We start from the raw sequence: 115,343 nt of genomic DNA, 5'->3' as shown, positions 1-115,343 counted from the left end.
AAGTACCTTGAAAATGAGTTTAAAGACACTAAAAAAGTTAGCACCTGATGCAATGATTGATGCTAACTTTAAGCCTGACATGTTATAGTCGCAGAATTATTTATGCTAAGGCACCCATGGGTGCTAATGGTTTTAGTGTGAAAAAGGGCATAATAATTGGTATGACATTAAATTAATGCTATTGTAGGTCTTAATTTTAGTAAATTCCTTTTGCAACAACACTGCCATATTCCTATATCAGAAATATCTATTTTCAATGATTCAAATAATAAACCGTTTATAAATTTGATCACGCTTTCTTTAATTATGCACATGAAAACCATTATGTAGCAATTTATCTTTCAAATGAACATGAAGTTGGCATTGATATTGAGAATCCACAAATTATAGTCTCAAATCTTAAAATCGATGTGTTTCTAATGGAATGTGTTTACAAAGGAAACAAAAAGTAGTAAGCTTATTTTGCATTAAAAATAAATATTTTCGAGGACTGAAATTGAAAAAGGAAATGTTAGCAGAATTAAGTGATGTTTTTTTACGAATTGTGAACCGCTATAATGAGATCGAAAAAACACCATTCGCTTATGGCACCGACACGCAACTACATGTTTCAGAGGTTCATACAATTGAGATGATTGGTAATAAACCTAATATCAACGTTACTCGATTAGCATTGATGCAAGGAATCACCAAAGGCGCTGTTTCAAAAAGAATTCAAAATCTTAGAAATCGCGGCTTAGTTAATAAGGCAATCTCTCCGGTGACAGAAAATGAGGTTGTGATAACGTTGACGGATAAAGGCAATCAAGTTTTTCAAGCACATCAGCGTTATTCAAAAGAATTAAATAAAAGTATTGCTCAGATATATACTGGGTTACCAGATGAAATTTTGAATGACCTTGAAAAAGTCGGTAATGATACAGAACAGCTGTTTATAAAAATTTTAGAAGAAAGAAAAGAATCAGCCGAATAGAGCGAATTTTTTTGCTACTTGTGTTTCCTTTGTAAACTGTATCTAATAGAAACACAAAGAATAATGGAGGACTTTTGTAGATGTTTTCAAGTAAGAAAAAAATTTTTGGATTAATTACCTTGTCACTCATTATGTTTATGGTGACATTAGATACAACTATTACTAATATTGCCTTGCCAAATATGACAGATTTTTTTAAGTCAAATTTAACCGATACAAATTGGATTAGCACAATTTACGTATTGGTAATGTCCGTTGTCATCATTCCTGCTTCAAAATTTGGTGATCAATTTGGTAGAAAGAAAACTATGGCAGTCGGTCTGATTATTTTCGGCGTGGGATCGATGTTATGTGGTTTTTCAAATAGTTTACCGATATTAATTATCATGCGACTTATTCAGGGAGTTGGTGGTGCGATTGTGACACCAATTATGATTCCACTATCAGTTGAACTTTTCGGACGTAAACAAGCCAATCAGGCAGTTGGAATTATCGGTGCAGTTACGGCAGTTGCAGCAGCAGCAGGACCTCCTATTGGGGGATTATTACTTAAATTTTTAAGTTGGCAATGGATTTTTTTTGTAAATACTCCCATTGTAATAATAACTTTTATTTTATTGTTGAGTTGTTTTGAAGAATCTGTTGACCCAACTATTTCAAAGAAAATTGATTTTGGTGGGTTACTTTTCCTTACTTTGGGTTTATCATTGTTAACTTTTCTTTTGGTCAAGGGCTACGATATAGGCTGGCAATCTCGCAATAGTTTTATTTTAATGGGCGGTTCGTTGGTTTCACTCATCATCTTTTTTTTAATTGAAAGGAAAGTAAAATCACCTTTAATTGAATTACATTTGTTTAAGGAAATTACCTTTTTTGCATCGACAATGATTTACTTTATGTGTGGATTTGCGATTGTTTGTTCATCATTGATTTTTAATTTTTACTTGGAAGATATTCGAGATTATAGTGCGCTAAATACGTCATACATTATTATGTTTATGTCAATTACTGTCATGATCTCAATGCCAATCGGTTCTCAGTTGGCTGAAAAAATCGGGTATCGAATCGTTATTACTACTGGAATGGGATTGATGGCAGTCAGTATGTTTTTATTAGCAACATTGTCGTCAACTACCACAAAACAATTCATGGTTGGTTATATGATTGTGTTGGGTATCGGATTTGGTTTTGCTTGTTTATCAATCGTGGCAGCCGTTCAGTATATTCCAGAAAATAAAGCTGGTATTGCTTCGGGTGTGGTCAATGCCGCTAGACAGTTGGGCACGTGTTTGGGTATTGCTTTGTTGGTCGGCACAATGACTCACAATGTCGATGTTGAAAAAACAATCATTCGACATGACTCAATTAAACAGGTTACCGGAAAAAAGTTGCCTGAAAACATTGCAACTTTAATTAATGATCGTGTTACTAAGGGAATTGAGTCAAAAGAAATAAAAAGCAAGCCTGATTTTCAGAATTCGCTTAAGCGTGATGTGGCTAAGCTAGTGACACAGACAACTACAAGAGAATCACCGCAAGATAACAATTTGCGAAAAATTCATAATGGTTTGTCTGATCTTCAGAAACAATTTGAAGATAAACCTGAGACAGTCTCAAGAGCGTCTGATCAAATCGTAAGTGTACAGAAAGAAATAGAAACAGCCAATACAGACGTTCTATATACATTAGTTAAAAGCAATCCAAGTGCAGCAACAGTTTTGATGGGGTATCAACAACAATTAGGTATCCTAAATGACATGTCAGACTCATCTAATAAAGAAACGAGTATGCGTCAGTTGTCAGGGTTAATAGTTATTTATCAGGCTGGAACGGATTCAACAATTCATAATGCGACTGATTTCAGAAAAAAATTAACTGATTTGATGGCAAAAGAGGAATCAAATCCGCAACAACAGTTGTTACAAGCACAAGAAAAACTGGCTACAACACTATCGCAAAAAGGAAAAATCAACACGTCGATTACGAATATAAATCAAGGTGTTTCGAGGCTAGATATTGGTGAACGACTTAAAGATTTGTTCGTGCAGCTCAAATATTTGAAGAACAATCAACTAACTCGTGCTTTCACACAAACATTTTTACTAGCTGCTTGGATTATTACCGCATTTACATTTGTAGGTATCTTTACTGGAAGGAAACGATCTTAATGGTTAAGGATGATTCCATATATTATTGGTGTACTAAGGTTAATTGGAATATTCAAGAATCAAATATTATTATTGGAACGTTTAGGATTAAAGGCTTTCCCTTGGATTTATTTCTCAAGTTTTATCAACTTTCAGAAAAATTGAAACAGTCTTATACGCCTGGAATTGACAAAATCCTATTGGGATTGTTAACAAATGCTACCAAGGAACTGGTATTAGGAACTTATATTTTTGGTGAGACGAATTTTCAAAGAATGATATTTTTATACAAGCACAAGTACCGTGAAAATGAGTTTAAAGACACTAAAAAAGTTAGCACCTGATGCAATGATTGATGCTAACTTTAACTCTGACATGTTATAGTCGCAGAATTATTTATGCTAAGGCACCCATGGGATCCCATGGTGCTAATAGTTTTGGTGTGGCATTATCGTAGATATCGACTAATTCTGGACCAAGATATTCTTTTTTGACAACAACTTGATAGGCGTATTCGCTCATCCATTCATCTGACATTGTGAAGTAACCATTTTTGCCGGCTTCTTCACCCCATGAGTTTTCAACTTGCCATTTTATTGGGTGACCATTGTCATCCAAATCAACACCTGTCAAAACCATGGCATGTGTCATCAAGCTGTCGCCATAGGCTAAACGCTGCGCTTTTGTCATATCTGAATGAACTTGGAATAAGTCATCTGTGGCAAAAATACCGTCAGCCATGAGACCACTTGTACGATCGACTTGCGGACCCATGTCAACACCGAACCAGACGGATTTGCCATCTTTTAGTTGCGCGATAGCAAATGATTTCATTGTCTCAATAGGCACATTTAAATGTTTCACTTGACGACCACCAATAACATTACCTAACATGTCAACATTGTACGTTGCATTGAAGGGCTTATCTGCGGTTGGCGCGTTAATAATTGATATATATTCTGACAAGTCCCAGTTAACAAATTTTTCAAAGTAAGTTTGTGGTGTTAACTGTCGTTCAATTTGAAATTGCTTTTCAGTATCACGGTATTCAAAATCAAAAGTGACTGGTGGTTCACCAAATGTAATCGATAAGACACGGTAAATATGAGATAACATATTTTTACGTGTGCGGTCTATATCACTCTGCGATGATTTTTGAGACACAAGTTCACGTAATATAATCGCATCATGGCGTAATAAGGTGTTAAATGTTATGTTAAACTCATGAGAATCTGATGTTGCTGCTGACTCTGGGTAAACAGATTGAGGTACGACACCGTATTTTTCGATCAGTGATACAATCATATCCCACTGACCACCATCTTGTTGTGGCGTTGCCATTAAAAAAGAAACCTGGCGTGAGTCAAGAGGGGCATTAGCAGTGTTTAGCACATTTTCGTAAAAGTAATTAGCCTTTTCAAATTTATCCCAAAAAAAAGTGTAGCTTTGAGACAACTGAAAATCACCATCTAAATGGAATAAATCTTTAATATCATGACGCATCGTATTAAGTGCGGCAAACATCCAGCAACGGCCAGATTTTTTCTGATTGGCTACTTTACCCGTGTTCAAATCAATTGAAAAAGTCGGTACATTTGCATTAACAATTTCTTGATTAAAACTTGCATTGTGAATCCCGTTTTTTGTGGTAGCACGACGAGCGATTGTCGTTAACGGTGATTGTGCTGATTGTTTAAATTCAGCGATTTGTTGTTTTGTTATTTCTGAAGACATTATGAGCTCCTTTTTCATATAAATACAATATAACGCGATTAAGTATAAAGAACAAGTACTTGTGAAATAAAAATAATCAGGAGACGCACAATGATGAAACTTGCTTTATAGCCTCTTGTTATAAGAGCTATAACTTGCAAATTTTGTAATAAGGTGCATAGTTAAGGTAGACTGTGCAAGTTGTCTGACATGGTCAAAAAATGAAAATAAGGATCATGATAATGAAAAAACACGGCTTAACTGAAAAAGAACAAGGCGAAGCATTGACTGCTGCCGCCGAAATTATTAATATTCCCTACACATTTGAAAGCCAAGCACCTTTTCGCGTATGGATTGATAAAGATGAAAATATTTACGTTGATATTAAGTCAGCTGGCGTAGGTTTTCGTGCAGAGCTAAATTATGGTGATATTGGTGTTGCAACGCTCAAAAATAATGTTGATGTGCCAACGTCTGATGACTTGATGTCCTTGGCGGAACAATTGATTGATGACGACGTGCAGGACTTTTTGTTGGGATTTGCTATGGACGCACCAATGCGTGACAATGGCGAGTATGCTAGTAGTTTGCGTGAAGCTTACCAAGTCTTCACTACTAAATAATTTGTAGTCTGTTATAAAAATCAAGATATGAGAAACCGTTTGGGGTTATTTTCTGGTAAAATGTTTTATTAGAGGTTTAAATTAAGAATGACACCAAAACAGTTTTTAGATTTAGTTGAAATTCGCGTGGTAATTCCTAGCGTTGCACCCTTGATGGTTGGCTTGGCGTACAGTCAATGGCAATATGCTCGCGTCAATTGGTTGAATGCAGTGTTATTAATTATTGCAACCATCAGTGTACATCTGGCAGTTAATACATTTAACCGATATGAAGATGCAAAACGTCAAAAATCCAATGAATTTTTACGTGAAAAGGCGCAAGGTGAGGTAATAACTAATAAGCAAGTGCTTCATGTTGCTGAAACTTTAGCTGGTATTGCTGTTTTAGCTGGTATTGCTGTTGCATTCAGAACGGATTATATTACTTGGATTATTGGTATTATTAGTTTTTTGATTGGTTATCTATATTCTGCTGGTCCAAAACCAATTACAAACACACCGTTTGGTGAAGTTGTGTCTGGTATAACAATGGGATATTTCATTTTTATCGCACAAGTTTACGTCAATACACGTATGGTACCCACAGTAAATGTCCTGTTCCAATGGTTAATTGTTAGTTTACCTTTAACTATTTTCATTGCCGAAATTATGTTTGCTAACAACATTGCAGACCACGATGAAGATGAGGAGAATCAACGACAAACACTTGTCCATTATATTGGTATTGAGTCAAGTAAAAAAGTCTATGTGTTTTGGACAATCGCTGCTTTTATTGAGATTATAATTGCGACGTCAGTTGGCTGGTTACCGATTACGAGCTATGCTATGGTGATATTATTGCCAATTGTCATTAAAAATGCACGTGCGTTTATTAGACGACCGGTGAAGCAAGAAACCTTTGTTTTGGCTATTAAAAACTTAGTCATCGTGATGTGTGGCATGACAATAGTTATTTTAGCTGGTATATGGTTATAAAAAAAGCCCGTTAGGGCTTTTTTTAGTTAAAACGTTGTAAATTTTCAATACTGATCACTTCAAAGTGTCTTTTTTCTAAATGTTTAACGAGTTTTTGTAATGTGATACTATCAAATACAAGTGGTAAGGTGAACATTAAAGTAATGGTGCCATTTGATGGCTGTAAACTTAACACAGATTCAATATTTGAATATTTGGCTATGATTGTCGAAATTTTTTTAAGATCGCCTTGTGCTTTATGTGTTGCAACAGAGAGGGCAACACCACCAGTGCGAACAGACCAACTTTGCGATAATAAATCCATTAATGCATCGTGTGTGAATATGCCGGTAAAATGATGATTATCATCTAGTACAGCAATAAAAGGCAGGTCGCGAATGGCAAAAAAAACCTCATAAAATTGACTGGTTGTATAAATAAACTTAGTTGAATTGCGCATAATTGTCGTGACTGGCAGGTTCATATCACCATTTTTAGCAATATGTTCGTACACATGCTGCTTATAAACATTGCCACGAAAAAGGTTGCCAGATTCATCTAAAATTGGCATAGTACGCGTATGTGACTCGCTTGGTGAATTAAATAAATCGTTCACTTGTGCAATAGTTGTATTTTCAGTCACGGTAGTTAGTTCTGACTTTGGGGTGATTAAAGTTTCATGGAGCATATACTTATCCTAAAATTAATTTTTTTATCATTAAATAGCCATATATCATGATAACACAGAATTCTGTTATACTGGTAGTTAAGATTGAGAATTTTAGTAAGGAAACGCGTATAATTAATATGAAATATATCATTGGATTAGGTAATATTGGTTTAGAATATGATAAAACAAGGCATAATATTGGATTTATGGCTATTGATGCCTTTGCGTCAGCGCACAGTGTGTCATTTGCACCTAGCAAACAATTTGCTACAATAGCGAAGTTAACTGTTGATGGTGAGCAAGTGGTATTGGTTAAGCCAACGACGTATATGAATGACTCTGGTAAAGCAGTTCGCGCAATATTAGATTACTATGGGGGTGACATCAACACTGATGTGATGGTGTTAGTTGATGATATGGATTTACCTTTTAGTAAATTGCGTTTTCGCGCAAAAGGGTCAGCAGGTGGTCATAATGGTTTGAAATCCATCATGGCACATACTGGCTCACAAACATTTTTACGACTTAAGTTTGGTTTAGGGCATCCAAATCATGAACAGCAGGCAGTCATTCATTATGTTTTAGGCAAATTTTCACGCGCTGAAACTGATGATGTTAATCATATGTTAGATCGTAGCACATTGGCAATAGAAGAATGGATTCAAGGTAACGGCGTATCAGAATTGAGTAATAAATATAACGGCTAATATTTAAGAATAATTTAACGCGTATATCAAACGACTGATAGGGGAACAAATTTTAAAGTATGTTAACTCATTTTTTAGCGCAATCGGATACAATTAAACATCTTAATGAGCAAGCGACTGATGGTTCTTCACAGTTGCTTTTAGGCGTCAATGGTAGTGCACGAGCTGCGAGCGTCGCAGCCTTATATCAAGAAAATCCACGTCAAATGTTAGTCGTTACAGACACACAAGTGCATGCTGATCAACTATTTTCAGATTTATCAAGTCTTATGACAAATGTTTTTAATTTTCCTGCAGAAGAGTCTTTGGCAACAGAAATTGCTATTAGTTCACCTGACCTACGATTGCAGCGAGTTGCTAGTTTATTAGCCTTGCGAAAAGGCGAGGCTAAAGTTATTGTGACAAGTCTAGCTGGAGTTGAACGTTTACTACCCAAACCAGAAACAGTTGATGCGGCGAAATTGTCATTGACAGTTGGTCAAACTTATCAGTTAAATGATATCAAAAAAACCTTAATGATGATGGGTTATACACCTACAAAATTAGTGCAAGGTGCTGGTGAATTTGCACAACGTGGTTCTATTATTGATATTTACCCATTGACTAGTGATGAGCCTATTCGTTTAGACTTTTTTGATGATGAATTGGACCAATTGAAAAATTTTGATGTATCGACACAAAAAAGTACGACTGTACTTAAAAAATATCATGTGCAGCCAGCGACTGATTTCATTGTCTCAGAGACGCAGTATGATATTGCTAAACAAACGATTGAGACGGCATTTAATAACTATCGCAAAGAGCTGACTGGTGTTGCAAAAAAACATGCGACAGAAGGATTTTCAGCAACACAACATGTGTTAAATGAGCATGGGCGTGTGAACCAATTATTACCTTATGCGACCCATTTTTTTGAGGGTGAAACAACTTTATTGGATTATTTTTCGGATGATGTTTTGGTCTTTGTGGATGAATTCACGCGATTAAAAGATATGCAGATCCAACAGTTAACTTATGATCAAGAATGGTTAGACAAGCAGTTGTCAGCCTATCAACTCATTCCTGGACAAGTGTTACGCGCAGACTTTGCTGATCTGTTAACGCAAAATCAAAGTGCGGTTATTTATTTAGCAAATTTTCAACGTGGCTTGAATAACATTAAGTTCACCAATATTGAAGAAGTCACTACTCGGCCGGCTAACCAATACTATGGTCAAATTGAGACACTTAGAACTGATTTACAGTATGCACAAGATGCGGGTATGACGGTTATTTTATTGATTAACGATGAAAAACAAAGCCACCATCTCAGCGAGTCTTTAAGTGATTTTAAGGTACCAATTATTGAAACCCGTCAGGTTCAACCAAATCAGGCGCAGATAATGAAAGGCAACCTGGCCATAGGATTTGAATGGCCTAAATTACATTTAATCGTATTAACAGCACATGAATTGTTTACTCAAACTCGGCAAGTGGCGCCAAGACAGCGTAAAATTAATAATGCGGAGCGTTTAAAGTCATATAGTGAATTAAATGTTGGTGACTACGTTGTTCATATCAATCATGGTATTGGTCGTTATGAAGGTTTACAGACAATGACAGTTGATGGTGGTAAACAAGATTATTTATCTATTGCCTATCAAAAAAATGCTAAGATTTTTATTCCAGTCACGCAGTTGAATTTAATCCAGAAGTATATTGGTGCGTCAGATGCTGCAAAAGCACCTAAATTAAATAAACTCGGGGGTGTTGAATGGGCTAAAACTAAGCGCCAAGTGGCAGCAAAAATTGAAGATATTGCTGATGATTTATTAGATCTTTATGCCAAGCGTGAAGCGCAACAGGGATATGCTTTTCCGCCAGATGATACAGAACAATTGAAATTTGACATGGCATTTGGTTATCCAGAAACACCAGATCAAATCCGCTCTATTGAAGAAATTAAAGTTGACATGCAAAAAGTGCGACCAATGGATCGTCTATTAGTAGGGGATGTTGGCTTTGGCAAAACAGAGGTGGCCTTGCGTGCAGTTTTTAAAGCAGTACATGCGGGAAAACAGGTGGCATTTTTAGCACCAACAACAATTTTAGTCCAACAACATTATGAAACGATGTTAGCACGCTTCAATGATTTTCCAAATATTAAAATTGGCGTACTGAGTCGTTTCCAGACAACTGCACAAAACAAATTTGTGATCAAACAATTAAATGAACATCAAATTGATATTGTTGTTGGCACACATCGCTTGCTGAGTAAAGATGTTGATTTTTTAGATCTTGGTCTGTTAATTATTGATGAGGAACAACGTTTTGGGGTAAAACATAAGGAACGGCTCAAGCAATTGCGTCATAGCGTTGATGTATTAACCTTAACTGCAACACCGATCCCACGAACATTGAATATGGCGATGGTTGGTGCGCGAGATTTATCAATTATTGAAACGCCTCCGGCCAATCGTTATCCGATTCAAACCTATGTTCTAGAGGCAGATTGGATAATTGTGAGAAATGCCATTGAAAAGGAACTTGCCCGTGGTGGTCAGGTATTTTATTTGCATAATCGCGTAGCCGACATTGATCGTGTTGCTAGTCAAATAGAGGATTTAGTGCCATCTGCACGTGTTGGTGCCATTCATGGACAAATGTCTGAAACACAGTTAGAAAGTGTTTTATACGATTTCTTAAATGGCAACTATGATGTTTTAGTCACAACAACAATTATCGAAACAGGTGTTGATATTCCCAATGCAAATACGTTAATTGTTGAAAACGCAGATCATATGGGTTTGTCACAACTATATCAACTACGTGGTCGTGTCGGCCGTTCAGCTCGTTTAGCATACGCCTACTTTACTTATCCGTTTTCAAGAACACCAAGTGAAGAAGCGGAGAAACGTCTAGAAGCGATTCGTGATTTTACAGAATTGGGTTCAGGATTCCGTATTGCCATGCGTGATTTAAGTATTCGTGGCGCAGGTGATATACTGGGTAAACAACAGCATGGGTTCATCGATTCAGTTGGTTATGATATGTATACGAAGATGTTAAAAGACGCTGTTGCCACAAAACAGGGCCAAACAGTGACAACGAGCAAACCAACAGAAACAGATGCCGAATTAATTCTTGGCGTACTGGCTTACTTACCAGATACTTATGTGCCCGATAATGCACAAAAAATTGAATTATATACACGTATTCGTCAAGCACGAACAGATAAAGAATTTGAAGAAATCGAAACTGACATGCTTGACCGTTTTGGTGATATGCCAGATGAAGTGGCTAGGCTTTTGCTTGTTGGTCAAATCAAACAACTGGCTGATCAGGCACAAGTAACGAATATAAGACGACAGAAGCAACAGTTAGCAATAGTATTTAATTCTGATGCGACGTCGACATTAGCCGGTGAAGCAATTTTTGAAACATTGGCCAATGTGCCATTAAAGGTGGCGGTGCGAACAGAGACCGGTAATTTACAAATTAGCATAACAGTCAATGATGTGGCTGAGAGTAGTATTTGGTTGAATATTTTACGTGATTTTTTGTTGGTCGTAATCACACGTCAGCAAGTAACGAAATGAAATTTTGTCATAAAAATTAAGAATATCAAGAGGAAAAAACTATGCGTTTAGATAAATATTTAAAAGTGTCACGCTTAATTAAGCGTCGAACAGTTGCTAAAGAAATTGCTGATCAAGGCCGTATTTCAATTAATGGTAAAGTGGCTAAATCGTCATCAGATGTTTCGACAAATGATGAGCTTGAGGTGCGATTTGGAAATAAAACTTTGACAGTGAAGGTAGCTAAAATTGTTGAAACAACAAAAAAAGAGGCTTCTGCCGATATGTATGAAATTGTGAGTGAGACTTTTTCACAAGATTTTCGAGAAACTAGTGATGAAAAATAACTTAATGTTTAAACAAATCTAAAGATTGTTGAAAAAATGCTAAGAACATGTCACACTAGGGATAGGTGAAATATGTCGACTTACAACAGAAGACAATCGCATAAACAGCGTGTTAACCCAGAGATACGAGCTATTATTCGTAATTCTGAACCGGCCAATATGCAAGCTAAAAAGCATTATCAAAGGGCACATGCTAATCGTGAGAAGAAGATTCTCTTTTTTGGTGCAGTTTTTGCAACAATCTTTGCGATACAATTGTTGATTAGCCAAGTTAAACTGCATACGGCAAATGTGACGTTAACTGCTTCTCAAGATCGCTTAACGGCTGTTCAAAAGACTAATAGTGATTTGAAATCTAGTCGAAAACGTTTAGATGATCCGACTTACTTACAGCAAATTTTACGTGACAAATATGGTTACACAAAGCAAGGTGAGATAATTTATAACTTACCATCAGATAATAATTAATTTAGCACCTAATTGGTGCTTTTTCTATAATGACTGAAAAAATTCAAAAACAATTACAATTACATCATTGGGAAGCCACAATTATTGTGGCTGTTTCTGGTGGTGTCGATTCTGTTGTGCTATTGCATACATTACGCCAGCAGTTGCCAGATACAAAACTTGTTGTTGCCCATGTTAACTACCATTTACGTGAGGAAAGTGATGCGGACGAAAAATTCGTCCGTCACTTAGCAGATAAATATCATGCAATATTTGAACAAACAGCATGGTTGAATGTGCCAGATACTGCAGTAGAAAAGCAAGCACGTGATTTCAGGTATCAATTTTTTGAGCAACTGGCTAGTAAATACCATACGGCGACTGTCGTAGTGGCACATCATGCAGATGATCAAGCAGAAACGGTATTATTAAAGTTAATACGTGGTGGACAATTGATGCAATTAGCTGGCATGCGGCAACAAAATCGGCGGATTGTTAGACCTTTTTTGTTGATAACTAAGCAGGAATTGGTTAGTTATGCACAAAATCACAACTTAAATTGGCATGAAGACAAAACAAATCATGATGCCATGTATACCCCTCGAAATTTTCTGCGACAAATCATTATTCCACAACTTAAAAAAATTAATCCCCGTGTGGTTCCTCATATTAATGCATTTGCTCAGCAAATCAAAAAACAAGATGATTTAATCACTGCTCAAGTTGAAATATATGTGCAAGCAATTGAGAATAGTTGGCAAGCTATTCCCAATATTTGGCTAGAACCGACGATTAAACATTATATTCAAAAAAAAGGTATTTATCAGTTTAAGCAAGCACAGATTTTGCAAGTCATTCAGTTACTTAATAACGATAAAAAGCCTACTGGTACGGTACAATTATCGAAAAATGTTAACTTTGTTAAGTCTTATCAATATATTCATCTCGAAAACAGTACAAAAATGACAAATACACTGCAAGTTTTGCCACCAATTATGTTAAAATTAAACCAGTGGCAAAATTTCGCAGAAAACACGTTTTTGTGGACAAATTCTGAACCAAACAGCGATGAACAATGCTTCTCATTTAATCTAGCGCAATTGCCGACACAATTATATTTGCGTCCAGTGAAAACCAGTGATAAACTGGCACTCGTACATGGACATAAAAAGTTGCGACGGTTAGCAATTGATGAGAAATTGTCAACGTTAGAACGTCAAGATATGCAAGTCTTGGCAACTCAAAATGATGAGGTTATCGCAGTCAAAATGCGTAAACATTGGCGTGTGAATGCGGATTTTGTTAGCAAACAAGATGTGAAACCATATTGGTTAGCATGGCGAATTGAGGAAAAGTAGTGAATAATGATATACAAGAAGTATTGTTTGATCAAGCTAACATACACGATGCAGCAGTACGATTAGGTCAACAAATTACACAAGACTATGCTGGGGAAAAGCCAGTTGTGTTGTCAGTGCTAAAGGGTGCCTATCTTTGGACAGCCGATTTATTACGCGAGGTAGATTTGTATATTGATTTAGAATTTATCAATGTGTCAAGCTATCATGGTGGTGTTAAGAGTACAGATGAAATCACCCTAGTGACTGATATTCGTTCTGATATCATGGGACGTCAAGTCATTATCTTAGAAGACATTGTAGACACTGGCCAATCTTTACTCTTTATGAAAGCGTTACTCGCAAAACGTGGTGCAGCGTCCATTAAAGTGGCTACGTTACTTGATAAAAAGGCTGGACGAAAAGTAGACATTGAGGCTGATTATGTTGGTTTCAATGTGCGCAATGAGTTTGTTGTTGGCTATGGTTTAGATTACAAAGAGTTGTATCGGAACTTGCCATATGTTGGCATTTTGAAAAAAGAAGTTTATACTAAGTAACTTCTAGAAATTGGGGAAACTTCATGAATAATAATCAAAAAGGTGGTTTCTTAAAGAGTTCTATCTTCTATGTTTTCATTTTTCTTGCTGTGGTTGGTATGATTTATGGTTTGTTTGGTAACGATAAGTCAACTTCTAAAACCTTAACATCAAGCGAATTTTTGAAAGCATTGAGCGATAAAGACCTTAAGTCAATCACAGTTCAGCCGGGCAATGGTATTTATAACATTTCTGGTGAGTATAGAAAAGCAAAGACTGTTAAATCAGATAAAGGTTTTAGTATTTTACAGCAGTCACAAAAAGTCACAAAGTTTACTTCAACTGTATTACCAAATGATGCATCGTTGAAGTCAGTGACAGACACAGCTAAAACGACTAAAACTGATCTGGTAACTAAACAACAGGAATCATCTGGATTTTGGTTAAATCTCCTAGTTTCAGTTGTGCCAATTGTACTGATTGTTGGTGTTTTTTATCTGATGATGAGTCAAGCAGGTGGCAAGGGTGGTCAAGGCGGTATGATGAGCTTTGGTAAATCTAAAGCTAAACCGTCAGATCCAAAAGATAATAAAGTACGTTTTTCTGATGTTGCTGGTGCAGAAGAAGAAAAACAAGAATTAGTTGAAGTTGTTGAATTCTTAAAGTCACCTAAAAAATTCGTTAGTTTAGGTGCCCGTATTCCAAAGGGTGTTTTACTTGAAGGCCCTCCGGGAACTGGTAAAACCTTATTGGCTAAAGCGGTTGCCGGTGAAGCAAACGTGCCATTCTTTTCAATGTCTGGATCAGATTTCGTTGAAATGTTTGTTGGTGTTGGTGCTTCACGTGTTCGTGATTTGTTTGAAAACGCAAAGAAATCAGCGCCAGCTATTATTTTCATTGATGAAATAGATGCTGTTGGTCGTCGCCGTGGTACTGGTATGGGTGGTGGAAACGATGAACGTGAACAAACACTTAACCAAATTTTGATTGAAATGGATGGTTTTGAAGGCTCAGAAGGTGTTATCATTCTTGCTTCAACTAACCGTTCTGATGTGTTAGATCCAGCCTTGCTCCGTTCAGGTCGATTCGATCGTAAAATATTGATTGGGGCGCCGGATGTTAAGGGTCGTGAAGCCATACTTAATGTTCACGCCAAAAACAAGCCACTAGCTGATAATGTTGATTTGAAAGCTGTGGCGCAACAAACACCAGGTTATGTTGGTGCTGACCTGGAAAACCTCTTAAATGAAGCTGCCTTGTTGGCAGCCCGTCGTAATAAGAAAAAAGTGGACGCGGCAGATATTGATGAAGCTGAAGATCGTATCTTCCAAGGTCCAGCTAAAACAAATCGCAGCATGTCTGAAAGAGAACGTCGTACAACAGCCTATCATGAAGCAGGTCATGCTTTAGTAGGACTTATTCGTTCTGAGGCATCAATTGTTCGTAAAGTAACAATTGTACCGCGTGGTCGTATTGGCGGTTATGCTCTAATGACACCTAAGACGGATCGCTATAATTTACGTTATTCAGAAGCTAAGGAACAATTAGCTGGATTAATGGGTGGTCGAGCGGCTGAATTGTTCATGTTCAATGAAGCAAGTTCAGGTGCTTCAAATGATTTCCAACAAGCAACTGGATTGACACGTCAAATGGTTACTGCATTTGGTATGTCAGATAAATTAGGCATGGTTCAGTTAGAAGGCAACGCGAGTGTTGGTTATGGCGAACAAGCAGGAAACCGTGGCTATTCTGAAGAAACAGCGCGCTTGATTGATGAAGAAGTGCGTCGGTTGTCTAAAGAGGCATTCGATGATGCCACAAAAATCATTTCTGAACATAAAGATAAGTTGATTGCTATTGCTGAAGCCTTGCTAGAAGTCGAAACTTTGGACGAAAAGCAAATTAAAGATATCTATGAAACAGGTAAATTTACTCGTAAAGATATTCAAGATAATGATGAGTTGGCAACAGCTAAATCATTTGATGAAGCCAAAGCAGCAGTCGATGCTAAGGATTCTGAAGCGGAAGCACGCTTTGAAAATCATGATGAACCTGAAGACGATGATCATTCAGAAGCAGATCATTCAAGTGATTCTTCAAATGATGACAAAGTTGATGAAAATAAGTAAAATAAGAGTTGACGATAGCGTCAACTTTTTTATTTTAAATAATCGATAATATTTAAAAAAGAAAGGGAAAAAATGGCAGATCAATTTATTAAAACAATCACTAAAAATAAATATTTCCGTGCCTTTGCTTTGAATGGCACCAATCTTGTACGTCAAGCAACCGCAGCACATGAAACATCTCGTTTGGCCTCTGTCGTATTAGGCCGTGGCCTGTTAGCAACAAGTTTAACCGCGCAATCTGTTCTTAAAGGTGAAGAACGCATGTCAATCCAGATTAATGGCCGTGGGCCGATTGGCAATGTTGTCGTTGAAGCAGATGCTAAAGGCAGTGTACGTGGTTATGTCACAAATGATAAGTTAGCGCCTATTTTTGATGATAATAATCAATTAGATGTTGCGCAGGCGGTAGGGACTAATGGCTTTTTGCAGATTACTAAATTCGCGCCATACTCAAATCCTTATATTGGTCAAAGTCAGCTGATATCTGGTGAAATTGGAGACGATTTCACGTATTATTTGGCGCAATCAGAACAAATTCCATCGGTTGTTGGTGTTTCTGTTTATATGAATGATGATGATTCAGTGAAATCTGCTGGTGGATTTTTAGTTCAAGCATTACCCGATGCAACTGATGAAGCAATTGATCAACTCGAAGTAGATTTAAAAAATATGAAACCTTTGTCTGATATGTTGATTGAAAATTATACACCTTTGAAAATATTGGAAGCTATTTTTGGAGAAGGTGAAGTCGAAATTTTGCAGGTGGCGGGTGTTGGTTTAGCAGCAGAGCCAACAAAAGATGCCTATAGAGAAATGTTAACAACACTACCAGCTGTTGAAATTCAAGCTATGATTGATGAAGATAATGGTGCTGAAATTGTTGGAAAGTTTTCAGGTAAACGGTATTTTTTTACACCTGAAGAATTGCAAGACGTCATTTTGGAAATTAATGCCAATAATGCTGACTGATCTTTGAGATTAAGGCTGTTTTTTGGTATAGTAATTGTTAGTGAGAAATTTTAGAACTGGTCAATAGATGACGAAATAAACTGGAGGAAATGCACTCGGAGACATGGTGGTTTAACGATGTATTCCAAGTGCTTTAAAAACATGGTAGAAGAAAAAGCCCTTAATGATCAAATGATGGCACGACGTCAAAAGTTAGCAACGATTGTTGACGATTTGCATTTAGATCCATTTGGTAAACGATTTGAACGGACAGCCAAAGCACAAGAATTGCATGATTTATACGATGATAGCAGTCTTGAAACGCTTGAAGCAGCCCAGCATGAAGTCATTATTGCTGGTCGTATGATTGCTAAGCGTGGGGCTGGGAAAGTTATTTTTGCTGATTTCAGAGATGTCTCTGGTAAAATTCAAATGTATGCTAAACGTGATGATTTAGGTGAAAATTACCCAATTATTAAACGTGCTGATTTGGGTGACTTCCTTGGTATCAAGGGTATTGTCATGAAAACAGAAGCCGGCGAATTGACAATTTTGGCAACAGAATTGACTCATTTAACAAAAGCTTTGCGACCAATGCCTGATAAGTTTCATGGTATTGCTGACGTCGAGACACGTTACCGTAAACGCTATTTAGACTTGATTGCTAATGAAGAGTCGTTTAAGAAATTTCAATTGCGTTCAAAAATTATTTCGGCTATTCGCGGCTACATGGATTCACAAGACTTTATGGAAGTTGAAACACCTATTTTACAGACTGAGGCTGGTGGTGCTTCAGCACGTCCATTTATTACACACCACAATGCTTTAAACATTGATATGTATATGCGCATTGCGACTGAACTATATTTGAAGCGTTTAGTTGTCGGTGGTTTTGAACGTGTTTATGAAATGGGACGTATTTTCCGTAACGAGGGGATGGATCCAAAGCATAACCCAGAATTTACCACAATGGAAACATATGCTGCTTATATGGATTTTACTGATGTGATGGATGAAACTGAGGGTATTTTCAAGGCAGCAGCGGCAGTTGTGTCTGACGATCTCAAAGTGACCTATCAAGGCACGGAAATTGATCTCGGTGTCAAGTTTGCACGCAAGCACATGGTTGATTTGATCAAAGAACAAACTGGCATTGATTTTTGGCAAGAAATGTCTATTGAAACAGCGCAAAAGTTAGCTGATGACAAGCACGTTAAATACGAAAAGTATTGGCGCGTTGGTCATATTATTAACGCATTCTTTGAAGAATTTGTTGAAGATACTTTGATTCAACCAGTGTTCGTTTATGGTCATCCGGTTGACGTGTCACCTTTAGCAAAGAAAAACGCTGATGATTCACGATTTACTGATCGCTTTGAGTTATTCATTATGGGCAGCGAGTACGGCAATGCCTTTACGGAATTAAACGATCCTATTGATCAACGTGCGCGTTTTGAAGCACAAGTTGCTGAGCGTGAAAACGGTAATGATGAAGCTGAAAACATTGATGAAGACTTCATTGAGGCTTTGGAATACGGTATGCCACCAACAGGTGGTCTTGGCATTGGTATTGATCGCTTAGTTATGCTATTGACTGATTCTGATACAATTCGTGATGTTTTATTGTTTCCAACAATGCGTTAATTAATATAATTAATTATCAAAAAAGCTTGACACAAACCATAGTTATTAGATATAATAGTTAAGTTGTGTTAAGCAATTATTCCGACTTAGCTCAGTTGGTAGAGCACCTGACTGTTAATCAGGTTGTCGTCGGTTCGAGCCCGACAGTCGGAGTTTTATGAGAAGCAAACCTAACTGGGTTTGCTTTTTTTATGTCTTGAAAAGTATTGACAAATGAGAAGGAAACTGGCATAATTAAATAGTTGTGTTAAGCAATTATTCCGACTTAGCTCAGTTGGTAGAGCACCTGACTGTTAATCAGGTTGTCGCCGGTTCGAGCCCGGCAGTCGGAGTTATCAGATAATTATTAAATTATCTACTTGCCGATGTAGCTCAGTTGGTAGAGCACGGGTATCGTAAACCTGGGGTCGGAGGTTCGATTCCTCTCGTCGGCACTAATGACGTTATATTTGTAGAAGTAAGCCTTGATTGGTTTACTTTTTTTGTTTGAAGTGACAGGTGCATAGTGCACATATTATTTCTATGGCACCGATGGTAATTCAGTCAAGAGGACTCATTACTAGGGTAACGGTAAATTAGAATATTATGGAAATGACTTTGAGCAATATCGTAACCGTAATTTTAATGATAATAAGATGAATGCGGGTTACGTTAACAAAGACGTTGATCGTGTGTCATTAAAACATACTTGGTATTCTCAATTAAACCAAGATTACTCAGAAGCTGTATTACCAACACTGAACATAAAAAAACATCCTTTTCAAGATGCTTTTAAAAAGAAAATCAATTTTTATCTCTTAAACCGAATTGTAAACGTCAACACACTAGCAATTGCTAAAATAACCGCTACAAATGTGTAAGGTAAGTTACTACCGATATCCAAGAGGACACCACCTAACACTGGGCCAATGATATTACCGACACTGGTTAGGGACATGTTCAAACCGTTGATTAGACCTTGTCGTTCCTCGTTCACATGTGACAATAATGTCGTGATTGCTGGACGTAAGATGTCAAAGCCAACGAAGGCGATGAGTGTGGCGACAAAGACTTCCCATTTAGTTTGCGAAAACAGGATCCATATAATGGCTAGAAATCCTGATATGAAGCTGATACGAATGACCATTAATTCACCGATATAGCGTACCATTTTTTCAAAAAAGACAACCTGTATGATTAATGATAAGAAACCGTTGACAACTAAAAACCAGGCAATTTCAGTTAAATTAAAACCGCGAACATCATGAAAATAGAGACTAAACATGTTTTCAAATGCTGCTAATCCGAATGAAGCTACGAGAATCATAATGAGTAACATGATTAGCGCGACAGACCAAAACTGACCGGTTAATTTGATATCATTATATTGCGTTGAACTTTGTGTTATGCGAATTTTTTTTTCGTCAGGCATAAAAAGAATAAAGATGATAAAAGCAACCAGACCTAAAATCGCAGAACCAAAGAAAGGTAAGGTGTGATCGATATTCGCTAGCACACCACCGATACCTGGACCCAAAATAATACCGCCACTAAATGAAGCTGATAGCCAACCAATAACTCGCGCACGATTTTCACTCGTTGTCATGTTTGATGCCAGTGCAGTAATCGCTGGCATTGACAATGCTGCCGCTAATCCTCCTAAGGCACGTGCGATGTTTAGCTGCAAGAGTGAATGACCAATACCGAATGCAAACAGACCCTCTGAAACGGCAAAAAGGAGCAAACCAGCAGCAATTAGCGGTACACGTGCGAATTTGTCTGAAAAACGACCGATGATGGGGGAGGCAATAAATTGGACAGCAGCAAATAAGGCTGCCATGATGCCCATATCAGTTGCTGTGAGTGACATATCTGCTTTAATATAAGGTTCAACTGGAATAATCAAACCAATACCAAGCATAATTAAAAGTTGTGAGCCGACCAATAATATTAAGGCACGCTGTTGAATTTTTGTCATGAGAAATAAGCACGCTTTCTTTCAATTTTGTAAAAAAGTGTATAAAAAAGAGGGCGTCGCATTGACAACGCCCAGTCTACATCCACTATTGCAGGATAACGCAAACACGATTTTAATCGTGTCAGTAGCTATTACTATCTCAAAACAGAATATCATCAAAAAAAGTTAGTGTCAAGTAAATGATGCTACTTCAGTTTTAATCAGTATCGGGAAAAAAATGAGTAAAGTGATTTCTTTGCGGCGCGCAAACTGGTAATATAGAAGAGTATGATTAAATGTAGTTAAAGAGGAAAAAATGGGGACAAATCAAAATCTTAATCGCACTATGACGCTAATTCCGGCAATTTCAACTGTCGTGGGAACAGTCATTGGTGCTGGTGTGTTCTATAAGGCTTCAAGTGTCGCTGATGCGACAGGCTCAACGAGCATGTCATTGTTTGTATGGTTAGTTGGTGGCTTGATCAGTTTAGCTGCGGGTTTGACAGGGGCTGAATTAGCCGCTGCATTACCACAAACCGGTGGTATGTTGGTCTATATCGAACGCGCCTACGGTAAATTAGCAAGTTACATACTAGGTTGGGCACAAATCATTATTTATTTTCCAGCTAGTTTGGCAGCTAAAGGCATTATTTTTGGCACGCAGGTAGCTAATCTCTTTCACTGGGGATATATGGCTATTATTCCTTCCGGAATTGCCGCACTGGTGTCAGTCGCAGCCATAAATATGCTGGGCTCAAAAATTGCTGGTCAATTTCAATCGATTACTTTATTTTTCAAGCTGATTCCATTGGCACTAATTATTATTTTTGGGTTATTACAGCCAGGGGGTGTTGACGTCAGTATTTTCCCAGTGACTCCGGGTCATGCGGTTGGTGGCTGGGCTTCTGCTATGGGAGCTGGATTATTGGCAACCATGTATGCTTATGATGGTTGGATTCATGTCGGCAATATTGCTGGTGAGATGAAAAATCCAACGCGTGACTTGCCTCGCGCTATTGCTGGTGGTCTACTCGGTATCATGGTAATTTATTTGCTTGTGAATTATGCTTTCTTGCATGCCTTACCATTTAGTGCGATTCAAGGAAATGCTAACACTGCGATGGATGCTGCGCAACAAATTTTTGGTGGTTTCGGTGGTAAGTTGATTACAATTGGTATCTTAATTTCTATTTATGGTACGTTGAATGGCTATACAATGACCGGTATGCGATTACCATATGCCATGGCTTTGGAAAAAGGCTTACCCTTCTCGGATCAATTAGTGAAGTTAAATCGTTTTCAGATACCTTATGTTGCTGGCATCTTTCAACTTGTCCTAGCGATTGGGTTAATGTTTGTGGGTGGCTTTGATATGCTAACAGACATGCTGGTTTTCGTTATTTGGTTATTCTACACCTTGGTTTTTGTTGCAGTCATTAAGTTACGCCATACAGAGCCTGATCTAAAGCGTCCGTATCGTGTACCACTATATCCAGTTGTGCCAATTATTGCTATTTTAGGTGGTTTATTCATTATTGTAATGACACTTCTAACAGAATGGCAATTAGCATTGATTGGCGTCGCTGCAACACTTGCAGGATTACCATTGTACTTCATCATGCAAAAACGTCAAAAATAAATAGGTATATCAAAACGTCTGGAACTGAACCCAAAAACTGGAGTGCAGTTTAAGACGTTTTTTATTTACGTAAGTGATACAGATATTTTATTAAATTGGTATGATAAAATTTAATTGTTAAAACAATTTTTGTTATAATGAAACTAATTGCGCTTGCTAAAAAGCAGCGGGTAGGAGACTAACTGAGTATGTCAAAAATTAAATTTCATATTGCGTCACAGACAGAACTTGTCTTGGATCAAGCTGCCCAATTAGGGGATGTTGTTGACCTAACTGATGAGCAGAATATTGATACCAGTGTGATTAATGGCAAAATAGCGGAAATTCTTGAAGAAAAGTTGGCACAGGCTAAGGAAGACTGGGAATTGCAGCAAGACAAACAAACTAAGGCCGAGTTAGCGAACCAACTACAGCAACAAAAACAACAGTTACAAGAAAATATTAATGATAAGGCAACACGAATCGTTGAATTAGAAACACAGCTTAAAAGCATTGCCAAACAAAATGAAGTTGAACTTAAATCACAATTAGTGCAAAAAGACTTAGACCTACAAGAAACTATTACTAAAAAAGAATCAGAAATTGTTGCACTTGAAGCTCAGATTACTTCAATTAAGCAACAAAGCCAATCTGACTTAGAAACGCAGTTATTGAAAAAAGATGCGGCAACACAAAGTGAATTAGCGCAACGGAAACAGGAATTGTCAGAGTTAACGTCTCAATTGCAATTAAAAGACCAAGAAAAGCAGTTACAGCTCGCTAATATTCAAAGCCAGTATGAAGCCCAATTAAAGACGGCAAACGAACAGGTAGAATTTTATAAGAATTTCAAGGCACGTCAATCAACTAAAGAGATTGGTGAAAGTTTGGAACAGTATGCGATGACTGAATTCAATAAAATCCGCCCATATGCCTTTCCTAATGCTTATTTTGAAAAAGACAATACCCTATCTGAAACGAATTCAAAAGGCGACTTTATCTTCCGTGATTATCAAGATGAGACTGAATTTGTTAGTATTATGTTTGATATGAAGAACGAAGGTGACACAACAGCCTCTAAGCATAAGAATGCTGATTTCTTTAAAGAATTAGACAAAGATCGTCGTGAAAAAGAGACTGAGTACGCCGTCCTTGTCTCAATGCTTGAAGCTGATAGCGACTTATATAATACAGGCATTGTGCAAGTTAATGACTATGAAAAAATGTATGTTATTCGCCCGCAATTCTTCATTCAATTTATCGGCGTGTTGCGTAACGCTGCACTGAATACTGTTGCATATAAGCAGGAATTAGAACAAGTTCGTGAACAAAATATTGATATTACGCATTTTGAAAGTGATCTAACCAACTTTAAAAGTGCTTTTGGTAAAAACTACCAGAGTGCTTCAAAGAATTTCAAAAATGCTATTGACGAGATTGATAAATCGATTGCACGCATGGAAGCCGTTAAACGGTCATTGACGACATCTGAGAATCAATTGCGTTTAGCTAATAATAAGTTGGATGATGTGAGCGTTAAGAAACTAACACGTGGTAATCCGACGATGAAGGCGAAGTTTGAGGGTGTGGGGAATGAAATGAATTAGGTCACCAGCATAACATGTGATATTAATCAAAAATTTTTGGAGGTATAATGAAATCAATTTTATCGAAGATACTGTGAAAGCAATAAAATGAGAAAGGATTGAAATGCCAGAGTTTAAATTTCATACACATCCTGAGTACGAGCAAATTGTTAACAAAATGGCCGAAGCAATGAAAAATGGCAAACTCATGTTTTTTATTGGTGCGGGTATTTCAAGAATTCAAGGCTATCCGAGTTGGGATGAATATATTGATAGATTGATAAAATATTGGGAATCTCATATTAATGATGACCCTGCAATGCAAAAATCTAGAGTATATGTTAACGCGCTGGACCAAATTTTAAGCTCAAATATTGATAAAAAACGTAAAGTTGACTTAGTTCATCAAATGATTAAGCAAGCGTTTGGTCAGGACACTTTTGAAGAGAGGCAGCTAGACTTTGAGAAATACTATTTTGAAGCGTTACCACCCATCACTGAATATAATCCTGTCTTAACGAAATTAGCAAATCTTGATGCTTCTTATATTACGACAAACTATGATAATCAGATTGAAAAGCATCTTGATAATATGAAAACAGTTAGTGCAACGGTCACTGATATTGAAGACTTTGACGAGCGAACAGATCAGGTTTCACTGAATACGGTTATTCATTTGCATGGTATGCCAAGTGGTAGACCAGAACATTTTATTAGTTCATCATCCTCATACAAAAAACATTATTATTCTGATTCCCAGCCAATTAGCAAGATTCGTCATTGGATTGATGAGAAAAAACTTTTGCTGGTGTTCCTTGGCTCTAGTATGGAAGAGGATGAGATACTTTCGCTTCTTTCTGGAATAAGTGGTGACCATGTTTCATTTTTAGCTTCAAATCATGGAGAGGATGAGTCAGGTGATTATATCAGAAAAATTATTAAAGACTATCACTCTGATCAAAATCACACACAAGTTTTTTGGTATGGTGATGATTATAATATGCTATCTTCATTTGTGGAAAAATTAGTTAATGACATACGTAATGTAGCATATCCAGAAAGTAATGATGATTGGTATCAATTTAGAGATGAAAATACACCAGATGAAATCATTGTAAACATATTAAACAATACGGATTCTGGACGTCTTGAACACTATTTTGATGGCTTGAATTCTAAAATTATTACAAAACGAGTGCCGCAAATTTTAAGTAGTGATATTTTTGAAAGTCGCGATAAAAATATTCCTGAATCAATTTGGAAGGCATTAGAAACAAATCATAAGGTTTTAAATCCTGCCCAAATTGATAGCATCATTAACTATATTAGAGAACAAAATTGGGCATACCGCATAGAATCTGCTGTTTCTTTTCTTAGAGGATTAGAATTACTTGAAGAACAAACTCTAAATCTGGAGAAATCATTGGGATCTAAACCGGACATTGAGTATTTGAGTTTCTATGATTGGCCAAATGTTATGGGATGGTTTCTAGTTAAAGAAATTAAAAAGCATAGCTATCAGGAAGGCTACTATGACGCGGAAAACCCACTAACTTATAACTTGGTACCTCAAGCTCAAGAAGAACTTATCAATATATTAAACAGTGATGATTTTAAACTTATAATATTGGAATCTGCTGCAGATATTATCGACGATGGTGGCTTTTCTCAGCTTTTTCATGCTATTTTAGATGATAAATTTAAAATAGAGAATAAAAACTGGGAAAGTAAGATAGATAAAAGATTATTGTGTCATCCTATATTTATCAAAATATTAATGAAGGTTAATGAGAAGAAAAAACTCTCTGAGCATATTGTTAGTCAAATTATCAGTAAGGTTGATTTTTCCGATAAAAATTTAGGTTTTTTGTTCAATAATTTTTTTGCTGAAAATCATTCTGAAATAATACAATTGCGTGGAGACATTGAAAAAGTACAGTATGAGGATGGCATGACTTTTGGTGGTGTGGCAAAGGAAGTTCAGCAAACTTCTTTTGTGACGGAGAAAGATCTGGCTTTGGATAATGATAGTGTCATAGTTAAAAAATTAACAAGACACGAAAATAATGGTGTTCAATTTGGGTTGGAAAATGACCTTTTTGAGCAATCTGCTGCTGGAACTACGAAGTTTTTCAAAAAGATACTTGTTAACCCTGAAACGACAGTTGCAAATAAAATTGTAAAACTGTTTACTGACAATATCCAACAACTTTATAATGAATATAAGGACTGGTATTGTTGGTATTTATTTGAAGAAAGTAGCGAAGTAAAGTCAGATGATGAGATGGTCCACGACGTTATAAAAATGTACAGTGACATCAAAATCTCTAAATTTGATTATTATGATGCCCAGATGTTTAAAAATTTATTGAATAGTCATTATTTCGTTGCTGAGGCCAGCACAGCTTTTTGGCAAATAGATTCAAGTGATTTTGATTTACCTTACCCTGATAAAAATAAGGGAGAGGAATTTACTTACAATCACTTTATTAATTCAAGTTTAGGAAGTTATCTTGATTTGTTTAAACTTGTAGTTGAAAAAGTTCCAGATGATAAAGAGCTTGCACAACAAAAAATTAATGATATTGAAGATGATAATATTCGTCATTTCATGATGGGAAGACATTATGAAATGTACAAGGATAGTATTCCAAAGACAATTTATGATCTTAAAGGTTTTTCATCAGCATATCGGTTAGGTAATAAAGGGACAGGCGCATTTAAAGATGCTACTCTTTTTGCTCTACATGAAGGTTATAATGATCCATTGATAGAGCAAAATGTTGCTGTTGTTGCACTACATGAAATAAATCCATCAGAAGACTGTATTACGTGGGATAAAATTAATGTATATACGATTTTTAGGTATATTTTTTACACGAATTATGATTTTCCTCATCAACATGAGTGGTTGAAAGAAATTATGACTAGTCAAGCTAATAAATACTTTGATATTATTTTTAGAATGTTTAGAAAAAATAGTGAAAGTTCGAAGGTTAAGCTTGGTAAACTCCTGTCGAATCCAGAGAAAGTTTTGGAATTAAGTAGCGAGAAAATTAGTCTCAATCTAGTAACATCAAAAATTGATGAAATTGATGAAAATTTGCAACCACTGTTTCTTAGGATACTCACGTTAATCATCAGTAGTGGTAGAGTCAAAATTAATGGAACGTCAATGCAGACTATTGAAATGGTGTTAGAACTTTCAGAAAAAGAGGAGCGAGCAAAACTGTTTAGTGGCTTAAGAACATCGATGGATCCAGGTGATTTGAGCCGATTGGAAACAAAATATTCAACGATATAAAAACGGATGATCGGCAATTTGCTGGTCATCCGTTTTTAATATCTATTTCGAGTAATTTTAACGACATTCGATAATTCAAAATCAAGTGCTTTATAGATTTATCATAGTATTATATGTTGATATGTATGCTAAATTACCGAGGAGTTTTTTGCCGATTGGACACCAAAATTCGAATTAGGTGAATGAATCAACTCATAACTCATTCATGATAATCACCATACCAAGCCTTAATTTCAGGCACGAGTTGCAATAGCTTTAATCCTTTATCTGTAAAATGATAGGCAATTTGTGGCGGAATAGTGGGCAAATGTTCCCGTGTAATGATGCCATTGGCTTCAAGGTCCTTTATCCTTGTCGCAAGGATTCTAGGATTGATAGTGGGAATCTGGTTTTTCATCGTGCCGTAATGATTATAACCATTATGAATCGCTTCTAGAATTTCAACGGTAAATTTTCCTTTAACGACAGCAATTGTGTCTTGAACTGGACAGGTAGTTGGCATAGTATACTTTTTTTCCCTTATTGTGAATAATATAACTTCTGTTTATTATAGTTAATATATCACAAGAAGGGGCATAAACCAATGATAGAGAAAAGTATTATCCAAGTTAAAAACTTATCTAAGCGATATGACGACAATAACCAAATTTTAGAGGGCATTGATTTAGACATTTTTGAATCGGCATTTACCGTGATTATGGGACCTTCAGGTGCAGGGAAATCAACACTACTACAAAACATATCAACCATGGATCAGCCGACAAGCGGACACGTGATTTTTGAAGACCAAGACTTAACAAAACTCTCTGATAAATCATTATCAAGATTTAGACGCAAAGAAATTGGTTTTATTTTTCAATCATTTAACCTGATTGAACATTTGAGTGTGTTAGAAAATGTGTGTTTGCCAGGATTTCTACTGAAATCAAAGACTAAAAAGCAAGTGATACAACGTGCTAAAGATTTGCTTACTGGCTTGGGATTAGAGACTCATGCCAATCAAGCAATTAATCATTTATCAGGTGGTCAAAAGCAACGTGTGGCGATTGCTAGAAGTTTGATTAATCAACCGAAAATCCTCTTTGCAGATGAACCAACTGGTGCCTTGGACTCAACTTCTGGTATAGAGGTATTAGATAATCTCACTTTAAATAATCAAAGCGGACAAACTATTGTCATGGTCACACATGATTTAAAGGCAGCGCTTCGTGCTGATAGAATTTTGTTCATCAAAGATGGGCAGATTTATGGTGATCGTCGTTTTACACCTTATGACGCTAGTCAACTCAAAACTAGGCGAGCAGAAGTTGAAGCTTGGCTACTAGAGATGGGGTGGTAACATGCAAAAGATTATCAAGTCATTGATTTTAGGACAAAAAGCCTTTATGGTGACAATTGTTATTCTAACTTTTTTATCAAGTTTAACGATGATTACGGTCTTAACTGCTTATCAAGCAAATGTCTCGCACTATCAAACAGCATACCGCACTCATAAGTTACCTGATATCCTTGTCAAACAAGATACGCAACAAGATGTGGCGGCTGATTTAAAAGGTCTTAAAAATGTAAAAAGGGTGTCATCTGCACCTAGTCTTATGACGCAAGTTGAAGGCAAAGATAAGCAAAATATTACTTTGCTGCTCTCTGATGATACCTCACATTTCAATGTACAGGCACCGTCAAACCATGAGATTGTACTTGCGTCATACCTAGAATCAACTGGTAATTTTAAGCGTGGTGATGCGATTCAAATTGGTGATAAAAATTTGACTGTGAAGGGATTTTACGAAGATCAGCTCCTTGGTAGCCCACTGTTCAAGTATAAGCAGGGCATTGTGTCACAAACGACTTTCAATACTTTGATAGCTCAAAAAGGTAGCCAAATGACTCAGCTGGCCTTTGTTAACTTAGTGAAAGCACCTAAAAATTCAGAGAAGCTTTTAACAGATTATCACGATCGACTAAAAGCAGATTTGATTTATGATAAAGGCTACATTCAGAAAGCCTACACGATGTTACCTACTATTGTGGCTTTGGTTATTATTTTAGCTGCTATTTTCTTGTTTGGAATTTGTCAGTTTGTGATACGCTTTGCACTTGTGTCTGGCATAGCCAAGGATCGTAAAAAAATTGCGACATTCAAAACGTTAGGCATGAGTGGTCGTCAAGTTAAGTTGGCTTATGTGTCTGCTTTTTTATTGAGTAACATAGCTGGGCTAGTTGTTGCTATACTGGCGAGTTTTGTGACAAGTAATTTAGCATTTAAATTTTTCTGGCACTTAAATGGCTTTACAAGTGTTAGACATATATCACTTAATATTGTTGTTGTACTTGCTATCACTTTGCTGATGTTAGGTCTCTCCATGATGATTATCTTATTATCACTTAAAGAGACTGGTAGTATTTCGCCAGCATCAGTTTTTCAAGATGGGCAAAGTAAATCCAATCAAGGCAAATTTAATTTTAATTTGATTAAAAATCCGCTACCTCTGCAAATAGGGGTGGCATTTAAAGACTATATTCAAAAAATTGGACATTATATGACCTTTACGCTTGTGATAGGACTTTTTTTATTTTTGAGTTTAATGATTGCCACTCTCAATCAAGGCTTTAAAGGTCATGTTGACAGTCTTTTTGGATTACCAAAGGTTGATGTTGTCATGCGCACGCCAGATAACACAATACGAGGTGAAGCGTTACAACAAATCAATGCTCTGACGCCAATTAAATCAAGTGGTTATATTCAAGAAACTAAGGTTCTTCTAAAAAATGAAGTGATACCTTTACACCGTTACAGTAAAATGCCGTCTGAAATGAAAGTATTATCAGGGCATACGCCCAAAAACCAGCATGAATTATTGCTATCAAGTAATCTCATAAAAACATTAAAACTTAAAGTTGGACAAAAAGTTCATGTCAAAACGCAGCTATCTAATAACACAGAGATGACTATTGTGGGGACATATCAAACCATTAATAACCTAGGAAAAGAAGCGTACAGTTTAGTTGATTTAGATTTACCAATGAACAGTACTTATATTAACCTGAAAAGTACAAGTCAGAAAGATAAGCTGTTGGCTGGGTTTCACCGAGATAATGTCCAACTGACAGATATAAGCGCAAGTTCAAAAAGTTTAATCACAACAATCCAAACTGCAGTTAAATTGTTAGCCAATATGATCTTAATTTTGACACTCGTTATTTCCGGACTGTTTGTTTATCTCGTGAGCTACTTGACGATTGAAACAGAAAAACGGCAGTTAGCCTTGAAAAAAATGTTAGGTTTCACCAACGTACAGTTGAAAATTCAGTATTTATTTAGATCGGGATTTGCACTTGCTCTGGGCATTGGATTGAGCTTGATTCTTGATAAATTTATTGGATCATTTTTATTGAATGGTCTTGTTAATTTAGGTGGATTAACACAATTTTCTGTTCAGTTGCCGTTATCATATGACATTGTCATTATTTTACTACTCGTTTTTGAAAGTAGCTTAATTGTTGCATCTGCCAGCCGTCGTATCACAAAAATTAAAATTGGAGACTTTTTATGAAAATAGTTCATAGTATTTTTTTGAAAATTGCACTGAGTATGGGATTGATCATGTACTTTGCTTATGCTGTACCAACTGGAAAATATGCGAATCTTTATTTGATTGGCGTTAGCGCCTTTACAGCACTGTTCTTACCCATTTTCACACTTATAAGTACTTATTTAGAACAAAAAGGTTTTAGGTTAACTGGTTCGATGTTTCCTTAGTAAGTTAGCAAAATTAGTATGGCAGAGTCTTTACAATTTTCTAGCCTTAGGTCTGCTAGTTAAAGGAAATATTATCGATCCTAATAATCTCAAAATGGTTGGTGGTTTAATTGGAGCTGTTTGTTTAACTTCTTTGGCATCACAAGGCCTACAATATCTGGCAATTACGCTAAGTAATCATGGGAAAGGGAATCGATTCGCTAATATTTTTTTTGCTTTGAGCTTGAATGTAATTATCAGTGCATTGGCTGCACTAGGATACAAGAATGTGCAAGTGTTTTTCATTATTATGGGGCTACTGCTGGGTGTCATTGGCGTACTCATCAGTTTGATAACAGATATTTGGGGGTTTCTACCATCTAAAGGTGGGATTGGCTTATTCCTAGGGACGTTTAACCCCGTACACAAGTCACATATTGCAATTTTAAAGAATTTCATTGATAAACGACAGTTAGATAAAGTTTACATTCACCCAACAGTTATTCCTAAGATTCATCAGTATCTTTTAGATAAGAAAATGATTAAGATTGTTGATCAGCGTGCTGGTAAACGTTACTATGAAAAATCAGCGATTGCTGACCCACTTGTCAATTTTTTTCCAACCGGTCAAGTTTTTTACGAGGCAGAAAATCGTTTATTAATGTTAAAAATTGCAATAAAAGAAGCTGGGTTAGAGAATAAAGTAGAGATATTATTTGAACCCAACCTTTATCAAAAAGATGGATTTTATGCCATTATTAAAGCTATCAAAAAACGCCACCCCCATATGAAGTTGCATGGCTTATTGGGAACGGATGAAGGTGGTATGTTATCACATGATATCTATGACGAAACTTGGATTAAGCCATTTGTGAAATTGCGACGAGATAATATTTCCGGCACTGCCATACGAAAAGGTGAGAAAGGCATGACAACACCGAAGATAACAGAAGTACTAGATTTATTTTCGAATTTGAAAGAAGGACAAAGTGACCAACTATTTGGACAAACAGTGCAGTTAGTTAATAATCGTTTGGAGGTGGCTGATGATAAAATATGTTTGTAAGCGTCCCGATCTTTTAAAAAAATCTATGTGACGAGGAGAATTACTATAGCCTAAAAGCAACTCAAGTAATACTTTAGTGACAATACAAACGCTTTACTGATAAGATGATATTATTAATTATCAAAAGAGGGACTCAAATGCTTATTGATGAAAAATAAAAATCATACGTGAAGATAGAAAAATATCACAAGAACAGATGGCTAAAAATTTAAACGTATCAGGTCAAGCTGTTTCAAATTGGGAACGTGGAAAAGGTTATCCGGATATATCAAACATTATTCGTTTATCAGAAATATATGATATCTCACTCGATGAATTGATACGTGAAGATAAAAATTATAAGGAAGTGTTACTAGAAAAGAAAATCGGTAAAACAGTAGACAATATTTTCAATGTTGGTTTATTATTAGCAACTATAATTGTTTTACTTTATGGATACATCACCCATGGATTCGATTCACATCAACGGTTTTATATTATTTTTGCTTTAGTGATGATTATTCATATTGTTATTTACTTATATAAACTGCTAGTTGGTAAAAATGCTCAAACTGACTAGTGGCAGACGGTTTTTAGTTTTTTGAGTATCAAGATGTCCTAGATCATTTGAATGATAACGCCATGACAGTATATATTTCTAACACCAAACCTATTTTTTTACATGCTAATCATGATACAGACTTGTTATTTTGGAATATCAATGCTAAACTATTCTATGTGAAATTTAGCTGATATAGTATCGAATAATGGTCGATTGTTTCTAGCCAGCACCCATGCTGGAACTATCATAAATAAGTTACTGAATTGATCGCCATTTGTGCGTCAATTTTTTATTTTCCATTAATATATTCATACAAATAGGCTGTTAATTGACATCATTGTATAGGAGAAAATAATGGAGAAATTATTTCAATTAAAAGAGAATAAAACGACTGTTCGTCGTGAAATTGTTGCCGGAATTACAACATTTGTGTCAATGGCATATATTTTCTTTTTAAACCCCCAAATTTTAGGACAGACCGGCATACCAACTCAAGCTGTATTTTTAGCAGCCATTTTAGTGGCAGTTTTTGGTACATTATTCATGGGTCTGTTTGCTAACGTGCCATTTGCGCTGGCACCAGGTATTGGTATGCAAGCCTACTTCACGTATACCATTGTATTTGGGTTTGGCTTTACTTGGCAACAGGCATTGGCTATTGTATTTTTAGTTGGCCTAGTCGATATTGTGATTACGTTGACACACGGCCGACGGGCTATCGTTCAAGGAATTCCATCTGAATTAAAAGCAGCTATTGGCGGTGGTATTGGACTTTTTGTAACCTATATTGGTTTAAAAAATGCTGGCTTTATTAACTTTATTGTTGATCCGGGAAATATCATCACATTAAATGGCAAACCTTTTACTGGCGAAGTACATGGCGCGTTGAATAGTATTTTAGCTAACGGTGGTGTGACGCCAGAATTAACTAAGTTCAATAGTTCAAGTACGGTACTAGCATTAATTGGTTTTATTATTTTAATTATATTAGTTATGCGACGCGTACCGGGTGCATTTCTGATATCGTTGATAGTAACCACACTAATTGGGATTCCAATGGGTGTTACGAATACGCACATTGGTGCTGGTACATCAGTTGGTCATGCATTTGGTGAATTGGGTCATGTTTTTGGTCAGTCATTAGGAGCACAAGGCATAGGTAGTTTATTTAATAATTGGCATAATGCGTCATTGGCGTTGGTTACGATTTTCGCTATGGGACTTAGCGGATTGTTTGATGCCATTGGCACATTAATTGGTATTGGGAATCAAACGGGTATTTTTTCAAAACAAGATCAAAAAGCTTTTGATTCTAGTAATGGTTTCAATTCCAAAATGGATCGTGCGCTAATTGTTGATACGTTTACAACAGCTTTAGCTGGCATTGTCGGTACATCAAATACAACAACTTTTATTGAATCAGCATCTGGTGTGGCTGCAGGAGCCAGAACTGGATTGGCAAATATTGTCACAGCCATAGGCTTTGCTTTGATGATATTATTTGCACCTTTCGTGGGTGTTGTGCCGACAGCAGCTACCTCACCATTGCTTATTTTAGTTGGTATTATGATGATGGGTGAATTTAAGAAAATTTCATGGGAATCATTGGAGGTTGCTATACCGGCATTCTTTACTTCTGTGTTTATGGCCTTTAGTTACTCAATTTCTTATGGGATTGCGGCTGGCTTCATCTTCTTTATCATTGTGAAGTTTGCCTTAGGCAAATTTAAGGAAGTCTCACCTGTACTATTAATCGTATCCGCTTTCTTTTTGATTAATTTTGTTGTTCTTGCATTGATACATTAAACAAAAATCTTATAGCTTGTATGTAACCGCTTATCACAAAAGCGGTTTTTTTGATGTCCTAAATTGCTACAATAAAGCCAGTAAGAGAAGGGAGATACTATGTTAGAAATTAAGAATTTAAGCGTAACTTATGGTAGTAAAGTTGCTTTGACTGTGCCAAATTTGAACATCAATAAAGGCGAGATTATTGGCGTGATGGGGGAATCAGGGTCAGGAAAATCAACGTTAGTGAATAGTTGTTTGGGATTAGTGCGATTTAAGGGGCAAGTAACACTTGAGACTGATAATGTAGGAGTATTAATGCAGGAGCAGCACTACGTTGATACCATGACGAATCAAAAAATAATAGAGGGATTACTAAATACACGTATTAAGCGAGATGATAAATTGGCTGAATTAATTAATTTTTTTGATTTTGGATCACAATTGTCTTTGCATTTTAAGAATTTATCTGGTGGACAAAAACAACGTATGAGTTTAATCATGGTCCTTTATCAAGAACCAGAATTACTATTTTTAGATGAAATGACGACTGGACTTGATTTTGAAAGTCGACAGGCACTCATTAATCATTTAAAAGTATATTTCAAACAACATCAAACAACTGTTATTATGGTGACGCACTATGCACAAGAGATTGAACAGTTAGCGGATAAATTACTAATTATTCATGATGGACAAGTGATGGCGTTTGATAAACCAAAGAATTTGTTTAATCAATATATCGGCTATTCAGCCTTTATTGTCGGCAATAATGCGGGGAACAGTATTAGCATACACCAGCCGGAGGAAGAGTATTCAGTCGCGCGACAACTTATTGATAATGGTGATGATTTTAGGCGGACACAAGGTGATATTGAATTGGTTTATACGGCAATCACGAAGGGACAATGACATGATTAAAAAAAGAAAATTAGTCTTTGAATTTCAAAATTTATTAGGCAATATGATAACGTTATTCTTTGGATTTATGTTCGCGCCAATGATGGCATTCGTGTTTGGTAGTAGTTATTCTAATGTACCGCAAGCACTGAACCAAGTTTACTTGACTTTCTTTTGTACGATACCACTTTCAATGGTACTTGTTGGATTTAGTTCATTGTTTTCGCAAGAAGTAGAACAAGGTTTCACATTACGCGCTGAACTCTTTGGTTACTCACGTATGTCACAAGTTATACACAAATTTATAGCATTAACAGGATTTGTTTTATTGTCCAGCATCATATACTCTTGGATTTTTCTATCGCATTTTAACTTGTTGATACCAAGTCAATCAATAATGATTCAAATGGGTATTTTTCAAATTTTAAACGCGGCTATATATTTTATGGTTGTATTTTTACTCACAACATTTTTGAAGAAATTTTCGCGTGTTTATGGTATTTCTATGATTAGCTATTTTGTTATCATGATTGTTTCGGGAATTATGGGTAATCTGAATGTTGGTAAATTAGGGAATTATTTGCCAATTAAATTATTTATAACTGATTATACAAATCGTCTCAATGATACAGATTATATATCTGGTAAAATAGGTTTATATCTATTTATTTTATTAGGTATTCTTAGCGTAATTATGAAAGTGGTTGTGGGCAATAATAATGGAAATAAACATCAATATTGATGACAAACTAAAAGATGTTCAAGTGCTTATTTCAGGTAGTGATATTGAACAATTAGCGGATATAGCACGGTACCTTAAATCCAAAAATACATCATCACGCCAACTTGCCATTAAAACGGCTGACAATATTCGAGTTGTGGATAAGGCAGACATTATTGTCGTTGAAAGTTTTGGCAATGATCTAACATTTACGTTAAAAAATAACCAGAAATTAACGACTAGAAAGACACTAAAAAAATTTTTAGAAGAAAATTCAAAATATGATTTTGTGCAAATTTCTAAATCTGAAGTCATGAATTTGTCGTATTTGTCAAAGATGGAATCTGCATTTTCTGGTAACTATTATGCTTTTTTGACAAATCAGACACGCGTTACTGTGTCTAGGCGGTTTATTAAGGGTATTCTAAGTAGATTGGAAGGGAGCGCAGAAGATGAAATACTTTAAAAAATCAATAACCTATCTATTAGTTGGCATTGGCGTTGGATCATTTATCTCATTATTATCGTTTACTTTAAATCATGGCACACCAACAATGAAGCAATTTTACTTGTTAATGACCATGAGTGCAATTATGGGCTTATTATCTCTCATATTTGAGTATGATAAAATAACGTTTATGGCACAACTCATTAGTCATTTCATTTTAGAGATGTTAACATATGGTATTTTCATCTGGTTAACTTTTGGAAGTCATGTGATTACGATTACTAATATACCAACATTCGTGATTACCTATATCATTATTTTTATCTATTTCAGAAAACAAGGACACAATAATGCGCGTCGTATTAATCAAGCATTAACGCAAAGGGATCATAAAAAATAACTTTAAATATATCGTATAAAATGATCATTTAAGCAGTATTCTCACAAAATATTTGTTATACTTAATACGCATTTATCAAAATCAATAAATTGTTTATTGGACTGGTTCGTAAACTGCCCAGGATAAAAAATAAGGCTACAAATCAACTTTATTGGTTGCTTTGTAGCCTTTTTGTAGCCTTTTATTTAAATAATTCGATCGTTTTTTTAACTTCCTGCTGACGTTTCGAGTGTAAAAGATGAGCATATATTCTCATCGTGGTGGTTGTATCAGCGTGTCCTAATCTTTTACTGATGTACTCAATCGATATGTCTTGTGATACTAAATAACTAGCGTGAGTATGGCGCAATCCATGGAATGAAACAATATTTTTAAATTCTAATTGTCGTTGCAATTTTTTAAAAGCCTTATTAACAGCAACCTGTGTTATATTGAATAATTTTCCATGATACTTATTTAATAACTTTTCAGTGAGCCATACCGGAACATCTATTTGTCTGATAGAATTCTTTGTTTTAGTGGTGTCTATTTTTCGAGTTGCTGATTGTTCCGTCTTATTAATATCAATGATACCATCTTTTATGTCGTCGGTAGTTAAAGCTAATATTTCCCCAATTCTTGCGCCTGTTAACGCGCCTATTAATATGATGTCTCTTGTTGGCGAACTAACTATTTTTGTTTCTTCAATTAAATTTAAATATTCTTCTGTTTCCAAAAATTTCAACTCACTGTCTTTTGGATCACTTCCAGTTATTACCGTTCTTTCAAATGGGTTAGTTCTAATCAGTCCATCAAGAACTGCATCTTGGTAAGCTGACTTTAATTGTGTTTTTCGCTTTGCAGTAGTTGCTCTGCCGTGTGTAGTCCCAAATTCATTTAAGTACTCTTGCGCACGCGCTCTGGTTAGTTTAAATGCTTTGGTGGTAGAAAGTATGTCACTACGTTCAATTGTGTGTAGCGTGGCTAAATACACGGTCATGCTGCTACTCTTTATATTACCCTTATAAATTTCTAACCACTTGCCAAAATATTCAGGCACAGTAATATCAGGAACAAAAACAGATGACAGCTCATCATTATTCTTTTTATTTTCAATAGTAGTAGCCCATATACCAGCTTCGCGTTTTGTTTTAAACCCTGATTTTGTTTTTCTAGTACGCTTTCCGCCAGTAACCAATGACACATTTACCGTCCAACTAGTACCGCGTTTATAAATTGATGCCATAATAAAAAGCCTCCTCAAGCTCATACTTAAAAAAGGGGCTTACATGGTATAATATAAAAGAACGCCCCGTGCGTTTAGTCTTTAGCACACCTGATTGTCTGCCCGACAAGGTGTGCTTTTTTTATTTTATTATTGTTTTGATAACGATATTTGCTGAAGACCGGTTGTCAATATATCGCCTGATTTTAATGTGACAGTTGTATTAGTAACTTGATTAATATCTGTATCAGCTTGAGTTCCTATTACCTCATTTAAACCACCCGTCGAAGTGACATTACCGCTTCCTTGAACAGCAGATAATTTGTAACGACCAGCTGGTATTGATCCGCCTACTATATAATCACCAGCGGGTATATTAGTAATATCTATTTCTTGTGTTGGACTAACAGGTTCTAAATGGACGCCTTGAAGACCAGATATTTCTAATTCTGTATTTTTTAATATAAATCCAGTATAAGAAGTAACTTGTCCTAAATCATTATCTGCGTCTGTTCCTAATATTGCTGAAAAATCAAATCCATCTGAATTATTAGTTGAACTTAGATTACCACTACCACCTGTTGCTGTTATTTTATAATAACCTTTATCAAAATCTTTTCCTGCTGACCACGTGCCTGTAGCTAGATCTTTTGCAGTTCCCTTGGGACTTAATGATGAATCAGTATCTGCATCTGATGATGAAGAACTCGATGATTCTTCACTGCTATTTGATGAAGAACTAGAACTTGAACTTCCTAAATTGTTGTAATATTTTGCTTGTGAGTCGCTTAATGTTAAATTAGTTATTTTGATACTATCAATAATGGTTGACTTTAAATTACTATTGATTTTCGGATTTAGACTATAATAATCTAATTTTCCTTTTAATCCTGTCACGGCAAACAAATAAGCTTTGACAGCTTGATTACCTTGATACGCTTTTTCATAGTGCATGGTCAATGGATCAACCAGCATTGTAAATCTACCATTTCTAGTTGTTGACCAATAAATAGTAGATTTTGAAGATGCAGCGTTTATTCCAAAAAAGTCACTGTCTGTCTTGTCTCCGTAAGTGGCGAACATTTTCGCCCCATCTGGTGCATTTGTAGTTCCTTTAATTTCCCAATTTGACATATCATCTACTTTTACACTGTCAACTTTGACCTTATAGACAGTTTGTTCTTTTGCTGTTTTTTTATTATTTGAGCTGCTATTACTATCTTTATTTAAATTGCCGGATGTGATACCTGCGATTAAAAAAATAATCCCAATAGCAAATATTATTATTAGTACTTTTTTATTTATACTTCCTTGTTTTTTTCTTTGTTTTTCAACTATAAATATGATTAGCGTTACCAAAAATACTATAGATGTTACAATCCACAGTAACAACAAAATCCCACTTAACATATTATCTCTCCCAAAACCTTTTAATGTGGTTGCTTGGCACATATATTTATTCTACACGTGAAAGCATTATCGGTGTTAATACATCTTGTACCATATCAAGTAATTTACCCGGGATACCGTTTATTTGCATAAATTCAACATAACTTCTGATGTGATGAACATCTGTTGTTAAAAATCTGATAGCCCATCTATTAGCTTCTGCTTCATTTTTGATGCTGTTATGGCGATGATCTGTATGAAGCACATAATGCGCTACTTCGTGAGCCATTACATATACAAATTCAGTACTATTTAAAATAGTTCCGCTAACCAATATTTGTTTATCAACAGTCACGGCATTAGCGTGAAGATTGTCATAAACGGTTACGGTTAACCCTAATTTTTCAAGAACATTCCAAACCTTTTCTTCGTTATTCATACATTATTTTTCCTCAAATAGGCGTCGTATTATTTCTTTATCATTATCATCTAGTTCGTGACCGCCATAAGTTAATGGAATAGAACGGTCAATGGCTTCAGATAAATCAACGCCGCTTAACATCTTTTCTGTTTCCGTCATATAATGGTTCGGTTCGTCAGTGCGACCAAGTAAATAGTCTGTTGATACATGTAAGACGTCAGCTACTTTTTGTAGGTTTTCTGATTTAGGGCTACTTTTTCGCCAACTATACAACGCATTCTCTGATATTCCTGCCCGTTTCTCGAGCATTGATACCGATAATCCTTGTAGTTGTGCAGCTTCTTTTGTTCTGTCAAATAGGGTCATGATAGTATTTCTCCGTATAAATTGCTGAAAATAGAAAACTTTATAGAAAAAAGTTGACAATTATAAAACTTTATAGTATTCTATAGATACAGCAAAGATATTTGTAATAAGCGTTGCTAAAAACACCCCGCGATATGAGATGTGAGAGTTTACAAACCGCGTGATAACAGGGTTGTTGTTAGTGTTTTTAATAATGCAATCATACTATAAAGTTTTATAGTTGTCAAATAAATTTGCTAAACATAATAGAAAGGAGTTTAGTTATGACGGAACGAGCAGTTCTAGAATTTAAGACCGCGCCAGTAATTGACCAGATACAAGCGGTTGCGCGTATTTTACGAAAGATGAGTAACAAAGAAATTGCAGACTACATCAATGGTAAGTCAGGCAGAAATTTAAGTCCGGCAGATTGGTCGAACATCGTATCTGGAAGAACGCAAGGTCCGGCGGCAGAAAATGCTATTAGGATTATGCGAGATCTAACTGGAGTATAGGAGGTGTCACATGACACAAGAAATTAAGGTATTTGACAACCTGAAAGTCAAAGAAGAAAACGGACAAGTCATGTTCGATGCAGAAAGCGTAGCAATCGGATTGGGATTGGTTGAAACGAAGAATAATGGAATTGTATATGTGATTTGGAACCGCGTTAATCAATATTTAAAAAATTCGACAAAAGTGTCGAAAATAAAACGAGGTGATTTCATCACCGAACCACAGTTTTATAAATTAGCAATCAAAGCTAATAACGAAACAGCTGAAAATTTCCAAGATTGGGTCACGTCAGAAGTTTTGCCAAGAATTCGTAAAACGGGAGGATATCAACTTAAACAGCTAACACCAACCGAAATGCTGAAATTGCAAAATGATTCAATTTTGGAAGTTAGCGAACGTGTTGAACACATTGATGAAAAAGTAGACACATTCATAGAAAATCAACCTGTTAACGCCACGGACTACGGAGCAATAGGGACAGCAGTTACACATCGTGTTCACAGTTACGCTTCGATACATCGTATATCTAAAGAAAATCGCGGTCCATTGTTTAAAGACTTGAATAGTCAGATCAAACAGGTAACAGGCGCTGGCAACCGTTCGCGTATTAAGTCTAAAGATTACGATTCAGTTATTCGGTTCATTGATACATGGGAACCATCGACGGCAACAAAAACGATTATTGAACAAATTCCACTGGATTTAAATGAGACGGCATAGGAAAAAATATGACAAATAAAGAATCATACCAAAAAGTATCGGGAAAAGTAATTGCTCTGTTAGCGGAAGCAGATTCAATCATGATGAATTCATCTAGTGATTTTGATCCGCATACGGAAAATACAATCGAATATGAATATTTCATTCAAAAAGAAATGTTTCATGGTGCTATTAGATCAGCATTGATTGCTAATAGCGAAATTCAATCCAATGGCAACGATGTTTCATACATGCCATTGGACATTGATTAGGAGGCATACTTATGACATTAACGCAAAAAGAAGAAGTGCTATTCTTCCCAGAATTATTATCAATCGGTCAACTGCAAAAGATGACTGGATACAACAAGGAAAATTATTATGATTTAGTCAGCATGAAAGGTTTTCCGAAATTTGAAGATGGTAACGGCCGTTTGAAATTCCCGAAACAAGGGGTGCTTAAATTTATCGCATCTAAGACGCAATACAATTTCGATTAGGAGGTAACACATGATAACAGCAGTAGTATGGTTCGTCATCATCATTGGTGGCATTGTCTGGTTCACACACGACGAACGCAAGTTTGATGAGCGCGAAGCACAGCGTGATTACGAAAAGCTCATCTCAATGGGATATACGCCAGAAGAAGCAGCATGGCAAATTAATCATGCGGTAGAGGGGTAGAGATGGCAGACAGAAAAAAACGTTATTTCTGGCTACAACTCAAAGAAGATTTCTTCGATGACGACACCATGGCATACATTGAAGATCAACCAAACGGAAAAGAGTACGCACTTATCTATTTGAAAATGTGCTTGAAATCTTTGAAGCTTGATGGGTATTTGAAACGAGTTGTTGGCAATACAATCATTCCTTATGATATTCCAACACTTGCTAAGCTAGTTAATTCAAACGTAGACACCGTCAGAGTTGCGATGAAAATGTTTGAACAAATTGGATTAATTAACATATTGGACAGTGGCGAAATATATATGAACCAAATTGAAGAAATGATAGGTTCTGAAACTGAAGCAGCCAAACAAAAGCGATTAGAACGGGCTAAAACAGAGAATGCGACATTGTCGCAAGACAGTCGCAAAAATGTCACACAGAGTAAGAGTAAGAGTAAGAGTAAGAGTAAGAGTTTAGAGATAGAGAAAGATATAGAGAAACAACCAGAAACAAGCTACCAAAAATTGGTGGCGGTGTTTGAAAAAAATGGCTTCGGTACAATTTCTCCAATTGCTTCTCAAAAATTAAATGATGAGCTGATAGATTTCACCAAAGAAAATGGCAACACTGATGAGTCATTTAATATTTTGAACAAAGCGTTTGAAATTTCAGTAGTGAATGGTGTCAGTAATTTAAATTATGTATTGTCAATCACCAAACGTTGGTATCAGTCTAAATTATTCACAGTATCTGATATTGAAGCTAGTGAGATTAAGCACCGCGGCAAACCCAATGCAGAACCAAAACAAGATATTAGTAATCTCTCACGAGAGGAACAACTAATAGCCGTGATGGGGAAAGATGGTGTGAGGTTTGATTAATGCAAAACGTATCAGATGTGGCTAAGCAATGGATTAGAGATAAGGGTGGTGAGTTTCTTAGTCAAGATGAATTGCAAAAACGGTTGGTTGCAATAGATCAAAAAGCGGAAAAACAATCAGCCCAAGATTATCTGGCACTAAAACGCAAGGTTTACGAACGCGATAGTTTGTGGCCGTCAGGTAAGAAGACGACATTTTCATTTGAACGTTGGTTACCAGAACGACAACAAAATAAAACGGCAGCGATTGAAATTAAAAAGCAAACACAAAACTTGTTCAAACGATTAAGACGTGAAGCATTCAATGTTTTCTTAAACGGATCTGCCGGTGTTGGTAAAACAGCCATGACATTAGCGATAGTTGATGCGTTTGAGAAGTATACGAATAAGACGACCATGTTTGTTAGTGCTGTAGCCTTGCGTGAAGCGGTGATGTTTGATTTTTCAGACTTGCAAGCTAAAGCTAAATTAAAACGCGTTGAGAAATCAATGTTAGAAGTAGATGTCTTAGTGATTGATGATTTTGGTTCCGAAGTCGGTATGGCTGGTTCAGTTCGTCAAGCAACCGAGCGTTTACAACAGTTTTACATGAGAGTGGCTGACGCGCGCTACGAGGTGGACGAAAACGATAAAAGGACTAAGTGTACCATTATCACTTCAAATAACACACGGAGCGAATTAAGCACTATGTACAATGACAAGCTAATTAGTCGATTGGTAACTAAAAAATCAGCAAACATTTTATTATTTGTCGGTCTGGAAGATGTAAGGGAGTGATTAAGGTGTTTCAAGCGGTAAGAACAGAAAATGGTGTGATTGTCGAGCGTGATGTTAGGACATACGACACGTTTGACTGGATAGATGCAAGAGTGAGGGCGTTGAGTTCGTTTCTCGGTGGCGATTGGGGGTTTGAGGTTATTTACAAATAAAAAACGCCTAGCCATAGGAGTGGTTAGATGTGAGGTATAAATATTTTCAACGATAATTTATACCTCAAGAATATCAGGAAATATGGAGGTAGTCAAATGGTGCAGGACGCGTTAGATTTTTACAATCCTGATAAACCAGATAGAAATTGGGAGCGCATGCAGTCGCGCATTGAGTATTTGGAGTCAGAGAGATCCAATGCGCTTGAGGAAGTAGATCAGGTATTCAATTACATTGAAGAAATTAACGAAGAACTGAGTGAATTAAAATTGAGCATTAATTAGACAGGAGATTAGTATGGCAAATGAAGTAGCAACACGACAGAAATTAATTAACAGTGACAAGATGCAAGAACATTTTGCGCAAGTCTTGAAAGACAACGCGCCCTCATTCTTGAGTGGGTTATCAACATTAGTTGGACTCAATCCTGATTTAGCACAAACAAACATGGGCGAGTTAACAAGCACGGCCATGCGTGCAGCGGTACTTGACCTATCAGTATTGCCTGATTTGGGTGAGGCTTACGTAATTCCTTACGGAAAACGTAAAAAGGTTAATGGCGAATGGGTCACGACAGATGTTAAACCACAATTCCAATTAGGATATCGTGGCATCATCAAGCTAGTTCAAAATACAGGACTGATTTCTCACATTGGCGGCAGCGTTGTTTATGAAGGTCACGATGTCAAATACAACTCACTGTTTGACGAGATAAAGATTGGTAATGAAGATTATGACCCAGAAATGGATAAGAAAGCAAACAAGGTTGGTTACATTGCTTATTATACCGACGTCAAAACTGGCGAGCGCATCGTTAAATATTGGTCAATGCATCGTGTCCTGAAACACGCAACAGAATTCAGCGAGACGTTTAAGGGACCCGATTATAAAGATAAATGGGGCAACACCCCCAAGACACCATGGTATTCAAATTTCGATGCTATGGCCATTAAAACAGTCATGAAAGACTTACTTAAATTTGCACCAAAGACATCTAAGATTGCACAGGCATTGACAGAAGATGACCGTGAAGAGCGTGCAACTGTTGATGTGACACCGGTAGATTCACACGAAAATACAATTATTAATGTCCCAAAAAGTGAGCCTGAGAAAAAAACAGAACCAGAAACAGTAACAATCAACGATGACATTCCTAATCCGTTTGCAGATGTAGAAGAGACTAAGCCAACAGATGCGCCCTTGTTTGATGAGATTGGAGAATTACAATGACAGAAATAAAAACAGTATTGCCAGCATTAACTTTCGAAAACGGTATCATGACAAATTACAGCGACTTGCTCTCGGTAGCAGAAGAATATAAGTCTCTACCAGATGTCATTGCTACTGCTCAACAAGGATCACGTACGAATGCTGTGAAGAGTGATTTGAAAAAGAATGCCGACCTCATCAAGAAAAGTCTGAAAGAAGAAGACAAACTAAGAAGTGCGGCATTCTACGAAGAAAATCACGGAGCAGTCGCAGCGCTAGACACATTAATTAGTGTTCGTGAAGATTTGGTTGAGCGGACTAACACGTGGGAACGTGAACGTCTTGAAGCCAACATGCCAGTTCTTGAAGAATTTGTTTCAGAACAAAATTATTTGCATGATTTAGATGCGCAGCATAAGTTGAACGCTGATAATTGGCGAAAGCTAGGGACGTTTACGGCAACTGGCAAAATAGTTAGCAAAATACAGAATGAAATTGTGATGCGTGCGCGATTAGCTGAGGTTGAACAGAACGAAAAGCCAAAGCCAACAGAATTTGAAATTTATCAAATCAACGTCAAACGGGCATTTTCAAAATTATTTGAAGAGTTTTCGGCTGATGAATTGTACACCGGCAGAGATTTTCAAAATTCTTTGACAAAAATATCTGAATTTCTGAAATGAAGTGACGACCAAATCATCGTCGTTAAACTGATAAAAACAGTGGAAGAGGTTTGTCAGAATTACCTGCGTCCGCACGACATGGCGTAACCATGCGGTAGGGTGTGAAGCCCATGAGGAGAATTAATGAAAATCTTCCAAGCATATCCGACTAAAAAAGCAGGCAATGAAATCATATTCAGATTTGAAGATGATGAGTCAGCAAATAAATTCATGGCAACTTATCAGCTGTTTAAACAAACGTTGATTGAAATACAAGTACGAGATGATCGTGAAATTAGCGCGCAACAACGTAAGTTCATCTACGCCTTATTCCGAGACATCTCGAACTGGTCTGGTGATATGCCTGAATATGTCAAGCAATTATTCAAGATGTGGTTTGAAGAGTTCAAAGATGTTGATGAATTCTCACTACGAGATGTTGAAAAGTCAGTAGCTGCTGAACTCATCACATTCATGTTGGACTTCGTTGCCGAGCATGATGTGCCATTGAAATTTAAGCCACTAGATGCGCTTGAACCAGATGATATTAAACATTGGGAATATATGTCACTAATTAATGGTTTCGATGTCATCGATGGCTCAAAGCCAGTTGAGTTAGCTCATGGCGAACACGCGGTCGGTATGGGACGCGATAGAAACGCCATTAGCAATGTTGGCAACACGGTGTTTAGTTTAAGCCACGCGCATCACATGGAGTTACACCGTGTTGGATTACCGGAATTTAAAAGTAAATATCACATTAATGGTGTGTTGGTCACACCTGAAATATTAAGAGAATTAGAAAGCAGAGGACGAAGATTTGGGACGGTTAGAGAGTAAGAGATACTACGAATTGTATGTCGACGGAAAGTTTGAAACAAGCTACAAGGACAGGGTGACAGCTAACAGAACAGTCGCACAGCTGTTCAATAAAGGTCATGAAGTTAAGGTACTATCGTTTGAACGCGGTGCTAAACGCAAATTTGAAAATAAACCACAAAAAATAAATCTCACACATATTGTCAAGCATGAAGAATACGGCATATTATCAAAGATTTTGGTTAAAAAAGACGGCACAAAAGTTTACATGTGGCACCACGACGGAGACGGCAGACGAGTCAAGTTATTCAGTGATAATTTAACAGCACTATCAGTCGCCAAACGCCTCGGTGCGAAAATAAAACAGGTGTCATACGCTGATGTTGATTTAAATGTAATTTAACACACTGCCATTGCTATTAAATAGTTGTTTGGTATAAATAGACGTTTAAAATTTCAAACGTCTTAGAAAGGACTAGAGAGCGTTATTATGATATTCAAGTTTTTCATTGAACCACAACAACAGGAGCGACCCAGAGCAGTTAGATTTGGCAATGGCGTGAGAATGTACGATCCAAAAAAGACTAAATTGTACAAAGATACGCTAGGACTGATAGCACGTTCTGAAACCAAAAAGCGTGGGTATGAAATGCCACAAGGTGCCTTGTCAGTCAGTATGACGTTTGTCAGGTCAATACCTAAGTCATTTACTGTTAAGCAGAGACAGATGGCGATTGATGGCGAGTTACTACCACGTAAGAAACCAGACTTGAGCAATTTTGTGAAAAGTACAGAAGACGCGTTGAACGGCATATTGTGGCAAGACGACAATGCAATCGTCCAGGGAATCAACAGCAAGATTTACGGCTTGCAACCAAGAGTGATTATAGATGTGCAAGTGATTAACAATAATAAATTTTAGTCAGGAGGTTGAAACATGAACACAAGACAGCAAGATATTGTCATTTCACGTAAGGAAGCGATTGAGTATTACGCGCACTCAAAATACAACTCACATATTGGTCGTGTTGTGGCGAAAGGCATGTTAGATCTTGATTACACTTACTCGCAGTTAGCTAAAATATCTGGATTGAATGACAGCAACAATGTCAGATTAATTGTGCGCGGTCAGCGACGTGACCCGCAATTTAGTTCAGTAGTGAAGTTAGCTAAGGCACTTGATTTGAGTTTAGATAAGTTTTTGGAGGAGAAATAATGACCGATTGGCAAGCTAAATTTATAGTTGATTTACATGAATTTTTGAAAGGAAGATGAGATGGGAACTGAATGGCTATTTACGACTTTTCCGAACAGCAAGGGAGAAGTTACCGTAGTTTTGTGGGAGCGAGAAAAGTTTGAAGACTCTAAATTTGTTAGTAATTACCCATTTGGTAATTCAGCGGTTAACAGGTATACTAAAAACTTTTCAACAACTAGGCATGAATATTTAACAGATGTCATGTTAGCAAAATGTGAATTACTGGATCAAGCAGGGTTAACACTTGATGATGTTCTATACTACGAAACGTCAGCACCTGATTTTGACAACAAAGAAATGGTATTTGGAGATTGGGAGTAATTATGGCATATACATTTGATGAAGCAATAGAAGAATTAAGATTAGCAATACCAGAAAAATTTTATCAACCGACCATGCATGATGTTGCAGTAATTTTGGAAACTCAAAATAAAGTTGTTGATTCTTTACGAAAAGAATATGCGCCAACTATTGAAATGACTAAACATGAGAAAAAATACCTATTACGCTATTTAAATAATTCTTCGTTTAATTGGTTAATTGAAGATATATTTTCACTAGAAACAGATGATTTTGAAAAACTATCCGATGAAGATTTAATGCAGGCATGGTTACACCCAGAAACTATTAAGATTATTGAGGAGAAAAATAATGGCAGATAAAAAAGTATACGCATGGGCTTGTGGAGGAGGAGATGAGTGATGAGAATACAAGATTTGAAATTAGATACAAAATATTTTGATGATGTGAACAGCGGGTTGAAGACATTTGAAATTCGTAAGAATGATCGTGATTATCAGGTTGGTGATGTGTTAGCATTGACGGCATTTGAATATGGTCACTATGCTAAGAATCGTGGTGTTGGTCCGAAAAGTGGACCAAAGATTTATGATCGAGCCACACTGCAGGAAGCACCAACTATATTCTTCGATGTGACATTCATTTCAGAATACGCGCAAAAAGATGGTTTTGTTGTTATGTCGATTGTCCCAAGCAAAAAGGTATTTTCAAATGATTGGAATAGGTACTAATTTACAACATGTAATCGAGTTTGGCATTGTTTTCACGGCTATCATACTGGGATTGCGGATAATTTTAAAATTTGGATTAGATGCATTAACTAAAATTAAAGGAGTGACATGGCAGATAGAATTGACAGAATACTGCGCAGCTACTTCACTGGGAGATTAGACTTGATGATTATTCAGCGTAATAATGATTTGAGAAACCCGCATGTTGATGATGAAGATAAGTATCTGCCAATCGTTCAGAAAGGCATGATAACTGGTTGGAAAAAAGTCTATTCTCGAAGTGAAGATGATAATATTGGCGGTGGTCGTGCGCAGAATAAACATACACGGCCACTAGAAGATATGATGATACACATTGAGAGTGATCCATTGCTTAGCAAGTTGAATAAACAAAAAGAAGACATCGAGCGGTGGGTAGCAACGTTTGAAAAAGACAAGCAGAACGTCATGAGATGTTACTACTCGTCTAAATCAATTACATGGGCCAAAGTATCACAGCAATGCCATGTGGGTGAGAGTACAGCAAGGGCATATCGCACAGAAGTCAAACACATATTAGCGACCGTATTGTGATGTCAAAGTGATATATGTATGATACAAGCGGAATTGTAGCGTTTTTGACCTAAAAACAGTGCGATAATGGTATTATCGAAGAATTACGAAGAGCACATCTTGCAGGAACAAGTCAGTGCTTGGGTTAAATAGATAGATTGGAATATCTATCATGTGTGAATGTCGTCTGGATAAACAATGCCAGATGTCAATGGGACGTCGAGGATAAGCAGGTTCGATTCCTGCCACCCACATTGCTAGCCAAGGAAGACGGTCTAGTAGGTCTGTATCTGTTAATGAGTGGAAACACTCGTACATATTGAGCTATTAAGTAATCCTTAATAGTTGAGACCATCAAAAATGATGGTAGCAAATAAGTAAATGCCTTAATACAGCCATTTATAGCAACTTAAAGATAAACCTTAATCGGGGAATTGATTGTGAAAAAAGAGCCAACAGCATTCGTAGAAGCTTGGGATGAATTAGATAAAGCATTTTTTAGGTTGTTTTTGGAAGTATTGAGAGAACTTCATCTATACAATTCATTTAAAAGAGTGTGGCGAAAAAATAAGTAATCAAATCACAACACCTTAATTGGTGTTTTTTTATTGGAGTAAATTATGAACGATGAAGAATTAATACGAGAGCAGCGACAACGCAACAGACACATACGCGATGCCACAGATATTAATATGCAACATGCAGATGAGATAAGGCGCGAGAGTGTAGCAAGGCATGCAAGAGCGCGTGTGCAGATTAGAGCGGAAGTCGTGGATAACCGCAACATTGATTACAATAGCCACATGTCTTGGTTAAGGAGATAAACGTGTTTAAAATAATTAGGAGCATTTTTAACGCTATTGGAGACGTTTTGGAACGTTTTTTAATTAAAGCTACACATTATATCGAGGGTCCTGACGCAAGTTATATTGAGGAGATAAAAAATATGGAAGATACAGTAAATGTATTTCTGTGCAGAGATGACAGAGATATTCAAATGAGTATGCAAGAGTATGCTGATAGCGAACGATTAACGAGCAAAGATGTCAAATTAGTACGCTCACGAAGTACGGTAACTGTAAATGGCGGTTGGATTGTTAAATTTGTTAGTACAGCCAGTGGTTTAGATGGCATGGATATTCGCGAAATATCAATCAGTACTAGATTAGCAACAGGTGGAGATGTTAAAAAGTTAACGCATATGTTAACAATGGCACGAGCAGGAAGGGTTGGCATGAAAGCTAGACAAGAGGAAGAGTGGTCATGATGAAACGATTGTATGGGTAGATGGCAAACGTGACTACAAATACATGAATACCCATATTATTCCTATCCTAGATACTACTAAATTATCAAGCACGCAAGGAGAAAAGTCATGAAAGAAATTAAGTTATTAAACGGAACTGGTATTGAAGTTATGAAAGATGGCGTTCTGCTTAAGGGAAATAGCATTTCGTTTGAGACTGATGATGTCAGCGTGGTTGTGATAAAGGATGGTAATAAGTTTTCAGTCTCACAAAGTGATGGTCATGGACTGGAATCAACCATTGATACTATTGATGATGAAGAAGCTAAAGTTACAGATACTACACACGTGCCGACTAATCATGAACTAGAACAAATGAGCATAAAAGAAATTAACGGAGAAATCCTTAATAAGAAGCGTGATTTGCAAAACGAACGAGAAAAATTAGAATCGCTATACATTATTAGAAGTTCTAAAATTAAATATATTTTTAATAAAAACATAGTTAACACAATTAAATTTAACGAAAGCAATCCAAGTGTAGATATTGTAGTTCTAGAAGATGGAACCTTTGTAATTGTCGACGCGGATGAACTGCTTACCAATCCAGAAAAATATGTGTTTGATGCTGATGGATTGAAGGCACGTATTGTGGAAGGTCATATTTTCGGAAGGTATGTAATCGTTGAACAAACTACGCCTTCAGGTATATATCATCAATTCGTAGATGAAGAAACTTTCCGCACGCCAATATCTGAACGCGTATAAGCATATGGCTAGAGTAAAGATATGCCGTAAGACTAACTGCCACGTCTCGATACCATATGCACAAGATAACCCATACTGTGACACGCACAAGGATATGTACCGACCCAAGCCAGAGTTCAAACCTAAGTCATCTTATGAACGTAAGCGACAACAACGTGAGTACAACCTGCATAAGCGTGATAAGGAAGCTAATGAGTTCTATATGAACAAAACATGGAAGCATCTATCAGCTGGTATGAAGCAACAGGCGTTGTTCACGTGTGAGTGTTGTGGACGTACAAGCACAACCAAAGGTTACTTAGTTGTAGATCATATCATCCCCAGAAAGATAGACAGACGTAAGCAATTAGATAAGGATAACCTGTGGGTTATCTGTAAGAGGTGTCACTGGTACAAGGGGATGCTTGAAGAGGATGTCTACACCGATGGGTTAATGCTTGAGAACATAGATACTAGTAAGTCATGGGGTAAGGATGAAGCACGCGATTGGATACTTGATTCAATCAAGCGACATGATGATAAGTTGAAAGAAGATTGAATGATGAAATGGTTTGAAGTAATTTATATTTGTTGGTTGTTCATTTCTATATTTATATTGTTATCAATTCTATTTGTCTTTCTGTTTAACTTTGTCATGTTTTGTCTTAGCTAATGATGTTTGACTGTTTGGTTGTCGCTGAATGATTGTCTTAGATAGTTATGAACAGATATATAAGGAGGAAAAGACGTGGAAAATATAAATGTTACTTATATCAGTAAAATAAATACATTTGTCGTTTATAACGTTTCAGCTTCGTCGCTTAGTAAAGAACAAGCTCATGATCTTTATGAAAACATAAGACAAATGACTGGTTCATCAATAATTATTATAAACGGAAATTTTATTGCTAAATAAATTATCATACGTGTTTATAAGTGTATTTAATTAATATTTGTTTAAAATGTTCGCGTTAAATAAAAAAATACCCCCGGGTGGGGGCTGTTGGAGGAAGCGTCACAAGGTGGCGTCTTAATTTATTGCGAATGACGAAATCAAAAGTTTTCAAATGGGCTATTTTGTAATTTGAAACGTTGTTATATCAACGCTTAACGTGATTTATATATGTTTATACTATACCACAAACTTTTGAAGAAGGGGGATGATTGTTTGGTAAATAAACGTAATTCTGGAAGGAAAAGAACCACAAGGACGGACGATGGCTTGCGGGCAGACCGTCGCGAAAGAAATCAAGAGTTCAAAGACAAACAGAATGAACTTGATGAACTGCAAGATAATCCCCCTCGTCATTTGGATGGGTATGGGGTAACAATTTGGCGAAAGTTAGTTCCTGATCTTAAAAAGTTAGGAACAATAAAACAAATAGATACTGTTAATTTGGAATCGTTCTGCTCGCTATATTCAACATATAGAATGGCAGAAGCCGATGTTCAAAAGAATGGTATATTTGTTAGCTATGAAGTTGATAAGACAGAATTAGATGAAGAAACAGGTCTAGAATTAGTTGTCGGAAAAGAAACGAAGTATGATCGCTCAAAGAAAAATCCAGCTTATGGAATAATGAACGACAGCATCAAGACGTTGAAATCATTAGCTGTTGACTTGGGACTATCATTCGATTCTCGTTCCGGTCAATTAGTACCTAGTGATTTAACCGTTTTAGATGGCGATAAAGAAGACAGTTTAAGGTTGGTGAAGTTCGGTGCAGAAATTTAATTTAGTGGGCGTTACGAATATTAAATCGGCTGTTAAGTCTGAAAAAAGACGATACAAACGCTATTTAGATAAATATAATGATCCAGCTACGCAATATGCTTATGATGTCTTATTTACCGACAAATACATTACTGGTCGTGATGCGCAATTATCTTGTTTCAGACATATGCAGGACCTAGGAAGACAGCGTAGTGATGATTTTCCATATCATTATGAGCCTGATTACGTCACTATGATTGAACGTTTCACTAGGATACTTCCCAACCCTGATAATTTTAAAGTTAATCTAAAGCCATATATTAACCAATCTTTCGTGTTAGATAGTGTGATAGGTTGGCGAACTGAAGAAAATGGAACTAGATATACGACAGTTAATTTCAGCGAGGCTAGACGGCAAGGAAAGACGTTCATTGCTTCAATGCTGATGAACTTTTATTATTTTATGGTGGCTGCTGAAGCGACATCACAAGATTTTCTGGTCGCCAGTTACGATAGCGAACACGCCACTAAACTGTTTAATGATGTTTCTATTCAAGCGAAAAAACTATTGAAGATGCCGGAGTTTTCAGAATGGGCCAAAGAAAATGATGTTGATGCACAAACACAACAAGTTATTGGTCGTATCAGCAAGAACACAATTCGTAAGGGAACATCAGAGGGTGGCGGTTTTGACTCATTTCATAATGTCATCGCTATATATGACGAAATTGGTAATCTTAAACCCAATAAAAACGAAACGTTACGCCAAATTACATCAGGCCAAAACGGTATTAAAAACCGTATGTTCGTTAAGATATCTACTGCCTATCCAAACGCTAAGGTGAAATTTAAAAAAGACCAAGACTTAATGCGCAAGATCATGGAACAAGATGATTTACGTGAGGCTGATAATACTTTCCAAATGATTTACTCGCAGGATAGCGAAAATGAAGTGTTTGATCCAGAAACGTGGGCTAAGTCTAACCCGAACTTAAATGAAATGAGCAAAAAGGATTACGATTCCGCTCTTGGAAGTTTAATCAAGGATAGAGATGATGCCGATAGAAGTGGCGAACTTGCTACATTTGTCAATAAATCACTCAATATTTGGAGCCGTAAGTTTCAAAATAGCTACTTATCGCTCGAAAATATTCAAAAAAACATCATTGATGATTTTGATATCCACGGTCGTGATGTCTACATTGGATTCGATGGCAGTCAAACTAATGATAATACGTCATTTGGCTTTATTTTCCCTTATCGTGAGTTAAAAAGTGATAAGTATTTCTGCAAGCAATTTAGTTTTATTCCTTTTGCACAAGCTAAGACGATTGAAGCTAAGGAAAAACAAGATGGCCTGAATTATCGCGAACTGGAAAAACAAGGGCTGTGCGAAGTTACTAGAAGTCCAGAGGGAACGATTGATAAAGACCAAGTCTATCATTGGCTGGAAAATTTCATTGCTGACAATGATTTAAAGGTTAAGATGATAGCATTAGACCCTAACTTGGGAGACTGGATATTGAAACGTCTTGTTAATTACCACGATGAGTGGCCGGTATCCACCGTTAGACCAAACTCACAAGTGTTATCTAATCCGACTAAAGATTTGCAAGCGCAATTTATTAATGGCAAGGCTTCAATATTAAATGACCCACTGATAATTGATGGGTTTACGAACGCTGTGTTGATTGAAGATAGAGGTGGCGCAGTTAAGATTGACCGCTTGAATAGAACTAGTGATCACATCGATACGTCTGATGCCTTGATTAGTGCTCACACAGGCGCGCAATTCTATTTTGAAGATTTCAAAGATGATAATTATAACCCATACAATGACTTGACCCATGAAGAAAAGAAAGATTATTTCAAGAGGATGTTCGGATGATAAAAAACTTTACAAAATTTATTACTGCTATTTGGCAGAACCTATTAAGCGTTATTTTATTTATTTCAGGGATTGCACTAATTGATATTGGTGCTTTTTATTTTAATTTTATTGTCGGTTTTATTGCTACTGGTGTCTCACTGGTCATCATGGCGGTAACGCTTGATAAAGAAGGGATGGAGTAAATGAATGGGCTTAATGACTTCGAGAAATCGACAACATAAGATTAGTGATACGTCCTACCCCGCAACACATGGATACGATCCTATCATTTCTCAAATAGCCGGGTTACCAGTTGGCTACGTTAGTGGTGCAAACGCATTGAAAAACAGTGATATTTTCAGTGTTATCAACCGTATAGCCAGTGATATTGCTAGTGCTAAATTCAAAACTGAAAACACATATGTCAGTGAACGACTTAATCAGCCATCTCGGTTGATTGGTCGTTTTTCATTTTGGCAAGGAATCATCATCCAATTGCTATTGAGTGGTAATGCTTATGTTCCACTTGATTTAGATTACTTGGAACAGATACCGCCATCTTCAATTATCAGTATTGATATTGATAATGCTAACCAAGGTGCGGTTTATACGCTATCTGAATACAATAATCATCCTGAACGGAAACTAACACAAGATGAGATATTGCATTTCAGGTTAATGCCTGATGCGACTTATCAGTATCTTGTGGGGATGTCGCCATTAGAGAGTTTATCAAATGAGTTAACTGTTTCAAAAGCAAGTGCAGATCAGAGTTTGAACCTGATTAAAAATCGTATCACGCCAACTTCTGTATTGCAGATTAGTAATGCATTACTTGAACAAGGTGATGCTGATGCAGCGCGTGAAGCGTTTGAAAAGGCAAACAATGGCGCTAATAGTGGCCGGTTAATGGTGCTTGATTCTAACTCGACGTTTAGCCAATTTGAGATGAAAGCTGATGTATTTAAGGCATTGAACAACAATGCGGAGTACTCAGCTAGTCAAATTAGTAAGGCGTTTGGTGTGCCGGTGGATATGTTAGGGGGTGGTAACAGAACAGAAAGTCAGCATAGCAACAGTCAACAGATTAAAAACCTGTACTATGAAAATCTAATCAGCTATGTTGCACCAGAGATTGATGAAATTGCCTTGAAAATGAATGCAGCAGACTTGTCACTTGACATGCAATATATTGATGATTCAACGAGGATCGACAAAATAAACGACATGGTCAAGGTAGGGACAATAGGACAAGCACAGGCTGAATTTATGCTTAAAAAGTTCGGTGTACTGCCATCTAACTTGCCTATCTATATTGCGCCAGCTGCACCAAATCAGGAGAAAGGAGATAGTGAATGAAATTAGATGTTAATGGCATGATCACTAATAACGATGATGCAGAAATTTACCGTGATTGGTTAGGAATGACCGTCACTTCACCTGCTGATATTCTTGATAATCTACCAGCTGATGGTTCTGATGTTGAAATCGGAATTAATTCAGGGGGTGGAGAAGTTGATGCTGCTAATGAAATTTACACGGCATTACGCAATTATTCAGGTAAGGTAGTTACTCAAATTGAGAGTTCGGCATATAGTGCCGCTTCAATTATCGCAATGGCTGGTGATACCGTCCAAATATCACCAGTTGCTCAGTTGATGATTCATAATGCCTCAACTTACGCAACTGGGAACCACAATGAGCTAGATAAAACGTCCAATGCTCTTAAATCTACCGATAAGGCGATTGCAAAAGCATATTCAGTCAAAACAGGTCGTCCAGTTGATGAGTTCTTAGACTTGATGGATAAGGAGTCATGGATTGGAGCAGATGATGCATTAGAACTTGGGCTAGTTGATGAATTAATGACGTTTGAAAAGGAGCCAGTTACCAACTCGATTAGTGCCGTATTACCACAAAAAATTCTCAATCGAGTAAAAAAATTAATCGGTGAGAATAAAGAATTAAAGAACAACGCAACTAATAGTCAACCTAGTGAACACGACAAACTCGTGCAAGCTAAGTTGGCTATTTTAAATGGAGGAGAATAACACATGACTAAAGAACAACTTGAAGCAGCGTTTCGCGATGCCAGCTCTAAGGCATCTGATTTAAATGCTAAATTGAACAATATGACAATTGATGATAAATCTTCAATTGAAGACATCAAGAAGACACAAGATGAATTGTCAGGTGCCAAGACACGCCGTGATGTTTTGAATGCTCAACTAAAGAGTTTTGAAGACGTTGAACCAGAACCAAAGGTAGAGGGCAAGAAAACTAATATTCTTGATAATAAGATTAAAGATCTAAAGGAAAAGAAAATTGCCATCAATGACTTCGTTCACAAGAATGGTGTCATTAAAGATGCATCACAACAAGTTTCTTCTACAGAAGTTGAGTTGTTGATTCCTGAATCTATTATTTATGATCCATCTGCTGAGATTAACTCGGTAGTCGACTTGTCAACATTAGTAACTAAGGTGCCTGTTACAACCAAAAGTGGAAAATATCCAATCTTGAAACGTGCAACTAATCGTTTCCACACAGTTGCAGAATTAGTAGCTAACCCTGCGCTTGCTGCTCCTGAATTTCAAGACGTGGCATGGAGCGTTGACACATATCGTGGTGAAATTCCGATTTCAGAAGAATCAATTGCTGATGCCGCTGTTGATGTGACCGGTATTGTGACACAAAATATGGGCGAACAAAAAGTTAACACTTACAATGAGTTAATCGCCCCAGTATTGAAGAAGTTTACAGCTAAGGCTACTGCAACAGAAACTTTGGTAGACCAAATCAAGCACATCAAAAATGTTGACTTAGATCGAGCTTACCGTCGCGCAATTGTTGCAAGCCAATCATTTTACAACGTTGTTGATACTTTGAAAGACAAGAATGGACGTTACTTGTTACAAGAATCATCAGCATCTGTTGCTAATACGGCGGGTGAAACATTGTTAGGTATGCCTATTTATGTTGTTGATGATGATTTGCTTGGAGCGGATGAAGACCAAGTGGCATTTATCGGGGACTTGAAGCGAGGAGTATTGTTTGCTGACCGTAACCAGGTTTCATTAGCTTGGAAAGATGACCACATTTATGGACAACTATTAGGTGGGGCATTCCGTTTTGGTGTTTCTCAAGCAGATGCCAACGCTGGATATTTCATTACTAACACTGATACTGTACCTGCAGGAGACGGAAAGTAAGGAGTAGCACATGGCAGATGAAACAAATGCACCCCGTGCGCCGTCAACAGGCGTTACGGCTGAAAATATGCAAGATTATCTCGCTATCGATGGTGATGACGATATTCTAAAAGAATTAATTGCCTATGCCGAAGAAGATGCACGTGGTTCGATTGATAGCTCAATTGATATCGAAGAATATCGAAAGTTAACTATTTTCAACCAAGCAGTTAGAACGCTAGTTGATTTCAACTATTACAACCGTGGTGCTTTATCTGGTCAGCAAATCGCCTATCCTAAGTCTTACCAGTACATGCTGAACAAAATCAGATGGAAGGTAGGTAAGCCAAATGGTTAGTGGGAAGTTAAAACCTAGTAATTTTATTGGCAAAGTCGAATTTGGGACGATAAAGAGTGTTGATAATCAAAATACAGGCGGCAAAAAGAAGATATTTGTATCTGTTAGTCATCAAATGCGTTTTGCGCCCCGTAGTCGCTCGATAACGCAGTCTGATACTATTTTTGGTACAGATATACAAGAAACTAAAATAATCGCTGTAAGGCACAATATGGAGCTTTCAGAGAACTTAAAGGTTAGGTTCGTAAAAACTGGTAAAGTTCATGATATTAAATATATCTCTGCTGATGAAAGTAACAGTCCAATTAAGTTTGATTACATCACAATTACCAAGGAACCACTGGGGGTGTTTGATGGAACTTGATAAAGCGTTAGATGAATGGCTACTTGGTGTGAATAAACTAGTGCCTAATCTCAAACAACGTCAAAAAATAACGTTAGCTGGTGCGGCTGTTTACGAAAAAGAGCTACACGAAGTGACTAAAGCGAAACACTATGATGATGACCACAAAAATACTAGCAATGTTAATCACCTAGCTGACTCAATTGTGGTATCAAATACCAACATTGATTACATTCGAGATGGTTCATCATTAGTTGGGTTCACTAAAAAAGGTATTAACCATGCGCGTGTGGCTCGTCTACTAAATGACGGGACGAAGTTCATAGTCGGTGACCATTTTGTTGATAATACAAGGCGCAACTCACGCCATGCTGTTTTAGCGGCACAGTACGCTGAGTACCGTCGGCTACTGAAAGGCAAGGTATTATGATATTACCAATTTATGAAGTAGACGATTTGCTACAAACATTGAAATTCGCTGATGCCATATTTGTTAACAGTATTGACGAAGAATATTTAAAAGATGTGCAATCAACCACTATATTAATCACTGAAACGGTTAATGATTTAGACAAGAGAGCTAACAACCGTTTCAGAAATTTAAATTATGGTGTCGAATTACAGATATTTTATGGCATTAATTTCAATCAATCTATTATTGATATTGAAATCAAGGTTGCTCGTTTGTTAGAACGAAACGATTGGCACATGACCCAATCTAAATCACATATAAACGACCCTAAAACCAATCAGGTGACTAAGGTCTTTTATTTTACTAAAAATTATATTCTGGAGGAATAATTCATGGCAACACAAGGTATTGTAGGCGCATGGTTTGCTAAGGCAGATCCATTAACCGGTAAGGTTCTTACAGCAACAGACGGTCTTGATACATCAGGCGTCTATTTCGCAGACGGTCATACGAATGCCACTGCTGAGGGCTTGACCCAAGTGCAGTTTGCTAGTTTAAGTGGAACAGTAACACCCGGATTTGCAAACAACAAGCAAAAACGCGCATCAAAGGGAGTGGCCTATCCAACGGCACAAGTAACGTTCTTAGACTTGGAATTTGGTGTTCAGCAACAGATTTTAGGCATGGAATCAGACTCTAAGGGTGGCTACACGGAGAGTGACACAACTCATCCTATCTACGCATTGTTTAAATCTCAATCATTGGATAAGTCATTCGATATCTATTACGCATTGACAAATACCCATGTTACTGCTGGTAACAAGACATGGGGAACCAATAACCAAAACGAAGTTGACTCTAATGATGAAATGACATTCAACTCAAAGAGTCCATTGATCAAGGACATGTTCAATGGTAAGTCATTTAAGGTGTACACATCATCAGATCCAAAATTTGATGAAGCTGCCATGATGGCCGAAGTATTCCCAGGATATACTGCGCCAACAGGTGGTTCAGGATCAGGTGTCGGAAACTAATTTTTAAATTAATCGCCTAAGAAATTAACAATACATTTCAATGTGGTATTGCACCCAAGAAGTGGGCGGTTATTTTTTCAGTTACAAAAAACGTTACCGTTACCTGATTTAAACCTAGTAATAATATATATATATATTTATATAGTAGTTAATGTAACTTTGTAACAAAATGTAACAAAATCGTTGCAAGAGAAGAGATACAGCTGTTACGTTTTTTTCGTAATGTTACACGTTTTTTGTAACAATGAGAAGTTTTCTCATAACAGGTTTGAAAAAAGTGTAACTTTATTACTTTAAATAATCGTAATATTCAGGGTATTTTTACCCGTACATAACAAGAAAAAGGAGCTTCAAAATGATCGTAAATACAGAAAAAATTAAGTTGAATAAATTTGGTTTGAACAAAACAGTGAGTGTTCGAATGACAATGGGCCAGTTCGACAAAATGAACGAACTTGGCATTAATTTATTGGAACATGACAAATTTATGCTCGAAAATAGCGAAGATATGGAAGCGTTAGAATCTATGATTGAAGAACGCAAAATCAAGAACTTAATGATTGGATTCGTTCAAGATATGTTTTCGCTAAGTGACGAAGAAATCGAAACTATCCAAGATAGCATAAATAATGCTCAATTCAAAGAAGCTTTTTCATATATCACAGATCGTCTCCGCGGTGTAACTGATAAGGAATATCAACTTGCAGTTAAGCAGGAAAAAATTCTTCGTGAAAAAGAGGAACAAGAAGACCCAAAAGATATCTCAGCCGAATCAGCCGACTGATACTCGACCAAAAAAATAGTTTAGAAGATTTTAGATATTTCAAAAAGCAATTATTTAAAGAATATGGTATTTTACCAGGCGACATTGATAAGCAAGAGTATTTTTCATTTATGGAAATGCTGAATGCAAAAGAGCCGGATAAACGCGCCGCTGATCCGTTAGATATTGCGAGACAAATGGGGTTGGAGATACCAATGGAAGGAGAGTAAATGGTTGATAGAATTCAGGCAGAGATGGCGACATCTATTGCTCTTGATGTTATTAAGGCGACAAATAGTTTAAAAGGGCTAAGTGATGCTGTAAATTCAGTTAAGAATGCGTGGAAAGCACAAGAAGCTGCTGCTAAATCATCTGGTGATTACGTCAAGGCATCAGAAGAGAGATACGCAGGACTTGGACGCCAAATGGACGCCCAAAATAATAGAATAAATGAACTAAAGCAAAGACAACAAGGCTTGGATACCTCTACTAAAGATGGTGCCGAGTCTTTTTTGAAATACGAAAAAAGTATTCAACAAGCCAATCAACAATTAGCTAGTCTTGAAGCGCAACAGCAGCGCGCTAAGTCATCAATGGACTACCAAAAAAGTGGTTTAGCTCAACTTCAAAACGAATATAAGCAAACTAATGCCGTATCTGATTCATACGTCAATCGCCTGAAAGCTGAAAACAAAGAACGTCAAGCTAATATTGTACAAGCAAACTCTCTCAAATCTTCTCTATCCAATTTATCACAGCAATACGAAAAGCAGTCAGCAGAATTAAAACGTGTTGAATCTGATTCTGGTATCGCTAGTGAAGCGTACCGCAAGCAAACAATTCGTATCAACGATACCGCTACCAACATTTCTAAGATGAAGGATGAATTCAAACTCGCACAGCGCGAAGTTAACTCGGCCAATCCCTACGGATTTGGTCGTTTTTCATCTGGTGCAAACGTTGCTTACCGTGCGACTGAAAAAATGGGCGACGGTTTTCGTGCTGCTACTCAAAAAGTTAAAGAGTTTGCAGCAGTAGGCAGTTTAGTTGCGTTGGGACTTGGCGCAGTTGCGGTTAAGGGTGTTCAAGCTGCTGCCGTTTTAGAAAATTCATATGTTAAGACGCTTAATTTAGCTACAACAGGTGGCGAAAAATACGCAGAAGCCCAAAAAAATGTCAATCAGATGCAAGAAGATGGCGCTAAGCTGTCAGTTGAATACGGTAAATCACAATTTGATATTGCAGAGGGATATCAAGAATTAATTAAACGTGGTTATAGTTCGTCTGCTGCACTAGGTTCAATGCGTTCAGAATTAGAGGCATCTGTTGCTTCTGGAGATGATTTTAATAACGTTTTGAGCGTTACATCTCAAGTTGTTGATGCATATGGTTTACGTGTTGATGATGCCAATAAAATGGTTAAAAACACCAAAGACGTAACCAACCAACTTGCTTACGCAGCTGATATGACAGCAACCGACTTCCAATCAATGGGTAAGGCCATGGAGTATGTTGGCGATTCTGCTCATTCAGCCGGCATTGAGTTATCTACAACATCTTCTGCTATTGGTATCTTATCTAACCACGGTCTTGAAGCTGATAAAGCTGGAACAGGTTTGCGTAAGGTTATTAACTCGTTAACGGGTGCAATGGCAGACCAGCAAGAAGCTATGGCTGGTAGCGCGCAATCTGCTGATAAACTGAATGAAAAAGTAGCAGAACAAAATAAAAAAGTTGAAGAGGCGCAAGATAAATTAAATAAGGCTACCGAAGCCGAAAAAAATAATACTAGTAACAAAAATAAGTCAACCAAGGCCACCGACTCTGCTTCTAGGGCTTTGGAAAAGCAGAAAGACGCACTTGGCAAGTTAGAGGGTAAGGCGCAGGGTATTCAAGCCAATGATATGTTGTCTAAACTCGGTATCAGTCGTGATCAACTGATTGATTCAAACGGACATTTGAAAAAGATGTCTGACATTATGAAAGTTATTAACGATCATACGAAAGATATTAAAGATGACGACACGCGAAATAACGTATTTCATGCCCTCTTTGGTACGACTGGTATGCAAGCTGGTATCATTCTTGCTCAAAATAATGATGAGCTTGAAAAACTCAATGCAAATGTTAAGAACGCAGCTAATGGTCAGGGATACGTTCAAAACTTGGCTCAAAAGAACATGGATACGACTACCGCAAAACTAGCGCAGTTAAAGTCATCAATGGAATTGATCGTTAATTCTATTGGTGCTTCATTGTTGCCGTCCGTGTCTGATTTTGCTGTTAAATTAGCAAGTGCTCTTAATTCAGACAAGGGTCAAAAACAACTCAAAGAGTTGTCAAAAGTGGCTGGTGAAGTCGGTCGTTCAATTGTAAATACGATAGAGTTTGCTTGGAGTCATCGTTCAGAATTAGTAACAATAGGTGAGACATTAGCTGGTATCTGGGCGTTTAAAAAAATAAGTGATGCAATAGGTTGGGTAAGAACAGCCATTGGCACTTACAAAGAGCTAAATGGCGTCTTAAAAGTAACAGCAGGCCTTAATGCTGTTGGATTAGGCACTGGCGGTAAATCTGCAGTTACAAAAGTTGGTTCAACGGCAGTAGGTAGTATTGTCTCAACTGGTTCAACTGTTGCCGCTTCATCAGAAGTCGGTATGTTATCAAAATTAACTGCCACATTAATACCTGCACTAACCAAATCATTGCCATATGTTGGTGTCCTAGCTGGTTTAGGTCAAGCTGGATACAGCGCATATAATGCAACTAAGGCTACCAATGAAACATCTAAGAGGACTCAACAGGGTGGCGTTCTCGGTTCGCTGTCAGGAACTGCAATCGGCGCTGGAATTGGTTCATTAATCGCACCCGGTATTGGCACGGCTATTGGTGCTGCACTAGGTGGCACAGCTGGAACACAAATAGGTAAGAAATTTGGTAAAGCATATCAAGAGGGATTCAAAGAATCACACCCAAAGAGCATTAGTGCTTGGCTAGGCGATGATTGGGACGCGGCTTATAAAAATTCATCATCTCAAACAATGAAAAAGTTTTCTTCTGATTATAAAAGTCAAATTGACAAATTAAATTCTAGTACGAAAATAAAACTTGATATTGATGATAAAAATACGAAACAAAATCAGAAGAAAGTTGAAGACATTTATGCCGGTCTTCAAAAAACAATTGATAATTTTTATAAAAATCAAGAAAAAGATTCTAAAAAGAATCTAGATATTCTTGTCAAAAACGGTATTATCACGCAGAAACAAGAAGATGAGTTATTAAAAAAGTCACAGTCTAATGACGAAAAGCAAAAAAAGTCTAAACAAAAATTAGCTGATGATATGAAAAAGACGTCTGAAAAATATTATTCAGATGCTGAAAAAATTCAAAGTGGTAGCAACAAAACATTGGAGGGGTTAGCGAATAAATACGGCACTAATTCTAAAAAGTATAAAAGTGAGCAGAACAAGGAACTAGAAGCTCTGCATAACAAATATACAAAAGATATTGTTGGTATTGAAACTAGACTTAATGCTAGTGTTTCAAAATCAACTCAAGTAGCAGCTACCAAACAAGAAGATATTTTAAAAAGTTTGAGCAATGCTAAAAAATCAATTGGTTTAAAGCAAATCGTTGAAGACGAGCGCCAAGCTAAGAAGAATCATGACACCATTGTTGGTGAAGCGCAGAAAACGCGTGATGATGTCGTTAAGGCTGCAAACGGTAAATATACGGGTTCCGTTTCCGCTGCTGATAAAGAGTATTACCAAAATAAAACAATCAGTAAAAAACAATATGATGACGTTGTTAAAAACGCTCGTAAACAGCGAGATGATAGTATCGATGCTGGAGAAACGCAGCGAAAGAAGACAACAAAGTCTGCTGATCAACAGTATGGGGATATTCTTGATAAAACGGAAAAGCAACGCTATGATGTGACACACAAATCACAGCTCCAAAAAGATGGTGTTGTTGGTCATTTACAGAGTCAAAAAGATACCACCACACGACTAGGTCGTGAGCAAAGTAATACCTTATCAGATTGGGCTGATAAACAGAAAAATAATACGACTAAAAGTGCAAGAGACCAACGAGACGGTGTTTCTGGTGCGTTAGGAACAATGTGGAAGTGGTTGAAGAGTGGCGCTGAATCAGGACTAAACGGCTTATTTACCCCAATCAATATTGGAATTGGCACAATTAATAGTTTGTTAAGTGCTTTTGGAGGTCCCAAGAAGACAATTGAACCGTTAGCTGTTAGATTCGCTACCGGTACTGGCTATTTAGGATCTGTTAGACGTTCGATTACTAAACCAACTTTGGCTATGCTAAATGACGGGAATGATAGCCCTGAAACTGGTAATCAAGAAATGTTATTGCACCCTAATGGCAAATCAGAATTAGTACAAGGAACCAATGTTATACGTCCCTTATTACCGGGAACAGAGGTACTAAACGCTAAAGAAACTGCCATGATGTTAAGTGGTGGTATGTCAAGATTTGCTGATGGTACTGGTCTATTCAGTAAATTGTTCAGCGGCGTTCAAAGTGCTGGTAGTTGGGTAGGTAATGCTGTTGGAAATGTCTGGGATGGCATGAAAGATGGTGTTGATAAGTTCACTAAGATGTTTGGATTTATCACAGATGCTGCTGCACACCCAATCGAATCACTTGAAAAGAAATTCAATCCAACTCGCAAGGGTGATTTAGGCAGTGTCATGAATGGCCTTGGCGACAACGTATTTTTTGACACGACTAAAAAGCAAGCTAAGAGTTGGTGGTCTGAAATGTGGTCCATGGCCAAGTCTGCCGGAGAGGGTGGCAGCTCTTCCGAGTTACTTAACCACGCTGAAAAATTAGGTAGTGGTAAACCATATGTTTGGGGTGCTGCGGGTCCCGATAGTTTCGACTGTTCTGGTCTGGTTGAGTATGCCTTATCTCAAATGGGTATTGCATTTCCTAAGTATTCTGGGGACCAATATAACGCTTCAACAGCTGTATCAAACCCACAATCTGGAGACTTAGTATTCTTCGGACCCGGTGGTGGAGATCACGTTGGAATTTATGCCGGAAACGGAAAAATGTATAGTGCTATGTCACCAGGATCATCACCGAATATTGGTATGGCTGATATCAGTTCTTGGTCTGAATCGTTATCATCATCGCCATATCGTCGCGTTTCTGGTATGAAACCTGAACAAGAAATTGAAACTACTAATCCATTACAAAAGCTCATCAAGAGTCAAACAGGTGGCATGTTTGATTGGATTAAGAAGTTTATTGCACCCTTAAATGACAGCTCAACCGGTACTAGTGGAGATGTAAATAGCTGGTCTGGGGACGTTAAAAAAGCCCTAAGTCAACTTGGTTTAAGCACTAGTGGCGATATGGTTAATAAAATATTGAAGCAGATACAGACTGAATCAGGTGGTAATGCCAGTGCTATTGGCGGCAACGATGGACTTGCCGATGGTAATGCGACTGGACTAATGCAGGTTAAGCCGGGTACATTTAATGCGTTTGCATTGGCTGGTCATGGCAATATCATGAACGGTTACGACAACATGTTAGCTGGTATTAATTACGCTAAATCAAGATATGGCAGTGACCTATCATTCTTGGGTAATGGTCATGGATACGCTAATGGAACAATTACTAACGTACCCCACGTGGCACACATTGCAGAGGGCGGCATGACTGAAGCAGTAATTCCATGGGATCTGTCAAAGAAGTCGCGCGCCATGGAGTTGTTAGGCGAAACGGTCACTCACTTCGCATCCAATACGATTAGCAATAATACTACTTCGAATAATGGTGCTGATTCTAATGTATTAGCAGACAAGCTTAATAATATGATTAAACAAGGCGAACAGGTAATATCACTATTACTTCAGTTGGTTCAAGGTCAATCAAACCCTACACCAGCAGTCGTATCAGCTAATCAAGCTAATGACGTATTAAATAAACTAAAGCAAACAAACAACAGGTCACAGCTCTTATTTAAGGGCTAAGAATTAGGGACTTTTAAGTCCTTTTTTCGTACATAAAACAAAGGGGTAAAAAATGGCAACAGACATACAGAATACAACCTTACCAAATGACAATGTTAATGCACCAGATACTAACTTTGCAAATGATACAAGTTTAAATGGTAATGAACCTAGTCAAATGGCCTACGTAGAGCCAAGCGAGGGGGCTAATGAGCTAATAGCAGTTGACCAGGCAATTATTGATGGCCTATACCCTAACCCAGAAGATGATGAATTTGTTGTTGGCCGTAACTTTGAAAGTGGCGCAATAGGAATTAACTCACGTGATTTAGGAATAATGGTTGGTCATGTGAGCCTACCAATTACACCAACTATCAGTGAGATGACCCAGAATGTATCTGGTATGTACGGTCAACGGTGGCTAGGTAATAATTATGGTGCCAAGGTGTTCAATATACCTGTAACAGTCATTGCAACTAGTGCTGATGAGTATATTAAGAATGTTGAGCAGATTAGCAATACCCTCATTCAAATTGGTAACACTGAGGTACCACTTGTTTTTGGTGCGTTTCCTGAACGGACTTATTACGGACACTTCACATCGATACCTGAACCAGCCTACATTGGCCAAGGCGCATGGGATTCTACCCTAACCTTACAATTCACGGCTAGTGACCCACATGGTTATTTAGCTAGTGAAGTTGGGTCCGCAGACAATCAAAATAAACTAGCTATTACACCGCTAGGTAATGATACAGCTAAGCCAATTTATCAGTTTAATTTCACGGCTGATAGCAATAACTTTGGCTACGTCAATTCAAAAGGTGAGAGTGTATTTGTTGGGTATGCTGATAATACTAATACACAGGACCTCATGCCGGTTGTCTACAGGGAACCATTTGAAGATTTAGCAACCTTAACTCAAGTAACAAACATGAACACCCAACCATTTGCGCTTGCTAATGCTGATGTAACAACAGACGGCACTATGGCAATGGGTTCAACAAGTCAGTCAATATTGAATGATAAATTTTGGGTAGCACCAAAAGATTACACAGGTCAAGCTACTATGTTTGGTAATTTACTACTAACCAAGAAATTTAATGTTGGTGCCAATGGTAATTATTACATGAGTACGCGATTAATCCACAGACGGTACTATGATCGTGCCTACCAACGTATTGAAACCTACTTATTAAGCACTGACGGTCATAAGATTGGTAGATTTGGTATTCAAGATTATGGCTCTGGTGGATTAACTTATATTTATATTTTGTTTGGCAAAACAGTAGCTGAGGAACAAGCCAATTTAGCTAATGGATTTGGTTACTGGGGAACTGGTAACACAGCATGGGCGCGTGCCCAGTTAGTTGATAAGCATGGCTATGATGTGACATTAAACACTTCAATATCAAGCAATTTAACTGTAGACAGGCGTGTGACAACCGATTTCACGCAAGTCCTATATGATGCGTCATGGTATGACCGCAGTGCCGGAAATAAAACCGCGCAATATGCTAATAAATGGGTACACACGAAACAAACTACCGAAGAATGGAAGACACCACGTGATGCCAATGGTAAGGCAACTGGTCCACAACAATACACGACAGAAACTAAGGTAGACACCCTATCAAAAGATTGGGTACGTGCTAATAGATTAGATCACGGTTGGAATGAACCAATAGCATTTGAAACCTACCAAGATATCAAGAAACGTAACTACGTATGGGGATCATCAGTAGGCTTAACTGAATATATTGAAACATGGCACAATGTTGGTACACCTAACCCTGGATACGGAAACGGTTGGAAATTCACAACCACAGACCACCAATATGGTAAATGGGTTGATGATAATTCTAGTCGTGCCAGTGAAATTGGTATGGTTATTTCAGAAGCTAGAGAGCCAGATCATAACGACAGTTCAGCCTTAACTGATTTCTGGGGAAGTTTAAAAATTACTAAGATTGATAACACCCTTAAATTTAATGTTGCAGAAATAAAAGGCGCATTAGAGACAGGGAATATTGTATTAGATGAAACGTTTAATATTCCTAATGGGTTTGACGCAAAGTTGGGACAATTAGGTTACTATTTCGGTAAGGCACCAATCCATGAGGATAAGATTACCAAGACAACGCCTGCTACTTCTGATACACCAGCTAGTTATGAATACGTTAAGTCATATTCAGATGACGTGCTAGAAGTAACCGATTTATGGGTCACTGGAATGACGACCGCAGACGCCATAAAAAAGGCGCATACAATTATTCATGCGGGTGATAGTGCCACTATTGATGTGGAAACTGAAAATGTCTATATTAATGGTGCATTAGCTAACCAATACCTTAGCCCAGCAAGTACCTACCCAGCATTAAAGGGTGGTTCACAGGAACAGATTAGCTTCTATCCAAGTGCTGATAAGGCTAATGTTAAATACACCTATCGACCAGCAATGAAATAATGAAAGGAAGCACATGGCTTATACGGTATTAAATGAAAGCCTACAAGTAAAGGGTAAGTTAACCCTAAATAACGGCCAAGGAAGTACCGCTTTTTTTGCTGACACAATTACCCAACAAATAGCCACTGATAATAGTTCAGACCCTACAAATTCAACAGCAATGGCATTTAATGAGTACGACAAGCAGGGTAATGCTAAGCAATGGGGACACTCAATCACGGTTAGTGTTGAAGCTACTGATTTAGGTAGTGGTATATCAACTAACGACTACTTAATGTACTTCGACGATGTCAATAATCATTACTACTTGATGAAAGTGATTACTGCTGAAACAGACCGTAATAGTGGCTTCGTAACCATAAGTGGTGTCAATACAGCTATCTATGAGTTAGGTAAGCAGATTATTAACGCTGAAACAACGTTCAAACAGGCTAATCTACCGACTGTGGTTAATAGCCTCTACAAGAATGCACCGTTTTCAGTAGTCATTCAAGATGATTTAGCTACTGTAATTGACTACACTGTTAGTACAAATACCAGCCTACAAGCGGTATTGCAAGATTTACAAACTAAATATGATGTGGACGTGGACAGCTGGATTGAATTAGATGAATCTGGTAATATATCCGACCGTATTATTTACTTCGGTCATATTGGTCAAGACAATGGGGAATTAATCCGTTATGGCGGAGCTAAGGGCTTTGAAAATATCAATGCCCAAGAATTATCAGACACGATTTACACTAAGTTGTACGTCACAGGTTTAACTAACGATACAGACCCAACTAAGGGTCACATTGGTAGTGTTAACAATGGTATGGAGTATATTGTTGATGACAACGCTAACGGGCTACAGTACGCAATAGGTGCTAGCCAACAACAACCAGTGTACTTAGAGGGTAGTATTACTAACACCCTATTAAGTGAGCCACAGGCCTTGTTAACATGGGCTAATGCTCAAATGTCTATCTTCAATCACCCTAGATTTAACTATACCGTGACACCATTACACGACCAAATCGTTGGTATAGGAGATACCATAGCTGTTCAAGACTTTCATGTGAAACCTGAAATATTAGTAACTTCTAAGGTTATTCAAAAAAGCACATCATTTGCAAGTCCTGAAACTAACACCTTTGTGTTGGGTGAATTTAGTTCTATCTTCACTGATAATATGAACAAAAGTGCTAATGTCATTACCTTAATCAAGAAGGACGTAACAGTAGTTCAAGAAGCTGCTGATTATGCTAAAGCACAAGCGGATGCTGCTTATCAACAAGCGGTAACAGCACAGGAAAAGGCAATTCATGCCCAAACAAGTGCTGATGGAAAAACGACAACATACACTGTTGATAGCGTACAAGACTTACCAGATAATGTGGTAGAGGGTGATATAGGTTGGGTTAAACTATCTGATGGTACTCACATGTATTCGTATACTGATGGTGAGTGGGTTGAAAAAATTAACCCATCAATGGGTGCTGATATTAATAAAAAAGTATTAGACGCAGTCACACAAGCCAAAGAACACGTTGAAGAAGTGAAGCAAGGTCTAGTAAATGATATTGCAACAGCAAAGTCACAGGCAGTGGAAGCAGCTAATACAGCAGAGACGAACGCTAAGAGTGAAGCAGTATCTCAATTCAATCAAGCGCAGAACGCCTTGTCAGCTGCTAAAACAGACTTAACAAACGGTATTGCCAGCGAGGCATCAGCTCGTAACGCTGCGGTAGCTGCTGCTAATTCACAAGCACAAACTTATGCTAATCAAGCTAAGTCTGACGCACTAAACACAATAGCCAAAGAGGTTACAGACCGACAGAATGCAGTTAGTGAATTAGACACTAAGTCCACTAATGCAGTTAATCAGGCTAAAAGTGACATTACTGATACGATTAATGCTATTAGCGTCGGTGGTAGAAACCTACTATTAAACTCAAAAACCTTATCGTGGGATGTAGGTAAGAATGAACCTGTAACGTCAACCAAAGTTACTTATGATAGCACTACTAATATGTGGCATATAACATCACCAAAGGGCGGTTCAGAGTATGCCGGTATATATTTTTCACAGGTTAATAATGTCAGTAATATAATTACAAAAGGTCAACAATGGGCATTTAGTTTTGATATTAAAGGAACCGGTGTTTATTCACAGGTTGGCATTGAATACTCATCACCATTTAATAAGCCATCTGGAAACGTTCCAACAGATTGGACTAGAGTTTCATCAACAGGAACTGCTACTGCTACTGGCGTAAAGCCAGTTATTATTTACTTTAATAGTATTGACGTTGCTTTAGATGTATACATTAAATTACCTAAGTTAGAAATAGGCGCTATACCGACTGATTGGACTCCAGCTCCAGAAGATGTTGTTTTAGACTACACGACTAAAGATAACCAAATTAAAGAAACCATCTCGCAGTATCAGACGACTAACGATGGCAAGGTTTCTAAGGCACAAACAGACGCAATACAAGCTTTGGGACTTGTTGAAACTAAAGTATCACAAACTGACTATGACCAAAAGACTGGCGATTTATCAACAAAATATACACAGGTTAAACAAACGGCTGATTCACAGGCTACGGATATTGTTGACATTAAAAAAACAGCCACGAGCCAAGCCTCTAAGATTAACAGTATATCAAGTGATGTTGACGGAACTAAGCAAAGCATAAGTGACATCGAGACAACGCAAGATAGTCACTCTGATAAGATTAACCAAATCACTAGTGATGTAAATGGAACAAAGCAATCAATCACTGATATTCAAACGAAAGATGGTAAGCAAGACGCCAGAATGGGGACTATCGAAACCTCCGTATCTGGCGTTAAGAGTGACTTTAGTAGTTATAAGACTGACGCAAACGGTCGTATCAGTACAGCACAAACGACTGCACAAACCGCAGTAGATGGTCTGAAAAATAAGGTTAGCCAGAGTGATTACAACACTAAGACAGGTGAGTTGACAACTAACGTCAACAACGTAACACAAACAGCCAACCAGTCGAAACAAGATATTGTCGCTATCAAGCAAAAAGATACCTCACAAGATTCTCGTATGAACACAATTGAATCAGACGCCAGCGGAACGAAGCAAACTGTAAGTGATTTGCAAACTATTCAAGGTAAGCAATCAGGTTCAATTAGTACATTACAACAACGCGCTGACGGGTTTGATGCTACTGTTACTAAGGTTGATAACCTTTCGGTCGGTGGTAGAAACCTATTTTTAGGAACTAAAGACTTTTCTGGCAATGGTAATTGGGTTATTGGTGGTGATTTAGTAAAAGATGTGTACCAAGGATTAGACGCTGTACAAACAGCTAGCCAATGGCGCGGTCCTAAATATAATAATAGTGCATTAGAAAGTCAAGGCGTTATACAATCAGTTGATGATAAATTTGTCATGTCTGCTTGGGTTAGAAATACTGGCACGAGTCCTATAGCTATTTATTTTTATGGTGGTTCGGTGTCATTACAAAACTACAAAATAATAGACCTACCAGCAAACAGTGGCTGGGTCAGAATAAATTCACAGCCTTTTGGATTTACAAAAACTAGTGGTTTGACTGGTTCGATACGTTTTGAACCAACAACAGGTTCTATTGGTGGTAATGTACAACAGGTAGGATTAAAACTTGAAAAAGGTAATATACCAACTGATTGGACCCCGGCTCCAGAGGATATAGAATCAGCCCTAGCACAAGTAAAAGTCACCGCAGACGGTGTATCTAGTATAGTTTCTAATCCAACCACTGGTTTATCAACCCGTGTTCAAACAGCAGAAGGTGCTTTAAGCAAAGTTCAAGGTACTGATATTCCAGCTTTGCAAAACTCCACTTTCTGGCAACCATATTCTTCACTTAACTTTAACGATTATACTAAGCAAGGCTCGTTCTTCTTTAACACAACTGCAGCCAAGACCAATGGTCCAACGACATCAAGCTCATGGCTATATCTGATGGTTGAACAAGGAACCTCAGACACTAGTCGTATTAAACAAACAGCTTGGTATGATGGTGTTGCTGGTGTAAAGATAACCTATGTCAGAACTCTCAATTCTGGAACTTGGTCTCCTTGGTATGCAAACGATAATGATTCAGTAACAACAATCAGTCAAACGAATAGTAATGTTAAACAAGAGATAACTGATAGAAAAACTGGTGATTCTAATACTTTGCAAAGTTCTAAGGACTTTACAACAAGTTCAATCACTAGTGCTGTTAATGGTGTTAACTCAACAATTACTCAAACCAGTGACTCACTCATTGCAAAGATAAATACTAAAACTGATTCAGATACAGTTTTATCTCTATTAAAAGATAATTGGAGCATTGGTATCAACGATAACATTGGCAACATCACCAGTGGAATTGTTGGAAATTCTAGCAGCATGTCACTGATTAGTAAGAATATTGTATTAGATGGCAACACAACGTTTACTGCTTTGAAAAAGACAGTAGGTGATACTGATAGTGCCGTATCGCAAGTCAAAAATACCGCAGACGGCATCAACAACTTTGTGCGTGATTCAAGTGGTAACATCTCAGCTAACTTTCAAACAGCATTGAGTAAAACGTCTATCGTCTCAGGTAGCACGTTAGCCACAAGTATTCAGACACAGACGTCATCACAGATAAGTTCAGCTATCACAGACAACAACGGTAAGATTATTAGTTTAATCAATCAGGATAGTTCTGGTGTTCAGATTGCTGGTAAGAATATTGTATTAGATGGTAAGGTTAGAATCACTAATGAATTTACAGTAGGCCAAGCCAACATTGCTAATGGTGCCATTGGAACCGCACAAATTGGTAATGCTGTCATTACCAGTGCTAAGATTGCTAATCTAGATGTATCAAAACTGACAGGTGACACAATTACTGGATTCAATTTCAATGTTAACAGGTCAATGAATATCGCTTCGGGTGGTGTGATTAAGTCTGATGTTATAAATATGGATAAGACTAGTTTCATATTAAACACTTCAACAGTTGCAACAGATACAGTAACGACTGCAGCAAATAATAAGATGATTTTGAGTAACGTAACCTACAGCATAGATTCCACAAAAGGGGCTATAATATCATCTGGTAAAGTTAACATATCCCATACTAATGGCTCAACATCTAATGCCAACTTTGATTTTAGAATAGCACCTGACTATTTCAGTATGTCTTCAAAAAATTGGTCAGATGGTTCGAATGATAACTATATGACCATGACGGATTATAGTGTGTCATTTTTGGCAGGTTCACCCCTAATAGATAAAGCATCTTCTTATAGTTATGTTGGTCAAGATGGTGTAGAAACTACAGGAACAGTGCTTGCAGATGCTATTTCTGGTCATGGTAGCAAACCAATGTACATTAATGCCGGCGGAACATTGAGACTTGCAGCTAACGATGGTAGTGGTGTGAAAGTTTATATCAGTAATACCAATGTGCAAACAGATAGCCCAATCATTTCAGGAAACATCACGCTGAATACTGGGCATGCTATTGTTTCAAACGATAATGGCAAGATGTTTTTCTACGGCTCAAACGGTAACCAGATTGACTTAGGTGTGAGGTCTCTTACCCAATCTTCGCTGGTTAGCTTGAAAGAGCATATTGGCGACATTAATCAAGAATACGCCTTAAATGAGACACTAAAAGTAGATGTCAAACAATATAACTTCATTGGCGATGATGTCAATAATAGGCACGTATCACCCATGATTGATGATGTGAATGGCAAATGGTACATTCCAAAGGATTGGGTCAGTGAAGACGGAAAAAGCGTTGACGTATACACGATTACAGGATACTTAATCCAGTCAATTAAAGCATTACAAACACAAATTACAGAACTAAAACGGGGCTAATCAGAGCGGTTAGCCTTTTAATGTACAGAAAGAGGAGATTACACATGTTTTCAGCAAATTTCAATTCAAGTTACACGGACAAGAATGGGGTTGAGGTAGCCACTGGTTACGCCAACTTAAACGACACGGTTTCAATTCAATTAGCAGTCAAAGATCGTGTGGCCTATGAAGCTGATAAGGCTAATGTGGAAGCACAAGAAGCAGATTTCAGAGCTAAGGTATTTCAAGTAGCTGATATCATGGGAATTGCAACTGGTTCACCTAAGGAGGCTGAATAATGAACTTAGACGCAGAAAAAGTTATTAATAACCTATTATTTCAACTGAGCCAAAAGAACCGTGAAACAGCCATGTTATCAGCTCAAGTGGAGACATTACAGGAACAATTGCAAGAGGCTCCTAAGCCGGCCGAAAAAGAAGATATGCAGGATTCGTGATGAAAAAACACTTTTGGAAAAATCGCCAGTGGGTGACGATTGCCACTGAAGAAATAATCATTGGCATCATCATCATGCTGCATTATCAGCAACTCGATTTACGTTTGCCGCCAGCGCTTGGTTTATTAGATGATGCGCCTGTTGGTATTGCCTATTTGTTAATTGGTGCCACACTGCTGGTTAACTCGCTGTGGGACTTTTATTGGCACTACATCAGATTAGTGCTTATTGCCTTGTCGGGTGGCATGTGGACGCTATTAACCGTTAGCTACGCGATGAACGACATTTACCGCAGCAGCGTGACAATTGTGCCATTTATATTTGCGGTAATCACGGCAAATGTGCTATTTAGCGCTTGGGAAGAGCCACGGTATAAATTGAAAGGTGGTGAGTACCATTGAACAGTTAGCATTCATATTTGGTGCAGTTGGTACCATTGCCACAGGCTATTTCGCATGGCGTGGTAAACGAGAAGACACAACCCAGAAACATGATGATACAGTTAGTGAGATGTTTGCCACACAAGGCGCGTTAGTCAAGGAATTATCATCGCAGGTATCACAATTAAGCCAAGAAATTGCTTCATTACGCAGCGATAATAAAAATTTGACACAAGAAAATGAAGCCTTGCGTGGTGAAGTCAATAAGCTAACTGAAAAAATCGATGAACTGATGAAGACGGTCTAAGCCGTCTTTTTTATTTGAAGGAGAAAAAATGAGTAAGACAGATATGATGGGCATTTTAGTAGCATTGTGGACGAGTGGCATTTTAACAGCCGTGGCACACGCTGCCATTAAATTTATCAATGCCAACACGAAAAACAAGCGCTTGATTCAGTTTTCAAATTGGGCTGACCAAGCCGTAACGTTCGCTGAAAATAATGCAGAGACGAGTGTTGATAAGAAAAAAGCAGCACAGAGTTTCTTAATTCAGCGACTATTTGCAAACAACATTGACAAGTTATTTAGCAATGAGCAAATCGATGCCGTGATTGAGCAAGCAGTAGCTAAGCTACATGATTGGCACCCAGCTATTAAACAGGAAGAGGACGAGGGAAAATAATCATGGGATATGATGCACAAACAGCGTTACAGGTGGCAAAATCATATTTAGGACGTGCAACTTATAGCATGGAATGGAACGAACGTGATGGTCAAGATATTGGCGGTACACTGGGGTTTGATTGCTCTGGTTTTGTTTACCACGTGTTGGAACATGCCGGCGCATGGAACGCTAACTATTTGCAACGTGCGCACTATACTGGTACTTTGAAGGCTGATTTAGAAGCAGCAGGATTTGTTGAAGTTGATGGCGATCATATTGCTGATGGCGATATCTTCTTGTGGGGAAAAAACTACGGATCTGGTGCAGGTGGTGTAAGCCATACTGGTCTATTTGTAGATGATGGTATTAATATTATTGATAGTTCATGGTATACAGCTGGCGCTGTAAATGGTGCAATTAATATTCATGGCCATGATGCCTATTGGTTACTTGATAATCAACCAGAATATCATTTTTTCCACTATGCAGGTGGTAGTTCACAAGCTGCACCAAGTAAGTCATCAAACGTTAGTCCAAGTGCGCCTGATCAAGATTTAGAAAAAGGTTCAAAGGTTAAAATACCAGGAACATTCTTGCTTGATGATTTAGTACAATATCAGGGTAATTGGTATGCAGTAAATAACGGATTGTCTGTATTGCCAGTTGATTACAACAACTATATTCCAGTTGGCCCATTGACCGAAACAGACAAGAATAGTATCGCAACTAAAGATCAAGACTTCTCAAATGCAGGTACATCGTACTTCACATTTGCTGGTCAAGTGTTCACGGTTAGTGACGTAGATGCAAATACTGATAGTGTTGAAGTACAAATAGGTGGCGAACCAGTATGGCTAAAGGCTGGTCCAATGACTGAAGTACAAAATGGATAATTAAATAGCATATAAAAACACCCAACTAGATTAATTTCTGGTTGGGCTTTTTTATATTTGTAGAAAGATAAATTAACGTAAATATATTAACTAAGAATGAATATTTGCATTTTTAACTATAATTGTGTATTATGATCTTAGAAGAAATCGATAAGTTTCCGTCTTGCTATTTGTTGTTTTCTTCTGTCTTGTTTAATCTTATAAGGTTGCAAGTGACCTAAAGGGAACACTTACTGAGGTATAAATAATACGCTCAGAGAATCCACCTCGGATTAAAAATGAGGAGTATAAACTAAGATGATGATTTCGTCAGTCTTAGAGGAGTCTACCCTGGACTATTAAAAACACTTGCGTACATAAAAAAATAATGGACCTTATTCCGATGATAATAACACGGTTCACAAGTCCTTGGAGACGTGTTATTAGATGACAAAACAAAAGTTGACACAATCATACATTTCTCAACGTGGATATTATTCAAAGTGGAAAAATGCTCAACAATTTTTTGAGAATAATTTTATTGATAAATCAATAACTTATACTTATGGTTCATATAAAAATCAAACACACGAAATGTGTATTTGTATGCATAAATATCATTTTATACATTTGTTAGGTTTGAAGTATGGTGTTTTAGGCGCTAAAACTTTTTGGAGAGACCTTAAAAATAATAAAATAAATTGGAATGAATTAGATTTTTGTTATTACGAAGGTAAATCAAATAGGCAGCCAGAAACTTTTGAAAATAAGATGGCTATAATTGATTATCTTCCTGAAATTTTAACCAGTAATGCTCGTGTTGCTCCAGGTGGTAAGTATATGAATTTATCAGTTGATGCATTGTTACGTCTACATAAACCGTGTTTAGCTTTAGGTGTTGCGAATCCATTTAGTGAAGGGTATTTTAACACTACGCTAAATATTCGTAGTCAAGTTAGTAATAAGGGTGGGAACAATAAAAAAATACAGGAAGTTTATCGCATCGTGTCTTCTCAAAATAATAATGATACCGTAATTATGGATGTATTTGATAAAAAATGCAATCGAAAAGAATAATTAGCGGTTAATAGATAATATTAATCGCAGAAAAAGCCAGCTAGAAAATCCAGTTGGCCTTTTTTTATTGTAACAAATCACACCATTTATCCAGTGCAGCTTGCTGTTCTTCGGTTAATTCACCAATAGGTTCACCATACTTCTGGTGCGCATCAAGTAAGTAGATATCTATTCCAGTCTTCTTGTTAATTGTGCGCGGCGGCATGATCTTTAAAATCACACGTATTGTTTGTTCTTTATTCATATTAATTTCCTCTAGCTAATAATACGAAATAACTCGTATGAGCGCTTAATGATATTTGCCGTTATATTTAACTGTAATACAACCGTAACATTAATCTATTGTATACCATTAAATATAATGGTATACTTAATTCAAGGTTAAGGAAGAGGTAAACGACATGAGTTATTTTATTGAAAGATTTGGCGAAGAAAATTACAAAGAAGCTAAGGCATACGTTAACAAGCATTTTAATGCTCGAAACTATCGCGGAAACGGAATTGACGAGAGTTTTTATTCAGAGGGTCATAGGTCTGGAGATCCACTGGATGCGCATGAAAGATTATGCTTCCGAAGCGATATGATTTATATGTATTTAGTTAACAAGGGGTAAATCATGAAATTAGATGAATATTTGAAATCAAACAACACTACTAGATATGAAGTTTCTAAAATATCCGGTATATCTGAATCATCATTCAAGAACCTGTTGTTACAAGACGTCAGTAACTACGCTGGGCGTTTTTACCGTGCCATAGGGTTAGTGTTAGGTAAGACTGGCGGACAGGTGTATGACGAAATCACAGCTGATGATAACACGGTATTTAACTTCTTAGGCAAACACCACGTTCACGACAAGGAACGTGTGACCGAGTTACTAGATTACATGCTTTATTTCAAAAAACATGATATTGATGTCACTAATGTATCATTTAACAGATTTGAGAATGAAATAGAAAACGGCAACATTTCAGGAGATGAAGATGATGTGCTTCAAGTCATTGATAATCTGATCGAAACTTTCAAAACGATGAAAGAAAATGTTGAAGCTGGTAATTTGCCTTTACCTGAAAAAATGGACTAACCACGTATTAAGTTACGTGGTTTTTTGTAGCCTTATTGTAGCCCTAGATAAAGAATACAATGTATCGATTAAGAAAAATGATTAGTTTAAAAACATCAAGTAAGACTGGTATAATAGTATTTGTCATTGTTTAAGAGCATTAAGTATCTAAGCGGAATTTGTATAATAATTTCTGCCCAGGATAAAAAACCAAGTAACCTTGAAAGGTAGGAGAGATAATGCGAAAACAAAAAGTGATCATTGATGCTGATCCAGGCATTGACGATAGTTTGGCGATTCTTGTGGCTTTGCGGTCACAAGAATTGGATGTCATTGGTATTAGCATTGTTGAAGGCAATGTGCCCACAGTAATTGGTGTTCAGAATGCATTGAAAGTATTACGTGAAGCCAATCGATTGGATATCCCGGTTTTTGCGGGTGCAGAATTACCGTTAAAACATGATTATGTTAGTGCACAGGATACGCATGGCGACGATGGTTTGGGCGAAAGTAACATGACCTTAGTGACTGACGTTAAGCCGATCCAACGCGATGCCCAGGCAGGGTACGCCAAGCTGTTGTCTGAAAATGAGGATGTCTGGTTCTTAGCACTAGGGCCGCTGACTAATGTGGCCATAGCACTTGAGCAACAACCAGATATCTGGCAACGGGTGTCACGCTTAATTGTGATGGGTGGTGCTGACCAGACGAATGGCAATACATCCCCTGTAGCGGAATATAATTTCTGGGTCGATCCTGATGCTGCTGATTACGTGTTCCAAAATAGTCCATTGAATATTGAGCTTGTGCCACTAGATGTAACGCGCAAACTCGAATTCACGCCAAATATGCTGCAGATGATGCAATATTTGGATGCAGAAAAATCCGCATTTGTTGCTCAAATTATCCAATTTTATTTTGATTTTCATTGGCAACAAGAGCATGTTTTAGGGGCTGTTATCAATGATCCATTAGTAATTATTTATGCATTACACCCTGAACTTGTACAGAGCATCGACAAATATGTAACTGTTGTAACTGAAGGGGTTGCCCTTGGACAAAGCATTGTCGACCGTGCAAATTTTTGGCAAAAAAAACCGAACGCAACGATTTTGCAAGCTGTGGATGCTAAAGCTGTCATGTCATACATTATTAGTGGCCTACTGATTAGGGATGCCGCTGACATTGAAAAAGAGTTAGATAATATTGCGACCAACTTGGAGCGGTTATCATGACAAAACATGTCTCAGCACAAAAAATTGCGTTAATTGCATTATTTATTGTGATTAACATTGTCGGTGGTCACCTTGCGTTGTATGCACGTTTACCTATTTATTTGGATACAATTGGGACCTTGCTGGGGAGTGCCTTTTTTGGACCCATTGGTGGTCTATTCACTGGCATTCTAACGGCGTTAGTTAATGGTACTACTGGAGATCTTTTCTCAATCTACTTTATGCCCAGTCAAATAGCGACTGCGCTAATATCTGGATTTGTTTATAAAAAAATTAAACCAACAGATTTTCAAAATATTTGGTGGGTTGCACTTATCATCTCTATACCAGCTACGATTATTAGTACAATTATCACAGTGATCTTGTTTCATGGTATCACATCATCTGGATCAAGCATGATTGTTCAAGTCCTAAATGGTTTTGGCTTGAGTCAATCAATTTCAGTTTTCTTGGTGCAGGTGGGTACAGATTATTTAGATCGTGTGATTGGGGTGTATGTTGTTGCCATTGTGTACCGCACCTTGTTGTCACGAATTAAACTTGTGTAATCTTATTCATTTTTAAAAATAAAAAAGGTGTGGCCTTAAAATGTTAAGTAACATTTTAGAGACACACCATCTTTTTATTTAACGATCTTTTTTAATTTTCTGTCTATGATAATCGCAATAAGGCCAATTAAAATGAAGCCAACTGGTAGAATGAACATCTCATTACCCAATGTATTGCATACGACATATTATTACTTATCCTCAGTGTACTATAGTTTATGACTAATTGTAGCATAAATAAAAGTAACCTTACAAATGAAGCGTGTAGCAGTTCATTCCTGAATGACATCTAATCTGTTAAAATGAAAGATAAGAATACAAGAAAGACACTAAAAAAACTTATGACAAACTATCTCATTTTAACTGAAAAGCCATCGGCGGCTGCCAATTTTACGAAAGCACTTGGTGGTAAGACCGGTGTATTTAACGATTTCACTTACAAAATAGCAAATTTGCGTGGTCATGTCATGACGTTAAAAGACCCTGAAGCAATGGTTGCCGAAGAATTAAAAAAGCAATACAAATCTTGGTTGGTAAAACATTTGCCATGGAATTTGTCTGATTTTTCATGGGCACGGACGTATATTCGTCAACGTAATATGCGTACAGGTAAGGTGGAATCAACAAAAAAAATAATTGATGACTTAAAGAAGGAATCAAAATCCGGGTACGATGCGATTGTCATTGCAACTGATACTGACCCTTCTGGTGAGGGTGAGTTACTTGCTTGGGAGGCTTTGGATGCGATTGGCTGGCGGGGTCAAGTGCTACGTGCGAACTTTATGGATGAGTCAGTATCGGGCATTCAAAAGGCCATGTATCAATTACGAGATGTTTCAGATAAGATGGCTGATGGTGAATATGTTAAAGGTGAAAGCCGTAATCGGTGGGACTTTGCTTCAATGCAACTGACTCGAATTGCAACCACTGCAGCTAAAAAAGCAGGTTTTAAAGTAGTCGCGCGTGAAGGTCGGTTGAAATCTGTCATTATTTGGCGTGTTTATCAACAACTTGATGCGATTAAAAATTATGTCAAAACACCATATTTTGAAGTGAAATTTAAGGATCCTGCAGAACATGTTTTTGGCAGAGTGACACCCCAAGGGGATGTGATTCCGTGGCGGTTTGCGACGAAAGAAGAAGCAGAAATTGATTTCAGTCAGTATCATAAGACCGACGTTATCAATGAAAAACATCAAACGCGAACGCAAGCACCGGGCAAGCTACTAGATTTAGCCGGATTGGCTTCAATATTAGCGCCGCGTGGTTTTTCTTCAAAAGAAGTGCTAAGTACTTACCAAAAAATGTATGAAGCACAAATTGTTTCATATCCACGCACAGAAGACAAGACCGTAACCCCGGAACAATTTAATGAATTACTACCGTTGATTGATCAGATTGCGGATGTTGTTGGTGTCGACAAGATGTTGTTAACACACCGTTCTCCACGGACAACCCATGTTAAACCACAAGGTGCGCATGGGGCCAATCGACCCGGTGAAAATTTACCAAAAACAACACAATCTTTGGTAAAATTTGGTGCCAGTGGGCCAGCAATCTATGATGTTTTGGCTAAAAACTATTTAGCAATGCTGGCAGAAGATTATGTGTACGATCATGTGACGGCCAATTTGAAAGATTACCCCGAATTTAAAACGGCGTTTAATAGACCACTTAAGATGAATTTTAAGTTAGTGTATGATTCACAAAAAGCCATTAAAGTTGAAGAAGAGGAAGAAGAAAATGCAACTGCATCACAATTAGGACCGCAAGCAACGCCATATTTGCATGAAGGAGCAAATCCAAAGCCACAAACACCAACGACTAAATGGATTATGGCTTTTTTGGAAAAACATCATGTTGGTACTGGTGCAACACGTGTGTCAACATTATCTGAGATGTCTCGTGGTATTAAAGCGATGTTAACTGAAACGCGTGGTAAATTAGGATTGACAGAAACAGGGCAAGTGTCTGCTATTATGGTGAAAGATACGTGGATTGCTTCGCCTAAAATCACCAAACGTTTATTTGAAATGATGGATCAAGTTGGCCAATTTGACATGACAATGGACCAAGTGCTAGATTCAGTGACAAAGGTGGTTGAACATGATATGCCGATTATGTTAGACAATGCAGAGCAACTGGAAACCTTGCTTGGTAAACCAAAACAAGTACCAAAGAAAAAAGTAACAGAAAAGATGACTGGCCTATTCAAAGGCGAAGAAATTACTTTTGCTCGTGAATGGAGTGGGCATATTTTTACTGATGATGAACTAACCAAAATGTTAAATGGTGCTGAAATCAGTTTTCAATCAAAGTCTAAACGTGGGAAAATCTACACGGCGACCGGTAAATTAGCAAAACAAACATTTAAAGGCAGTACATTTTATGGCTTTAAATTGAATCCGAAAGCAAAAAAATAAAGCATTTGAAAATGTGTATGACCATTTTCAGATGCTTTTTGATTTAATTAATCATCCAATTGCGCTAACATCGCCAGTACAGAAAGCCCTTTTGGCGAAATTTTATAAATCACCCTTAAGGGAATACGCTCAACTATGGTACGACTAACTAAACAATGAACAACCAGTTCTTTTAAACGATCAGTTAGCACCTTATGTGAGATACTAGAAAGTTCTTGCTGTAGTTGATTGAAACCGGTTACTTGTAAATTTGAGATAGTCAGCAAAATTTCAATAGACCATTTAGATCCCATGAGCTTTATGACTTGTTTTGTAGAAATTGAAATAGTAGGCATTTTTCCTCGATTAATAACTAACGCACAAAATAGTGCGTTATGTGCAATTAAAAAAATATATAGTAAAATAATTCACATAGTTAATTATAATCTATGCAATATTGTTTGGCAATATCATAGGAGACTACATGATAATTTTGTGCAAAAAGTGATAACGGATAAATGTTATCACTGGATGTTAGCCCACCAATTAAATGAACAAGTCGAAATTTCAAGTATGCTGTTACAGCAAGCAGAATACACAGAAAAACATCAAAATTTATTGTCGGGAGGGAGATTTCTTAAATTAAACGAAACGACAAAAACCTATTTTTGTCGTATTCCCAAACCAAATACTAGACACATTATAAAATCACCAAAATTTAGTTAAAATAAGGAAAAGGTAAATGAATATATTAATTATTAATGGTTTTGAAAAACATGTTGATGCGAATGGCCAATTAAATAATCGCTTGTTTACAGAATATGTTAGGCAATTCAAGAATAAACATGATATTAAAATCACGTTTATCGAAGATTATAAACGAACAGAGGAAATCAATAAATGGCTATGGGCTGATCTAATTATTATACAGTTTCCCATTTATTGGTTTAATGTGCCGGGCGCTTTAAAAAGTTATTTTGATGATGTGTTTGCTTATGGCATATTTTACGGTTTAGATTACACAAAGTATGGGCAGGGTGGACGTTTATTTGGTAAAAAATTTATGTTATCTACAACATGGAATGCACCCACTGCAGCATTTAATGATAATAATCAATTTTTTAATGGTATGAGTGTATCGGACATATTGCAACCCACCATAAAAGCATTAGAGTTTATTGGATTGACTAGTTGGTCTCAAGATGGTGTTATATCGTGTCATGATGTGATTCATAATCCAGAGATAGAATTATATTTATCTGAACAAAAACAATTTATTGAAGAGGTTAATGTATGATTTGTATTGTTAATTTTAAAAATATGATGCATTATGAAAAACAGTTAAAATGGTTACAAGATATTGAGCGTGAATTTCTTGATTTTAAATTATTAGTTGCACCAACGCTACCAGAACACAATAGTTATCACAATTATGAAATTATTGCGCAAAACATTAGTTTAGTACAACGTACAGTTGGGGAAGTCTCTGCTAGCGTATTGAACGGATTAAAAATTCAATATGCTTTTGTGGGTCATTTAGAACGCAGAAGATTGCTAAATGAAACAACAGATCTTATTAACGAACGTCTAATCAATTGTCTCGACAATCATATTGTGCCAATTATATGTTTGGGAATTCATAGTGGACCAGATTTAGTTATCCGTGAATTGAAATCCATTTTGAAAAATAGTGATTTGAGTGATCAACGCGTGATTATAGCTTATGAATCCTTGAAATCGACAAAATATAATCAATCTGTCTATTCCTATGTAGAGGTAGAAGCAGTGTATTTGAAATTAAAGCAATATATGGATGAACTAACTAATAGTAGTGGGTTATCATCATATCATTTAGTTATGGGCGGACATATCAACGAAGAGGGCATCAATGTGGCTGAAAAAATCGGATATGATGGCGTGTTAATTGGTGATCGGTATCAAGAAGTGACGTCATTTCAACCGCTGATCAAAACATTAAATCGAATCAAAAGAGAAAGATTATTGACTCATGGAAGCTGAAATCATATCTGTGGGAACAGGATTGTTGTTGGGACAAATAACTGATACTAATCGCCCATATATTGCGCGTGCATTGCATGATATGGGCATTGACTTTCATCACCAATCTATTGTGGGTGACAATGAAAAGAGCATTCATGCAGCATTGAAGTTGGCCGTCAGTCGTGCCAAATTGATTATTATGATCGGTGGCCTGGGACCTACAACAGATGATCTAACGAAGCAAGTTGTTTCTCAATTTATTAATCAGCCATTGATACCAGATTCGTATACGCTATCAAAATTAAAAAAATGGCATGATGATGTTGGTATCGAGATGGCAGATAATAATTATCGTCAGGCACTTTTTTTAAAAGGTGCTGTGCCCCTGAAAAATGATTTTGGGTTTGCTGTGGGCAGTTTTTATCAAAATTCTATTGGACCAGATTTTTTATTATTACCTGGTCCATCATGGGAAATGGAACCAATGTTTGATCAACATGTGTTGCCATTATTTGCAAAAATATATTGCCATGGTCAAGTACTAAGTTCATTAGTTATGCGTTACTTTGGCATTGGTGAATCAAGATTATCGCAATTAATTGATGGCTTAATTGTCAATCAAACGAATCCCACAATTAAAACTTATGCCAAAAAACATGAAGTGATCATAAGACTTAAGGCAACTTCATCATCAGAGAACAAAGCAAACAATCTGAATAAAAAGATGGCAACGCAAATTAATCAATTAGTTGGTGATTATTTTTATGGTGTGGGTGAGCATAGTACCTTAGAGAAAGTTGTCGCACAATTATTACAAGAAGAAGAGAAAACAATTGCCATGACAGAAGTGTTTACACGTGGCTTGGTGCAATCAACATTACAAAACGTTGTGTCAAATACGGAGTTAGTAACTGGTGGTTTTAACGGTATGAGTGCCTTGCTTGATTTAACAGATGATGAGATTGAATTATCAGGTGATAATGGTGCTGAATTAGTTAAAAGCTTAGCAAAATTAACACAAAAGAGATTAGGCGCTAACATTGGGTTGGCAATTTTAGCAGAGAAACCCGAAAGCATTGGTCATCAAGAATATGTTAATGAAAAAGTTTGGTTTGGGTTATTTGATAATCAGCAACAATTGATAGTCACATCACAAATATTTGCAAAAAATCATCAAGATAATATTGAAGAGGCGACATTTGTTGCATTAGATTTAGTTCGACGTCATTTAATACATCAAGATTTAGTCGAACGAGCATAATAGTAAATGAGGATGAGCGTATGGTAGAACGGATACAAGGAAAAACTGTGTTAATAACAGGGTCTTCAAGAGGAATTGGCTTAGCTATTGCTAGGCATTTTGATCAGCTTGGTGCACAAGTTATTTTACATTCTCGTTATGGTATAGACGAGAAAATAAAGTCTCAATTTAACTTGCCACCACTGGAAGTGAAATTTGAATTGACTAATCAGCAAGCAATTAATCGTGCAATAGCAGATTTATATCAAACGAATGAATTCAAAGGTGTTGATATTTTAATTAATAACGCGGGTATCACGGCGGATCAATTGGCTGTTAATATGTCTTCAGAAAATTTTACACAAGTTATTCATGCAAATTTAATTGGTACATTTAATGTGACACAGCCAATTTTGAAACATATGTTAAAGTCCAAATCTGGTTGTATTATTAATATGAGTTCCATTGTAGGCCTGCATGGCAATATAGGTCAAGTTAATTACGCTGCTAGTAAAGCAGGTTTAATTGGTATGACAAAAACATTGGCCAAAGAAGCAGCAAGACGACAGGTCCGTGTTAATGCTATTGCACCAGGCATGTTTAAATCTGATATGACAGATGTGTTATCTGATAAGATTAAAGAACGTATATTAGAGACTATCCCAATGAAGCGTTTTGGAAATGTCACAGAATTAGCTGAGGCTGCAGAATTTTTAGCAGAAAGTTCCTACATGACAGGGCAAACCATTGTAATAGATGGTGGTCAAAGCATTTAATTGAGAAAGGCAGCATGATGAAAAGTTTTTCCAGTCCATCTTTGTATATACAAGGGCAAGATATTTTATTAAATCATTGCGATCAAATGAAACGCCTTGGGAAACGTGCGGTTATTCTTAGTAACGGTGTTGCTATTGATATTGCAGCAAATCCGCTATCTGATAAACTCAATGAACAACATTTGTTTAGTGAAGTTCTCACTATTAGTGATGATTTTAATGATTATGCATTGTCATGTTTGTGCCAAAAAATACATCATTCAAATGCTGATATTGTCATTGCAGTTGGGGGCGGGAAAGTCATTGATACTGCAAAAATTATTGCTGCACAAGTTGAATGTCGGCTTGTTGTTGTGCCAACTTTAGCATCAACAGACGCACCTACATCAAGGTTATCAGCTAAATATAGTCTGCAAGGGAATTTTGAAAAATATATTTTTTTTGATGATAGTCCGGCTTTAGTTATTGTTGATACTGGGATCATTGTCAATGCACCAGTACGTACCTTAATTGCTGGTATGGCAGATGCACTAGCTACGTTTGTAGAGTATCGTGCCGTTCATTGTGGTAGCGGTCATAATATGTTTGGTGATAGTCAAACAATAACTGCAGGTGTGTTAGCGGAACAAGCGAGTAAAACAATATTTCAAAATGCTGAGTTAGCTATTGAAGCAAATAACGCACACGTTGTCGATAATCATTTTGAAGCTGTTGTTGAGGCTAATATTTTGATGAGTGGGTTAGGTTTTGAAAGTGGTGGGGAAGCAGCAGCACACAGTATTGCTAATGGATTAACGACATTTATATCTCCAGCTATTATGCATGGTGAAAAGGTTGCCTTTGGTCTGTTAGGGCAACTTATACTTTCAAAATCATCAGATATTACCTATAAAAAATATTTAGATTTTCAACGTTTATTAGGTCTTCCGGTATGTTTGAAAGATTTAGGCATAATGAATGATCAGAACATCTTGCGTCAAATTGCACGAGAAATATTACGTCCACATGAGACGATACATCAAATGAATTTATCTTTCACAGAGGAGGATATTGTGAATATGTTATTACAGATAGACAGTTATGCGAAAAAATAGATTATACAGATATTAATTAACTAAAATGTTGAATGCTGACGAAATAAGTTTTCAAGCGAATCCTAAAAAAGGTAGTGCATGGGTTTAAGTTGTCAGTTGAATTGGCAGTGATGAACTGGTATGGTATTGATAGGGGGAAAGTAAGACATGACACTTTTTAAAAAGCAACAAGATGCATTATCTTATTTAGAAACGATTCATTTAGATGCCAGTGTTGAGCAAGCGATGGTTGAACATGCAATTTTACAATTAAAAAAGAAGACCTATGAACGCAAAGTTATTGTGGCACTTGCAGTCGGATTTCGAAAGCTAGCCTTAGAACAACAAATCTCTAAAGCAGGATTGGCAGTATATGTTAAGTTACAGAAGCCAAGCATTGGAGATGATGTTGGCTTAACTGCGGGGTTATGGTTTTAAAAATACGATGTCTTTAACGAGATGTTTGAACACCTTCTGCTATAGTAGAGGGTGTTTTATTTGTGTGACTTGACACTATAACCTGTTATTCAAGCAAACTCTAGGTAGATTCTGTCTTTGTTATGAGACAAAATAAAAACAGGTTAGTGTGCTTAGAATGACGATACGCACATTAACCTGTTTTTATTGATTTGTTTTATTGTGGGTGTTGTTTTAAAAATCAAACCGCCATTGTGTTTGATTCCAGGCAGCTTCCCAGAAACGCCATTCCATTTCTAAACTCTTTAAAAATGTTTGAATAACCTGTTCTTTTTGGCTATCATTGAGATTAGCAACGGCACGTTCTAAAGCATCAAAACGCCAAGCATTGTAATCAATCTCATCGTTTGCTTGTGGTGAGTAGATTTCAATCCATTCTTTAAGTGGGTTGGCGTCATTGTTTGCGCCTTGTGCAACAAGTTCACGGCCGATAACGCCATAACTCCAAGCACATGGCAACAAAACAGCAAGCGCATCAGCATAAGTGCCATGGTAAGCTGATGTATACATATGATCCGTGTAGCGCTGTGTATCTGGGCTACGACGCCAATTTTCCACATGATGGCCAGTAATATTTAACATAATTTCATGTGCTTTTGACTCGTTACTAATAAACTGTGCTGTTTCTAGGAGGCGCGCAATATCATTTGTATCGTTTGTTTTTGTCACTGTGAGTGCAGTGACTTGCAAATAATCTTTTAAATAATGTTCATCTTGTTCAACATAATAATTTAAAATGTCATCAGGTACGTTACCAGTTGCGATACCTTTAACAAACGGGTGAACCATAATGGTATCCATGATTGGTTGTGCACGGGTTAATATATCTTGTGAAAAAGTCATAAAGTATCTCCTCAATACCAATTGGGTAGTAATAATAATTGAAAAGCGATTAAGATAATGATCAACAAGAACCAGTCACGTCGTTTAATTGTAACGACTTGTAAGTGTGTTCGGGCCGCGCCTTCAGTAAATCCGTGGCTAACCATACCTTCAGCTAGATTTTGTGACCAACGAATGGCCGCCAAAATAGCTTTAAAATAGAGTTGAGGCTGCCAAATATGCAGTGTTTGACCACGCATTTGCGAAGCGACACGAATGGTTTTCATTTCTTGGCTAACGGCCGGCATGAAATTCAAAACACCAACTAACGCGTAAACAAATGTTGCGCTAAGTTTGGCCTTTTGCTCTAAAGTAGCTAAGAAAACATCACGTTCATCGTTAAGTTTTAATGTAAACAAACCACCTAACCATAGATAGGCGAAAACACGTGATAACATAATCCAAGCCATGTGTTCATGATCCCCAGTACCAAAATACATCAACGAAAACCAAGAACCTAGTCCAGGCAGCAAGGGCAGTATAAATAACCACAACCATTGGCGCCAATGGAGTTTAAGAAATAGGTATAAAAAGGCACTAACGCCAATAACAATAACATTGAGTGTCACGCTTTTTATAAAAGTAAGCTCCAAAGCAATAACCATAACCGTTGTAAACTTGATCAAGGGGTTCATGAGGCGCCACCGATATAATTGAGCTGTTGATTGTCAAATTTCAAATGATAATCAAACCAATCTGTAACGGCGTGTAACTGATGGCTAATCATGATCACTGTTTGATGTTGACGTGTGGTAAAGTCGGCAATGATATCAAGCAGATGTTGCTGTGAAGCACTATCAAGTCCTGCCAAGGGTTCGTCAAACAATAACGTTGGGGTACCAATTATTAGCATCAATAATACCTGTAATTTTTTCTGTTGGCCGCCAGACAACTGGTAAACAATATGGTCACGAAGATCATGAAGATTTAGCTGTGTTAAAACGGTAACGATTGTATCATCAGACCAAAGTTCAGGGGAATGGCTTAATGCTTGCGCTTGTGTCAATTCTTCTTGAACGGTCATGGCAACAAATTGTTGTTCAGCATTTTGAAAAACAAGTGCGATGTCTTGCACATGTTTTGCTATTTTACGCTTAGCAATATCTTCTTGTTGGTAGGTAATTGTACCGCCATAAGGGTATAATTTAACCAAAGCAGACAGTAACGTTGATTTACCCACACCGTTTGGACCAGTGATGAGAATTCTTTTTTCTTTTGGCAATAGGCGGGTTGTCGCTGATAACAGCGTGCGTTTGCCATTCTTTAACGTCACAGATTCAAGTGTGATAATACCTTCTTTTTCGTTTGGTAGGCTTGTATGAATGGTCGGTTGATTTGGTAACTTGGCCAAAATTTGTTGTCGTTCTTCTGATGATGTGTTATGTAGCCGACCATCTGTCATGACAAAAATATCATCAATCGCATCTGTATAACCACTCCAATCGTGATCTGTTATTAAAATTGTTTTGCCTTGACTTTGATAGGCTTTGATAACGTCGATTAGTTGTAATCTTGCAACGGGATCAACGTTAGCAAAAGGTTCATCTAATAATAAATAATCACTGTCTGCAGCTAAAACGGTGGCTAGTGCAACCTTTTGTTTTTCGCCACCAGATAGGTTCAATAAGTCATGGTGCATAAATGCTGTCATACCAACACTTTTCATGGCATCTGTAATACGTTTTTCAATATCTTCAGGCCTAACTTGTAAATTTTCAAGGCTAAATCGCAGTTCTTCAAAGGGTGTTCTCATGACAAATTGACGTGTTGGATTTTGAAATAGGTAGCCAATATGTGTCACACGCTGATAAGGAACAATGTCATGAATATCATAACCACCGAGAGTTAATTTACCGGTCAATGTGCCATCACTAAATGTTGGATATAATCCGGATAATAATTTAAGCAATGTAGATTTACCACTACCACTTGGACCAACGAGTAAATTAAAACTATTCGGTCGTAATTTGAGTGAAATATCGGTTAACACTGGTGTTTCGCGATAAGCAAAATTCACATGGTCAACCACTAAATCAGTCACGATGCAAAACACCAGCCTTTTCTATCAGTTTTTGGATGGCAACAACTAAGACACCACCAAAAAACAAAAGTGAGAGAAAGCGTGTTATGAACAAGGCGATTAATAGACCAATATGATAAGAACTGTAACCATCACGGAAAGCAGACCAGATAAAAGTCACAATTGTTCCGGTAATTGCTGAGGCAAAGATACCACGCCAGCCCCAGTTTTTGTAACCTAAAACAGCAAATCCCGCTTCACTACCGATACCTTGTACAAAGCCAGATAACAAAGTTGCGACACCCCATTGACCGCCGAGTAGCATTTCAACAGCAGAAGCAAATAATTCACCTAAAACACCAGCACCTGCTTGTCGAATCAAAATACTAGCAAGGGGGGCAGCCATCATCCAACCACCAATTAAAAGCTCATTTGCAAAAGGCGCTAAACCCAATGGTGTTAAAGCAGCTGATAATAAATTATAAATTGGGCCAAGTACCCAAAAAATAAAACCGATAAAGACAGCGACGAATGCCAGTAACAACACATCACGAAGTGCCCAACGTGTTGATTTTGACTTTGAAATAGTTTGCATAAGATTATGCCTCCAATAATTTTTTTGTAGTTGTTATTTTATGTCTGGCATACAAAATGGTTTAAAATCGAAAATTTTTTATATAGTGCTTTCTAAGCGAATAAAAAACCCTTGGTTCATTTATGAGCCAAGAGTTTGCCTAGTACAACATCAAAAAAAGCAATTCTCCCTTCGCTGGTATTAACCAGATCAGGTTCAATGGGTGTTTCTCAGCCACGTGGCACCCCAGATTGTTAAATATTAAACTACAAGTTAAATTTAACATAATTTTTTTGATTATGCAACTATGTTAAAATGAGCATTGAAAGTTAGTAACTGTTATTTTAAGCAAAAAGAGGTGTGGTTTATGCGTCAAGTAGTTTTTTACGGTGCCATAAGTTTGGATGGCTTTTTGTCTGACGAAAATGATGATTTGCAGTGGCTATTTGATACTAATTTAAATGGTCAATCAACTTATGAAACGTTTGAGAAACAGATTAGTACATTTGTAATGGGCCGAAAAACATTTGAAGTGGCACAGAAGCTTATGGGTGAAGAAATGCTTTATGCAGGTAAAGAAAAAGTTATTTTTTCGCGTGGCAATCATATGAGTCAAACAGATACGACTTATGTTTCAGGGAATGTCGTCGATATTATTAAAGATTATCAAAAACAAACGGGTGATAATATCTGGGTTGTTGGCGGTGGGAGCATTTTAAAGCCATTGCTTGAAGCCAATATGGTTGACGAATTTTGGATACAAATTGTGCCCGTGTTACTTGGACAGGGGAAGCGGTTGTTTGAACCTGGTAGGTATCGTTATCGTTTACAGGTAGTTGAAACAGCACAATTGGGTGAAATGACAGAAATTCACCTTAAAAGGGTAAATGCCATAAAGTAGTCGCTTATCTAAAGTTAAAAGTTGGACGTCCGGAGATACAATCGCTGTTGGTGAAATGCTAATTCAATTATTAAGAAGATACAAGTTAGGTGTGACGACACAAGAAGTGACAGTTGAAAAAATCAATATTGATGATGAATTTTTTACGCAAACTCAGCACGCAAAACACCATACTTAACAGAGTCATAATAAGCGCCTTGCCAATAGCGTACTGATCGTATTGTGCCTTCATGCACAAAACCGACTTTTTCACTAACGCGCATCATACCGATATTGCCAGACCAGGTTGTCAGGCCAATGTGTGGTAGTTCTGCATGTTGTGAAAATAGTTCTGCGAGCCAAATTTTTAGGGTAACGCTGGCGATACCTTTACCCCAATCACTTTTTTGATAAATGATAATACCAACTTCTAACCAATGTTGAAGCTTGCCATCAGCCCAATGTGCAGAAACTTCACCGACGATACGGTCGTTATACCAAATTAAACGATGGTGCGCATTATCAATTAGCTCAGGCGCTTTTTGTTGAAATTCATGCCATGTTGGGATAGGATCTCGAAAATAGGGGCCATTAAAGGCCATCCAGGTACGATCGGATAATGTACCGTATTCAACGTCATAAACGTATTTAATATCTGATTCTGAAAAAGGTTCAACATTGATGGCCATACTATCTCCTAATTATTCGCAGTGGTGCTGGGATTGAACTGTACATATATGTTCAAATCTTTATAAGTCCCATGATAGTAAATTTGATCTTTAAGTTTGGCTTCGAATGTAAAACCAAGGCGATTGGCTACGGCGATACTTTTATTATTCTCACTATCTGCTTCTAAGATTATTTTATGTAACGATAGTTTATCGCATGCAATTGCCACAAGATGTGATACTGCATTTGTTATGATGCCTTGTCCTTGTACAGAAGTGGACAACCAGTAACCAATTTTGGCAGTATGATTGACGTGGTTGATGTCGTGAAGATCCACCATGCCAACAGGTAGCCCATCAGCAAGAATAGTTAATACAAGTAAATTATATTTTGCATTTTGCGCGCGTGCATAACGAATAAATTGCCGTTCATCTGAAACAGTAAGAGTTGTATCAGTCCACGGCATAAAACGAGCTAATGTTTCTCGGTCACGTGTGATTGCTGAGAATAGCGCTTCTGCATGGCTTTCTTCTGGAAAAGAAAGTATGACTTCGTGGACACCAACTATAAACTTTGAAAAATTAAACATGCACAAACCCTCCTGATAAAGATTATTATACGCGTCTATCATTAGCAAGGGGCAATAAAAAAAGCGATCAATTGATCGCTTTTTCTTATTGCCCCTGCTGGATTCGAACCAACGATAGTGGCACCAGAAGCCACCGCCTTACCGCTTGGCCAAGGGGCAATTACTCTAACTATTTTACAGAAGTTTAGTGAGTTTTGCAAGTCTAAAAATGACCTTTGTTAAATATTCTTTTTTTGTATATACTAGATAAAACAGTAGGGGGAGAAATTATGCAATATGCAACATACGAGAACACAGTTGAAAAACTAAACAGGCATCACATCACGCTCCGTGAAATTGCCATAATTGGGTATGACAGTGAAAAATCCTATCTACCAGGGTTAACTATTGAACAAGTTGAGGAAGCTGTCATTAGTGTCTTACATAAGCGTGTCGTTCAGCATCAAATCTGGGTTGCTTTGGAGTTAGATCGTTTGGCAGAAGCACACTTGTTAGAATCACCATTACAAGATTTGGTTGAAAATGATGACACGTTGTTTGGTGTGGACGAAACATTGGGCACTGCGATTGCAATGTCTTTTGATACAATTGGGGTAACAAACTATGGCTATATCGATAAAATAAAAGTCGGTTTAGTTGGCGAATTGGACCGCAAAGGAAAAACAACGGCAGCAGTGACGACATTTGCGGATGATATAGTTGGTGCATTAGCTGCTGCGGCAGCATCAAAAGTTGCCCATAAGTATGCGGCCGGTACCAATCATACAGATATTAACCTAGGTGAATAGAATTTGTTTTGATTTTTTCTATTGATTAAATTTGCAAAATCGGTCTATACCAATTATAATTAAAGTTAAGAATAAATAGGAGGAATGGCAAACACTGTTTTGTTACTCACAATGAGTGTATCGTGCTTGCTAATATTTATATCATGGCTAAATTATTAAAAAATATTGATCTCTATACAGGTTCAAAGCATATAACAGATGCCTTTATACGCTTCACAGATGTTATTGATGACGTCGGCTATATGATTGACTTTACACCACAAGCCGATGATGAACTGATCCCAGAAGCAACTGGGAAGCTCGTTGTGCCTGGTTTTATTGATGTTCATAAGCATGGTGGTTACGGATTGGATACCATGGACGGTGATGCTGAAAAACTCAACGACATGGTTAATAAAATGGTTACTGAAGGTATTACGTCGCTTTTTCCAACAACGATGACGCAGTCACCTGAGAATATCGAACGTGCCTTGGTAACCATTAATGAAGTTGCTAAAACTAATCCTGTTATTCAGGGTATCCATTTGGAAGGGCCATTCATCAACAAGGTATTTATGGGTGCGCAACCGGAAGAATACATTATTGATCCAGATACTGAATTGCTTAAAAAGTGGTATACATTATCTGGTGAGCGTATCAGATTAGTAACTTATGCACCGGAAAACGGTGGCCTACCTGACTTTGAAGAATTTATGTTAAAGCATCATATCATCCCATCAATTGGTCATTCAAATGCTACGCGTGAACAATTGATACATTCACGTGCGTCGCATATGACACATCTGTACAATGCGCAAAGGCCCTTACATCATCGTGAGCCTGGTGTCACTGGTCATGGTATGTTAGAAACATCAATTACAGGAGAATTAATCGCCGATGGTTTTCATATTGTCCCTGATATGTTGGAAATTGCCTTTCGCTTAAAGGGTGCGCATCAATTAGAACTTGTGACAGATTCAATGCGTGCTGAAGGCTTGGGAAATGGCATCTCGGAACTTGGTGGGCAAAAAGTGATTGTTAAGGATAAGCAAGCACGTCTTGAAAATGGGCATCTAGCTGGCTCAGTATTAGCGTATGATGATGCGTTCCGTAACATACAACAGTTTACATCCGCTGATATTCATGATGCTGTGCAAATGACTTCAGTCAATCAAGCACGAGAGTTTGGATTAACACAAAAAGGCGACTTGTCTGCTGGTAAAGATGCCGACTTTAATATTTTTAACAAGGAAGATATGCAATTACAGGCGACTTATTCATTTGGACGCCGTTTTGCACGGAAAAATTAATGACAAAACCCGCCATACCACGTTACATTCAAATTCATAATCAAATAAAATCACGTATTGAAGCCGGAGAGTGGCAATCACCGAAACGTTTACCTGCTGAACGCGAGTTGTCAGAAACTTTTAATGTGTCGCGTATGACGCTACGACAAGCTATTCAGACACTTGTCGATGAAGGCTTATTAGAACGAAAAGTTGGTTCTGGCACCTATGTGGCGGAGAAAAAAGTATCTGAGCGTGCATTAGGCATGACAAGTTTTACAAAACTAATGGCTAATACCGGTCGTATTTCAAAAACGCAGACAGTTAGTTATAAAGTAACATCACCATCTGCATCTGAAATTATGCACCTGCAATTAGCAGATGATGATGATGTTTTGGTGATGGAGCGTTTGCGGATGGGTGACAATGAACCTATCTTACTTGAAAGAACAACATTGCCGGCAAAATTAATTAGTAATTTTTCACGCCATGATTTGACAGAATCTTTGTATCTGACATTAGAAAAAGCAGGGATCCAACCTGGACGTGCAGAACAAACAATTTCAGCGACTTTGGCGAATGAACGTTTGTCAGAACTTTTGCAAATTAGACGTGGGGATGCCATATTGAATGTGCGTCAAGTATCTTTTGATCAAAATGAGCAACCATTTGAATATGTACGTTCTTACTATGTTGGCGAACGTTTTGAATTTACATTAACACGGTAAATTAATGCGCTAAAATGTTGAAACGATAGATAATTGTTAGTCTTATAATTTTAGGTATGAGCCTGAACTCTTTTAGTGATCTTTACCTCAAAATATAAATTGCATTTGAAGAGGCAGTTGCCAAACAAAAATAAACACCTTGAAAGTTACTATAACTTTCAAGGTGTTTATTTTTTGTAAAAAAGAGAGATATTTGAGAATTTATTTATGACTAAATTTTTTGGCTAAATAATCACCAATCAGTTGAACAACAAGGACAAAAATCAAAACGAGTAATGTTGCCACAAGTGTTGTATCTGTCGCAAAGCGATTGTAACCGTAGGCAATTGCCATATTACCAAGTCCACCAGCACCTATGGCACCAGCCATGGCCGTTAACCCGATTAAACTAATCAAAGTAACTGTCGACACACGAGCAATTTCAGAGCGACCTTCACGTAAATAAACGCCAAAGACAATGTCCCAAAACGAGGCACCTACTGACTGAGCAGCCTCAACAATACCACTATCAACTTCTGCTAAAGCGACTTGTATTTGTCGCGCGTAAAATGGAAAAACGCCAAGGGCTAAAGGCACTAAAGCTGCGGTTGTTCCGATTTGAGTACCAACAATTAATTTCGTAAAAGGTGCAATGAATGCTAATAAAATAATGAAGGGCACTGCACGAAAGACAGAAACAATTTTATCAAAGAACCAGAACAATAATTTATTTGGCGCAATGCCATTTGGTGCTGTAATAATTAAACCAATACCAAAGATCAAACCTAGAATACCACCAAAAATAGCTGACCAAAAAGTCATATAAAATGTCTGAACAATAGAAGTCCACCAGCCTGTATCACCGGTCCAACCTTGATAAACGACATTTGGGAACGTATCTGAAAACCATTTTATCATAGTTATTTACCGCCTTTTAGTATTTCAATTTCAACATGATGATCAGCTAAAGTTGATGTTGCTGCCTTAATTTGCTCATCTGTGCCTGATAGAATAACAAGTAGGGAGCCAACTGGCGTGTTTTGTAAAATTTCAACATTGCCATATAAAATATTAGCTGTGACTTGGAAATCACGAAATAAACCGGCAATTAAAGGCTCATCTGTTGTTGCGCCAACATAGGACAAACGGATAAATAGTTCATTATCGCTAAGATTTTGTACCAAGGGTTGCGCAGAAATTGTTGCAATAGCTTTATCAATATTTGTTGCTGTTTCAATGAATTCTTTGGTTAGCTGCTGTGTTGGCTGAGCAAATATGTCAAGTAGTGAGCCACGTTCAATAATTTCACCATTTTGCATCACAGCAACTTTATTGGCAATTTCTTTCACGGCTTGCATTTCATGGGTGATTAAAACAATTGTTAAACCAAGTTTTTCATTGAGCTTTTTTAATAAACTTAGGATTTGATTCGTAGTTTTGGGGTCTAATGCAGAAGTTGCCTCATCAGATATTAAAATTTCAGGATCATTTGCTAGTGCTCGCGCAATGGCAACACGTTGTTTTTGACCACCTGATAGTTGTGACGGATATTGTTCAGCACGGTCTGTTAAGTCAACTAATTTTAATAATTCTGTGACTTTTAACTTTTTTTGATCCTGAGTTAACTTGCTGTGTTGCAAGGCAAAAGCCACGTTTTCAGTGACAGTGCGTTCATTGAGTAAATTAAAGTGTTGAAAAATCATGCCAATTTTTCGCCTACGATTACGCAGATCATTTGCCTTGATACGCACTTTTTTGTTGTTACCGTTATCAGCTTGAAAGAATGTTTCACCATTAACAATAACAGAACCACTCGTAGGCTCTTGTAATAGGTTAATGACACGAACTAATGTTGATTTTCCGGCACCAGAATAGCCGACAATGCCATAAACATCTCCACGGTTGATTGTGATAGAAACGTCTTTGACGGCTGTAATTGTACGCTTTTTTTGATAAAATGTGACATCGATATGATTTAGTGAAATTATGGGGTTACTCATTTATTGACTCCTTTTTTAAAACCAATGGATAAGATGTTTAATTACAGCTCGTAGCGCTTTATGAGTGCTTTAATGACATCAATATGCTGGTTATAATCCGATAAGCGGATGTTTTCATTGGGTGCATGATCTTTTGTATCAGCGTAACCAACGCCAAAGCTTGCAATAGGCGCTTGTAAAATTTGGTGAATAATTGCCATAGGGCCTGTACCAGGTGATGTTGGCAGTACAACTGGTGAGACATGATAATAATTAGCTACGACATCTATCACACGTAATATCTCAGGATCAGACATGTCACTACGATAGCCGAGTTGGCCAAGTGTCTTGGTGATCACTATATCGGATAAACCAGCCGCCTGTAGGTGATCAGATATACGTTGTAAGGTCAAGTCTGGGGACATATTTGGTACCAAGCGTGACTCTAATTTGGCGGTAGCTGTGGCAGGTAAAACCGTTTTAACACCATTACCATTATAACCTGATGTGATACCTTCGATGTTAATTGTTGGTTTAAAATATAATGTTTCCTTGAGATCGTCACCATTTCGATCAGAATAGAGTGGGACTGTTAAGCCATGTTGGGCAATAAGTGATTCTCTGGTCAATGGTAATGCTTGTACAAGTGCCTTTTCGCGGTCGTTTGGTGCAACAACATCATCGTAAAAATGTGGCACAGCAATATTTCCAAGTGAATCAAACAACGTGGCAATGGCACGAGATAGGCGCATTGGCGCAGAATCTACAATTGCAGCAAGAGATGAGTGTAAGTCATTAGCTGCAGTTGTGACAGATAGATCAAAGGTAACAATGCCTTTATTGCCACCAAATATTTCAATAATATCTTCGGCATTTTTACCACCAGATTCCCAAATAACGAGATCAGCTTGTAATTGATCTTGATACTTAGCCAGATACTCTGTTAAATAGCGTGATGCAGTTTCCTCTGATCCTTCAACGATAAAAGTGATATTTATGGGCAGTTCCTGGTTATTTTCAATTAAATATTCTGCTATAGCAGCTAATCTTGCCGTGAGATTACCCTTATCATCATCAACACCACGCCCATACAATTTACCATCATGTGCAGTTAAACGCCAAGGATCAGACTGCCATAAGTTTAATGGTTCAGCTGGTTGAACATCATAATGATTGTAAATAACTAGTGTTTTGGCATCAGGATTATGACTTGAAAATTTAGCGAGAATAAAGGGTGCAAAATAAGTATCATCGTAAATCACCTGTGCACCGAGTTTTCGAAATTCATTTGCAATAATAGTCGCAATTTCTGGCAGATGAGTCTCCATTGCCGAAACACTAGGTATTGCAACGAGTTGTTCCAGGAGTGTCATGTATTGTTGACGAATGTTCATCGTATTTTCTCCTATAAGACGTTATGTACCTGCAACGTTAATTGCAGATTGCTACTTAGTTAATCAATGATTTATTTTTTATAATCCCAGACAGTAAGTTGGGCTGTACCATAAAACTTTTTAACCAGTGATTTTGTTTTATCTGTTTGTAATGATTTGACAACGTCTTTATACACTTGTTTATCTTTATCCTTTTTATTAGCCGCAATAAAGTTAAAGTATTGTTGAGAGTCTTTATTTAACTTTTCAACGTAAATGGCTGAGTTAACATCTATTTTAGCTGACTTTGCGAAGTTTGTGTTGATAACAGATGCACCAATAGTTGGGTCCGTTAGAGAAGAAGCCGTTTGTGAACCATCGACGGGGGTTACTTTCAGATTTTTTGGATTTTCAGTAATATCTTTTGGTGTTGCTTTTGTTGTATCCTTAATTTTAATTAAACCAGCTTCGGCCAGTAGGTGTAGACCACGATTTTCGTTGGTTGGATCATTAGCGATTGTAATCTTATCACCTGACTTGATATTTGAAACGTTTTTATATTTATCTGAATAAATTCGAAGCGGTGTCGTCCAAGTATCACCAATTGCGACAATATTTGTCTTATATTGTTCATTCCAATTAGCTAAATAGGGGTAGTTTTGGAAAGCATTTAAATCAATATCACCAGCAGAAAGTGCTTTGTTTGGTTGGAGATAATCGGTAAATTTTTTGGTCTTTAAGGTAATGCCATACTTATCTTTAGCAGTTTTACTGACAGACTTCCAAATTTCATCTTCATTTTTATCACCAGCCATAACACCAATTGTGACAGTTTTTTCAGAAGATTTGTTGCTTTGATGGCCAAAAGTTAAGTAGGCGCCAGCAGCTATAACAATAACGATACCGCCGATAATCCAATTTGTTTTCTTACTCATAAGTAGTCTCCATTTTAAATTTCTAAGCTAAATGAGGGTACGATTATTTACTAAAATCAGTGTCCCAAGCAGCAAGTTCAACACCATCATAGGCTTTGTTTATAGCATTTTTAGTTGCTTGTGTATGATATGATTTAACAACATCTTTCAGGACTTGTTTGTTTTTGTTAGAACTTTTAGCCGCTATAATATTAACCCATTGGTGAGAGTTTTTATTGATTGGTTCAACAAATATTGCTTTTTTATAGTCTAATCCGGCAGTGTCCGCATACGTGCCGTTGACGACTGCACCCTGTACGTCTGTTAACGACCGTGCAGTTTGATCGGCTGCTAACTCTTTAATTTTTAATGATTTTGGGTTTTTGGTAATATCTTTCACCGTTGCTGTGGTTAAACCAGATTTCAGATCAATCAATCCAGCAGCCTTCAAGACATATAATGACCGACTTTCATTTGATGTATCATTTGGTACAACAATAGTATCTCCTGTTTTATATTCTGACACTTTTTTGTAGGTATTTGAATATAAACGAATAGGTGAGATAACGGTATCGCCTATTGCAACAATCTTATCGCCAGTCGCCTTGTTTGATGCTGCTAGGAAGGCATAGTGTTGGAAGGCATTAATGTCAATATCGCCAGCAGCTAAGGCTTTATTTGGTTGATTGTAGTCTGAGAACTGCTTGAATTTTAGGGTAATGCCGTATTTATTTTTGGCTGTTTTAGACACTGAATTCCAAATGTCAGTATCCTGCTTTGATCCTGACATAATACCAACTGTTACAATTTTGTTATTTGATTTTTCAGTAGATTTGTGTCCAAAGGTTGCATAGGCGATGCCACCAATGGTAATGACAGCTACGCCACCAATAACCCAATTTGTTAATTTACTCATAATTTCTTCTCCCAAGTAGTTTGTGTAATGGTTCGACATGGATTTTAAAAATAAACAAGCAAAACATAGTGATTATCACACAAAAAAACCGCTACTGTAAACTTAAATACAGAAGCGGCTAAAAAGCGCGTTACCATTCTGAGTTGTAAGCTAATATTACTATTAGCTTGCTCACTAACCATCGGGCATCGGGAGATGATCCTAGCCGAATGGTGTGCCCAATAACGCGGGCCAAAGCGTTGTCAACTAAATGGTAAACCAATTCGTTAACACCAATCACAGGTCATTTTCACAATTGTACGCACGCTAATTTGCATCAACCATTAGCTTTCTATGCTTTGCTTAATTGTTACTTTTCTGTTCAACTTGTTTATTTCTAAAATCGTTAAACTCTATAATACTCAAAAGCTTAAGATTTGTCAACTATTTTTTTGAATAATCAAAAAGTAAACCGAAAATAGTAATCAAAATAACACTAGAACCAAGTAATGTGAAGTGTTTAAGATAGGTTGACAATAATGCGGATACAAAGGCACCAAATAAAAATGCTAAAATAATTAATGAAAATAGGCTAGCATTTTGCAAAGCTGTTCTATTTTTTGTATAAAAATAAGTGATTAAATTAGCACCGACATTACGTAAATTGCCTGTTGACATGACACTGGTAAAAGGTAATCCTTGCACTTTTGGAAAGGCATCTAGTTGAATAGCTAAGAAAAAAGACAATAATGTGATGAAAACGGTACTAGATATTTGTGTGCGAATAAAGACAACTAAACTGATGCCGATTATTTCGATAATCAAACTATGCTGTTGTGTGGATAATTTTCTGGCTTTGAACTGATGCTTGATAACATTGTTAAAGGCTGCACCTAACAAGAAGAACAGAATTGGCAATAGAAAACTTGAGGCATAATTAAATTGACCTCTGGCAAGTGAGATACCTGCTTGAATGATATTACCTGTCTGCAAACTAGCAAAACGTTCACCGTGATACTGAAAAGTATAGGCATCAACGAAACCGGAATTGGTAGCCAGCAGAAGGGCAATTGGCAGGCGTTCTTGAATAGGATGTGTGCTGATTTCAGACATGATAAAAAGTGTAAGCAAGATCATCATCAGTGATGATCTTGTTGTTCCTTCCAAATAAAATTTACTTTCTTATTTTACGCTATTTTGACAAATGAAGTTGGTTTTTTTGAGTAGACGACATTTTTTGAAATAAAATAACTGTGAGGCAGGTAAATTCATTGGTTTGAGCGACAGTTTTTGTTATAATATGAGCAATAAGGGGAAAATATGAGGACATTCATTAAATTTATAATTGCCGCAATACTCACATCATTGATCGGTTTGAAAGTTGTACAGGCAGATTATCGCGTGACAAATTACCAACAAGAAGTCCATATTGCAGAAAATGGTACGGCGAATATTGATAAGACTGTAACTTACAAGTTTGATGATGATATGAACGGGGTATACCTAAAAGAAAGTCTAACTAAACCAGTTAATGGCAATAAACCATACCAGTGGGGCGGATTGCAAACGATTACAATTGCTCGTAATGGTGAAAAGGCCCGACCAATTACCCCACGAGTTGGTGACGAAAATATTGGTTATGTGACGTCAAAGACGCGTTCAAGTGTGCAGGAAAAAGTCTATTATCCAATTAAAGCAAACGACGACATTACGGTCAGATATACCTATCGTTTAAAAGATCTCATTATAAATTGGGACGATGTCTCTGAAATTAATTGGCGGATTATTTCAAATTGGGATCAAGCATTAGAAAATGTTAAAATTACTGTACTCTTACCTAAACAACCAGCAAAGACACTCAAAGGTTGGGTGCACAGCAGCTCAATTGGTCATCTGACTATCAATAAAAAGCGTGCAGAATTGCGTGTGACAACAGCACGCGTTAAAGCAAATCATACGTTAGAATTACATACCTATTTTGATAAGTCACAAACGCCATTGAACACAAATATTCAGCCAGGTCATCGCGCAAAAATCATATCGCAATCAGAAGCAGAACGGACAATCAAGCATAATAAAACATTGCGAATGATTGCTATTTGTGGTTTTATAGTGCTACCGATTGTTTTCTTAGCGCTGTTTGCATTAATTTTGTGGTACAAATTTCGTATTCGAAATCAGTTACGTCGTACACAGCAAAAGAGCGGCATAAATATGGGAACTGTTCACATTTATGACATACCAAATGACTTGGGACCAGCATTAATTAATGCCCGTATTAAGCAACAAGCTGATATATCTAAAGTTATAGTAGCCACTCTGATGGACTTGATCGCTCGAAAAAAAGTTACGATTACTTATCAGAATGTTAGTGATGTAGATCATACAGTTTATCGTGTAGTCGACGAAAGTGGTTTGCGTCAATTTGAAAGCTTGCTAATTGACATGATTTTTGGCAAAAAAAGAGTAGATGTATATCAACATGAGTTTCAAAAACCAGAATCACTTGTGTCAAAACGCATTCATAAAGGTATCGATAAGTTTCAACGTGAAATTACCGCAGCTGAAGATAAAGACAGCATCATTGATTCAGTGACGACAAATAAAGTGACCAATACTAAAATTTTGATGATGGCATTACTAGTCATTGTTGGCGGTAGTGCTATCATTGGGCTGTTATTCATGGCAAACTATAGTAACATTTGGCAATTATGGTTAGTTGCGGGTGGTATGTTTATCATGAGCCTTGTAGGTTTACTGATTTTAAAACAACAGTCAACGATATTCTTCACTGTTCCTGATGGTGTCATCGAAAAATGGCAGTGGACCGGTTTTGCAGCAATGCTACATAATATTGCAAATCTTGATAATAAAACGGTACTTGATGTACAGTTATGGGACAAATTACTTGCTTATGCCGTTATTTTTGGTGAAGCAAATCAGGTAGCAAAGACACTTAAACGTTGGGCTGAAGATGCTAATATATCAGTGACTAATTTACCAGTATATATGATATATAGTAGTTTTGGTGCCAACTGGTCAGTAAATTTGGTTAATAATATTCAAACCAATGCTGGTTTTGAGAGCAATGTTTCCGGCAATGGTGGTAGTTTTTCTGGTGGTTATTCCGGCGGCGGTGGTGGCGGTGGCGGTGGCGCTTTTTAAATTTACCAGTCTGTATGATCAAGATAGTGAGTAGTCAAAACTTGCGTCTAGCCGTGTGTTTTGGTACAATAAATTTATAATATTTCCTGAGGGAGTAACTGGCGGATTTTCCGCGATAATACCGTCAAAGCGAGCAATATTTTATTGCTTATATCGAACGACTAGTTCCGGTACTATCTTAAATGGTGAGACTCATGTAAATGGCTGGCACAAATTTGTTCAGTTACATTTGCATGGGTCTTTTTATTTGAAGTAACCCACAGAGTTTAGGCGCAGTAAGCGTAGGAGGAAGTTATGGCAGAACAGCCATTATATAATCAAGATGTCACGAAAGTGCTTTCTGATTTACAAACAGATGAAAAAAAGGGTTTGACACAGACCGAGGCGAATCAGCGCTTTCTTGCTGATGGTCCGAATCAACTCAAGGAAGCAGTTTCAACAACACTTTTTCAAAAATTCATTAATCAATTTAAAGATTTTATGATTGCAATTCTATTAGTAGCAGCAGTTGTAGCAGCTTTTACTGGTGAATTAGTAGATGCCATCTTTATTTTGGCAATTGTGATTATCAATGCTGTTTTTGGTGTATTTCAAGAGGCTAAAGCAGAAGATGCGATTAATGCCTTAAAAGAGATGTCCACACCCAATGCTAATGTGATTCGTGATGGCAAAGATATGTCTGTCAAATCAACAGAGTTGGTTACAGGAGATGTGGTCCGCTTAGAAGCAGGTGACATTGTACCTGCCGATATTCGTATTATCGAATCGGCCTCATTACAAATAGAAGAAGCCTCACTAACAGGGGAATCTGTCCCAGTTGATAAAGTGGCCACGACCTTAGCAGCTACCGATTTACCATTGGGCGATCGTGCAAACCTGGGCTTTATGAATACAAATGTCACTTATGGCCGTGGTATTGGTGTTGTTGTCGGTGTAGGTATGGCAACTGAAATGGGCCATATTGCAGGCATGTTGGAATCTTCAGATGAAACTAAGACACCATTACAAGAAAACCTTATCAAATTGGGCCGTATATTGACTTACTTGATTTTGTTTATTGCTGCTATTACTTTTGTTGTTGGCTTAGCACGCGGTCGAGAGACAATTATTGATATGCTTTTGACGTCGATTTCACTAGCTGTGGCAGCTATTCCTGAAGGATTGCCCGCCATTGTGACAATTACCTTAGCACTTGGGACAACACGTATGGCAGCGCGTAATGCTTTGATACGTAAGTTACCAGCCGTTGAAACATTGGGTTCAACTGATATTATTGGTTCTGATAAAACAGGGACATTAACCCAGAACAAAATGACAGTTGAAAAGATTGTTGTTAATGCAGAAATATACGATGCAGCCACAACTGAGCCACTATCGGGCACAGTTGGTCGTTTGGCAGATATTTTAGCTTTAAATAATGATACGAAACGAACTGAAAATGGCTATATTGGTGATCCAACAGAAACAGCTTTAATTGCCTTCAATGAAAATCATCATCGCGATATTGACACATTGTTTAGTGAGATGCCACGTTTGGCGGAAATACCGTTTGATTCAGAGCGTAAATTAATGTCCACAGTTCACCCGGCACCAAATGGGTATATTATAACCGTTAAAGGGGCACCAGATGAGCTATTGAAGCGGGCCACAAAAATCGAAATGGCTGGCAACATTGTGGCCCTTTCAGATGACATTCGTGCCAAGTTATTATCAATTAATTCAGAATTAGCAACACAAGCTTTACGTGTATTAGGATTTGCTTACAAATTGACTGATACAGTACCAGAAGAGATGACGTCAGAAGCAGTCGAAAATGAGTTAGTCTTTACTGGATTTACTGGTTTGATTGATCCAGAACGTCCAGAAGTCGCACAGGCTGTGGCTGAGGCTAAGAAAGCAGGTATTCGCTCAATGATGATCACGGGGGATCATCGTGACACGGCTGCCGCTATTGCGATTCGCCTAGGTATATTGGATGAAAAAGACAAAGAAACAGCTGTCATTTCAGGATCCGACTTGGACAATATGACTGAAAACGAGTTCGCAGCAAATGTTCATAAATACAGTGTCTATGCACGTGTTGCACCAGAACATAAGGTTAAAATTGTGAGTGCTTGGCAAAAGAAGGGCAAAGTTGTAGCGATGACTGGTGATGGTGTTAATGATGCACCAGCATTGAAAACAGCAGACATTGGTATCGCCATGGGTATCACAGGAACAGAAGTATCAAAGGGCGCTTCAGACATGGTCTTGGCTGACGATAACTTTGCAACAATTGTCCATGCTGTTGAAGAAGGGCGAAAAGTTTTTGCTAACATACAAAAGGCACTCCAGTACTTGTTAGCATCTAATTTAGCTGAAGTGATTTCAATTTTTGTGATGACATTGTTGGGTTGGCATATCTTAGCACCAATCATGATTTTATGGATTAATTTAGTCACGGATACGTTGCCTGCTATTGCTTTAGGTGTTGAACCAGCACAAAAAGATGTGATGACACAAAAACCACGAGGACGCAGTGCAAGTTTCTTGTCGGGCGGTGTTGGCGCAGCAATCGTTTGGCAAGGCATCTTGCAAGCTGTGATTGTATTATCAGTTTATGGCTTCGCTTTAGCTTATCCAGTTCACCTAGCTGATGCAGAAGCACACCGTGATGCATTGACAATGTCATTTATGACATTAGGTCTGATGCAGATGTTTAACGCCATTAACGTGAAGTCAGTTTATGGCTCAATGCTTGGAAAACAGGCATTCCAAAACAAATTATTTAACTGGGCATTGCTTAGTTCACTAGTTGTTATGGCAGCAGTAGTTGTTATTCCAGCGCTAAACCCAGTGTTCCATGTTTCTCATTTAGATAGTTATCAATGGGCAATCGTGTTATTTGCGGGAATAAGTATTATAATTATAGTTGAGATAGTAAAACTCGTACAACGAAAAATTTTTAAAAAGGGATAATTAAGACATTGGCAAAATTCAATCCAAAACAAGCACAAATTTATATTCAGACGTTACAAAACGTTCTAACAAATACTGAAGAGACGGCAACGCGCGTTTCGCCATTTTTTACAAAGTTAGACGATGCGAAACAAGCTGATAAAATTGCAGAGATACCAACGGCAGAGTTCGCTGAAATTAAGGCGGAGTTTGAAGATACGGTAGAAAACTATAAAGATAATGCGTCACAACTTACCTCTGCATCAGCGCCTATTCGTTTACTTGGCGTGCACAAATCGTTAACATCAGCTTACGTGAAATACACTGAGGCCACCCAGCTAATGGCTGATGCGGTGATTGTTGCCGATCAAAAAATTGATGTACAAAAATATGAGAAATCAGAACAAGATCAATCAGTATATCTTGAAAAAATTCATACAGCAGTTGCCAAAATTATGAATTCAGGTATGCAATCTTGAGCGTATTTTGCGCATGAGTTGGGTTATTTAATAATAATCATAAAAGCGTCAACAGATTTAAAGTCTGTTGACGCTTTTTATGTAGTCGTCATTATTTTGCTTGATCAGCCTCAACACCATAGATTTCAATATGAAATCCGGTAATATTTAAACCGCTGACTTGACGTGCAGCTTCAAAAAGTGGTGCGACATCGAAATTATCTGCGTCGATAATTTCGTTTGTGTTGCTATTAATAATATGATAATGTGGTTCACCATAGTAATCATAATGACGTTTATCATCTTTTAGGGTATCAATGACAATAATAATACCAACATCGACTAGTTTATCAAGTGTGTTATATATGGTTGCGAGACTAATGTTACTGAGGTCGGCATGAATCATTTCTGCTGTTGGATGTGTTTCATGTGTCATTAAGTATTCTAAAATCGACAATCGTTGAAAAGTTGCTTTTAACCCATGGGCTTGTAGTATGTCACGTAACGTTTTGTCTACCATAATATAACCTCCTATATTATAAAATATTATACCACGTACTATAGAATGTTTCTAATTAACTTGATTTTTAATCTAAAATTTGGTATAACTAAATTAGAATAATTCTAAAAGAGGGAAATGATGGATAAACAAAGTTTAATGCAACGTAACAATTTAATTAGAGCAGCAGTTATGGGTGCAAACGATGGTATTTTATCAGTATCTGGTATTGTTTTAGGTGTAGCTGGGGCTACAAGTCATACTGGTACAATTTTACTAGCAGGTTTTGCGGGGATGCTAGCAGGCACCGTATCGATGGCTATGGGTGAGTACGTGTCAGTCAGTTCACAACATGATGCGCAAGAAAAGGTGAGACGCGTTCAAACTGAGGCGTTAGCAACCAATTATGACGGCGAATTTTCTTATGTCGCAGAAAAATATGTGGCTGATGGCATCTCACCACATTTAGCGGAACAGGCTACTGAAGAGATGATGACAAAAGATGCTTTGACAACCACTGTACGTGAACGTTATGGCTTTTCACTAGATCATGAATTAAGTGCAGGTGGGGCGGCTTTAGCGTCGTTAATTAGCTTTCCAATTGGTTCGATTTTGCCAATGGTAGCTATTTCATTAATGCCAAGAGATATGCGTGAAGTAGCTACTTTTATGGCAGTGATCGTTGCATTAGCCATAACAGGATATGCAGCAGCATCTCTAAATGGTGCTAATAAAAAACGCGTGGTCTTAAGAAATATTGTCGCTGGTGTATTTACAATGATTGTCACTTATGCAATTGGGTCATTATTTAGATGAGAGGAGGGTGCTTATAGTGCGTTAAAAAATTATAAGCACAGTTATAAAACATGGATATAAAGCTTAAAAAAGAACACGTCAAAAAAGAACAGGCAACAATGGATGAACGATTAAATGCTATTCGTGCAGGTGTTTTGGGTTCAAATGATGGTATTTTAACGGTTGTTGGTGTTTTGTTTTCGGTTGCAGCGGCAACAACAAACAATTTTGCTATTTTCATTGCAGGTTTAGCTGATTTAATGGCATGTGCCTTATCAATGGCTTCTGGTGAATATGCTTCGGTGAGTTCACAGTCAGATAGCGAAAAGGTTGTTGTTGAACAAGAGCGTGAGTTATTAAAAACAGATTTCGCTGGACAACATCAATCAGTTGAAAATTTTTATGTTGATCGTGGGGTAACACGATCAACGGCTAAATCAATTGCAGATGAATTACTGAGTAAAAAGCCATTGGCAACAATGTTGAGTACTAAGTACGATATTACTTTAGGGCATTATATGAATCCTTGGTCTGCGGCTTGGGCTTCACTATTTAGTGCAGCAATTGGTGGTGTATTTCCATTAGCAGCATTAATTTTGTCACCTACACGTTACCAATTTATTGCCACGATAGCAGCTACGGTAGTGGCTGTTGGTTTAACAGGTTTGTTGAGTGCTAAAATGTCTAATGGCTTGGTTAAGCGTGCAATGATTCGTAATGTGATTATTGGTTTGTTAACCATTGCAATACATTATGGCATTGGAAAACTATTTTAAAATCATTTTTTAATACGCGCATCACAAAAATTTGGCATAATAGAGTTATGTTAAATCAATTGAAAGAATTTTGGCAAAAAATAGATAAAAAGTTAAAACTCTCTACTTTAGGGACATTGTTTTTGCGTGCGCAAGTTGGCTATGTTGGCCCAACTTTTGCTTATTTTGCGTTGCTAACCGTCTTTCCTATGTTAATAGCAATCGCGATCATTATCTCAATTACGAATGTCAGTCAAACAAATATTATCTCATTGATACAAAGTGTATTGCCACGAGATATTGAAAAAATTGTTTTACCTATTTTACAATCAGTTCTATCCTCTAGGAGCACTTCTTTACTCTCTTTTTCTGTGCTATTTACTTTGTGGACAGTATCGAGAGTAATTGCAGTTTTCAGAGTATCATTTAATCGTATTGCTGATGTTGAGGATCGTATTAGTAATTTATTATCCCGCTTTTGGTCATTTGTCTGGTTGTTGATTATTATTGCTGCTTTTGGTGTTTTAATGATTGGTAGTAATGTATTGACAATCGTCTTGCAACAAATCCCGAGTAACCAATGGACGTCTTTTTTACAGCATCAAACAAAATGGCTGATTTGGCTTGGCATGTGGTTAGCGCTGATAATGATGAACTATTTATTGCCAACAAAAGAAGGCCGTGCACCCCTTAAATTTGTTGCTATCGGTAGTTTTATAGAAGTTGGTGCACTAAATATCTTGAATATTGGTTTTAGTTGGTATACTAATTTGGCAGTTAAACAGTATGGCTTTTACCAATCAATGAGCGCTATTATTGTGTTACTCATTTGGTTAAATTTAATTGCCACTATCTTAGTGACAGGTTATGTTTTGATTCAATGGTTGACCGTATTAAAGAAAGAGAAAGTAATCAACATTTAGAAAGTTTTAGGGTATAAACAATGTTTAAAGATAGCGATTTTGAGATATTTAATGTTGCATCATTAACTGATAGAATGAAACTTATTAGGACTGTGATTGATCCAAAATTCGAGCAGTCTGCTGAAGCAATTTTACCAATATTAAATACGAATGGGCAACAGTGGTATGCACATGTTGCCAAACATTTACGTCGGACAACAAACGCGCCGGACAACACATGGGTAGCTTTTGCACCAAATAAGCGTGGTTATAAAATGATGCCACATTTTGAACTTGGTATTTGGGCCGATCATGTTTACCTTTACCTCGCAGTAGAAGAGAACATGAAGCCAAAAGAAACAGCAGCGATTGTCGCTAAAATGACGTCAGCCAGAGATATAATTGCAAAATTATCAAATGATTTTGTGCTGAGTTCAGACCATATGGTTAATACTTCAAACACATTGACTTTGTCAACGTATGATGATGCCGTTCAGCGTTTTGCTAACATAAAGCATAGTGAGGTGCTAGTTGGTATTAAGCTGTTACGTGGAGACAAACACTTTAAAGAAGACACAGATTTATTTCAAATAACAACTGTCCTGGCATTGCTATTACCACTGTACGATAAACTAAAATAAAAGTTCGCTACATTAATGTAGCGAACTTTTTTAATGATAGATTAGTAGCATGGACAAAGCCATTAAAAGCACATAGCCCATATGTTGCCAATTGCCAATTTTTGCTTTGACAAATTGTAAAATGAAAGCCATTAAGCTAAAAATAACAATAAATGTTGTGCTGATACCGACGTTATGACTAAGTATTGTGACCCAAAATAATCCCAATGTTAAAATACTTAATTTACGACCATCGGGATTTGGCATTAAAATTGGTGTGAAGTAAAAGCCAAATCCAAACAACATCGGCAAGAGTTGCCATATAAAGCGTTGCGTTAAGAAATTATTTGTGATATAAAAAATACTAATAGGAATTGCAAAAGTTGCTAAAACACTGAACAATAGTAATCCAAGCCAATTTTGTAATCCAAACCAACTTTGCTGTATGGCAACGAAGAAAACAGTGAACAAGAGGAGTAAAGTAAATATTTCATGCCGTGTTTGAATCAATGAACTAAATGTGAAGAGGGTACTAAGTGCTAAGAACAAATAACTTAAAATGCTACGGAAATTTTGGGTCATCATCAGTGTCATCGCAATTGCAATGGTAATGGTATAACCAAATAGCGGGATAAGTTGCCAAGTAATGGCGGCACCTGATAATGCTTTTGTATGTAATAAGGGTTGACGCCACCAAACGATATTTAAACTGATAACGATAACTACTAACGGGGCCCAGCGGCGCCAGTCAAAAAAACCTGCTGGTGTAAAATTTTCGTAGTTGCGTTTTTCTTGTGGGTTAGTCGTGATACGTCGGGGAATTGGCCGACCATCAGGTAGAAGATGGGATTGTTGTTGGTTAGTCTGACTGTTCATAATTAATATTGTACCTTAAATTCAAGTTATTGCGTACTGTTTTTATGAATATAAAATCTTTGATTATAACTTTTACAATGTTTGTTTTTGTATAACATGCTGTTTAACTAAAAATAATTAAGCAATAATTTGATTTGCATTTTGTCTAAACGTCTGCTATTCTAAAGATACAATTTAAAACAGCTATCAAGAGTAGGCGAGTGATACAGCACGATAACCCTACACCAACCGGTCAAATATGAAAACATATTTCAGCACGGTGGTCCATCTGTACAGATAGTCGTCACGTTAGCGCGTACCGACTAATCGTTGGTGCGCGCTTTTTCATTTGCGACCAGTAGCTTTTTATTTTGAATTTTTAAGGAGGTCATGTTTCACATGACAAAGTATTTTACATCAGAATCAGTTTCCGCAGGTCATCCTGACAAAATAGCCGACCAAATAGCCGACGCTATTTTAGATGCAGTGCTCGAACAAGATCCACATGCACGCTCGGCCGTCGAAGTAACGACGTCAACTGGTGATGTGTCGATTTTTGGTGAATTATCAACATCAGCCTATGTCAATGTAAGACAAATTGCAACGGACACAATTCGCGAGATTGGTTATAATAAAGCTGAACTTGGTTTCACAGCAGATTCTGTTAATGTTTCAAATAAAATTGTTGAACAATCAGATGATATTTCGCAAGCAGTTGACAATGCTGATGATGATCCTGAACAATTGGGTGCTGGTGATCAAGGTATGGTTTTTGGTTACGCAACGAATGAAACTGATAGTTATATCCCATTAACATTAGCTTTGTCACATCGCCTGATGCGAAAAATTCGTGATGTACGCGAAGCAGGCACCGTGTCTTATTTACGTCCGGATGCTAAAGCTGAAGTGAGTGTTGAATTAGATGATAACGATAAGGTTATACGTATTGCTGCAGTTGTTTTGTCAACGCAACATGATGAAGATGTGACGCTTGATCAATTACGATCTGATATCCGCAAATTGGTTATCGATGATGTACTACCACAGGACTTAGTTGATGAAAATACAATCTATTATATTAATCCTTCTGGTCGCTTTGTATTAGGTGGGCCACAAGCTGATTCTGGCCTAACTGGCAGAAAAATAATTGTTGATACCTATGGTGGGGCTGCGCATCATGGTGGTGGCGCAT

At 37.3% G+C, this 115,343-nt stretch carries 120 protein-coding genes, 4 tRNA genes, 1 riboswitch and 1 other annotated feature (2 of these 126 cut by a window edge); of the genes, 99 read left to right on the top strand and 25 right to left on the bottom strand.

All coding sequences use genetic code 11. From position 1 onward, the window contains the following. The 4 genes from EUI_RS0104275 to EUI_RS10680 form a co-directional block, all read left to right on the top strand. On the top strand, window positions 1-88 hold the 3' end of the coding sequence (locus EUI_RS0104275; RefSeq protein WP_010016351.1) for a flavodoxin. It extends 311 nt beyond the left edge of the window; 88 of the gene's 399 nt are visible here — the last part of the coding sequence; its start codon lies beyond the left edge, outside the window; its stop codon occupies window positions 86-88. Between the two features lie 408 nt (window positions 89-496). Then, window positions 497-973 (top strand): MarR family winged helix-turn-helix transcriptional regulator, encoded by a 477-nt coding sequence (locus tag EUI_RS0104270; RefSeq protein ID WP_014947413.1) that lies wholly within the window; start codon window positions 497-499, stop codon window positions 971-973. Window positions 974-1,053: 80 nt separating this feature from the next. Then, on the top strand, window positions 1,054-3,141 hold the full coding sequence (locus tag EUI_RS0104265; protein ID WP_010016349.1) for an MFS transporter: 2,088 nt from the start codon (window positions 1,054-1,056) through the stop codon (window positions 3,139-3,141). Continuing rightward, complete coding sequence (locus EUI_RS10680) at window positions 3,141-3,464, top strand: hypothetical protein (RefSeq protein WP_010016348.1); 324 nt, start codon at window positions 3,141-3,143, stop codon at window positions 3,462-3,464. The genes EUI_RS0104265 and EUI_RS10680 overlap by 1 nt, the downstream gene beginning before the upstream one ends. 52 nt (window positions 3,465-3,516) lie before the next feature. On the opposite strand, the gene EUI_RS0104255 is transcribed toward EUI_RS10680, so the two are convergent. Next, window positions 3,517-4,854, bottom strand: coding sequence for a C1 family peptidase (locus EUI_RS0104255; protein WP_010016346.1), 1,338 nt, complete (start codon window positions 4,852-4,854; stop codon window positions 3,517-3,519). 221 nt (window positions 4,855-5,075) lie between these two features. Between EUI_RS0104255 and EUI_RS0104250 the strand changes: the two genes are divergently transcribed. Further along, a complete protein-coding gene (locus EUI_RS0104250) occupies window positions 5,076-5,456 on the top strand; it encodes a hypothetical protein (RefSeq protein ID WP_010016344.1) in 381 nt (126 codons plus the stop codon). 87 nt (window positions 5,457-5,543) lie between these two features. Next, complete coding sequence (locus EUI_RS0104245) at window positions 5,544-6,431, top strand: prenyltransferase (RefSeq protein WP_010016343.1); 888 nt, start codon at window positions 5,544-5,546, stop codon at window positions 6,429-6,431. A gap of 22 nt (window positions 6,432-6,453) precedes the next feature. On the opposite strand, the gene cbpA is transcribed toward EUI_RS0104245, so the two are convergent. Continuing rightward, a complete protein-coding gene (gene cbpA / locus EUI_RS0104240) occupies window positions 6,454-7,098 on the bottom strand; it encodes a cyclic di-AMP binding protein CbpA (RefSeq protein ID WP_010016341.1) in 645 nt (214 codons plus the stop codon). Window positions 7,099-7,217: 119 nt separating this feature from the next. Between cbpA and pth the strand changes: the two genes are divergently transcribed. From pth to EUI_RS0104180, 12 genes are all read left to right on the top strand, one after another. Then, window positions 7,218-7,787, top strand: coding sequence for an aminoacyl-tRNA hydrolase (gene pth / locus EUI_RS0104235; protein ID WP_010016340.1), 570 nt, complete (start codon window positions 7,218-7,220; stop codon window positions 7,785-7,787). A gap of 59 nt (window positions 7,788-7,846) precedes the next feature. Beyond that, a complete protein-coding gene (gene mfd, locus EUI_RS0104230) occupies window positions 7,847-11,365 on the top strand; it encodes a transcription-repair coupling factor (protein ID WP_010016339.1) in 3,519 nt (1,172 codons plus the stop codon). A gap of 41 nt (window positions 11,366-11,406) precedes the next feature. After that, window positions 11,407-11,691, top strand: a complete 285-nt coding sequence (locus EUI_RS0104225; protein WP_010016338.1) for an RNA-binding S4 domain-containing protein — start codon at window positions 11,407-11,409, stop codon at window positions 11,689-11,691. Window positions 11,692-11,763: 72 nt separating this feature from the next. After that, window positions 11,764-12,159, top strand: a complete 396-nt coding sequence (locus EUI_RS0104220; protein WP_010016337.1) for an FtsB family cell division protein — start codon at window positions 11,764-11,766, stop codon at window positions 12,157-12,159. A 29-nt stretch (window positions 12,160-12,188) separates the two neighbouring features. Next, a complete protein-coding gene (tilS, locus tag EUI_RS0104215) occupies window positions 12,189-13,496 on the top strand; it encodes a tRNA lysidine(34) synthetase TilS (RefSeq protein ID WP_010016336.1) in 1,308 nt (435 codons plus the stop codon). Further along, window positions 13,496-14,035 carry a hypoxanthine phosphoribosyltransferase gene (hpt, locus tag EUI_RS0104210; protein WP_010016335.1) on the top strand — a complete coding sequence of 180 codons (540 nt, stop codon included), beginning with the start codon at window positions 13,496-13,498 and terminating at the stop codon, window positions 14,033-14,035. Before tilS ends, hpt begins: the two co-directional genes overlap by 1 nt. Before the next feature lie 23 nt (window positions 14,036-14,058). Beyond that, window positions 14,059-16,143, top strand: coding sequence for an ATP-dependent zinc metalloprotease FtsH (gene ftsH / locus EUI_RS0104205; protein WP_010016334.1), 2,085 nt, complete (start codon window positions 14,059-14,061; stop codon window positions 16,141-16,143). 72 nt (window positions 16,144-16,215) lie between these two features. Further along, window positions 16,216-17,112: an Hsp33 family molecular chaperone HslO gene (hslO, locus tag EUI_RS0104200; protein ID WP_010016333.1), complete on the top strand. Its 897-nt coding sequence runs from the start codon at window positions 16,216-16,218 to the stop codon at window positions 17,110-17,112. A 141-nt stretch (window positions 17,113-17,253) separates the two neighbouring features. Continuing rightward, the gene (gene lysS, locus EUI_RS0104195; protein ID WP_010016332.1) at window positions 17,254-18,735 is read left to right on the top strand and encodes a lysine--tRNA ligase; all 1,482 of its coding nucleotides are present in this window, start codon (window positions 17,254-17,256) and stop codon (window positions 18,733-18,735) included. 80 nt (window positions 18,736-18,815) lie between these two features. Next, window positions 18,816-18,888: transfer RNA gene (locus tag EUI_RS0104190), tRNA-Asn, on the top strand. A gap of 106 nt (window positions 18,889-18,994) precedes the next feature. Next, a tRNA-Asn gene (locus tag EUI_RS0104185) sits at window positions 18,995-19,067 on the top strand. A gap of 29 nt (window positions 19,068-19,096) precedes the next feature. After that, window positions 19,097-19,169, top strand: a tRNA-Thr gene (locus tag EUI_RS0104180). A 356-nt stretch (window positions 19,170-19,525) separates the two neighbouring features. Here the strand turns inward: EUI_RS0104180 and EUI_RS0104175 are convergent. Further along, window positions 19,526-20,692, bottom strand: a complete 1,167-nt coding sequence (locus EUI_RS0104175) for an MFS transporter (RefSeq protein WP_010016330.1) — start codon at window positions 20,690-20,692, stop codon at window positions 19,526-19,528. 295 nt (window positions 20,693-20,987) lie between these two features. On the opposite strand from EUI_RS0104175, the gene EUI_RS0104165 reads away from it, so the two are divergent. From EUI_RS0104165 to EUI_RS0104155, 3 genes are all read left to right on the top strand, one after another. Beyond that, window positions 20,988-22,310 (top strand): APC family permease, encoded by a 1,323-nt coding sequence (locus tag EUI_RS0104165; protein WP_010016327.1) that lies wholly within the window; start codon window positions 20,988-20,990, stop codon window positions 22,308-22,310. Between the two features lie 188 nt (window positions 22,311-22,498). Then, on the top strand, window positions 22,499-23,896 hold the full coding sequence (locus EUI_RS0104160; protein WP_010016325.1) for a DUF2130 domain-containing protein: 1,398 nt from the start codon (window positions 22,499-22,501) through the stop codon (window positions 23,894-23,896). Window positions 23,897-23,999: 103 nt separating this feature from the next. Further along, window positions 24,000-27,179, top strand: coding sequence for an SIR2 family protein (locus EUI_RS0104155; protein WP_010016324.1), 3,180 nt, complete (start codon window positions 24,000-24,002; stop codon window positions 27,177-27,179). 199 nt (window positions 27,180-27,378) lie between these two features. On the opposite strand, the gene EUI_RS0104150 is transcribed toward EUI_RS0104155, so the two are convergent. Next, window positions 27,379-27,681 carry a winged helix-turn-helix transcriptional regulator gene (locus EUI_RS0104150; RefSeq protein WP_010016323.1) on the bottom strand — a complete coding sequence of 101 codons (303 nt, stop codon included), beginning with the start codon at window positions 27,679-27,681 and terminating at the stop codon, window positions 27,379-27,381. An 81-nt stretch (window positions 27,682-27,762) separates the two neighbouring features. Between EUI_RS0104150 and EUI_RS0104145 the strand changes: the two genes are divergently transcribed. From EUI_RS0104145 to EUI_RS0104105, 10 genes are all read left to right on the top strand, one after another. Continuing rightward, window positions 27,763-28,518, top strand: a complete 756-nt coding sequence (locus EUI_RS0104145) for an ABC transporter ATP-binding protein (protein ID WP_010016322.1) — start codon at window positions 27,763-27,765, stop codon at window positions 28,516-28,518. A 1-nt stretch (window position 28,519) separates the two neighbouring features. Then, window positions 28,520-30,733, top strand: coding sequence for an ABC transporter permease (locus EUI_RS0104140; protein WP_010016320.1), 2,214 nt, complete (start codon window positions 28,520-28,522; stop codon window positions 30,731-30,733). Next, window positions 30,730-30,939: a hypothetical protein gene (locus EUI_RS10775; protein WP_224156792.1), complete on the top strand. Its 210-nt coding sequence runs from the start codon at window positions 30,730-30,732 to the stop codon at window positions 30,937-30,939. Before EUI_RS0104140 ends, EUI_RS10775 begins: the two co-directional genes overlap by 4 nt. 94 nt (window positions 30,940-31,033) lie before the next feature. Continuing rightward, window positions 31,034-31,984, top strand: coding sequence for a nucleotidyl transferase family protein (locus EUI_RS10065; protein ID WP_224156793.1), 951 nt, complete (start codon window positions 31,034-31,036; stop codon window positions 31,982-31,984). A 154-nt stretch (window positions 31,985-32,138) separates the two neighbouring features. After that, entirely contained in the window at window positions 32,139-32,543 is a 405-nt protein-coding gene (locus EUI_RS0104130) for a helix-turn-helix domain-containing protein (RefSeq protein ID WP_259655602.1), read from the top strand. Window positions 32,544-32,879: 336 nt separating this feature from the next. Beyond that, window positions 32,880-34,331, top strand: coding sequence for an NCS2 family permease (locus EUI_RS0104125; protein ID WP_010016318.1), 1,452 nt, complete (start codon window positions 32,880-32,882; stop codon window positions 34,329-34,331). A gap of 99 nt (window positions 34,332-34,430) precedes the next feature. Beyond that, window positions 34,431-35,225: an ATP-binding cassette domain-containing protein gene (locus EUI_RS0104120; RefSeq protein ID WP_010016317.1), complete on the top strand. Its 795-nt coding sequence runs from the start codon at window positions 34,431-34,433 to the stop codon at window positions 35,223-35,225. A gap of 1 nt (window position 35,226) precedes the next feature. Beyond that, window positions 35,227-35,955, top strand: a complete 729-nt coding sequence (locus EUI_RS0104115) for a hypothetical protein (RefSeq protein ID WP_010016316.1) — start codon at window positions 35,227-35,229, stop codon at window positions 35,953-35,955. After that, on the top strand, window positions 35,933-36,400 hold the full coding sequence (locus EUI_RS0104110; protein WP_010016314.1) for a LytTR family DNA-binding domain-containing protein: 468 nt from the start codon (window positions 35,933-35,935) through the stop codon (window positions 36,398-36,400). Before EUI_RS0104115 ends, EUI_RS0104110 begins: the two co-directional genes overlap by 23 nt. Continuing rightward, on the top strand, window positions 36,387-36,782 hold the full coding sequence (locus tag EUI_RS0104105) for a DUF3021 family protein (protein WP_010016313.1): 396 nt from the start codon (window positions 36,387-36,389) through the stop codon (window positions 36,780-36,782). The genes EUI_RS0104110 and EUI_RS0104105 overlap by 14 nt, the downstream gene beginning before the upstream one ends. A 181-nt stretch (window positions 36,783-36,963) precedes the next feature. On the opposite strand, the gene EUI_RS0104100 is transcribed toward EUI_RS0104105, so the two are convergent. From EUI_RS0104100 to EUI_RS0104085, 4 genes are all read right to left on the bottom strand, one after another. After that, a complete protein-coding gene (locus EUI_RS0104100) occupies window positions 36,964-38,007 on the bottom strand; it encodes a site-specific integrase (RefSeq protein WP_010016312.1) in 1,044 nt (347 codons plus the stop codon). 129 nt (window positions 38,008-38,136) lie between these two features. Beyond that, window positions 38,137-39,396, bottom strand: coding sequence for a hypothetical protein (locus EUI_RS0104095; protein ID WP_010016311.1), 1,260 nt, complete (start codon window positions 39,394-39,396; stop codon window positions 38,137-38,139). 46 nt (window positions 39,397-39,442) lie between these two features. Further along, on the bottom strand, window positions 39,443-39,814 hold the full coding sequence (locus EUI_RS0104090; protein WP_010016310.1) for an ImmA/IrrE family metallo-endopeptidase: 372 nt from the start codon (window positions 39,812-39,814) through the stop codon (window positions 39,443-39,445). Between the two features lie 3 nt (window positions 39,815-39,817). Next, window positions 39,818-40,162, bottom strand: coding sequence for a helix-turn-helix domain-containing protein (locus EUI_RS0104085; protein ID WP_010016309.1), 345 nt, complete (start codon window positions 40,160-40,162; stop codon window positions 39,818-39,820). A gap of 263 nt (window positions 40,163-40,425) precedes the next feature. On the opposite strand from EUI_RS0104085, the gene EUI_RS0104080 reads away from it, so the two are divergent. From EUI_RS0104080 to EUI_RS0103845, 45 genes are all read left to right on the top strand, one after another. Next, complete coding sequence (locus tag EUI_RS0104080) at window positions 40,426-40,656, top strand: hypothetical protein (protein ID WP_010016308.1); 231 nt, start codon at window positions 40,426-40,428, stop codon at window positions 40,654-40,656. Window positions 40,657-40,666: 10 nt separating this feature from the next. Next, window positions 40,667-41,377 carry a BRO family protein gene (locus EUI_RS0104075; RefSeq protein ID WP_010016306.1) on the top strand — a complete coding sequence of 237 codons (711 nt, stop codon included), beginning with the start codon at window positions 40,667-40,669 and terminating at the stop codon, window positions 41,375-41,377. A gap of 8 nt (window positions 41,378-41,385) precedes the next feature. After that, window positions 41,386-41,628, top strand: a complete 243-nt coding sequence (locus EUI_RS0104070) for a hypothetical protein (RefSeq protein ID WP_010016305.1) — start codon at window positions 41,386-41,388, stop codon at window positions 41,626-41,628. A gap of 11 nt (window positions 41,629-41,639) precedes the next feature. After that, window positions 41,640-41,855 (top strand): hypothetical protein, encoded by a 216-nt coding sequence (locus tag EUI_RS0104065; RefSeq protein ID WP_010016304.1) that lies wholly within the window; start codon window positions 41,640-41,642, stop codon window positions 41,853-41,855. Window positions 41,856-41,865: 10 nt separating this feature from the next. Next, on the top strand, window positions 41,866-42,039 hold the full coding sequence (locus tag EUI_RS10620) for a hypothetical protein (protein WP_010016303.1): 174 nt from the start codon (window positions 41,866-41,868) through the stop codon (window positions 42,037-42,039). A 2-nt stretch (window positions 42,040-42,041) separates the two neighbouring features. Next, window positions 42,042-42,908, top strand: a complete 867-nt coding sequence (locus EUI_RS10225; protein WP_010016302.1) for a phage replisome organizer N-terminal domain-containing protein — start codon at window positions 42,042-42,044, stop codon at window positions 42,906-42,908. Further along, window positions 42,908-43,684, top strand: coding sequence for an ATP-binding protein (locus EUI_RS0104050; RefSeq protein ID WP_010016301.1), 777 nt, complete (start codon window positions 42,908-42,910; stop codon window positions 43,682-43,684). Before EUI_RS10225 ends, EUI_RS0104050 begins: the two co-directional genes overlap by 1 nt. A 248-nt stretch (window positions 43,685-43,932) precedes the next feature. Then, window positions 43,933-44,118: a hypothetical protein gene (locus EUI_RS0104040; RefSeq protein WP_010016298.1), complete on the top strand. Its 186-nt coding sequence runs from the start codon at window positions 43,933-43,935 to the stop codon at window positions 44,116-44,118. Window positions 44,119-44,131: 13 nt separating this feature from the next. Next, window positions 44,132-45,064 (top strand): recombinase RecT, encoded by a 933-nt coding sequence (locus EUI_RS0104035; RefSeq protein WP_010016297.1) that lies wholly within the window; start codon window positions 44,132-44,134, stop codon window positions 45,062-45,064. Beyond that, entirely contained in the window at window positions 45,061-45,726 is a 666-nt protein-coding gene (locus EUI_RS0104030; protein WP_010016295.1) for a hypothetical protein, read from the top strand. Before EUI_RS0104035 ends, EUI_RS0104030 begins: the two co-directional genes overlap by 4 nt. A gap of 123 nt (window positions 45,727-45,849) precedes the next feature. Next, window positions 45,850-46,545, top strand: a complete 696-nt coding sequence (locus EUI_RS0104025) for a putative HNHc nuclease (protein ID WP_010016294.1) — start codon at window positions 45,850-45,852, stop codon at window positions 46,543-46,545. Further along, complete coding sequence (locus EUI_RS0104020) at window positions 46,526-46,927, top strand: hypothetical protein (protein ID WP_036083268.1); 402 nt, start codon at window positions 46,526-46,528, stop codon at window positions 46,925-46,927. Before EUI_RS0104025 ends, EUI_RS0104020 begins: the two co-directional genes overlap by 20 nt. Before the next feature lie 87 nt (window positions 46,928-47,014). Continuing rightward, a complete protein-coding gene (locus EUI_RS0104015) occupies window positions 47,015-47,446 on the top strand; it encodes a RusA family crossover junction endodeoxyribonuclease (RefSeq protein WP_010016291.1) in 432 nt (143 codons plus the stop codon). 15 nt (window positions 47,447-47,461) lie between these two features. After that, window positions 47,462-47,740 carry a helix-turn-helix domain-containing protein gene (locus EUI_RS0104010; RefSeq protein WP_010016289.1) on the top strand — a complete coding sequence of 93 codons (279 nt, stop codon included), beginning with the start codon at window positions 47,462-47,464 and terminating at the stop codon, window positions 47,738-47,740. Between the two features lie 60 nt (window positions 47,741-47,800). Then, on the top strand, window positions 47,801-48,103 hold the full coding sequence (locus EUI_RS0104005) for a hypothetical protein (protein WP_010016288.1): 303 nt from the start codon (window positions 47,801-47,803) through the stop codon (window positions 48,101-48,103). Window positions 48,104-48,105: 2 nt separating this feature from the next. Then, on the top strand, window positions 48,106-48,444 hold the full coding sequence (locus EUI_RS0104000; protein WP_010016287.1) for a hypothetical protein: 339 nt from the start codon (window positions 48,106-48,108) through the stop codon (window positions 48,442-48,444). 39 nt (window positions 48,445-48,483) lie between these two features. Then, window positions 48,484-48,813: a DUF3850 domain-containing protein gene (locus tag EUI_RS0103995; protein ID WP_010016286.1), complete on the top strand. Its 330-nt coding sequence runs from the start codon at window positions 48,484-48,486 to the stop codon at window positions 48,811-48,813. Between the two features lie 165 nt (window positions 48,814-48,978). Continuing rightward, complete coding sequence (locus EUI_RS0103990) at window positions 48,979-49,386, top strand: DUF722 domain-containing protein (RefSeq protein WP_010016283.1); 408 nt, start codon at window positions 48,979-48,981, stop codon at window positions 49,384-49,386. 599 nt (window positions 49,387-49,985) lie between these two features. Next, window positions 49,986-50,189, top strand: a complete 204-nt coding sequence (locus EUI_RS0103980; RefSeq protein WP_010016279.1) for a hypothetical protein — start codon at window positions 49,986-49,988, stop codon at window positions 50,187-50,189. A 122-nt stretch (window positions 50,190-50,311) separates the two neighbouring features. Beyond that, window positions 50,312-50,632: a hypothetical protein gene (locus tag EUI_RS0103975; RefSeq protein WP_141557729.1), complete on the top strand. Its 321-nt coding sequence runs from the start codon at window positions 50,312-50,314 to the stop codon at window positions 50,630-50,632. 108 nt (window positions 50,633-50,740) lie between these two features. Further along, a complete protein-coding gene (locus EUI_RS0103970) occupies window positions 50,741-51,379 on the top strand; it encodes a hypothetical protein (protein WP_010016277.1) in 639 nt (212 codons plus the stop codon). A 4-nt stretch (window positions 51,380-51,383) separates the two neighbouring features. Continuing rightward, window positions 51,384-51,917 (top strand): HNH endonuclease, encoded by a 534-nt coding sequence (locus tag EUI_RS0103965; protein WP_010016275.1) that lies wholly within the window; start codon window positions 51,384-51,386, stop codon window positions 51,915-51,917. Between the two features lie 189 nt (window positions 51,918-52,106). Next, window positions 52,107-52,274, top strand: coding sequence for a hypothetical protein (locus tag EUI_RS10555; RefSeq protein WP_010016241.1), 168 nt, complete (start codon window positions 52,107-52,109; stop codon window positions 52,272-52,274). A gap of 252 nt (window positions 52,275-52,526) precedes the next feature. Then, entirely contained in the window at window positions 52,527-53,093 is a 567-nt protein-coding gene (locus tag EUI_RS0103955) for a phage terminase small subunit P27 family (RefSeq protein ID WP_010016240.1), read from the top strand. Beyond that, window positions 53,080-54,960 carry a terminase large subunit gene (locus tag EUI_RS0103950; protein ID WP_010016238.1) on the top strand — a complete coding sequence of 627 codons (1,881 nt, stop codon included), beginning with the start codon at window positions 53,080-53,082 and terminating at the stop codon, window positions 54,958-54,960. Before EUI_RS0103955 ends, EUI_RS0103950 begins: the two co-directional genes overlap by 14 nt. Continuing rightward, the gene (locus tag EUI_RS0103945; protein ID WP_010016237.1) at window positions 54,957-55,145 is read left to right on the top strand and encodes a DUF1056 family protein; all 189 of its coding nucleotides are present in this window, start codon (window positions 54,957-54,959) and stop codon (window positions 55,143-55,145) included. Before EUI_RS0103950 ends, EUI_RS0103945 begins: the two co-directional genes overlap by 4 nt. A 4-nt stretch (window positions 55,146-55,149) precedes the next feature. Further along, window positions 55,150-56,301, top strand: a complete 1,152-nt coding sequence (locus EUI_RS0103940; protein ID WP_010016236.1) for a phage portal protein — start codon at window positions 55,150-55,152, stop codon at window positions 56,299-56,301. Next, on the top strand, window positions 56,298-56,993 hold the full coding sequence (locus EUI_RS0103935; RefSeq protein WP_010016235.1) for a head maturation protease, ClpP-related: 696 nt from the start codon (window positions 56,298-56,300) through the stop codon (window positions 56,991-56,993). The genes EUI_RS0103940 and EUI_RS0103935 overlap by 4 nt, the downstream gene beginning before the upstream one ends. 3 nt (window positions 56,994-56,996) lie before the next feature. Further along, on the top strand, window positions 56,997-58,154 hold the full coding sequence (locus EUI_RS0103930) for a phage major capsid protein (protein WP_010016233.1): 1,158 nt from the start codon (window positions 56,997-56,999) through the stop codon (window positions 58,152-58,154). 10 nt (window positions 58,155-58,164) lie between these two features. Then, window positions 58,165-58,491, top strand: coding sequence for a head-tail connector protein (locus EUI_RS0103925; RefSeq protein ID WP_010016231.1), 327 nt, complete (start codon window positions 58,165-58,167; stop codon window positions 58,489-58,491). After that, window positions 58,484-58,855 (top strand): phage head closure protein, encoded by a 372-nt coding sequence (locus EUI_RS0103920; RefSeq protein ID WP_010016230.1) that lies wholly within the window; start codon window positions 58,484-58,486, stop codon window positions 58,853-58,855. Before EUI_RS0103925 ends, EUI_RS0103920 begins: the two co-directional genes overlap by 8 nt. Then, window positions 58,845-59,264 carry an HK97 gp10 family phage protein gene (locus EUI_RS0103915; RefSeq protein WP_010016229.1) on the top strand — a complete coding sequence of 140 codons (420 nt, stop codon included), beginning with the start codon at window positions 58,845-58,847 and terminating at the stop codon, window positions 59,262-59,264. Before EUI_RS0103920 ends, EUI_RS0103915 begins: the two co-directional genes overlap by 11 nt. After that, window positions 59,261-59,635 (top strand): DUF806 family protein, encoded by a 375-nt coding sequence (locus EUI_RS0103910; RefSeq protein ID WP_010016228.1) that lies wholly within the window; start codon window positions 59,261-59,263, stop codon window positions 59,633-59,635. The genes EUI_RS0103915 and EUI_RS0103910 overlap by 4 nt, the downstream gene beginning before the upstream one ends. A 3-nt stretch (window positions 59,636-59,638) precedes the next feature. Then, window positions 59,639-60,283 (top strand): phage tail protein, encoded by a 645-nt coding sequence (locus EUI_RS0103905; protein WP_010016227.1) that lies wholly within the window; start codon window positions 59,639-59,641, stop codon window positions 60,281-60,283. A gap of 355 nt (window positions 60,284-60,638) precedes the next feature. Continuing rightward, window positions 60,639-61,067 carry a phage tail tube assembly chaperone gene (locus tag EUI_RS0103900; protein WP_010016226.1) on the top strand — a complete coding sequence of 143 codons (429 nt, stop codon included), beginning with the start codon at window positions 60,639-60,641 and terminating at the stop codon, window positions 61,065-61,067. Window positions 61,068-61,276: 209 nt separating this feature from the next. Then, window positions 61,277-67,060 (top strand): phage tail tape measure protein, encoded by a 5,784-nt coding sequence (locus tag EUI_RS0103890; RefSeq protein WP_010016223.1) that lies wholly within the window; start codon window positions 61,277-61,279, stop codon window positions 67,058-67,060. A gap of 52 nt (window positions 67,061-67,112) precedes the next feature. Continuing rightward, window positions 67,113-69,506: a distal tail protein Dit gene (locus tag EUI_RS0103885; protein ID WP_010016222.1), complete on the top strand. Its 2,394-nt coding sequence runs from the start codon at window positions 67,113-67,115 to the stop codon at window positions 69,504-69,506. 13 nt (window positions 69,507-69,519) lie between these two features. Further along, window positions 69,520-75,381 carry an autotransporter adhesin gene (locus tag EUI_RS0103880; protein WP_010016220.1) on the top strand — a complete coding sequence of 1,954 codons (5,862 nt, stop codon included), beginning with the start codon at window positions 69,520-69,522 and terminating at the stop codon, window positions 75,379-75,381. A 44-nt stretch (window positions 75,382-75,425) separates the two neighbouring features. Further along, a complete protein-coding gene (locus tag EUI_RS0103875) occupies window positions 75,426-75,659 on the top strand; it encodes a hypothetical protein (protein ID WP_010016218.1) in 234 nt (77 codons plus the stop codon). Further along, window positions 75,659-75,817, top strand: coding sequence for a hypothetical protein (locus EUI_RS10615; RefSeq protein WP_010016217.1), 159 nt, complete (start codon window positions 75,659-75,661; stop codon window positions 75,815-75,817). The genes EUI_RS0103875 and EUI_RS10615 overlap by 1 nt, the downstream gene beginning before the upstream one ends. Next, window positions 75,817-76,218 (top strand): hypothetical protein, encoded by a 402-nt coding sequence (locus tag EUI_RS0103865; RefSeq protein WP_010016216.1) that lies wholly within the window; start codon window positions 75,817-75,819, stop codon window positions 76,216-76,218. The genes EUI_RS10615 and EUI_RS0103865 overlap by 1 nt, the downstream gene beginning before the upstream one ends. After that, the gene (locus EUI_RS0103860; RefSeq protein WP_036083259.1) at window positions 76,205-76,504 is read left to right on the top strand and encodes a hypothetical protein; all 300 of its coding nucleotides are present in this window, start codon (window positions 76,205-76,207) and stop codon (window positions 76,502-76,504) included. Before EUI_RS0103865 ends, EUI_RS0103860 begins: the two co-directional genes overlap by 14 nt. A gap of 28 nt (window positions 76,505-76,532) precedes the next feature. Next, window positions 76,533-76,880, top strand: coding sequence for a phage holin, LLH family (locus EUI_RS0103855; RefSeq protein ID WP_010016214.1), 348 nt, complete (start codon window positions 76,533-76,535; stop codon window positions 76,878-76,880). A gap of 2 nt (window positions 76,881-76,882) precedes the next feature. Further along, window positions 76,883-77,755, top strand: a complete 873-nt coding sequence (locus EUI_RS0103850; protein ID WP_010016212.1) for a peptidoglycan amidohydrolase family protein — start codon at window positions 76,883-76,885, stop codon at window positions 77,753-77,755. Between the two features lie 426 nt (window positions 77,756-78,181). Beyond that, window positions 78,182-78,811: a PBECR4 domain-containing protein gene (locus EUI_RS0103845; RefSeq protein WP_010016211.1), complete on the top strand. Its 630-nt coding sequence runs from the start codon at window positions 78,182-78,184 to the stop codon at window positions 78,809-78,811. A gap of 64 nt (window positions 78,812-78,875) precedes the next feature. Here EUI_RS0103845 and EUI_RS0103840 read toward each other — a convergent pair whose 3' ends face one another. Further along, complete coding sequence (locus tag EUI_RS0103840) at window positions 78,876-79,055, bottom strand: hypothetical protein (RefSeq protein WP_010016210.1); 180 nt, start codon at window positions 79,053-79,055, stop codon at window positions 78,876-78,878. Between the two features lie 157 nt (window positions 79,056-79,212). Here EUI_RS0103840 and EUI_RS0103835 point away from each other — a divergent pair, with 157 nt between their 5' ends. The 5 genes from EUI_RS0103835 (at window position 79,213) to EUI_RS0103815 (ending at window position 84,081) form a co-directional block, all read left to right on the top strand. Next, window positions 79,213-79,425, top strand: a complete 213-nt coding sequence (locus EUI_RS0103835; RefSeq protein WP_010016209.1) for a hypothetical protein — start codon at window positions 79,213-79,215, stop codon at window positions 79,423-79,425. A gap of 3 nt (window positions 79,426-79,428) precedes the next feature. Continuing rightward, window positions 79,429-79,896 (top strand): hypothetical protein, encoded by a 468-nt coding sequence (locus EUI_RS10675; protein WP_010016208.1) that lies wholly within the window; start codon window positions 79,429-79,431, stop codon window positions 79,894-79,896. A gap of 218 nt (window positions 79,897-80,114) precedes the next feature. Continuing rightward, on the top strand, window positions 80,115-81,110 hold the full coding sequence (locus tag EUI_RS0103825) for a nucleoside hydrolase (protein WP_010016206.1): 996 nt from the start codon (window positions 80,115-80,117) through the stop codon (window positions 81,108-81,110). After that, window positions 81,107-81,658, top strand: a complete 552-nt coding sequence (locus tag EUI_RS0103820) for an ECF transporter S component (RefSeq protein WP_010016205.1) — start codon at window positions 81,107-81,109, stop codon at window positions 81,656-81,658. Before EUI_RS0103825 ends, EUI_RS0103820 begins: the two co-directional genes overlap by 4 nt. A gap of 341 nt (window positions 81,659-81,999) precedes the next feature. Continuing rightward, complete coding sequence (locus EUI_RS0103815) at window positions 82,000-84,081, top strand: DNA topoisomerase (RefSeq protein WP_010016203.1); 2,082 nt, start codon at window positions 82,000-82,002, stop codon at window positions 84,079-84,081. A 47-nt stretch (window positions 84,082-84,128) separates the two neighbouring features. Here the strand turns inward: EUI_RS0103815 and EUI_RS0103810 are convergent, their stop codons facing one another. Next, window positions 84,129-84,416: a winged helix-turn-helix transcriptional regulator gene (locus EUI_RS0103810; protein WP_010016202.1), complete on the bottom strand. Its 288-nt coding sequence runs from the start codon at window positions 84,414-84,416 to the stop codon at window positions 84,129-84,131. 386 nt (window positions 84,417-84,802) lie between these two features. Between EUI_RS0103810 and EUI_RS0103800 the strand changes: the two genes are divergently transcribed. The 6 genes from EUI_RS0103800 (at window position 84,803) to EUI_RS0103775 (ending at window position 89,588) form a co-directional block, all read left to right on the top strand. Further along, window positions 84,803-85,357 (top strand): NAD(P)H-dependent oxidoreductase, encoded by a 555-nt coding sequence (locus EUI_RS0103800; RefSeq protein ID WP_010016199.1) that lies wholly within the window; start codon window positions 84,803-84,805, stop codon window positions 85,355-85,357. Next, complete coding sequence (locus tag EUI_RS0103795; protein ID WP_010016198.1) at window positions 85,354-86,079, top strand: triose-phosphate isomerase; 726 nt, start codon at window positions 85,354-85,356, stop codon at window positions 86,077-86,079. The genes EUI_RS0103800 and EUI_RS0103795 overlap by 4 nt, the downstream gene beginning before the upstream one ends. Further along, the gene (locus EUI_RS0103790; protein ID WP_010016196.1) at window positions 86,069-87,322 is read left to right on the top strand and encodes a CinA family nicotinamide mononucleotide deamidase-related protein; all 1,254 of its coding nucleotides are present in this window, start codon (window positions 86,069-86,071) and stop codon (window positions 87,320-87,322) included. The genes EUI_RS0103795 and EUI_RS0103790 overlap by 11 nt, the downstream gene beginning before the upstream one ends. 20 nt (window positions 87,323-87,342) lie before the next feature. Beyond that, window positions 87,343-88,077 carry a 3-oxoacyl-ACP reductase FabG gene (gene fabG / locus EUI_RS0103785; protein ID WP_010016195.1) on the top strand — a complete coding sequence of 245 codons (735 nt, stop codon included), beginning with the start codon at window positions 87,343-87,345 and terminating at the stop codon, window positions 88,075-88,077. A gap of 14 nt (window positions 88,078-88,091) precedes the next feature. Continuing rightward, complete coding sequence (locus tag EUI_RS0103780) at window positions 88,092-89,171, top strand: glycerol dehydrogenase (RefSeq protein ID WP_010016194.1); 1,080 nt, start codon at window positions 88,092-88,094, stop codon at window positions 89,169-89,171. 147 nt (window positions 89,172-89,318) lie between these two features. Then, window positions 89,319-89,588: a hypothetical protein gene (locus EUI_RS0103775; protein WP_010016192.1), complete on the top strand. Its 270-nt coding sequence runs from the start codon at window positions 89,319-89,321 to the stop codon at window positions 89,586-89,588. A 213-nt stretch (window positions 89,589-89,801) separates the two neighbouring features. Here the strand turns inward: EUI_RS0103775 and tenA are convergent, their stop codons facing one another. Genes tenA through EUI_RS0103755 form a run of 4 tightly spaced genes read right to left on the bottom strand, consistent with a single transcriptional unit; the run spans window position 89,802 to window position 93,124 of the window. Continuing rightward, on the bottom strand, window positions 89,802-90,470 hold the full coding sequence (gene tenA, locus EUI_RS0103770) for a thiaminase II (RefSeq protein WP_010016191.1): 669 nt from the start codon (window positions 90,468-90,470) through the stop codon (window positions 89,802-89,804). 11 nt (window positions 90,471-90,481) lie between these two features. Beyond that, window positions 90,482-91,144, bottom strand: a complete 663-nt coding sequence (locus EUI_RS0103765) for an energy-coupling factor transporter transmembrane component T family protein (RefSeq protein WP_010016189.1) — start codon at window positions 91,142-91,144, stop codon at window positions 90,482-90,484. Beyond that, window positions 91,141-92,550 carry an ABC transporter ATP-binding protein gene (locus EUI_RS0103760; protein WP_010016178.1) on the bottom strand — a complete coding sequence of 470 codons (1,410 nt, stop codon included), beginning with the start codon at window positions 92,548-92,550 and terminating at the stop codon, window positions 91,141-91,143. Before EUI_RS0103760 ends, EUI_RS0103765 begins: the two co-directional genes overlap by 4 nt. Continuing rightward, a complete protein-coding gene (locus EUI_RS0103755) occupies window positions 92,543-93,124 on the bottom strand; it encodes an ECF transporter S component (RefSeq protein ID WP_010016177.1) in 582 nt (193 codons plus the stop codon). The genes EUI_RS0103760 and EUI_RS0103755 overlap by 8 nt, the downstream gene beginning before the upstream one ends. Window positions 93,125-93,272: 148 nt before the next feature. Then, window positions 93,273-93,362: riboswitch (TPP riboswitch) on the bottom strand. Window positions 93,363-93,470: 108 nt separating this feature from the next. Here EUI_RS0103755 and EUI_RS0103750 point away from each other — a divergent pair. Beyond that, entirely contained in the window at window positions 93,471-94,004 is a 534-nt protein-coding gene (locus EUI_RS0103750) for a dihydrofolate reductase family protein (protein WP_010016176.1), read from the top strand. Between the two features lie 143 nt (window positions 94,005-94,147). Here the strand turns inward: EUI_RS0103750 and EUI_RS0103745 are convergent, their stop codons facing one another. The 3 genes from EUI_RS0103745 to EUI_RS0103735 all read right to left on the bottom strand — a co-directional run bounded on the left by EUI_RS0103745 (window position 94,148) and on the right by EUI_RS0103735 (window position 95,400). Next, window positions 94,148-94,672: a GNAT family N-acetyltransferase gene (locus EUI_RS0103745; RefSeq protein ID WP_010016173.1), complete on the bottom strand. Its 525-nt coding sequence runs from the start codon at window positions 94,670-94,672 to the stop codon at window positions 94,148-94,150. A gap of 8 nt (window positions 94,673-94,680) precedes the next feature. After that, a complete protein-coding gene (locus EUI_RS0103740; RefSeq protein WP_010016172.1) occupies window positions 94,681-95,241 on the bottom strand; it encodes a GNAT family N-acetyltransferase in 561 nt (186 codons plus the stop codon). 88 nt (window positions 95,242-95,329) lie between these two features. Next, a tRNA-Gln gene (locus tag EUI_RS0103735) sits at window positions 95,330-95,400 on the bottom strand. A 110-nt stretch (window positions 95,401-95,510) separates the two neighbouring features. Here EUI_RS0103735 and EUI_RS0103730 point away from each other — a divergent pair. The 3 genes from EUI_RS0103730 to EUI_RS0103720 all read left to right on the top strand — a co-directional run bounded on the left by EUI_RS0103730 (window position 95,511) and on the right by EUI_RS0103720 (window position 98,025). After that, window positions 95,511-96,029: a phosphatidylglycerophosphatase A family protein gene (locus EUI_RS0103730; protein WP_010016171.1), complete on the top strand. Its 519-nt coding sequence runs from the start codon at window positions 95,511-95,513 to the stop codon at window positions 96,027-96,029. Between the two features lie 143 nt (window positions 96,030-96,172). Beyond that, window positions 96,173-97,318, top strand: a complete 1,146-nt coding sequence (nagA, locus tag EUI_RS0103725) for an N-acetylglucosamine-6-phosphate deacetylase (RefSeq protein ID WP_010016170.1) — start codon at window positions 96,173-96,175, stop codon at window positions 97,316-97,318. Next, a complete protein-coding gene (locus EUI_RS0103720; RefSeq protein WP_010016169.1) occupies window positions 97,318-98,025 on the top strand; it encodes a GntR family transcriptional regulator in 708 nt (235 codons plus the stop codon). Before nagA ends, EUI_RS0103720 begins: the two co-directional genes overlap by 1 nt. Window positions 98,026-98,226: 201 nt before the next feature. Here the strand turns inward: EUI_RS0103720 and EUI_RS0103715 are convergent, their stop codons facing one another. The 6 genes from EUI_RS0103715 to EUI_RS0103690 form a co-directional block, all read right to left on the bottom strand. After that, the gene (locus EUI_RS0103715) at window positions 98,227-98,922 is read right to left on the bottom strand and encodes a methionine ABC transporter permease (protein WP_010016167.1); all 696 of its coding nucleotides are present in this window, start codon (window positions 98,920-98,922) and stop codon (window positions 98,227-98,229) included. Window positions 98,923-98,924: 2 nt separating this feature from the next. Then, window positions 98,925-100,004: a methionine ABC transporter ATP-binding protein gene (locus EUI_RS0103710; protein ID WP_010016166.1), complete on the bottom strand. Its 1,080-nt coding sequence runs from the start codon at window positions 100,002-100,004 to the stop codon at window positions 98,925-98,927. Between the two features lie 41 nt (window positions 100,005-100,045). Continuing rightward, on the bottom strand, window positions 100,046-101,377 hold the full coding sequence (locus EUI_RS0103705; protein WP_010016165.1) for a M20/M25/M40 family metallo-hydrolase: 1,332 nt from the start codon (window positions 101,375-101,377) through the stop codon (window positions 100,046-100,048). 71 nt (window positions 101,378-101,448) lie between these two features. Then, entirely contained in the window at window positions 101,449-102,291 is an 843-nt protein-coding gene (locus tag EUI_RS0103700) for a MetQ/NlpA family ABC transporter substrate-binding protein (RefSeq protein ID WP_010016164.1), read from the bottom strand. Window positions 102,292-102,334: 43 nt separating this feature from the next. Further along, on the bottom strand, window positions 102,335-103,186 hold the full coding sequence (locus EUI_RS0103695) for a MetQ/NlpA family ABC transporter substrate-binding protein (protein WP_010016162.1): 852 nt from the start codon (window positions 103,184-103,186) through the stop codon (window positions 102,335-102,337). A 107-nt stretch (window positions 103,187-103,293) separates the two neighbouring features. Further along, window positions 103,294-103,560: a binding site (T-box leader), on the bottom strand. 49 nt (window positions 103,561-103,609) lie between these two features. Further along, a complete protein-coding gene (locus EUI_RS0103690) occupies window positions 103,610-104,278 on the bottom strand; it encodes a YoaK family protein (RefSeq protein ID WP_029508513.1) in 669 nt (222 codons plus the stop codon). 207 nt (window positions 104,279-104,485) lie between these two features. Between EUI_RS0103690 and EUI_RS0103685 the strand changes: the two genes are divergently transcribed. The 3 genes from EUI_RS0103685 (at window position 104,486) to EUI_RS0103675 (ending at window position 109,746) form a co-directional block, all read left to right on the top strand. After that, window positions 104,486-106,330, top strand: coding sequence for a DUF2207 domain-containing protein (locus tag EUI_RS0103685; protein ID WP_010016159.1), 1,845 nt, complete (start codon window positions 104,486-104,488; stop codon window positions 106,328-106,330). 294 nt (window positions 106,331-106,624) lie between these two features. After that, entirely contained in the window at window positions 106,625-109,288 is a 2,664-nt protein-coding gene (locus EUI_RS0103680; protein ID WP_010016158.1) for a cation-translocating P-type ATPase, read from the top strand. An 8-nt stretch (window positions 109,289-109,296) separates the two neighbouring features. Then, window positions 109,297-109,746: a hypothetical protein gene (locus EUI_RS0103675; RefSeq protein ID WP_010016154.1), complete on the top strand. Its 450-nt coding sequence runs from the start codon at window positions 109,297-109,299 to the stop codon at window positions 109,744-109,746. 91 nt (window positions 109,747-109,837) lie between these two features. Here the strand turns inward: EUI_RS0103675 and EUI_RS0103670 are convergent, their stop codons facing one another. Beyond that, the gene (locus tag EUI_RS0103670) at window positions 109,838-110,245 is read right to left on the bottom strand and encodes a Fur family transcriptional regulator (protein WP_010016153.1); all 408 of its coding nucleotides are present in this window, start codon (window positions 110,243-110,245) and stop codon (window positions 109,838-109,840) included. A gap of 120 nt (window positions 110,246-110,365) precedes the next feature. Here EUI_RS0103670 and EUI_RS0103665 point away from each other — a divergent pair, with 120 nt between their 5' ends. The 4 genes from EUI_RS0103665 to EUI_RS0103650 are packed head-to-tail and all read left to right on the top strand — an operon-like array spanning window position 110,366 to window position 113,317. Continuing rightward, window positions 110,366-111,040: a VIT1/CCC1 transporter family protein gene (locus EUI_RS0103665; protein ID WP_010016152.1), complete on the top strand. Its 675-nt coding sequence runs from the start codon at window positions 110,366-110,368 to the stop codon at window positions 111,038-111,040. A gap of 50 nt (window positions 111,041-111,090) precedes the next feature. After that, window positions 111,091-111,795, top strand: a complete 705-nt coding sequence (locus EUI_RS0103660; RefSeq protein WP_010016151.1) for a VIT1/CCC1 transporter family protein — start codon at window positions 111,091-111,093, stop codon at window positions 111,793-111,795. Window positions 111,796-111,842: 47 nt separating this feature from the next. Beyond that, window positions 111,843-112,697 carry a YihY/virulence factor BrkB family protein gene (locus EUI_RS0103655; RefSeq protein WP_010016150.1) on the top strand — a complete coding sequence of 285 codons (855 nt, stop codon included), beginning with the start codon at window positions 111,843-111,845 and terminating at the stop codon, window positions 112,695-112,697. Window positions 112,698-112,717: 20 nt separating this feature from the next. Next, window positions 112,718-113,317 carry a DUF1054 family protein gene (locus EUI_RS0103650; protein ID WP_010016148.1) on the top strand — a complete coding sequence of 200 codons (600 nt, stop codon included), beginning with the start codon at window positions 112,718-112,720 and terminating at the stop codon, window positions 113,315-113,317. A 30-nt stretch (window positions 113,318-113,347) separates the two neighbouring features. On the opposite strand, the gene EUI_RS0103645 is transcribed toward EUI_RS0103650, so the two are convergent. Further along, window positions 113,348-114,172: a membrane protein gene (locus tag EUI_RS0103645; protein ID WP_010016146.1), complete on the bottom strand. Its 825-nt coding sequence runs from the start codon at window positions 114,170-114,172 to the stop codon at window positions 113,348-113,350. A gap of 378 nt (window positions 114,173-114,550) precedes the next feature. On the opposite strand from EUI_RS0103645, the gene metK reads away from it, so the two are divergent. Further along, window positions 114,551-115,343, top strand: the 5' portion of a protein-coding gene (gene metK, locus EUI_RS0103640; protein ID WP_010016145.1) for a methionine adenosyltransferase. The gene runs 365 nt beyond the window's last position; the window shows 793 of its 1,158 coding nt (coding positions 1-793); the start codon lies at window positions 114,551-114,553; the stop codon falls past the right edge of the window.

It is taken from the genome of Leuconostoc gelidum subsp. gelidum KCTC 3527 (assembly GCF_000166715.1).
GTDB classification, from domain to species: domain Bacteria; phylum Bacillota; class Bacilli; order Lactobacillales; family Lactobacillaceae; genus Leuconostoc; species Leuconostoc gelidum.
This window is presented reverse-complemented; position numbering and strand designations above follow the sequence as displayed.

Bases quoted from the DNA above. Each gene is read 5' to 3' on its own strand.
- EUI_RS0103845 (WP_010016211.1), top strand. From the start codon at position 78,182: ATGACAAAACAAAAGTTGACACAATCATACATTTCTCAACGTGGATAT.
- EUI_RS0104250 (WP_010016344.1), top strand. From the start codon at position 5,076: ATGAAAAAACACGGCTTAACTGAAAAAGAACAAGGCGAAGCATTGACT.
- EUI_RS0104245 (WP_010016343.1), top strand. From the start codon at position 5,544: ATGACACCAAAACAGTTTTTAGATTTAGTTGAAATTCGCGTGGTAATT.
- EUI_RS0103780 (WP_010016194.1), top strand. From the start codon at position 88,092: ATGATGAAAAGTTTTTCCAGTCCATCTTTGTATATACAAGGGCAAGAT.
- tenA (WP_010016191.1), bottom strand. From the start codon at position 90,470: ATGACTTTTTCACAAGATATATTAACCCGTGCACAACCAATCATGGAT.
- EUI_RS0104120 (WP_010016317.1), top strand. From the start codon at position 34,431: ATGTTAGAAATTAAGAATTTAAGCGTAACTTATGGTAGTAAAGTTGCT.
- mfd (WP_010016339.1), top strand. From the start codon at position 7,847: ATGTTAACTCATTTTTTAGCGCAATCGGATACAATTAAACATCTTAAT.
- EUI_RS0103940 (WP_010016236.1), top strand. From the start codon at position 55,150: ATGGGCTTAATGACTTCGAGAAATCGACAACATAAGATTAGTGATACG.
- EUI_RS0103685 (WP_010016159.1), top strand. From the start codon at position 104,486: ATGAGGACATTCATTAAATTTATAATTGCCGCAATACTCACATCATTG.
- EUI_RS0103875 (WP_010016218.1), top strand. From the start codon at position 75,426: ATGTTTTCAGCAAATTTCAATTCAAGTTACACGGACAAGAATGGGGTT.
- EUI_RS0103925 (WP_010016231.1), top strand. From the start codon at position 58,165: ATGGCAGATGAAACAAATGCACCCCGTGCGCCGTCAACAGGCGTTACG.
- EUI_RS0103730 (WP_010016171.1), top strand. From the start codon at position 95,511: ATGCAATATGCAACATACGAGAACACAGTTGAAAAACTAAACAGGCAT.
- EUI_RS0104255 (WP_010016346.1), bottom strand. From the start codon at position 4,854: ATGTCTTCAGAAATAACAAAACAACAAATCGCTGAATTTAAACAATCA.
- EUI_RS0103800 (WP_010016199.1), top strand. From the start codon at position 84,803: ATGAATATATTAATTATTAATGGTTTTGAAAAACATGTTGATGCGAAT.
- EUI_RS0104115 (WP_010016316.1), top strand. From the start codon at position 35,227: ATGATTAAAAAAAGAAAATTAGTCTTTGAATTTCAAAATTTATTAGGC.
- EUI_RS0103815 (WP_010016203.1), top strand. From the start codon at position 82,000: ATGACAAACTATCTCATTTTAACTGAAAAGCCATCGGCGGCTGCCAAT.
- EUI_RS0103855 (WP_010016214.1), top strand. From the start codon at position 76,533: ATGAGTAAGACAGATATGATGGGCATTTTAGTAGCATTGTGGACGAGT.
- EUI_RS0104005 (WP_010016288.1), top strand. From the start codon at position 47,801: ATGGGAACTGAATGGCTATTTACGACTTTTCCGAACAGCAAGGGAGAA.
- EUI_RS0104265 (WP_010016349.1), top strand. From the start codon at position 1,054: ATGTTTTCAAGTAAGAAAAAAATTTTTGGATTAATTACCTTGTCACTC.
- EUI_RS0104090 (WP_010016310.1), bottom strand. From the start codon at position 39,814: ATGAATAACGAAGAAAAGGTTTGGAATGTTCTTGAAAAATTAGGGTTA.
- EUI_RS0103945 (WP_010016237.1), top strand. From the start codon at position 54,957: ATGATAAAAAACTTTACAAAATTTATTACTGCTATTTGGCAGAACCTA.
- EUI_RS0103715 (WP_010016167.1), bottom strand. From the start codon at position 98,922: ATGATAAAATGGTTTTCAGATACGTTCCCAAATGTCGTTTATCAAGGT.
- EUI_RS0104220 (WP_010016337.1), top strand. From the start codon at position 11,764: ATGTCGACTTACAACAGAAGACAATCGCATAAACAGCGTGTTAACCCA.
- EUI_RS0103825 (WP_010016206.1), top strand. From the start codon at position 80,115: ATGCGAAAACAAAAAGTGATCATTGATGCTGATCCAGGCATTGACGAT.
- EUI_RS0103705 (WP_010016165.1), bottom strand. From the start codon at position 101,377: ATGAACATTCGTCAACAATACATGACACTCCTGGAACAACTCGTTGCA.
- EUI_RS0103745 (WP_010016173.1), bottom strand. From the start codon at position 94,672: ATGGCCATCAATGTTGAACCTTTTTCAGAATCAGATATTAAATACGTT.
- EUI_RS0103680 (WP_010016158.1), top strand. From the start codon at position 106,625: ATGGCAGAACAGCCATTATATAATCAAGATGTCACGAAAGTGCTTTCT.
- EUI_RS0103765 (WP_010016189.1), bottom strand. From the start codon at position 91,144: ATGAACCCCTTGATCAAGTTTACAACGGTTATGGTTATTGCTTTGGAG.
- EUI_RS0104105 (WP_010016313.1), top strand. From the start codon at position 36,387: ATGAAATACTTTAAAAAATCAATAACCTATCTATTAGTTGGCATTGGC.
- EUI_RS0103905 (WP_010016227.1), top strand. From the start codon at position 59,639: ATGGCAACACAAGGTATTGTAGGCGCATGGTTTGCTAAGGCAGATCCA.
- EUI_RS0104010 (WP_010016289.1), top strand. From the start codon at position 47,462: ATGAACACAAGACAGCAAGATATTGTCATTTCACGTAAGGAAGCGATT.
- EUI_RS0104065 (WP_010016304.1), top strand. From the start codon at position 41,640: ATGACATTAACGCAAAAAGAAGAAGTGCTATTCTTCCCAGAATTATTA.
- EUI_RS10615 (WP_010016217.1), top strand. From the start codon at position 75,659: ATGAACTTAGACGCAGAAAAAGTTATTAATAACCTATTATTTCAACTG.
- EUI_RS0103775 (WP_010016192.1), top strand. From the start codon at position 89,319: ATGACACTTTTTAAAAAGCAACAAGATGCATTATCTTATTTAGAAACG.
- EUI_RS0103995 (WP_010016286.1), top strand. From the start codon at position 48,484: ATGAGAATACAAGATTTGAAATTAGATACAAAATATTTTGATGATGTG.
- EUI_RS0104110 (WP_010016314.1), top strand. From the start codon at position 35,933: ATGGAAATAAACATCAATATTGATGACAAACTAAAAGATGTTCAAGTG.
- EUI_RS0103750 (WP_010016176.1), top strand. From the start codon at position 93,471: ATGCGTCAAGTAGTTTTTTACGGTGCCATAAGTTTGGATGGCTTTTTG.
- EUI_RS0103810 (WP_010016202.1), bottom strand. From the start codon at position 84,416: ATGCCTACTATTTCAATTTCTACAAAACAAGTCATAAAGCTCATGGGA.
- EUI_RS10620 (WP_010016303.1), top strand. From the start codon at position 41,866: ATGATAACAGCAGTAGTATGGTTCGTCATCATCATTGGTGGCATTGTC.
- EUI_RS0104000 (WP_010016287.1), top strand. From the start codon at position 48,106: ATGGCATATACATTTGATGAAGCAATAGAAGAATTAAGATTAGCAATA.
- EUI_RS0104160 (WP_010016325.1), top strand. From the start codon at position 22,499: ATGTCAAAAATTAAATTTCATATTGCGTCACAGACAGAACTTGTCTTG.
- EUI_RS0104175 (WP_010016330.1), bottom strand. From the start codon at position 20,692: ATGACAAAAATTCAACAGCGTGCCTTAATATTATTGGTCGGCTCACAA.
- EUI_RS0103885 (WP_010016222.1), top strand. From the start codon at position 67,113: ATGGCAACAGACATACAGAATACAACCTTACCAAATGACAATGTTAAT.
- EUI_RS10775 (WP_224156792.1), top strand. From the start codon at position 30,730: ATGAAAATAGTTCATAGTATTTTTTTGAAAATTGCACTGAGTATGGGA.
- EUI_RS0103865 (WP_010016216.1), top strand. From the start codon at position 75,817: ATGAAAAAACACTTTTGGAAAAATCGCCAGTGGGTGACGATTGCCACT.
- EUI_RS0103740 (WP_010016172.1), bottom strand. From the start codon at position 95,241: ATGTTTAATTTTTCAAAGTTTATAGTTGGTGTCCACGAAGTCATACTT.
- EUI_RS0104080 (WP_010016308.1), top strand. From the start codon at position 40,426: ATGACGGAACGAGCAGTTCTAGAATTTAAGACCGCGCCAGTAATTGAC.
- EUI_RS0103910 (WP_010016228.1), top strand. From the start codon at position 59,261: ATGATATTACCAATTTATGAAGTAGACGATTTGCTACAAACATTGAAA.
- EUI_RS0103840 (WP_010016210.1), bottom strand. From the start codon at position 79,055: ATGAATAAAGAACAAACAATACGTGTGATTTTAAAGATCATGCCGCCG.
- EUI_RS0104165 (WP_010016327.1), top strand. From the start codon at position 20,988: ATGGGGACAAATCAAAATCTTAATCGCACTATGACGCTAATTCCGGCA.
- EUI_RS0104225 (WP_010016338.1), top strand. From the start codon at position 11,407: ATGCGTTTAGATAAATATTTAAAAGTGTCACGCTTAATTAAGCGTCGA.
- EUI_RS0103820 (WP_010016205.1), top strand. From the start codon at position 81,107: ATGACAAAACATGTCTCAGCACAAAAAATTGCGTTAATTGCATTATTT.
- EUI_RS0104150 (WP_010016323.1), bottom strand. From the start codon at position 27,681: ATGCCAACTACCTGTCCAGTTCAAGACACAATTGCTGTCGTTAAAGGA.
- EUI_RS0103665 (WP_010016152.1), top strand. From the start codon at position 110,366: ATGGATAAACAAAGTTTAATGCAACGTAACAATTTAATTAGAGCAGCA.
- EUI_RS0104075 (WP_010016306.1), top strand. From the start codon at position 40,667: ATGACACAAGAAATTAAGGTATTTGACAACCTGAAAGTCAAAGAAGAA.
- EUI_RS0104070 (WP_010016305.1), top strand. From the start codon at position 41,386: ATGACAAATAAAGAATCATACCAAAAAGTATCGGGAAAAGTAATTGCT.
- EUI_RS0103645 (WP_010016146.1), bottom strand. From the start codon at position 114,172: ATGAACAGTCAGACTAACCAACAACAATCCCATCTTCTACCTGATGGT.
- EUI_RS0104100 (WP_010016312.1), bottom strand. From the start codon at position 38,007: ATGGCATCAATTTATAAACGCGGTACTAGTTGGACGGTAAATGTGTCA.
- EUI_RS0104035 (WP_010016297.1), top strand. From the start codon at position 44,132: ATGGCAAATGAAGTAGCAACACGACAGAAATTAATTAACAGTGACAAG.
- ftsH (WP_010016334.1), top strand. From the start codon at position 14,059: ATGAATAATAATCAAAAAGGTGGTTTCTTAAAGAGTTCTATCTTCTAT.
- EUI_RS0104155 (WP_010016324.1), top strand. From the start codon at position 24,000: ATGCCAGAGTTTAAATTTCATACACATCCTGAGTACGAGCAAATTGTT.
- EUI_RS0103790 (WP_010016196.1), top strand. From the start codon at position 86,069: ATGGAAGCTGAAATCATATCTGTGGGAACAGGATTGTTGTTGGGACAA.
- cbpA (WP_010016341.1), bottom strand. From the start codon at position 7,098: ATGCTCCATGAAACTTTAATCACCCCAAAGTCAGAACTAACTACCGTG.
- EUI_RS0103915 (WP_010016229.1), top strand. From the start codon at position 58,845: ATGGAACTTGATAAAGCGTTAGATGAATGGCTACTTGGTGTGAATAAA.
- EUI_RS0103935 (WP_010016235.1), top strand. From the start codon at position 56,298: ATGAAATTAGATGTTAATGGCATGATCACTAATAACGATGATGCAGAA.
- EUI_RS0103980 (WP_010016279.1), top strand. From the start codon at position 49,986: ATGAACGATGAAGAATTAATACGAGAGCAGCGACAACGCAACAGACAC.
- EUI_RS0104015 (WP_010016291.1), top strand. From the start codon at position 47,015: ATGATATTCAAGTTTTTCATTGAACCACAACAACAGGAGCGACCCAGA.
- EUI_RS0104040 (WP_010016298.1), top strand. From the start codon at position 43,933: ATGGTGCAGGACGCGTTAGATTTTTACAATCCTGATAAACCAGATAGA.
- lysS (WP_010016332.1), top strand. From the start codon at position 17,254: ATGGTAGAAGAAAAAGCCCTTAATGATCAAATGATGGCACGACGTCAA.
- EUI_RS10065 (WP_224156793.1), top strand. From the start codon at position 31,034: ATGGTTGGTGGTTTAATTGGAGCTGTTTGTTTAACTTCTTTGGCATCA.
- EUI_RS0104050 (WP_010016301.1), top strand. From the start codon at position 42,908: ATGCAAAACGTATCAGATGTGGCTAAGCAATGGATTAGAGATAAGGGT.
- EUI_RS0103660 (WP_010016151.1), top strand. From the start codon at position 111,091: ATGGATATAAAGCTTAAAAAAGAACACGTCAAAAAAGAACAGGCAACA.
- pth (WP_010016340.1), top strand. From the start codon at position 7,218: ATGAAATATATCATTGGATTAGGTAATATTGGTTTAGAATATGATAAA.
- EUI_RS0104085 (WP_010016309.1), bottom strand. From the start codon at position 40,162: ATGACCCTATTTGACAGAACAAAAGAAGCTGCACAACTACAAGGATTA.
- EUI_RS0103720 (WP_010016169.1), top strand. From the start codon at position 97,318: ATGACAAAACCCGCCATACCACGTTACATTCAAATTCATAATCAAATA.
- EUI_RS0103975 (WP_141557729.1), top strand. From the start codon at position 50,312: ATGGAAGATACAGTAAATGTATTTCTGTGCAGAGATGACAGAGATATT.
- EUI_RS0103970 (WP_010016277.1), top strand. From the start codon at position 50,741: ATGAAAGAAATTAAGTTATTAAACGGAACTGGTATTGAAGTTATGAAA.
- EUI_RS0103650 (WP_010016148.1), top strand. From the start codon at position 112,718: ATGTTTAAAGATAGCGATTTTGAGATATTTAATGTTGCATCATTAACT.
- hslO (WP_010016333.1), top strand. From the start codon at position 16,216: ATGGCAGATCAATTTATTAAAACAATCACTAAAAATAAATATTTCCGT.
- EUI_RS0104095 (WP_010016311.1), bottom strand. From the start codon at position 39,396: ATGTTAAGTGGGATTTTGTTGTTACTGTGGATTGTAACATCTATAGTA.
- EUI_RS10680 (WP_010016348.1), top strand. From the start codon at position 3,141: ATGGTTAAGGATGATTCCATATATTATTGGTGTACTAAGGTTAATTGG.
- EUI_RS0103880 (WP_010016220.1), top strand. From the start codon at position 69,520: ATGGCTTATACGGTATTAAATGAAAGCCTACAAGTAAAGGGTAAGTTA.
- EUI_RS0103990 (WP_010016283.1), top strand. From the start codon at position 48,979: ATGATTATTCAGCGTAATAATGATTTGAGAAACCCGCATGTTGATGAT.
- EUI_RS0103920 (WP_010016230.1), top strand. From the start codon at position 58,484: ATGGTTAGTGGGAAGTTAAAACCTAGTAATTTTATTGGCAAAGTCGAA.
- EUI_RS0104140 (WP_010016320.1), top strand. From the start codon at position 28,520: ATGCAAAAGATTATCAAGTCATTGATTTTAGGACAAAAAGCCTTTATG.
- nagA (WP_010016170.1), top strand. From the start codon at position 96,173: ATGGCTAAATTATTAAAAAATATTGATCTCTATACAGGTTCAAAGCAT.
- EUI_RS0103695 (WP_010016162.1), bottom strand. From the start codon at position 103,186: ATGAGTAAATTAACAAATTGGGTTATTGGTGGCGTAGCTGTCATTACC.
- EUI_RS0103930 (WP_010016233.1), top strand. From the start codon at position 56,997: ATGACTAAAGAACAACTTGAAGCAGCGTTTCGCGATGCCAGCTCTAAG.
- EUI_RS0103900 (WP_010016226.1), top strand. From the start codon at position 60,639: ATGATCGTAAATACAGAAAAAATTAAGTTGAATAAATTTGGTTTGAAC.
- EUI_RS0103965 (WP_010016275.1), top strand. From the start codon at position 51,384: ATGGCTAGAGTAAAGATATGCCGTAAGACTAACTGCCACGTCTCGATA.
- EUI_RS0104025 (WP_010016294.1), top strand. From the start codon at position 45,850: ATGAAAATCTTCCAAGCATATCCGACTAAAAAAGCAGGCAATGAAATC.
- EUI_RS0103755 (WP_010016177.1), bottom strand. From the start codon at position 93,124: ATGCAAACTATTTCAAAGTCAAAATCAACACGTTGGGCACTTCGTGAT.
- EUI_RS0103670 (WP_010016153.1), bottom strand. From the start codon at position 110,245: ATGGTAGACAAAACGTTACGTGACATACTACAAGCCCATGGGTTAAAA.
- EUI_RS0103850 (WP_010016212.1), top strand. From the start codon at position 76,883: ATGGGATATGATGCACAAACAGCGTTACAGGTGGCAAAATCATATTTA.
- EUI_RS10225 (WP_010016302.1), top strand. From the start codon at position 42,042: ATGGCAGACAGAAAAAAACGTTATTTCTGGCTACAACTCAAAGAAGAT.
- EUI_RS0104125 (WP_010016318.1), top strand. From the start codon at position 32,880: ATGGAGAAATTATTTCAATTAAAAGAGAATAAAACGACTGTTCGTCGT.
- EUI_RS0103700 (WP_010016164.1), bottom strand. From the start codon at position 102,291: ATGAGTAAGAAAACAAATTGGATTATCGGCGGTATCGTTATTGTTATA.
- EUI_RS0103690 (WP_029508513.1), bottom strand. From the start codon at position 104,278: ATGTCTGAAATCAGCACACATCCTATTCAAGAACGCCTGCCAATTGCC.
- EUI_RS10675 (WP_010016208.1), top strand. From the start codon at position 79,429: ATGAAATTAGATGAATATTTGAAATCAAACAACACTACTAGATATGAA.
- EUI_RS0103890 (WP_010016223.1), top strand. From the start codon at position 61,277: ATGGTTGATAGAATTCAGGCAGAGATGGCGACATCTATTGCTCTTGAT.
- EUI_RS0103655 (WP_010016150.1), top strand. From the start codon at position 111,843: ATGTTAAATCAATTGAAAGAATTTTGGCAAAAAATAGATAAAAAGTTA.
- tilS (WP_010016336.1), top strand. From the start codon at position 12,189: ATGACTGAAAAAATTCAAAAACAATTACAATTACATCATTGGGAAGCC.
- EUI_RS0104145 (WP_010016322.1), top strand. From the start codon at position 27,763: ATGATAGAGAAAAGTATTATCCAAGTTAAAAACTTATCTAAGCGATAT.
- EUI_RS0103835 (WP_010016209.1), top strand. From the start codon at position 79,213: ATGAGTTATTTTATTGAAAGATTTGGCGAAGAAAATTACAAAGAAGCT.
- EUI_RS0103795 (WP_010016198.1), top strand. From the start codon at position 85,354: ATGATTTGTATTGTTAATTTTAAAAATATGATGCATTATGAAAAACAG.
- EUI_RS0103710 (WP_010016166.1), bottom strand. From the start codon at position 100,004: ATGAGTAACCCCATAATTTCACTAAATCATATCGATGTCACATTTTAT.
- EUI_RS0104030 (WP_010016295.1), top strand. From the start codon at position 45,061: ATGACAGAAATAAAAACAGTATTGCCAGCATTAACTTTCGAAAACGGT.
- fabG (WP_010016195.1), top strand. From the start codon at position 87,343: ATGGTAGAACGGATACAAGGAAAAACTGTGTTAATAACAGGGTCTTCA.